This window comes from Mesorhizobium sp. NPDC059054 (assembly GCF_042739215.1).
GTDB lineage: Bacteria > Pseudomonadota > Alphaproteobacteria > Rhizobiales > Rhizobiaceae > Mesorhizobium.
Genome location: NZ_JBHYHV010000006.1, coordinates 113004 through 227303 on the forward strand (window position 1 = coordinate 113004; position 114300 = coordinate 227303).

Annotated in this window: 109 protein-coding genes and 1 pseudogene (2 of these 110 running past the window's edge); 61 read left to right on the forward strand and 49 right to left on the reverse strand. The window is 60.8% G+C overall.

Annotated elements, in window-relative coordinates; genetic code table 11:
• Positions 1-1664, reverse strand: the 5' portion of a protein-coding gene (locus ACFWXH_RS24420; RefSeq protein ID WP_379123920.1) for a hypothetical protein. 214 nt of this gene lie to the left of the window's left edge; only the first 1664 of its 1878 coding nucleotides appear in the window; its start codon is at positions 1662-1664; its stop codon lies beyond the left edge, outside the window.
• A 533-nt stretch (positions 1665-2197) separates the two neighbouring features.
• On the opposite strand from ACFWXH_RS24420, the gene ACFWXH_RS24425 reads away from it, so the two are divergent.
• Together ACFWXH_RS24425 and ACFWXH_RS24430 are read left to right on the forward strand one after the other, a co-directional pair.
• Positions 2198-2680 carry a hypothetical protein gene (locus ACFWXH_RS24425; RefSeq protein WP_379123921.1) on the forward strand — a complete coding sequence of 161 codons (483 nt, stop codon included), beginning with the start codon at positions 2198-2200 and terminating at the stop codon, positions 2678-2680.
• Positions 2681-3039: 359 nt separating this feature from the next.
• The gene (locus ACFWXH_RS24430) at positions 3040-4209 is read left to right on the forward strand and encodes a glycosyltransferase (RefSeq protein ID WP_379123922.1); all 1170 of its coding nucleotides are present in this window, start codon (positions 3040-3042) and stop codon (positions 4207-4209) included.
• A 278-nt stretch (positions 4210-4487) separates the two neighbouring features.
• Here ACFWXH_RS24430 and ACFWXH_RS24435 read toward each other — a convergent pair whose 3' ends face one another.
• Positions 4488-5945 (reverse strand): hypothetical protein, encoded by a 1458-nt coding sequence (locus tag ACFWXH_RS24435; protein ID WP_379123923.1) that lies wholly within the window; start codon positions 5943-5945, stop codon positions 4488-4490.
• A gap of 500 nt (positions 5946-6445) precedes the next feature.
• On the opposite strand from ACFWXH_RS24435, the gene ACFWXH_RS24440 reads away from it, so the two are divergent.
• A complete protein-coding gene (locus tag ACFWXH_RS24440) occupies positions 6446-6664 on the forward strand; it encodes a hypothetical protein (RefSeq protein ID WP_379123924.1) in 219 nt (72 codons plus the stop codon).
• A gap of 568 nt (positions 6665-7232) precedes the next feature.
• Positions 7233-7991 (forward strand): LuxR C-terminal-related transcriptional regulator, encoded by a 759-nt coding sequence (locus ACFWXH_RS24445; RefSeq protein ID WP_379123925.1) that lies wholly within the window; start codon positions 7233-7235, stop codon positions 7989-7991.
• Positions 7992-8165: 174 nt separating this feature from the next.
• Here ACFWXH_RS24445 and ACFWXH_RS24450 read toward each other — a convergent pair whose 3' ends face one another.
• The 3 genes from ACFWXH_RS24450 to ACFWXH_RS24460 all read right to left on the reverse strand — a co-directional run bounded on the left by ACFWXH_RS24450 (position 8166) and on the right by ACFWXH_RS24460 (position 12609).
• A complete protein-coding gene (locus tag ACFWXH_RS24450) occupies positions 8166-9461 on the reverse strand; it encodes a methyltransferase domain-containing protein (protein ID WP_379123926.1) in 1296 nt (431 codons plus the stop codon).
• A 120-nt stretch (positions 9462-9581) separates the two neighbouring features.
• The gene (locus tag ACFWXH_RS24455) at positions 9582-11012 is read right to left on the reverse strand and encodes a DUF4214 domain-containing protein (protein ID WP_379123927.1); all 1431 of its coding nucleotides are present in this window, start codon (positions 11010-11012) and stop codon (positions 9582-9584) included.
• Between the two features lie 241 nt (positions 11013-11253).
• On the reverse strand, positions 11254-12609 hold the full coding sequence (locus ACFWXH_RS24460; protein WP_379123928.1) for a glycosyltransferase family 4 protein: 1356 nt from the start codon (positions 12607-12609) through the stop codon (positions 11254-11256).
• A gap of 200 nt (positions 12610-12809) precedes the next feature.
• Here ACFWXH_RS24460 and ACFWXH_RS24465 point away from each other — a divergent pair, with 200 nt between their 5' ends.
• Positions 12810-13844 carry a glycosyltransferase family 4 protein gene (locus ACFWXH_RS24465; RefSeq protein WP_379123929.1) on the forward strand — a complete coding sequence of 345 codons (1035 nt, stop codon included), beginning with the start codon at positions 12810-12812 and terminating at the stop codon, positions 13842-13844.
• Here the strand turns inward: ACFWXH_RS24465 and ACFWXH_RS24470 are convergent.
• The gene (locus tag ACFWXH_RS24470) at positions 13837-15021 is read right to left on the reverse strand and encodes a glycosyltransferase (protein WP_379123930.1); all 1185 of its coding nucleotides are present in this window, start codon (positions 15019-15021) and stop codon (positions 13837-13839) included. The two genes, ACFWXH_RS24465 and ACFWXH_RS24470, sit on opposite strands and share 8 nt — an antisense overlap.
• A gap of 294 nt (positions 15022-15315) precedes the next feature.
• Here ACFWXH_RS24470 and ACFWXH_RS24475 point away from each other — a divergent pair, with 294 nt between their 5' ends.
• The 3 genes from ACFWXH_RS24475 to ACFWXH_RS24485 all read left to right on the forward strand — a co-directional run bounded on the left by ACFWXH_RS24475 (position 15316) and on the right by ACFWXH_RS24485 (position 18009).
• Positions 15316-16188 carry a glycosyltransferase family 2 protein gene (locus ACFWXH_RS24475; protein WP_379123931.1) on the forward strand — a complete coding sequence of 291 codons (873 nt, stop codon included), beginning with the start codon at positions 15316-15318 and terminating at the stop codon, positions 16186-16188.
• A gap of 13 nt (positions 16189-16201) precedes the next feature.
• A complete protein-coding gene (locus ACFWXH_RS24480) occupies positions 16202-17515 on the forward strand; it encodes a polysaccharide biosynthesis/export family protein (RefSeq protein ID WP_379123932.1) in 1314 nt (437 codons plus the stop codon).
• 206 nt (positions 17516-17721) lie between these two features.
• Complete coding sequence (locus ACFWXH_RS24485) at positions 17722-18009, forward strand: hypothetical protein (RefSeq protein ID WP_379123933.1); 288 nt, start codon at positions 17722-17724, stop codon at positions 18007-18009.
• 10 nt (positions 18010-18019) lie between these two features.
• Here the strand turns inward: ACFWXH_RS24485 and ACFWXH_RS24490 are convergent, their stop codons facing one another.
• Together ACFWXH_RS24490 and ACFWXH_RS24495 are read right to left on the reverse strand one after the other, a co-directional pair.
• Complete coding sequence (locus ACFWXH_RS24490; RefSeq protein WP_379123934.1) at positions 18020-18814, reverse strand: sugar transferase; 795 nt, start codon at positions 18812-18814, stop codon at positions 18020-18022.
• Positions 18815-18919: 105 nt separating this feature from the next.
• Positions 18920-20764, reverse strand: a complete 1845-nt coding sequence (locus tag ACFWXH_RS24495) for a GumC family protein (protein ID WP_379123935.1) — start codon at positions 20762-20764, stop codon at positions 18920-18922.
• A gap of 496 nt (positions 20765-21260) precedes the next feature.
• On the opposite strand from ACFWXH_RS24495, the gene ACFWXH_RS24500 reads away from it, so the two are divergent.
• The 3 genes from ACFWXH_RS24500 to ACFWXH_RS24510 all read left to right on the forward strand — a co-directional run bounded on the left by ACFWXH_RS24500 (position 21261) and on the right by ACFWXH_RS24510 (position 26209).
• On the forward strand, positions 21261-22781 hold the full coding sequence (locus ACFWXH_RS24500) for a phosphomannomutase/phosphoglucomutase (protein ID WP_379123936.1): 1521 nt from the start codon (positions 21261-21263) through the stop codon (positions 22779-22781).
• Positions 22782-22794: 13 nt separating this feature from the next.
• Complete coding sequence (locus ACFWXH_RS24505) at positions 22795-25095, forward strand: mannose-1-phosphate guanylyltransferase/mannose-6-phosphate isomerase (protein ID WP_379123937.1); 2301 nt, start codon at positions 22795-22797, stop codon at positions 25093-25095.
• 394 nt (positions 25096-25489) lie between these two features.
• Complete coding sequence (locus ACFWXH_RS24510) at positions 25490-26209, forward strand: Crp/Fnr family transcriptional regulator (protein WP_379123938.1); 720 nt, start codon at positions 25490-25492, stop codon at positions 26207-26209.
• Positions 26210-26268: 59 nt separating this feature from the next.
• Here the strand turns inward: ACFWXH_RS24510 and ACFWXH_RS24515 are convergent, their stop codons facing one another.
• The gene (locus ACFWXH_RS24515) at positions 26269-27606 is read right to left on the reverse strand and encodes an aromatic ring-hydroxylating dioxygenase subunit alpha (protein ID WP_379123939.1); all 1338 of its coding nucleotides are present in this window, start codon (positions 27604-27606) and stop codon (positions 26269-26271) included.
• A gap of 122 nt (positions 27607-27728) precedes the next feature.
• Between ACFWXH_RS24515 and ACFWXH_RS24520 the strand changes: the two genes are divergently transcribed.
• Positions 27729-28622 (forward strand): LysR family transcriptional regulator, encoded by an 894-nt coding sequence (locus ACFWXH_RS24520; RefSeq protein ID WP_379123940.1) that lies wholly within the window; start codon positions 27729-27731, stop codon positions 28620-28622.
• 10 nt (positions 28623-28632) lie between these two features.
• Here ACFWXH_RS24520 and ACFWXH_RS24525 read toward each other — a convergent pair whose 3' ends face one another.
• On the reverse strand, positions 28633-29892 hold the full coding sequence (locus ACFWXH_RS24525) for an NAD(P)/FAD-dependent oxidoreductase (RefSeq protein ID WP_379123941.1): 1260 nt from the start codon (positions 29890-29892) through the stop codon (positions 28633-28635).
• A 12-nt stretch (positions 29893-29904) separates the two neighbouring features.
• Positions 29905-31932, reverse strand: coding sequence for a prolyl oligopeptidase family serine peptidase (locus tag ACFWXH_RS24530; protein WP_379123942.1), 2028 nt, complete (start codon positions 31930-31932; stop codon positions 29905-29907).
• A gap of 202 nt (positions 31933-32134) precedes the next feature.
• Here ACFWXH_RS24530 and ACFWXH_RS24535 point away from each other — a divergent pair, with 202 nt between their 5' ends.
• The 7 genes from ACFWXH_RS24535 to ACFWXH_RS24565 all read left to right on the forward strand — a co-directional run bounded on the left by ACFWXH_RS24535 (position 32135) and on the right by ACFWXH_RS24565 (position 40756).
• Positions 32135-33127 (forward strand): dipeptidase, encoded by a 993-nt coding sequence (locus ACFWXH_RS24535; protein ID WP_379123943.1) that lies wholly within the window; start codon positions 32135-32137, stop codon positions 33125-33127.
• 178 nt (positions 33128-33305) lie between these two features.
• Positions 33306-34865: an ABC transporter substrate-binding protein gene (locus ACFWXH_RS24540; RefSeq protein WP_379123944.1), complete on the forward strand. Its 1560-nt coding sequence runs from the start codon at positions 33306-33308 to the stop codon at positions 34863-34865.
• Between the two features lie 51 nt (positions 34866-34916).
• Positions 34917-35864, forward strand: coding sequence for an ABC transporter permease (locus ACFWXH_RS24545; RefSeq protein ID WP_379123945.1), 948 nt, complete (start codon positions 34917-34919; stop codon positions 35862-35864).
• Positions 35842-36729 carry an ABC transporter permease gene (locus ACFWXH_RS24550; protein WP_379123946.1) on the forward strand — a complete coding sequence of 296 codons (888 nt, stop codon included), beginning with the start codon at positions 35842-35844 and terminating at the stop codon, positions 36727-36729. The genes ACFWXH_RS24545 and ACFWXH_RS24550 overlap by 23 nt, the downstream gene beginning before the upstream one ends.
• The gene (locus ACFWXH_RS24555) at positions 36726-37706 is read left to right on the forward strand and encodes an ABC transporter ATP-binding protein (protein ID WP_379123947.1); all 981 of its coding nucleotides are present in this window, start codon (positions 36726-36728) and stop codon (positions 37704-37706) included. Before ACFWXH_RS24550 ends, ACFWXH_RS24555 begins: the two co-directional genes overlap by 4 nt.
• A gap of 35 nt (positions 37707-37741) precedes the next feature.
• On the forward strand, positions 37742-38713 hold the full coding sequence (locus ACFWXH_RS24560; RefSeq protein ID WP_379123948.1) for an ABC transporter ATP-binding protein: 972 nt from the start codon (positions 37742-37744) through the stop codon (positions 38711-38713).
• A 15-nt stretch (positions 38714-38728) separates the two neighbouring features.
• Complete coding sequence (locus ACFWXH_RS24565; RefSeq protein WP_379123949.1) at positions 38729-40756, forward strand: CocE/NonD family hydrolase; 2028 nt, start codon at positions 38729-38731, stop codon at positions 40754-40756.
• A 24-nt stretch (positions 40757-40780) separates the two neighbouring features.
• Here the strand turns inward: ACFWXH_RS24565 and ACFWXH_RS24570 are convergent, their stop codons facing one another.
• The 7 genes from ACFWXH_RS24570 to ACFWXH_RS24600 form a co-directional block, all read right to left on the reverse strand.
• The gene (locus tag ACFWXH_RS24570) at positions 40781-41440 is read right to left on the reverse strand and encodes a TetR/AcrR family transcriptional regulator (protein WP_379123950.1); all 660 of its coding nucleotides are present in this window, start codon (positions 41438-41440) and stop codon (positions 40781-40783) included.
• Between the two features lie 294 nt (positions 41441-41734).
• Positions 41735-43276: an ABC transporter permease gene (locus tag ACFWXH_RS24575; protein WP_379123951.1), complete on the reverse strand. Its 1542-nt coding sequence runs from the start codon at positions 43274-43276 to the stop codon at positions 41735-41737.
• Between the two features lies 1 nt (position 43277).
• Complete coding sequence (locus tag ACFWXH_RS24580) at positions 43278-44363, reverse strand: glycine betaine/L-proline ABC transporter ATP-binding protein (protein ID WP_379123952.1); 1086 nt, start codon at positions 44361-44363, stop codon at positions 43278-43280.
• Positions 44364-44436: 73 nt separating this feature from the next.
• Positions 44437-45402: a glycine betaine ABC transporter substrate-binding protein gene (locus ACFWXH_RS24585; RefSeq protein ID WP_379123953.1), complete on the reverse strand. Its 966-nt coding sequence runs from the start codon at positions 45400-45402 to the stop codon at positions 44437-44439.
• A 143-nt stretch (positions 45403-45545) separates the two neighbouring features.
• Positions 45546-47105, reverse strand: coding sequence for a trimethylamine methyltransferase family protein (locus ACFWXH_RS24590; protein ID WP_379123954.1), 1560 nt, complete (start codon positions 47103-47105; stop codon positions 45546-45548).
• A gap of 17 nt (positions 47106-47122) precedes the next feature.
• Positions 47123-49582 (reverse strand): FAD-dependent oxidoreductase, encoded by a 2460-nt coding sequence (locus ACFWXH_RS24595; protein WP_379123955.1) that lies wholly within the window; start codon positions 49580-49582, stop codon positions 47123-47125.
• An 8-nt stretch (positions 49583-49590) separates the two neighbouring features.
• On the reverse strand, positions 49591-52032 hold the full coding sequence (locus ACFWXH_RS24600) for an FAD-dependent oxidoreductase (RefSeq protein WP_379123956.1): 2442 nt from the start codon (positions 52030-52032) through the stop codon (positions 49591-49593).
• A gap of 90 nt (positions 52033-52122) precedes the next feature.
• Between ACFWXH_RS24600 and ACFWXH_RS24605 the strand changes: the two genes are divergently transcribed.
• Both ACFWXH_RS24605 and ACFWXH_RS24610 read left to right on the forward strand, forming a co-directional pair.
• Positions 52123-53127, forward strand: a complete 1005-nt coding sequence (locus ACFWXH_RS24605; RefSeq protein WP_379123957.1) for a LysR family transcriptional regulator — start codon at positions 52123-52125, stop codon at positions 53125-53127.
• A 130-nt stretch (positions 53128-53257) separates the two neighbouring features.
• On the forward strand, positions 53258-54586 hold the full coding sequence (locus ACFWXH_RS24610; protein WP_379123958.1) for an aspartate aminotransferase family protein: 1329 nt from the start codon (positions 53258-53260) through the stop codon (positions 54584-54586).
• Between the two features lie 96 nt (positions 54587-54682).
• Here the strand turns inward: ACFWXH_RS24610 and ACFWXH_RS24615 are convergent.
• The 3 genes and pseudogenes from ACFWXH_RS24615 to ACFWXH_RS24625 all read right to left on the reverse strand — a co-directional run bounded on the left by ACFWXH_RS24615 (position 54683) and on the right by ACFWXH_RS24625 (position 56150).
• Positions 54683-55310, reverse strand: a pseudogene (locus ACFWXH_RS24615) (DUF6766 family protein).
• Between the two features lie 4 nt (positions 55311-55314).
• Positions 55315-55929, reverse strand: a complete 615-nt coding sequence (locus tag ACFWXH_RS24620; protein WP_379123959.1) for a cysteine hydrolase — start codon at positions 55927-55929, stop codon at positions 55315-55317.
• 11 nt (positions 55930-55940) lie between these two features.
• Positions 55941-56150 carry a hypothetical protein gene (locus ACFWXH_RS24625; RefSeq protein ID WP_379123960.1) on the reverse strand — a complete coding sequence of 70 codons (210 nt, stop codon included), beginning with the start codon at positions 56148-56150 and terminating at the stop codon, positions 55941-55943.
• Positions 56151-56401: 251 nt separating this feature from the next.
• Here ACFWXH_RS24625 and ACFWXH_RS24630 point away from each other — a divergent pair, with 251 nt between their 5' ends.
• Together ACFWXH_RS24630 and ACFWXH_RS24635 are read left to right on the forward strand one after the other, a co-directional pair.
• Positions 56402-56923, forward strand: a complete 522-nt coding sequence (locus ACFWXH_RS24630) for a DUF982 domain-containing protein (RefSeq protein WP_379123961.1) — start codon at positions 56402-56404, stop codon at positions 56921-56923.
• Positions 56871-57809 (forward strand): alpha/beta fold hydrolase, encoded by a 939-nt coding sequence (locus tag ACFWXH_RS24635; RefSeq protein ID WP_379123962.1) that lies wholly within the window; start codon positions 56871-56873, stop codon positions 57807-57809. The genes ACFWXH_RS24630 and ACFWXH_RS24635 overlap by 53 nt, the downstream gene beginning before the upstream one ends.
• A 65-nt stretch (positions 57810-57874) precedes the next feature.
• Here ACFWXH_RS24635 and ACFWXH_RS24640 read toward each other — a convergent pair whose 3' ends face one another.
• Positions 57875-58741 (reverse strand): alpha/beta fold hydrolase, encoded by an 867-nt coding sequence (locus tag ACFWXH_RS24640; RefSeq protein ID WP_379123963.1) that lies wholly within the window; start codon positions 58739-58741, stop codon positions 57875-57877.
• A gap of 247 nt (positions 58742-58988) precedes the next feature.
• On the opposite strand from ACFWXH_RS24640, the gene ACFWXH_RS24645 reads away from it, so the two are divergent.
• The 4 genes from ACFWXH_RS24645 (at position 58989) to ACFWXH_RS24660 (ending at position 63478) form a co-directional block, all read left to right on the forward strand.
• Positions 58989-60437 (forward strand): aromatic amino acid lyase, encoded by a 1449-nt coding sequence (locus tag ACFWXH_RS24645; RefSeq protein WP_379123964.1) that lies wholly within the window; start codon positions 58989-58991, stop codon positions 60435-60437.
• Positions 60438-60676: 239 nt separating this feature from the next.
• Positions 60677-62221, forward strand: coding sequence for an EAL domain-containing protein (locus ACFWXH_RS24650; RefSeq protein WP_379123965.1), 1545 nt, complete (start codon positions 60677-60679; stop codon positions 62219-62221).
• 127 nt (positions 62222-62348) lie between these two features.
• Positions 62349-62609, forward strand: coding sequence for a hypothetical protein (locus ACFWXH_RS24655; protein WP_379123966.1), 261 nt, complete (start codon positions 62349-62351; stop codon positions 62607-62609).
• A 533-nt stretch (positions 62610-63142) separates the two neighbouring features.
• Positions 63143-63478: a hypothetical protein gene (locus ACFWXH_RS24660; protein ID WP_379123967.1), complete on the forward strand. Its 336-nt coding sequence runs from the start codon at positions 63143-63145 to the stop codon at positions 63476-63478.
• Between the two features lie 49 nt (positions 63479-63527).
• Here ACFWXH_RS24660 and ACFWXH_RS24665 read toward each other — a convergent pair whose 3' ends face one another.
• The 7 genes from ACFWXH_RS24665 to ACFWXH_RS24695 all read right to left on the reverse strand — a co-directional run bounded on the left by ACFWXH_RS24665 (position 63528) and on the right by ACFWXH_RS24695 (position 71023).
• A complete protein-coding gene (locus ACFWXH_RS24665) occupies positions 63528-64040 on the reverse strand; it encodes a DUF995 domain-containing protein (RefSeq protein ID WP_379123968.1) in 513 nt (170 codons plus the stop codon).
• A 131-nt stretch (positions 64041-64171) separates the two neighbouring features.
• Positions 64172-65134 (reverse strand): glycoside hydrolase family 26 protein, encoded by a 963-nt coding sequence (locus ACFWXH_RS24670; protein WP_379123969.1) that lies wholly within the window; start codon positions 65132-65134, stop codon positions 64172-64174.
• Positions 65135-65149: 15 nt separating this feature from the next.
• Positions 65150-65737: a DUF995 domain-containing protein gene (locus ACFWXH_RS24675; protein WP_379123970.1), complete on the reverse strand. Its 588-nt coding sequence runs from the start codon at positions 65735-65737 to the stop codon at positions 65150-65152.
• A 7-nt stretch (positions 65738-65744) separates the two neighbouring features.
• Entirely contained in the window at positions 65745-67136 is a 1392-nt protein-coding gene (locus ACFWXH_RS24680) for a UDP-glucose dehydrogenase family protein (protein WP_379123971.1), read from the reverse strand.
• Between the two features lie 43 nt (positions 67137-67179).
• Entirely contained in the window at positions 67180-69027 is a 1848-nt protein-coding gene (locus tag ACFWXH_RS24685; protein ID WP_379123972.1) for a glycosyltransferase family 2 protein, read from the reverse strand.
• Positions 69024-70010 carry a UDP-glucose 4-epimerase GalE gene (gene galE / locus ACFWXH_RS24690; RefSeq protein WP_379123973.1) on the reverse strand — a complete coding sequence of 329 codons (987 nt, stop codon included), beginning with the start codon at positions 70008-70010 and terminating at the stop codon, positions 69024-69026. The genes ACFWXH_RS24685 and galE overlap by 4 nt, the downstream gene beginning before the upstream one ends.
• Positions 70010-71023: a UDP-glucuronic acid decarboxylase family protein gene (locus ACFWXH_RS24695; protein WP_379124404.1), complete on the reverse strand. Its 1014-nt coding sequence runs from the start codon at positions 71021-71023 to the stop codon at positions 70010-70012. Before ACFWXH_RS24695 ends, galE begins: the two co-directional genes overlap by 1 nt.
• A gap of 408 nt (positions 71024-71431) precedes the next feature.
• Between ACFWXH_RS24695 and ACFWXH_RS24700 the strand changes: the two genes are divergently transcribed.
• Positions 71432-72586, forward strand: coding sequence for a helix-turn-helix domain-containing protein (locus ACFWXH_RS24700; protein ID WP_379123974.1), 1155 nt, complete (start codon positions 71432-71434; stop codon positions 72584-72586).
• A 67-nt stretch (positions 72587-72653) separates the two neighbouring features.
• Here ACFWXH_RS24700 and ACFWXH_RS24705 read toward each other — a convergent pair whose 3' ends face one another.
• Positions 72654-73529, reverse strand: a complete 876-nt coding sequence (locus tag ACFWXH_RS24705) for a LysR substrate-binding domain-containing protein (protein WP_379123975.1) — start codon at positions 73527-73529, stop codon at positions 72654-72656.
• Positions 73530-73626: 97 nt separating this feature from the next.
• On the opposite strand from ACFWXH_RS24705, the gene ACFWXH_RS24710 reads away from it, so the two are divergent.
• The 4 genes from ACFWXH_RS24710 (at position 73627) to ACFWXH_RS24725 (ending at position 77861) form a co-directional block, all read left to right on the forward strand.
• Positions 73627-74649: an agmatine/peptidylarginine deiminase gene (locus ACFWXH_RS24710; protein WP_379123976.1), complete on the forward strand. Its 1023-nt coding sequence runs from the start codon at positions 73627-73629 to the stop codon at positions 74647-74649.
• Positions 74650-74717: 68 nt separating this feature from the next.
• Complete coding sequence (locus ACFWXH_RS24715; RefSeq protein WP_379123977.1) at positions 74718-75758, forward strand: agmatine/peptidylarginine deiminase; 1041 nt, start codon at positions 74718-74720, stop codon at positions 75756-75758.
• Positions 75759-75766: 8 nt separating this feature from the next.
• A complete protein-coding gene (gene aguB, locus ACFWXH_RS24720; RefSeq protein ID WP_379123978.1) occupies positions 75767-76657 on the forward strand; it encodes an N-carbamoylputrescine amidase in 891 nt (296 codons plus the stop codon).
• 118 nt (positions 76658-76775) lie between these two features.
• The gene (locus tag ACFWXH_RS24725) at positions 76776-77861 is read left to right on the forward strand and encodes an extracellular solute-binding protein (protein WP_379123979.1); all 1086 of its coding nucleotides are present in this window, start codon (positions 76776-76778) and stop codon (positions 77859-77861) included.
• 33 nt (positions 77862-77894) lie between these two features.
• Here the strand turns inward: ACFWXH_RS24725 and ACFWXH_RS24730 are convergent, their stop codons facing one another.
• The gene (locus ACFWXH_RS24730; protein WP_379123980.1) at positions 77895-78854 is read right to left on the reverse strand and encodes an FkbM family methyltransferase; all 960 of its coding nucleotides are present in this window, start codon (positions 78852-78854) and stop codon (positions 77895-77897) included.
• A gap of 276 nt (positions 78855-79130) precedes the next feature.
• Between ACFWXH_RS24730 and ACFWXH_RS24735 the strand changes: the two genes are divergently transcribed.
• The 3 genes from ACFWXH_RS24735 (at position 79131) to ACFWXH_RS24745 (ending at position 81074) form a co-directional block, all read left to right on the forward strand.
• Complete coding sequence (locus tag ACFWXH_RS24735) at positions 79131-79469, forward strand: ArsR/SmtB family transcription factor (protein ID WP_379123981.1); 339 nt, start codon at positions 79131-79133, stop codon at positions 79467-79469.
• A 51-nt stretch (positions 79470-79520) separates the two neighbouring features.
• The gene (locus ACFWXH_RS24740) at positions 79521-79988 is read left to right on the forward strand and encodes an SRPBCC family protein (RefSeq protein ID WP_379123982.1); all 468 of its coding nucleotides are present in this window, start codon (positions 79521-79523) and stop codon (positions 79986-79988) included.
• Positions 79989-80138: 150 nt separating this feature from the next.
• Positions 80139-81074 (forward strand): MerR family transcriptional regulator, encoded by a 936-nt coding sequence (locus ACFWXH_RS24745; RefSeq protein WP_379123983.1) that lies wholly within the window; start codon positions 80139-80141, stop codon positions 81072-81074.
• Positions 81075-81130: 56 nt separating this feature from the next.
• On the opposite strand, the gene ACFWXH_RS24750 is transcribed toward ACFWXH_RS24745, so the two are convergent.
• Positions 81131-81919: a 3-hydroxybutyrate dehydrogenase gene (locus ACFWXH_RS24750; RefSeq protein ID WP_379123984.1), complete on the reverse strand. Its 789-nt coding sequence runs from the start codon at positions 81917-81919 to the stop codon at positions 81131-81133.
• A gap of 202 nt (positions 81920-82121) precedes the next feature.
• Between ACFWXH_RS24750 and ACFWXH_RS24755 the strand changes: the two genes are divergently transcribed.
• Both ACFWXH_RS24755 and ACFWXH_RS24760 read left to right on the forward strand, forming a co-directional pair.
• Positions 82122-82871 carry an acetoacetate decarboxylase gene (locus ACFWXH_RS24755; RefSeq protein WP_379123985.1) on the forward strand — a complete coding sequence of 250 codons (750 nt, stop codon included), beginning with the start codon at positions 82122-82124 and terminating at the stop codon, positions 82869-82871.
• A gap of 29 nt (positions 82872-82900) precedes the next feature.
• Positions 82901-84061 carry a patatin-like phospholipase family protein gene (locus ACFWXH_RS24760; RefSeq protein ID WP_379123986.1) on the forward strand — a complete coding sequence of 387 codons (1161 nt, stop codon included), beginning with the start codon at positions 82901-82903 and terminating at the stop codon, positions 84059-84061.
• Positions 84062-84187: 126 nt separating this feature from the next.
• Here the strand turns inward: ACFWXH_RS24760 and ACFWXH_RS24765 are convergent, their stop codons facing one another.
• Both ACFWXH_RS24765 and ACFWXH_RS24770 read right to left on the reverse strand, forming a co-directional pair.
• Positions 84188-85210, reverse strand: coding sequence for a transporter (locus tag ACFWXH_RS24765; protein ID WP_379123987.1), 1023 nt, complete (start codon positions 85208-85210; stop codon positions 84188-84190).
• Between the two features lie 125 nt (positions 85211-85335).
• Entirely contained in the window at positions 85336-86940 is a 1605-nt protein-coding gene (locus tag ACFWXH_RS24770) for an inorganic phosphate transporter (protein WP_379123988.1), read from the reverse strand.
• A 372-nt stretch (positions 86941-87312) separates the two neighbouring features.
• Here ACFWXH_RS24770 and ACFWXH_RS24775 point away from each other — a divergent pair, with 372 nt between their 5' ends.
• Positions 87313-87492, forward strand: coding sequence for a Flp family type IVb pilin (locus ACFWXH_RS24775; RefSeq protein WP_379123989.1), 180 nt, complete (start codon positions 87313-87315; stop codon positions 87490-87492).
• A gap of 157 nt (positions 87493-87649) precedes the next feature.
• Here ACFWXH_RS24775 and ACFWXH_RS24780 read toward each other — a convergent pair whose 3' ends face one another.
• Entirely contained in the window at positions 87650-87934 is a 285-nt protein-coding gene (locus ACFWXH_RS24780; RefSeq protein ID WP_379123990.1) for a hypothetical protein, read from the reverse strand.
• A 187-nt stretch (positions 87935-88121) separates the two neighbouring features.
• Between ACFWXH_RS24780 and ACFWXH_RS24785 the strand changes: the two genes are divergently transcribed.
• Positions 88122-88670, forward strand: coding sequence for an NUDIX hydrolase (locus ACFWXH_RS24785; RefSeq protein WP_379123991.1), 549 nt, complete (start codon positions 88122-88124; stop codon positions 88668-88670).
• A gap of 35 nt (positions 88671-88705) precedes the next feature.
• On the opposite strand, the gene ACFWXH_RS24790 is transcribed toward ACFWXH_RS24785, so the two are convergent.
• Entirely contained in the window at positions 88706-89248 is a 543-nt protein-coding gene (locus ACFWXH_RS24790; RefSeq protein WP_379123992.1) for a GNAT family N-acetyltransferase, read from the reverse strand.
• A gap of 128 nt (positions 89249-89376) precedes the next feature.
• The gene (locus ACFWXH_RS24795; RefSeq protein ID WP_379123993.1) at positions 89377-89607 is read right to left on the reverse strand and encodes a YdeI/OmpD-associated family protein; all 231 of its coding nucleotides are present in this window, start codon (positions 89605-89607) and stop codon (positions 89377-89379) included.
• A 182-nt stretch (positions 89608-89789) separates the two neighbouring features.
• Between ACFWXH_RS24795 and ACFWXH_RS24800 the strand changes: the two genes are divergently transcribed.
• A complete protein-coding gene (locus ACFWXH_RS24800) occupies positions 89790-90245 on the forward strand; it encodes a DUF2214 family protein (protein WP_379123994.1) in 456 nt (151 codons plus the stop codon).
• A gap of 64 nt (positions 90246-90309) precedes the next feature.
• Here the strand turns inward: ACFWXH_RS24800 and nth are convergent, their stop codons facing one another.
• Positions 90310-91110: an endonuclease III gene (gene nth, locus ACFWXH_RS24805; protein ID WP_379123995.1), complete on the reverse strand. Its 801-nt coding sequence runs from the start codon at positions 91108-91110 to the stop codon at positions 90310-90312.
• 22 nt (positions 91111-91132) lie between these two features.
• On the opposite strand from nth, the gene ACFWXH_RS24810 reads away from it, so the two are divergent.
• Together ACFWXH_RS24810 and ACFWXH_RS24815 are read left to right on the forward strand one after the other, a co-directional pair.
• Positions 91133-91627: a DUF2244 domain-containing protein gene (locus ACFWXH_RS24810; RefSeq protein WP_379123996.1), complete on the forward strand. Its 495-nt coding sequence runs from the start codon at positions 91133-91135 to the stop codon at positions 91625-91627.
• Between the two features lie 174 nt (positions 91628-91801).
• Entirely contained in the window at positions 91802-92704 is a 903-nt protein-coding gene (locus tag ACFWXH_RS24815; protein ID WP_379124405.1) for a methylated-DNA--[protein]-cysteine S-methyltransferase, read from the forward strand.
• Between the two features lie 12 nt (positions 92705-92716).
• Here the strand turns inward: ACFWXH_RS24815 and ACFWXH_RS24820 are convergent, their stop codons facing one another.
• A complete protein-coding gene (locus tag ACFWXH_RS24820; RefSeq protein WP_379123997.1) occupies positions 92717-93631 on the reverse strand; it encodes an EamA family transporter in 915 nt (304 codons plus the stop codon).
• Between the two features lie 240 nt (positions 93632-93871).
• Between ACFWXH_RS24820 and ACFWXH_RS24825 the strand changes: the two genes are divergently transcribed.
• From ACFWXH_RS24825 to ACFWXH_RS24865, 9 genes are all read left to right on the forward strand, one after another.
• Positions 93872-94780 carry a ribokinase gene (locus ACFWXH_RS24825; protein WP_379123998.1) on the forward strand — a complete coding sequence of 303 codons (909 nt, stop codon included), beginning with the start codon at positions 93872-93874 and terminating at the stop codon, positions 94778-94780.
• 1 nt (position 94781) lies between these two features.
• On the forward strand, positions 94782-96254 hold the full coding sequence (locus ACFWXH_RS24830) for an amidase (protein WP_379123999.1): 1473 nt from the start codon (positions 94782-94784) through the stop codon (positions 96252-96254).
• A gap of 88 nt (positions 96255-96342) precedes the next feature.
• Positions 96343-96666, forward strand: a complete 324-nt coding sequence (locus ACFWXH_RS24835) for a helix-turn-helix transcriptional regulator (RefSeq protein ID WP_054309708.1) — start codon at positions 96343-96345, stop codon at positions 96664-96666.
• Positions 96663-97082: an SRPBCC domain-containing protein gene (locus ACFWXH_RS24840; protein WP_379124000.1), complete on the forward strand. Its 420-nt coding sequence runs from the start codon at positions 96663-96665 to the stop codon at positions 97080-97082. The genes ACFWXH_RS24835 and ACFWXH_RS24840 overlap by 4 nt, the downstream gene beginning before the upstream one ends.
• 47 nt (positions 97083-97129) lie before the next feature.
• Positions 97130-97351 carry a hypothetical protein gene (locus ACFWXH_RS24845; protein ID WP_054309706.1) on the forward strand — a complete coding sequence of 74 codons (222 nt, stop codon included), beginning with the start codon at positions 97130-97132 and terminating at the stop codon, positions 97349-97351.
• 12 nt (positions 97352-97363) lie between these two features.
• Positions 97364-97831 carry a DUF1801 domain-containing protein gene (locus ACFWXH_RS24850; RefSeq protein ID WP_379124001.1) on the forward strand — a complete coding sequence of 156 codons (468 nt, stop codon included), beginning with the start codon at positions 97364-97366 and terminating at the stop codon, positions 97829-97831.
• A 64-nt stretch (positions 97832-97895) separates the two neighbouring features.
• Positions 97896-98234 carry a YciI family protein gene (locus tag ACFWXH_RS24855; RefSeq protein WP_379124002.1) on the forward strand — a complete coding sequence of 113 codons (339 nt, stop codon included), beginning with the start codon at positions 97896-97898 and terminating at the stop codon, positions 98232-98234.
• Between the two features lie 5 nt (positions 98235-98239).
• Positions 98240-98677: a DUF1801 domain-containing protein gene (locus ACFWXH_RS24860; protein WP_379124003.1), complete on the forward strand. Its 438-nt coding sequence runs from the start codon at positions 98240-98242 to the stop codon at positions 98675-98677.
• Positions 98678-98814: 137 nt separating this feature from the next.
• Positions 98815-99429 carry a LysE family translocator gene (locus ACFWXH_RS24865; protein WP_054309702.1) on the forward strand — a complete coding sequence of 205 codons (615 nt, stop codon included), beginning with the start codon at positions 98815-98817 and terminating at the stop codon, positions 99427-99429.
• A 70-nt stretch (positions 99430-99499) separates the two neighbouring features.
• On the opposite strand, the gene ACFWXH_RS24870 is transcribed toward ACFWXH_RS24865, so the two are convergent.
• Entirely contained in the window at positions 99500-100441 is a 942-nt protein-coding gene (locus ACFWXH_RS24870) for a nucleoside hydrolase (RefSeq protein WP_379124004.1), read from the reverse strand.
• A 128-nt stretch (positions 100442-100569) separates the two neighbouring features.
• Here ACFWXH_RS24870 and ACFWXH_RS24875 point away from each other — a divergent pair, with 128 nt between their 5' ends.
• Both ACFWXH_RS24875 and ACFWXH_RS24880 read left to right on the forward strand, forming a co-directional pair.
• On the forward strand, positions 100570-100995 hold the full coding sequence (locus tag ACFWXH_RS24875; RefSeq protein WP_054309746.1) for an Hsp20 family protein: 426 nt from the start codon (positions 100570-100572) through the stop codon (positions 100993-100995).
• A gap of 63 nt (positions 100996-101058) precedes the next feature.
• Complete coding sequence (locus ACFWXH_RS24880) at positions 101059-101316, forward strand: DUF1150 family protein (RefSeq protein WP_054309700.1); 258 nt, start codon at positions 101059-101061, stop codon at positions 101314-101316.
• Positions 101317-101487: 171 nt separating this feature from the next.
• On the opposite strand, the gene ptsN is transcribed toward ACFWXH_RS24880, so the two are convergent.
• From ptsN to lptC, 6 genes are all read right to left on the reverse strand, one after another.
• A complete protein-coding gene (gene ptsN, locus ACFWXH_RS24885) occupies positions 101488-101952 on the reverse strand; it encodes a PTS IIA-like nitrogen regulatory protein PtsN (protein ID WP_054309699.1) in 465 nt (154 codons plus the stop codon).
• A 58-nt stretch (positions 101953-102010) separates the two neighbouring features.
• Positions 102011-102595, reverse strand: coding sequence for a ribosome hibernation-promoting factor, HPF/YfiA family (gene hpf / locus ACFWXH_RS24890; protein WP_054309698.1), 585 nt, complete (start codon positions 102593-102595; stop codon positions 102011-102013).
• Between the two features lie 265 nt (positions 102596-102860).
• Entirely contained in the window at positions 102861-104384 is a 1524-nt protein-coding gene (gene rpoN / locus ACFWXH_RS24895) for an RNA polymerase factor sigma-54 (protein WP_379124005.1), read from the reverse strand.
• Positions 104385-104529: 145 nt separating this feature from the next.
• A complete protein-coding gene (gene lptB / locus ACFWXH_RS24900; protein ID WP_054309696.1) occupies positions 104530-105324 on the reverse strand; it encodes an LPS export ABC transporter ATP-binding protein in 795 nt (264 codons plus the stop codon).
• Positions 105325-105335: 11 nt separating this feature from the next.
• Positions 105336-105926 (reverse strand): LptA/OstA family protein, encoded by a 591-nt coding sequence (locus ACFWXH_RS24905; protein ID WP_152979764.1) that lies wholly within the window; start codon positions 105924-105926, stop codon positions 105336-105338.
• A complete protein-coding gene (lptC, locus tag ACFWXH_RS24910; RefSeq protein ID WP_054309694.1) occupies positions 105913-106635 on the reverse strand; it encodes an LPS export ABC transporter periplasmic protein LptC in 723 nt (240 codons plus the stop codon). The genes ACFWXH_RS24905 and lptC overlap by 14 nt, the downstream gene beginning before the upstream one ends.
• Before the next feature lie 346 nt (positions 106636-106981).
• On the opposite strand from lptC, the gene sppA reads away from it, so the two are divergent.
• From sppA to ACFWXH_RS24935, 5 genes are all read left to right on the forward strand, one after another.
• Positions 106982-107932 (forward strand): signal peptide peptidase SppA, encoded by a 951-nt coding sequence (sppA, locus tag ACFWXH_RS24915; RefSeq protein ID WP_054309693.1) that lies wholly within the window; start codon positions 106982-106984, stop codon positions 107930-107932.
• An 81-nt stretch (positions 107933-108013) separates the two neighbouring features.
• Positions 108014-108298 carry an integration host factor subunit beta gene (locus ACFWXH_RS24920; RefSeq protein WP_054309692.1) on the forward strand — a complete coding sequence of 95 codons (285 nt, stop codon included), beginning with the start codon at positions 108014-108016 and terminating at the stop codon, positions 108296-108298.
• A 57-nt stretch (positions 108299-108355) separates the two neighbouring features.
• Complete coding sequence (locus ACFWXH_RS24925; protein WP_379124006.1) at positions 108356-108688, forward strand: DUF1049 domain-containing protein; 333 nt, start codon at positions 108356-108358, stop codon at positions 108686-108688.
• A gap of 126 nt (positions 108689-108814) precedes the next feature.
• Positions 108815-109780 (forward strand): ornithine cyclodeaminase family protein, encoded by a 966-nt coding sequence (locus tag ACFWXH_RS24930; RefSeq protein ID WP_379124007.1) that lies wholly within the window; start codon positions 108815-108817, stop codon positions 109778-109780.
• A 95-nt stretch (positions 109781-109875) separates the two neighbouring features.
• Complete coding sequence (locus ACFWXH_RS24935; protein ID WP_054309690.1) at positions 109876-110121, forward strand: DUF982 domain-containing protein; 246 nt, start codon at positions 109876-109878, stop codon at positions 110119-110121.
• Between the two features lie 20 nt (positions 110122-110141).
• Here the strand turns inward: ACFWXH_RS24935 and ACFWXH_RS24940 are convergent, their stop codons facing one another.
• The 3 genes from ACFWXH_RS24940 to ACFWXH_RS24950 all read right to left on the reverse strand — a co-directional run bounded on the left by ACFWXH_RS24940 (position 110142) and on the right by ACFWXH_RS24950 (position 111724).
• Entirely contained in the window at positions 110142-110585 is a 444-nt protein-coding gene (locus tag ACFWXH_RS24940) for an EVE domain-containing protein (protein WP_379124008.1), read from the reverse strand.
• Positions 110582-110968 carry a VOC family protein gene (locus tag ACFWXH_RS24945; protein ID WP_379124009.1) on the reverse strand — a complete coding sequence of 129 codons (387 nt, stop codon included), beginning with the start codon at positions 110966-110968 and terminating at the stop codon, positions 110582-110584. Before ACFWXH_RS24945 ends, ACFWXH_RS24940 begins: the two co-directional genes overlap by 4 nt.
• Before the next feature lie 66 nt (positions 110969-111034).
• Positions 111035-111724 (reverse strand): helix-turn-helix transcriptional regulator, encoded by a 690-nt coding sequence (locus ACFWXH_RS24950; RefSeq protein WP_379124010.1) that lies wholly within the window; start codon positions 111722-111724, stop codon positions 111035-111037.
• Between the two features lie 362 nt (positions 111725-112086).
• On the opposite strand from ACFWXH_RS24950, the gene ACFWXH_RS24955 reads away from it, so the two are divergent.
• The 3 genes in view from ACFWXH_RS24955 to lspA are tightly spaced (at most 58 nt apart) and all read left to right on the forward strand, a layout consistent with a single transcriptional unit that may run on beyond the window.
• Complete coding sequence (locus tag ACFWXH_RS24955) at positions 112087-113004, forward strand: RsmD family RNA methyltransferase (RefSeq protein WP_379124407.1); 918 nt, start codon at positions 112087-112089, stop codon at positions 113002-113004.
• A gap of 58 nt (positions 113005-113062) precedes the next feature.
• Positions 113063-113914, forward strand: coding sequence for a TrmH family RNA methyltransferase (locus ACFWXH_RS24960; protein WP_379124011.1), 852 nt, complete (start codon positions 113063-113065; stop codon positions 113912-113914).
• Positions 113911-114300, forward strand: the 5' portion of a protein-coding gene (gene lspA / locus ACFWXH_RS24965; protein WP_379124408.1) for a signal peptidase II. 84 nt of this gene lie beyond the right edge of the window; the window shows 390 of its 474 coding nt (coding positions 1-390); the start codon lies at positions 113911-113913; its stop codon lies beyond the right edge, outside the window. The genes ACFWXH_RS24960 and lspA overlap by 4 nt, the downstream gene beginning before the upstream one ends.

Genomic DNA, 114300 nt, shown 5'->3' on the forward strand with positions numbered 1-114300 from the left:
GCTCCGTTCGTCACGATGCCGCCGCCGCCGCCATTGCCGCCATTGCCGCCGGTCGCGGCGCCGCCCGTGCCGTCACCGCCGGTGGGCACCACGATCGAATCACCACCCCAGGCGAAGCCGCCGATCCCGCCGGCGCCGCCGATGCCCGCGCCGATGCCTGATCCAGCGCCCTGACCGGCGCCAAGGCCGAGGGCAAGCGCATCACCACCGTCACCAGCAGTGCCACCCATGCCGCCGTCGCCGCTGTCGCCGCCGATGCCGGTGCCCAGTCCAAGCGAGTAGGCGTCGCCGCCGTCGCCCGAATTCGCGTTGCCGCTATCGCCGCCGAGACCGGCGCCGAGGCCGAGACCAGCCGCATCGCCGCTGTCGCCGCCGGAAGCGTTGCCGCTGTCACCACCGGTGCCCGCACCAGAGCCGGCACCTGAACCAGCGCCGCTGCCGCCGGCACCTCCCGCCGCGTTCGCTGCGTCTCCAGCAATACCGACGCCTATCCCGAGCAGGCCCAGGCCGAGACCGCCGGCGTCGCCACCGGTGCTGGCGGCATCACCGCCGCTGCCGCCTGTGCCCGTGCCAGTGCCGCTGCCGGTGCCGGTGCCGTCACCGCCGTCGCCGCTGTTGCCGTTGCCAGCATCGCCGCTGCCGGCTGCGCCGAGGCCAAGACCAGCCGCATCGCCGCCGTCGCCCGAATCCGCATTGCCGCTGTCCCCGCCCGTGGCCGTGGAAGCGCCCGAACCGGAGCCCGAACCGCCATTGCCATTGGAATCGCCACCGTTGGCGTTTCCGCCTGCGGCACCGGCCGCACCGGCAAGACCCAACCCGACGCCGAGCCCAAGGCCGAGGCCGAGGCCAGTTCCGGTACCACCAGCTGCGCCGGCGCCACCGGTCGCGTCACCGCCGCGCGCCGCGCCGAGCGCATCGCCGCCGAAGCCGAAGCCACCGAGGTTGTGGCCGTTGCCGCCGTCGCCGCCGTTGGCGTGGCCGGAACCGCCGCCGCCGCCACCGCCGCCGCCTGCCGTGAGGCCGTCACCGGACCGGGCGTCGCCGCCATTGGCATCGCCGTTCTGCTCGAAGGTGCCAGTGTTGGAAACCGACGCGCTTGCGATCGTATCGTCGTCGCTCATGTTGTTGACTTGGGCGAGCGCAACGGCGGTATCGTTGCCTTCGCCATTGAGCGAGCCGTTCAGGAAATCGTTGAACGAGGCGCCATCGCCCGGATTGTAGAAGATCTGGCCATCATGATTGACCAATAGCTTGTCGATCTGGGCGCCGCCGTCGAGCTTGATGTCGGCGAAATCATCATCGCTCGGCCGGTAGCCGGAGAGATCGAGCCCCACATCGACATTCACATGCGTGGTGCTGGTGTTGGTGTTCGAATTCGTATTCGTGCTCGAATTCGTATTGGTATTCGTGCTTTCGTTGATGGCCTTGTTCAGATTGGCGTTGCCATTGCCATTCAGGTTGAGATTTCCGTTGCCATTGCCGTTGCCGTTTTCATTGCTGGAATGGCTGGATTGGTACTGGCCTTGGCCTTGACCCTGGCCTTGGCCCTGCCCCTGAGCTTCTGCCTGAAGCTGGGCTTGAGCTTCGCTCTGTTCCTGGTTCTGATCCTGACTGGGATCGAGCGGGAAAAACGTGGAGTGCTGGGAAGAGTTTCTGGGAGCCATTGTTCCATCTCGTGGTTAAGGCCGATCCAGCGTGACCCCATTCATCTTTCAAGAGGTCTTTGGCCGCATCGGCGGTTGCACATCAGGGCAATCGCGCCTCCAGTACTCGGAACAAGCAGTCGCCACGGATTGAAACGCTCTGGAAGCAGAAAGCCCACTCGGAAAACGGCCGTCATCCCTCATTCAGCGAAATTGGGATCCGGACCGAGCACCATTCGGACCCTTCGACACTGAAAGCAGGAATAGCCGTGCCTCTGACTTTTCGAGGCGGCGGACAGTCTGTGACCGTCGCGAGCCCACGCCTAGCTATGCGTTGGGGCTAGTTCAGGGCGCCAAATTGATGAAAAACCGACCATCTGGCCAGCGATGCTTCACCTGGCGCACGGCCTATTGGTCGATCCCGTACCACCAAAGGAGGACGTGGATCGCCCCGTTGACCCCACCGTCAGGCGGAGAATTCGGCGCAGTTGTACAGGACCGAAGCATGATGCACAGAATAGAGGCATCGAAAGGCGATGGCGCGGGGATCGAGGATGGACGACTTCCAGCGAATACTACTTCTGATCGGACGTCTGAACTACACATGGACGAATACAGAAAGTCTGCTCATCCACCTGATCGCCGGCCTGGCAAAGGTGGACAAGGAAACCGCGATCGTCATCTTCCTGACACTCAACACGACGCGGGCCCGGATCGATCTCGTCGAACGACTCGCGAAGATGGCGAAGACTCCAAGAAAGTACCGGGGGGAAATTCTTCCGCTTCTCCAGCGGCTCAATGAACAGTCCAAACTGCGGAACAAATACAACCACTGCATCTATTCATTCGACAGCAAGGGAGACATCTCCCACACGCATCTGATGCGCATCTTCGATGGCAAGGATTCGATAAAGTACGGAAAGGTAGAAGCGATGGACGATGCGGAAATCGCCAGGATTTCCGATTGCATCGGCGACATCACCGAGGTGAACAAGGGAATCTGGAACGTCGTGCGCACCAACGGATTCCCGCAATAAAGGGCTATCGAGGCATCGGCAGCGCCCCTGACGCTCGGCAGCCAAGCCATCAGCCGTACACAGCAAGACGTTCGCTCTTTCTGGACGAACAATCGAAGCCGGTAGAAGACTTCGATGCCAAAGTTACGCGCATTCGGGAGGGCCGTCTGTTCCCCCCGCAGTCGGCGAACGCACTGAACTATCCAATAAGCTTAGTGCCAATCTATTCTTTTTGGCGACCCTCCTGCCCCACGGTTCTGTTGACAAAAAAAGCAGCCGATCGATAGGCTTTTGGCAATTAAACTGAAACTTACGACGATTTTCCCAATACAGCCTGTGTATTGGATGAAAGCCGCCGACAGTCCGAGGACTGCAATCGGGTGAACGGTTTGCTGGATATCGAGAAGCGGCAAGGTCCACAAGGCGGACCGGCAGGAGCGCGACCGGGTCGTTCGGAGCCGCTCGCGGCTCCAGTCGTTGAACGCCCGCTGTTTGAAAATTCCCTATCGATATTGAACAGAACCGGGGCCTGGCACATTGCCAGGGACCTTTGTCAGGAATTCGTACCGGAACACGCACAGGTTCGGTACTGGCGACTTGGTGCCAAGGCTCCCGAAGGCTTGGCCCGCAAGATCGCCGCCAGGTTGATGATGATGGAAATCAGCTGGCTTAGAGACAGTCGACGATGCTTGATTGGCTCCAAGGCTATCAAGGACAGCACTCGGATCTTTCTCGACCCACTCTTTGTCCTGAGATCGGAGCTGACCGAAAAGGACATCGTTCTTTGCCACGACGTCGGCCCTTTGAGTCACAGCGACCTTTATGATGCCGTCACCGTCGAGAATTATCGCGTTGCGTATGAGAAAATCCGCAGGCACGGGCCGGCCGTTGTTTTCGTGAGCGATTGGTCAAAGAACAGTTTCATTTCCATCCATGGTTCGAACTTCCGGTTCTTGACCACGATTCCACTGTACGTGCGCGGTGGCCTGTTTGAAGGCCCCCTCGAGGCGCTTCCTGGACTCGACGGTGCCTTCTTCTTGACGGTCGGCGCCTTCGAAACCCGCAAGAATCAGATCGCCGCGCTTGAAGCATATCGGGACGGCGGGTTCTATCAGCAGGGCATCAGATACGTGCTCTGCGGTTCGCGCGGTGAAGGCCGTGACAGGATTATCGAGCTCGCGAAATCGGTGCCCGGCGTTGTGCTGCCGGGATATGTGCCCGATAGCCAGTTGCGCTGGTTGTATGCGCACGCCGAAGCGTTCGTCCTGCCAAGCCTGCTTGAGGGGTTCGGCATGCCTGCGTTGGAGGCTGCTTATATGGGCCTCTTGCCCATTGTCTCCGAACAAAGTGCGCTGGTGGAGGCCGTCGAAGGTGTCTGCCTGGAGGTGCCGCCCAAGGACACGGCAGCAATCGGAAGGGCCATGCGGCAGGCCCTTTCACGGACTTCAGCCGAAAAGGCGGAGACCAGCCATAGGCTGCGGGAGGTTGCAGCACGCGCGTCGAAAGAACGCTTCCTGCAGAGGTGGAGAGAGCTTCTGATAGGACGGTGATCGGTTGGGCTATCGAAGCGATCCTTTCGCCTCGAATTGTGTCTGCTTCATCCAATTGTTCCGAATTTGCATTCACGTCCCACGTTCACAGCATGGTTGCGCGGATTGTGTGCAAACCTGCCCGAAAGGCTGTGGTTGCTAGCGAAAGCAGTCGTTCAGTTTTCAGGATCGTTGACGCAAACGACCGGCACGAGATAACCGTCTGAGCAGCGTCTAGAGCGTTTCCGTTTTTCACGGAAACGCCCGCAAAACCGCTGCGCACTTTTGCTGGAATTGCCCTAACGCGCCGATAGCCCGGGGATATCGAACGCAGGCGCGGATTGTATCGCCCGATACCGACCGTGTCGCTCGAAGACAGCCGCCGTGCGCAGGGCATTGACCCTTGTGGCGGAGACAACGGCGATCGCAATGAAGAAGAGGACGCCGGGGTCGGCGCTGCCGCCCGACACCGAGTTGGCAATTATGCCGGCGAATGAAGCATTCCTGATGCTCATCACGACAGCAGCCGTCTCGGGCGCCACCCACTCCTCCACTCCCCTCAATCCGCGGACCAGGACGCCGAGCAGCATCGCCATCATCAGCGACCCAAAGAAGCCAAGCTGGGACAGCACTGCGATAGGCCAGCTTGAAGCTCTCGAACTGCCGAAACCGACCCCAAGGCCACCTGTATCGACAAAGGACTGCAGACTTTTGACGTTCCAGTAGGTGCGCTCATGTCCAGAAGCGGAATCGGCTTTGTTGATGATGGTGCTGTCGATGAGCCGGATGAAGGGATCTAGCGCGTCGGCGCGGTAAAGACTGATGCCCATGATGCCGACTACACCCATCACCATGAACACGGCGATCAATATCTCCTCGCGCTCGATCCTACCTCGCAGGACTGATGCCGACATTGAGAGCACGACCGGAATGCATAGCAGAGCGAGGCCGACATAGGCCGTCGAAGACGTCGACAGAATGGTCAAAAAAAGCAGGATGACCGACAGCCACTGGGAAAAACGCGACTTGGTCCGTCTCCAGTAGGTATACGAGAATGCCAGGCAGGCCAGGGAGGCGCCGGCGAACGAAGAGGCCTCGGAAAAAGGCCCTGTGATGCGCGCGAAACCGGCCTCATAGGCGTTGCTGATTATCGCATAGTTGGCGGTTCTGATCGGGGCGAGGATATCTCCTATCCCTGCATTCTTGCCGATAAAATCGACTACCCCCATGCCGGCGTGCAGACCGCACCACAAGAAGAATCCACGGCGTAGCTGGTCGATCCTTTCGGCATGCAGCAGCAGGGTGCAAAGCACGATGGTGGTAAGCCCGCCGAGGATGAAATACCCCGTCTGGGAGATATTGCCCGAGACAGGGGTCAGCGATGCTTCCACGACGGTACCGCGGATTTTCGACTGGACAAAGACCGCCGTCTGCCCCGCAAAGAACCGCGGAAACAGCCAGGCCCCGATTATGGCGTAAACCATGAGGCTCGTTAGAATCCAGATCGGGCGGATGCTTCCGAAAACGCTTCCGAGGTCGAGCCAGATGCGACGTCTCGCGGCAACGACAGCGATAAGCAGCGCCTCGAACAGGGTATAGATCAGCGGAGACGACCCTCCCAGGAAAGTGAGGGTCACGACAGCTGTCGCTCCAAATGCCTGGGATGCGATCAGTGCGATCATCGACATGCCCCGGGCATAGTAAGCGATGGCCAGAATAGCCACGCACACCAGCAGACCCGGCAAAGACACCTGCATTGCTGATTGAGCCTCTTGCTCGGCTGGCCCGATGTTGACGTAAGGCGCTTCTCGATGACGCATCTTTCGGCACGCCTACCCGCTCGGCAAGTGAGTCAAACGGCGTAGTCTTGCGTTTCGCAGAAAGCCGTAGGTCTCTCCAATCGGTGCGACGCAACATCACGCATAACGTTGGGACTGTGGGGCGTAGGTCACTCGGGTGGCCGAGCGTAACAGAACCCCGCGTTGGACGAAGAGCGCGCAGTCGTCTGTCCGACACGTTTACAATGCTTCGAAATGGCGGCTTTTCGGACTCCGGCCGGCCCCATCCTGCAAACGGCTGACCCCGAGTTCGCGAGCGCAGACTAAAGAACGCCTCGACGGCGGGAAATGCCGCGCTTATACAGCGGTTGCAGGCATGTTTCTGCATACAATCGTTGGATGTCGTGTAAATTGGAGACTGATCGAGTTCTGGGTATGGGCTGGGTTCTCCAGGCTCCGGCATGAGGAGTTTAAACGGTATGGCCACCCAAGTTGCGCATCGCGCATTTGGCCCTAGGCAGGTAGAGCAACTCAGGGAAATTTACGAACGGGCGCGGGCCGTGAGGGCTCAGTATCCCGAGTCCCACGTTGCCAACAAGGCCGCCAGGAAGTTGATCGATGCCTTCGAAGCCGCAGCTCGCAATGAAGAAACAAGCGAGCACTGGCTGAGCGAGGTCGATCCACAGGGAAACGCCTGACGTCCAGGCAAATTCTGCCGATGTCTAACCACCCGACGACCCTGCCGGCAGGCGGATCCCATCCAATCAGGCACATCGAGGCGATAGGGGAGCCACGTGGGGGCGGATGGCCCCCCTATCCTGTCTCGAATTATCCGTAGACAGACCCCGTCACCCGGGCAGACGCAGGCACGCTGATGTTCGTCTCGGGCGACATATGCCGTCAACGAAGCCTTTGGACTGAGATGCCACCGAGGACGCTCGGCCCATCATCCGCCCTTCGGATGAACACGATGGCTCTCTTTGCATGCCGGTTTACGAACTGAGCCTATCGGCCCACCACCCGCGGTTCCTCACCGTTACGGTGGCCTGAAAGAAAATTTTTTCAGAAAATTAACTTAGGTTAGCGACCGTTTGTTAAGCATAAACTATTCAATTCTAGGTGGCGTAGGGAGAAATGGGCGGGCGCTCTAAGTTGCAGAAGTCCGGCTGTGTTTTCACGAGCCGCTAGAAAAATATCCAGGAATTTTAGGAGGTTAACGGGGCCGCCACGATGGCGTCTCGTATGGGCTAATGTGGGGTAACTAGTATGAGTTCTGCAATCGGACTGCATAGTTTCGCTTCGACAAATCAATCAGAAATCTCGCCGAGCAGTACTGGGGGAGGCAATGTACAAGCAGATAGGGAATGCCTCCTTATTTTGGACGGAAGGGCCTTGGACCGGGAGTGCCTGGCCGGAGCCCTTGAGGACCATGACCTCGGCATGACGGTTGCCGCCATGGGCACAATCGAAGAGTGGCGCAGCAAGAAGGGGGCATACCCTCCGTTGACTGCCATTCTATTCAACCTTGGCGGACGCAAAATCACAGAACAAAGCATTGCCAATGAGATCAAGTTGATCTCGTCGGAATTCAGCTCGGTTCCGGTAATATTATTGGCCGATACAGAAGACTTGGCACAAATATTAACGGCACTCGAGTGCGGCGCACGCGGCTACATCCCGACGTCCGTTGGCATCGACGTCTGTGTCGAAGCCGTCAACCTTGCCGCAGCCGGCGGCATATTCGTGCCAGCCAGCAGTGTGCTGCCGATGCGGCATCTGATCTCTTCAGGCAGCCGCGACACGCGTTCGCTGACGACGATGTTCACGCACCGGCAAGCGGAAGTGGCTCAGGCGCTTCGTCGTGGCAAGGCGAACAAGATCATCGCTCACGAATTGAACCTGCGCGAAAGCACTGTGAAGGTTCACATTCGGAACATCATGAGGAAGCTGAAGGCGACCAACAGGACGGAGGTCGCTTATAAGGTCAACGACCTTTTCGGTGAAGGCGCGCCTGCGCAAGATTGACAGTGTTTCAGTTGGTCCGCCGAGGCCCTGCCTCGACGGGCCAATTTTTTTTGGCTTTTCTTCGACATCTGGCTATTCCGCGACCGACTGATCCCGGTTGGCAGTCACCTGCGCGAAAGGCGATGACCAGTTCTCGCGCCGGGATGCCGCGATCACCGCAGAAAAATACAAATTTCATCTCGGTAGCTCCGATGGATCGATCACCGTCAGGAAAGGAGTCGCCACGACGAATTTCGCGCCCCAGCCGGCGACGTGGTGCATCTGCTTGATGATCTCGTCCTTCAAGTTCCACGGAAGGATCAAGATATAATCCGGTTTCGCATGATCGATCGCATCGACCGGTTTGATCGGAATGTGCATACCCGGCGTAAAACGCCCATGCTTGTAGGGATTTCGGTCGACCGTGAAGTCAAGGAAGTCGGGGCCGACCCCGCAGTAGTTGAGCATCGTGTTGCCCTTGCCGGGCGCGCCATAGCCGCAAACCTTCTTGCCCTCGTTCTTGACCGAAACCAGGAACGCAAGGAGATCTCGCTTCGCGCGCCGCGCTTTTTCACCGAAGGAGGCGTAGGTCGCCATTTCAGTCATTCCACGCCGCTTTTCGCGATCAAGGAGCTGGCCAACGCTGTTGCTTACGGTCCAGTTGCTTTCCTTGCTGGCGAGATAGACCCGGAGCGAGCCGCCATGCGTGGACAGCTCTTCGACGTCGATCAGGCGCATTCCGTGGCGCTTCGCCAGCAGGTCGATGGTCAGCAACGAGAAGTATGAAAAATGCTCGTGGTAAATGGTGTCAAACTGGTTTTCGGCCATCAATCGCTCGATGTGCGGGAACTCGAGGGTGACCACACCTTGCGGCTTTAGAAGAACCCTCATTCCAGCGACAAAATCGTTGAGATCCGGCACCTGAGCCAGAACGTTGTTGCCGATGACGAGGTCAGCGCGAAGGCCTTCGGCCACCATCTGGCGGGCCAGGCGAACCCCGAAGAAATCCACTCTGGTCGGCACACCTTTTTCGAGCGCAGCGCGCGCAACATTGGCGGCTGGCTCAACACCAAGAACCGAAATGCCGAGTGGCAGGAAGTGCTGGAGCAGGTAGCCGTCGTTGCTGGCGAGCTCCACCGCCAGGCTGTCGGGGCCGAGGCCAAGACGTTTCGTGATCGCCTCGCAGTAGACCTTCGCATGGGCTACCCAGCTGGCCGAGAATGAAGAAAAATATGCATATTCGCTGAAGATGGTTTCAGGACTTATGTATTCCTTGAGTTGCACCAGATAGCAGGTGTCGCAAACCAGGACGTTCAGAGGATAGTAGAGTTCCATCTGGTCGAGTTGATCGGCCCGCAGGAAGCTCTCGCAAGGCGGTGACATGCCGAGATCGACCAGCGTGTGCCGCAGGCGCGATCCGCAAAGCCTGCAGCCAATCTTCTGGCTTGTCGCGGTATGATCGCGAGCAACATCAATCGCCTGGATGTTCATTACCTGCTCCTTGTCCATCAGCTTGGAAAAGAGGCCGCGGTGCCTGACGATGAACGTGACGCCCCCGCGCCTTCGTGCCCGGATTAATTCTTTCGGATGCGACCCACCGGCGACACCGGTTCAACCAGGCGCCGGCATGTCCGAGACTTCCCGCATGGCAGCATGCCGGGACTTGAACTCGCTCGAATTGATGATGCCCAAAGCCACCGCATCGCGCGTCATGGAGCCTTTCCGCAGCTGGCGGGCATATGTTTCCAGCCCGTAATTGTCCGCCGGGCGATCCAGCAACAGCCGGTATAGAAAACTTATATAGGCGCGGTCCGTGAGGCCGATCGCGGCGTATTTGGCCTCGAATTCCTGAGAGCGGATCACGTCCATGACCACGTCGACCACCCCGGCACCTCCACTCTCGAGCGCTTCAGACCAACGATTCAGGCTGGCGGCATCGCCGTCTTGGCCAAGGACGAGGCAATAAGCAAAACGCACCTGCCGGACATGGTTGGATCCATCGGCAGACTTGGCATCGGCATCGCAGTGCCGCTCCGGCTTGGGCAGCGCTCGCGGACCCCGGGTGATGTCGCGAACGGCCATGTAGGCAGGTTTCGGTTCGCCCGTTATCCATTTGCCCTGGTTGTTGGCGGCAAGCCTGACCAGCCCCATATTGGCTTCGAAGCTCGGAGCCCAATAGGTCTCATCCAACAGTTCATAGATATGCGCTGCTTCGACCTTGTACTTGTCCTGGAGTTCAGCAAGCCGCGTCATTGCTTGCTTGACACCATCAGCCTGCTGCCGTTCGCTGCGCTGACTTCCATTGGGGTTGTTGAATTCGGTGACCCAGATCGGCTTGCCGTAAGAGGAAATCTCGCGGAAAGCCCATTCCGGATCCTCCCCGTACATATGCCAGACCGAGATGTCCCAGGCGATTCCGTCCTGCTTCATTCGTGCAAAGGCGCCAGTATGGCCCCATCCAGCCGTACCCATTGCCTTTCTTATGGTCGGGTCAACCGCCGTCATTCCGTCGGACAGGCCTTTGAGGACGGCGCTTACCTTCGCCCAGCGCGGACCGTAGTAGTCGAGCACTCCAGTGCCGGCCGCAATGCCCCACGCACAGGGATATTGCGATCCGTCATCGCGTTTTTCGCAGGGCTTTATGAGGGCGTAGATCTCCATCTCGTTGCCGAGTTCCCAAACGCGGATATCGCTCTTGAATCGGGAACCAAGGGTGACCGCCAATTTCCGCGCTTCGCTATAGAGTTGGTCCGCATTGTCCTTGTCCAGATCCAGGCCGGGTGTGATCACGGGCAGGATCTCGATCCCTCTTTCCTTCCCAGCCTTCACGACCCGAGCAAGCGTATCCGCTTCACCTGCGGCGGTGACGTTGACCCGATATGATTTGAGCCCGAGGTCTTTGACGAAATCGAGTTGTTTTTCGATTGGGACGTCCGGGTAGGAAATCACCGGATGGCCGTTCACTCCCCAGAGCAAATCGGCGGATGCGGGCGCCGCTGTTATCAGCAACACAGCAGCGGTGACTGCGAAACGAAACGACATTGCCATCATGCCTCCCTGCACGACATTCGATGCTGGATAGTCGGAACTGCAGGGGGCGGAAGCAATTTGCCTATATGGGCATGGCAAGCTTCGCCTTACCTCTTTTGGAGGCGGGGACCTGGCCATCAGGCGGCATGACCTTTTGACTGCAACGGCCCCGATTCGGCACCCGGACGAGTGGGGACTGCCGAAGATGAGGCTGGTGCGGTAGCCAAGGGTGGGTAGCTGAAACTTCGGGCAATTACCCGTGGAATTCCCCGAAATCCGCGTCGACCTGGATCATGAGCTCGAGATAGGTCCACGCGATCCAGCGCCAGGAATAACTGCTCGCCCTGGCATGCCCCTTGCCAACCATGCGCCTGCGCAGGTCGGGATCGGCTGCCAACCGTCGAACGTTTTCGGCCCATGAAAAGACGTCGTCAGGATCAGCATAGAGCGCCGAGTCTCCGCAGATTTCGGGCAGACAAGGCGAAGTGGAAGCTACGACCGGGCAACCCGAAGCCATCGCCTCGACAGCAGGCAGCCCAAAACCTTCGATCCGCGATGGAAACAGGAAGCAAAGCGCGCCTTCGAGCGACTTTTTGAAGTCGTCATCGCTTATGCGCCCAAGAAGGATGATGTTCGCCGGCATTTCCCGGACATGCCGCAGGATCGTGGTCTCGTCGACATCGCCTGGCATCCAGAGATCGAGACCCATCTCATCCAGAAACGGGGCAAGTTCAGCAAGAAGCCCCATGTTCTTGTATTCCTGATCTCCTCGGCCGAGGCAAAGGACATAGGGTCTGCCGCTGTTTACGGCCAAGGACGACTTTGCTGCGTCCCATTTCTTCGCATGATCGCTGCCGTTGTAGGTAACGACGATGTTTTCCTCCCGTGCGATCCCGAACTCGACCAGATGATTGCGTGAGAGCTGCGAAACCGTGGTGATCCGTGCAGCCCGCTTGCCAAGCAGCGGAAGGACGACGCGGTGCGCCCAACGGAAACCTCGCGCATAGCTCAAGGGCATCAGCCTTGTGTGCATGTCATGGATACACGCAATCTGACGTCTCAATACGACCGGTGCGAGGTTGCAAAAGCTCAGCAGGCCCCCGGGCACATGCCAGGGCAACTGTGCTTGAACCCAGAACTGAGGTAGTCGAGGCCTGTTGAATTCGGGAACGACCCGCACCGGTATAGCCTTCAGTGGAAGAGGCTCGGCCAGCGGACGTGGCACCACGAGATCGATTTCCAGGTCATGGCTGAGAGGATGTCCCTCTGAAACGAGGGCATCGAGTGCCATCGTCACCTCACGAGCGTAGCGCGCTACCCCATTGCCTCGAAGTAGGGTGAAGTCTCCGTTTATCGTCCAGCGTCGTCTGGGCGGCTCGAAGTCCATCAACGTCCGGCCGGGACGACCAACCAGATATTGGGAGGCCCCGGGGAGCGACCGTGCCGTTGCTGCGGCAACGCTGTTTCCGTTCAAATGCCCGCCTCGCCCCGCCGGCGCCGCATTGAACTCAGATTTGCCCATCACCTTTCTCCGCCTTGCCGGATCGGCAGCGAGACTAGCACTCTCGGAAACACAGCGGCCCTCAAACGTTTGAGGTAGTTCCGCCATCTGTCCTCGCCTGGCTGGATGATCCTCAGCGCCTCCAGATGACCCAATGGCCGTAGTGACCGCACGCGATCGCGGTTTCAAACTAAGGACATCGCGAGGGTGATATGGCACGGCACTGGACGATCAACGGACGCTTCCTTTCCCAGCCGACAACGGGCGTTCAGCGATATGCAAGAGAGATCGTCCGCTCGCTGGACGCTTTGATCGCCGAGCGTGGTCCCCTCACCCGCGAACTTGAGCTCAGGCTTCACTGCCCGCCGGGCAGTTCGGACATCTCGCTCAATTCTATCGAACATTGCGAGATCGGCAGTACGGGTGGACATCTGTGGGAGCAGACCATGCTGGCCGCCTCGTTGCACGGCGGCGGCTTGCTCAGCCTGTGCAACACAGGACCGCTCCTGTCCCGCAAGCATATTGTCTGCATCCATGATGCAAACGTCTGGAATGCCCCCCAAAGCTATTCACTTGGCTTCAGGGCCTCGTACAAGGCGATGCTCCCATGCCTCGGCAAGACGGCATACAAAATTTCGACGGTTTCCAATTTTTCGCTGGGCGAACTGGTTCGGCGCGACATCGTCCCCGCGCGAAGGGCCTTCGTTGCACCGAACGGCCATGAACACGTCTTGCTGTGGAAACCTGAACACTCGGCGGCGACAAGGTTGGCCGCCTCACGGAATACCATCGTTCTGATCGGCAACGCCGCCCCCCACAAGAACGTGGACCTCATTCTCGGCTTGGCCGACCGCCTTGGCAAAGCGGGACTTGAGATCGCGGTCGTCGGAATGTCGGATTCGCGTATTTTCAAGACAGGATCAGCCAGGGCGGAAGCCCGAAACATTCATTGGCTGGGACGCATTTCCGACAGCGAGTTGGCCGCGCTTCTGATGGATTCGCTTTGCCTTGCTTTTCCTTCGCTGACGGAAGGCTTTGGCCTGCCGGTTGTCGAGGCAATGGCTCTCGGCTGCCCGGTTGTGGTGTCCGATCGCGCCAGCCTGCCGGAGGTCTGCGGGAATGCGGCCCTTTATGCCCCGGCCGACAACCCGCATGCATGGCTCGACCGTTTCATGGGGCTCCGCAATTCCAAGGCCCTGCGCCTGCAACTGGCGGCGAAAGGAAAAGCCAGAGCCTTGGCATATAGCTGGCGAGCAAGCGCCCTGCGCTACCTGCAGGCGATGGCTGTTGTCGACGGCATCGATACAGAGACCAACGTCGTCAGATTGCGCGAACTCACGTGATCCCGTGAAGTGCCTGGACGGCTCTAATCGACTCCAGCACAGCCCGGTCGAAATTCTCTTCCGAGAAGCGCTGTGCGTTCCTGGCGCAGGATTGCGGCGTGATGAGGTGGCTGTTTTCCTCGAATTGATTGACCGCTTTCTTGAGGTCCTCGATGGTTTGAGCCTTGAACAATACGCCCGTTGGCTCGGGATCTGTCCCCAGGCGCCGCACGATATCGACCGCGCCGCCTCGACCGAACGCGATCAGCGGGGTTCCGCAGGCCTGCGCCTCGGCGAGCGCTATGCCGAAGTCCTCACACCCCGCAAAGACCATCGCCTTCGCCCGGGCAAGCGTGTCCACGTATTCTTTGCGAGGCAGGAACCCCGAAAAAGTGACATTCGGACCTGCCAGCGAACGTAGACTGGCTGATTGCTGCCCTTCGCCGACAACGACCAGCCGTCGCGACGGCATCTCATTGAATGCCCTGATCACCAGGTCGGTGCGCTTGTAAGGGGCGAGGAAGGACGCCGAGACATAGTAGTCGTCCTTGTCCTCGACACAGGGTAGTTCCTTCAGGCAGACCGGTGGGAAAACCACCCGCGCGTCACGTCCATAGATGTGCTGGATTCGCGAACGGACGTAGTTTGAATTCGCCAGCATCAAGTCTGGGCCGTGAGCGGTTCGCGTATCCCACGTTCTCAGACGATGCAGCATATAGCGGTAGAGCATCCCCTTCGGACCGAAGCCGAGCCTGCCCTGCTGGAGATAAGAGAACTGCTCGTCCCAGGCATAGCGCACGGGGCTGTGCACATAGCACAGATGCGGCTGATCAGGCCTTGTAATCACCCCCCGGGAAAATGCGGCCGAAGACGAGATCACCGCATCATAGCCGGTTACGTCGAACTGCTCGATGAGGAAGGGGCAAAGGAAAAAGAGGGACCGGTAGAATTTCTCGATCATCGGAAGCCGGTTGGCGGCAGAGGTGTGGAATTCCACGTCGCGAAAGTATTGCTCCTTCACCTCCGCCGGGAGGAAATCGAAAAGCGTGAACACCTCCGCATTGGGAAACTGCTTGCAGATTTGCGCCAGAACGCGCTCGCCGCCCCGGAAATTTGGGCACCAGTCGTGAACAACCGCTATCCTGCCATATCTGTCGACACCGCTTGCCGAACTAGCCGGAAACTCCTCGATGGGCATTTCGACCTTGGCGGCGATCGCCAGGTCGGAAGAGCGTTCATGGAGCATGGTTCTCCCCTTCCTCCGTGAGGTTCTCAGTCTCCGTTTCGTCCCACGACCCTCGCAAGTTGTCCGATCGGTCACGGATTGCTCCCGTCGAATGTCTGCCTACTGCTTATGGTTGTGAGCCGCGCGCAGGAGATACGTCGACAGAATGTGCCCGGAGGTAGGTAGAGCCCGTCGAACCCACTTTTATGCAGGCTGTCTGGACCCGCGCGTCATCATAGGCTGCAAGCAGTGACGCCTGGACGAGCGATGAAACTTGCAGTGATTATCCCAACCCTCGGCCGCAGCGGGCAGGTTGCTCGCCTGCTGGAATATTTGGGCGGCCAGACCAGGCTTCCCGACGAGGTCATACTGTCGGCACCCGACGCCACGCACGTCGAACTCCCGGATGGCTGCCCGTTTCCGCTGTCGAGTGTTTTCGGTCCGATAGGATCGGCCGCCCAGCGCAATACGGCTCTCGCGTCGTCATTGGATCGCTTCGACATCATCACATTCTTCGATGACGATTTCGTTCCGTCCGCACGATACCTGGAGCAGATCGAGCAGGCCTTCGCCGGAAACGACGGATGGGCGGTTGTGATGGGCAGGGTCGTCAGGGATGGCGCCAACAATGCCGGCCTCACCTGGGACGATGCGGAAGCTGCGTTAAGAGATGCAGAAGGGCGAAAACCGAGTGGGCCGCCGGTGGTCGACCATGTCGGTGCCTACGGATGCAACATGTCGGTGCGCGCTTCGCTGGTTGGCGATTTGCGCTTCGACGAGCGCCTCGTCCTCTATGGCTGGCAGGAAGACATCGACTTCACCAGTCAACTGAGATCCAGAGGTCGCGTCGTGTGCGTGACGTCGATCACAGGCGTTCATCTTGGAATCAAGGCAGGACGCGTCAGCGGGAAGCGGTTCGGCTACTCACAGGTCGTCAATGCGATCTACCTGATAAGGAAGGGGACGGTTCCTGCCTCTTTCGCGCTTCCCCTGATGTTCCGGAATGTTGCAGCCAACCTCGCAAAGAGCCTTTGGCCTGAGCCATATGTCGACCGCAGAGGTCGCCTCAGCGGCAACGCGCTCGCGATCGTGCATATCGCCATGGGCCGGGTCGATCCCGAATACATCCTGAAGATCTGACGACGGTGCGACAATGCGAAAATGGCTTTCAACAGTGGCAGGCATTTCATTGGCAGCGGCAACCGCCTGCCCCTTGTCGGCATCAGCCGCAGAATATCTGCTTGGACCGCAGGACAAGGTCAGGCTCAAAGTCTACGAGTGGCGCGCATCACGCGACGTGATCTTCGAGTGGACTGCTCTCAACGACAGTTTCGATATCGGCGCCGACGGTACGATCTTCCTGCCTTTTGTTGGGCAGATACATGCTCAGGGCACCGCGCCCAGGGATCTCGCCAGAGCCATCGGGGACCGGCTGATGCAGCGCATGGGTCTCGGCCGCCAGCCAGACGTGGCCGTGGAGATTGCCCAGTACAGGCCGTTCTACATGGTCGGAAACGTAAAGCAGCCCGGCGAATTCCCTTACAGACCCGGCCTCACAGTCCTGCAGGCGCTGGGAATCGCCGGCGGATTGCCGATACGCGAGGATGATGTGTCTCGGCTTGAACGAGAAGTCATCTCAGGCCAAGGCGATGTCGGGCTATTGGCCCTGAGCAATGTCAGCCTGATCGCACGCAAGGCGCGGTTGCAGTCAGAGTTGACCGGCAGTGACAACATCACGTTCCCCCCCGAACTGATGGACAGAGCTTCGAACGAGACTGTCGCGGTGGCAATGGATCAGGAGCGCAAGATATTCGCTATCCGCAAGGATGCATTGGCCACTCAACTCCGTTCGCTGCGGGAGCTCAAGGACTTCCTGCAACAGGAGCTGGCTTCGCTTGAGCAACAGCTGACTTTCCATAACAAACAGATCGAGCTCATCCAAAAGGAACTCGCGGGCGTTTCGACTCTCGTGCAGAAGGGCTTTGCAGTTGCGCCGCGGGAACTTGCATTGGAGGGCGCTGTCGCCCGGATGCAGAGCGACAGGTTGGCTGCCGAGACGTCGATGCTGCGGGTCAGGCAGGAGATGAGCAAGACCGACATCGAAATCCTCAACCTCAACAACCAGCGTTCCAACGAGATAGCCGAGAGCCTGCGTGAGACGCAGCAGCAGCTTAACGAAGTCATCAGCAAATCCGACACCGCGGTGCAGCTGCTGCATGAAACACAAGTTGCTGCCCCAGCTCTGCTGGCGCTCAGGCAGAACGCCGCGAGGGCCAAGCCGATTTTCAAGATTGTGAGAGCGAATGACAGCGGCACGCAGGAGCTTGCCGCCGAGGAGACAACCCTTGTCGAGCCGGGCGATACCGTGAAGGTCGAAATCCCACTGCCGCAATCGGGTTTGGATAGCTTGCCTGCAGCGAACGCAAGTGTTCGGGCGGAAACGACCACTGTTCGCAACACGAACTGATCTGATCCCGGTCGGGCCCATCAAGTTCAGCATCGTGGCTCGGTCGCTGCCGGTTTGCTGGCGGTCACGCGTGCGGCCGTTGGCGATGAGAACACCGGCCTGGCATGAGCCGGTTTCAATATTTCGAACGGTACCTCGAGCACTGTCTCAAGCACTTGCCTCGCACTTCGAGGCCGCATATCAGTTGGCGCACGCTGGATTTAGCCTTGACGGAACTCTGCCGCAGCAAGCCGACTGGTTTTGCCCTGGAGATATCGGTGTTCACGAGCATAATCGCCGTATCGGTGGCAGGCATACTCCTGGGCTTACGATTCAAGGCTGCAGCGCTGCTGGCGGCGACTGCTCTGCTTCTGGTCGGAATCGTAATCTGGAACAGCCTGGGATTGCCTGGCCCCGTGACCGTAGGCAAATCTCTGATCCTGATGTTTTTCTCGGCTTGCGGCTATCTCGTGGGCTTATCTCTGTCGCTGTGGCGAAATCGGAACGAAGAGTGATCCCGTTGATTCAGGAGGCTCTGTCGACCCGCATGACCGCAACGATGGTCCTCAGCAAGATGACGAGATCGAGCCAGATCGACCAGTTCCGCACATACTGGCTGTCCAGCGCGACGCGGTTTTCATAGTCCATACTGCTTCTTCCGCTCACCTGCCAAAGACCGGTGAGGCCCGGCCTCGTTGCGAGGTACTCTGCCTGGTGCTCGCCATAACGCCTGAGTTCATCCTCCACGATTGGCCTTGGGCCTACGCAGCTCATGTCACCGCGCAGTATGTTGATGAGTTGGGGAAGCTCATCCAAGCTGGACTTGCGCAGCATTCGTCCGAAGAACGTAACGCGGGGGTCGTTCCTGATTTTTTGGGTCTCTTCCCACTCCTTGCGTGCATCAGGGTTGGCGTCGAGATAACTCTTCAGAACTCCGTCCGAATTGGCGACCATCGAGCGAAATTTATAGCAATCGAATGGCTTTCCACCGAAGCCGACGCGGCTATGCGAGAAAATAGCCGGACCTCCGGCCGTAATCTTGATCAGCAAGCCAACGAGGATCATGACAGGGGCGGCCACAAGGAGAACGGAGCCGGCAATGACCAGATCCATGATTCGTTTGAGGAGGCCGCCAGTGGGAGGTTTGGTCGTTCTCGTACCGATGATACCCGACAGGTCACCCAGCATCGTTCCGGCATTGGTGTAGTCGCGCGCGGCAACAATATGCAGGACCGCCCTGCTATCGACAGCCACCGGAACACCTGGCTGGCTCCAGATCGCTTCCCCCTGCCTTAGCTGCTTTTCAAAGGCGTTTGTCATGTGACGGTCGCCGTTTCTGGATGTTTGACTTCGATAGTCTTCCAAGGTCGGAACGCGCAGGCAAGAAATGCAAAGGAGGTAGCGCGATACTCCCGAGGTTGCCCCCTAATCCCGACGTATGATTGCCCTATACGCATTGCCGATTATCGAAAGCGCCTTACCTAGCCGAACCCGCCGGTGCTGGGACGTCATTGCACGCGCTTTTGCGAGAAGCACGCCAAGTATCGGCGTCCTGGAGGCCTGCAGTGTCCTGACGAGTTCCTGCAGCGTGTCGACGTGCGTCTTTCCCCACTCAGCAACGATCACGACACCGTCAAGCACGGAGCCAACGATCAGGTCGTCGGCCCCGGTTTCAAGTGTCGGCAGGTCAACGATGATTTTGTCGTAAGCAGCCGCTTCGTCGGCATTCAGTTCGAGGAGGAGTGCTTGCATGTTCTTTGGCACGAGCAGATTTCTGGCATCCACCACAGAACTTGAAAGCAGGTCGAACCGCCCCGGAGTGCGAATGATATTCAGCTGAACAAGATCTTTGCACTCCTTGCCCAGCATGCCCGAATGGTTAGGCAGCCGCGTGGTGATCGTCGGCCTGCGAAGATCGACATCTATGACCAGCGTCTTGAGGCCCGACATTGAGTAGAGCGTGGCGAGATTGGTCGCGACGATACTCTTCTGGCTGTTGTTCGAAACAGCGGTCAGTCCAAGGAACCTCACCGGGTGGCTCGTTTCAGCAAGGCTGATTTCGGTTCGCGCTTTCCTCAGGCTCTGGCTGTATCGCGACCAAGGACGTCTGGCCACCTCATCGACGTTTCCGAATTCCTTGCGGTTGCTCACGGGCGGCAAGTCACCGACGCACTCAATTCCCAAATTATCGCGGATATGACGTGGCGACCGTACAGTCCAGTCGAGCGAATGCCGCGCGAAAGAAAGGCCAATGCCGAGAATCAGGCCTGCTACAACCGCGAAAGCCAATACCAGCTTCGGCCTTGGCGCGCTTGGGGACAGTGGCGCTGTCGCGGCCGTGATCACTCTTGCATCGGCAACCGGATAGGATTGCTGGCTGACCGAATTCGTGAACGCCTGCAAAAAGCTCTCATACATTTTCCGATAGGTGTCTGCCGTCACCTCGAGCTCTTCGAGGGTCGGCTCCGGATTAGCGCCGACATCGGTATCTCGGCCCACGCTGTAGTCGTGCCGGGAACGGAATTCCTGCGCCTTCGCCATCGCCTCGTTCATCTGGGTGCGCAGTTGTTGCAGGCGTTCTTCCAGCCAGGCTCCGCCTTCTCTTGCAGCCTCGGCCTTGGTTTCGATTTGTTCGTGCACAAAAGCGTCGGCAGTGGCATTCGCAATCTTTGCGGCACCGTCGGGATCGGCCGAAGTAAAGGATATTTCGATTGCGTAGGAGACACCGACCCTTCTCACATCGAGGCTGTTGCGAAAAATCAGCATGGTGAGGCGGGCCTTCTGGTAGTCAGTCAGCTTCGCGACCGATTCCGAGGCCGAAGTGCTTTTCTGGAATCCCAGAACCTCAGCTATGTTGTCCCTTATCTTCCCGAACCTCTCGACCAACATCGGTGCCCGTGGACGATTGAAATTCGTGTTTTCAATCAGTTTCAGCCGATCGATGACCATCGATGCAATCTTTTCGGACTGCATGACTGCGATCTGACTTTCCACCTGCGCGGTATCCAACGATAGATTTACTTCGGCACCTTCCTGCAGATGTTGCGGTAATCTCGGCTCGATCAGGATCTGCGCACTGGCTGTAAAAACCGGGTCTGTGGTTGAATTGTAGAACCACGCTACCAAGAGTGCGGCGGCAACACAGGCCGCGATTGTTCCGACGTAATGTCTCAGAAATCCGGTTATGTCGGATAGGCCAATGAAATCCTGCCCGGCATTGGCCTGTTGATTGGTTGCCAAGGGCCACTGGCTGGCGAACAAGCGGTTCATCTAACATCTCCAGCGGACACGAAAGAGTATCCTTCGTGTACTCAGGCCTGGCACAGGCGTGCACGCAGGTCTGACACAGGAGCTTCATGGCGTCCGGCCAATGTTCTCATATGCGCCGAGGGCCCCCGCGATCCCAAGCTTTGCGAGAAAGACTATCCCGGCGCAGAGGAAGGTAAACGCCTCCAATTGGCGTAGGCCTACCCCCTATGGGAGTGAAGAATGCGCAGCAGGCTGCCGCTTGATCTGGCTGGAAATGACTTCTGCTGTTCGAGCGGCGCCTGCCGTACCCGGTTGGCCGCAAGTGCAGGGAAATCGCCACGCAGTCCTTCCGCGATACCCAATTGCCATGCCTTGGCGAGACATCCTTTCGACCATCGATCAGCATGACCTATTGGATAAGGAGGCACGAACAACGGAGTAGGGCTACCCGAATTCATGAAGGGGTCGCAGGGCACCGGCATGATAGAAATATTGCCGCAATATCGGAGCGGTAGCCGTGACCTTGAAGATAGTCGACCACGCCAAACCGAATACTTTCGCGTTCGAGAACAATGCTCTCATCAAAGCCACCGGCTTCCGTGAATACGATGCGCGTTGGTGGTTCGGCCATCCAGGCTCGGAGAAAGAGCCCGAGCTCAATTTGATGGGAGCCCAGGCGTTGGGCATGGGTCTTGGCACCCTGATCCGCCGAATGGGCGTGGGACCGGAGATCATCACCGGCCATGACTTTCGCAGCTACTCCATGTCCATAAAGATGGCTCTGGTCTCAGGACTGATGGCCGCTGGCGCGCGGGTCAAGGACATCGGCCTGGCGCTTTCCCCGACCGCCTATTTCGCCCAATTCGCACTCAACGCTCCGTCTGTTGCCATGGTCACGGCGTCTCATAATGAGAACGGCTGGACCGGAGTGAAGATGGGCGCGCAGAGACCCCTCACGTTCGGGCCTGACCAGATGACGGCCCTGAAGGCGCTCGTGCTGGACGGCGACTTCGACCTAGTCGGTGGTGGAAACTATCAATTCGTATCCGAACTTCGCGAGAGATACATCGCGGATTTGGTTACCGGAAAGAGCATTCGCCGAAAGCTGCAGGTGGTCGTTGCCTGCGGCAACGGTACAGCGGGCGCTTTTGCGCCGCAGATGCTGGAGAGCATCGGCTGTGATGTGATCCCCCTCGACGTCGAACTCGACCATACGTTTCCGCACTACAACCCTAATCCCGAAGACATGCAGATGCTGCACGCAATCCGGGACAAGGTCCTGGAGACCGGAGCTGATCTGGGGCTGGGCTTCGACGGCGACGGCGACCGCTGCGGCGTGGTTGACAATGAAGGTAACGAGATCTTCGCGGACAAGGTTGGTGTCATGCTGGCGCGAGACATCTCCAGCCTGCACTCACAATGCACTTTCGTCGTGGACGTGAAATCAACCGGGCTTTTCATGACGGATCCCGTTCTCGCGCAAAACGGTGCGAGCACCGATTACTGGAAAACGGGGCATTCCTACATCAAGCGACGGGTTGCTGAGCTTGATGCAATCGCCGGCTTCGAGAAGTCGGGGCATTTCTTCTTCAATCCACCGATCGGGCGTGGTTATGACGACGGCCTCGTCACGGCGATAGCCGTCTGCGAGATGCTCGACCGGAATCCGGGAAAGACGCTGGCCGAACTCTACCGCACCCTGCCCATGACCTTCGGCACCCCGACGATGTCGCCCCACTGTCCCGACGAAGTCAAATACGGCGTGGTCGACAAGGTTGTCGGTGATTTCATGAAAATGAAGGGGGACGGGACCGAGTTTGCGGGTCAGCCGCTGGCTGATCTGGTTACCGTCAACGGGGTGCGTGTCGTGGCTCAGGACGGCACCTGGGGTTTGGTCAGAGCATCATCGAACAAGCCCGAAATTGTCGTCGTCGTCGAAAGCCCCGTCTCGTCGGAACGACGTCGACAGATGTTCGAGGCGCTCGACGCCGTCCTGCGCCGCAATCCTGAGGTCGGAGCCTACAACCAGACATTCTGAGAGGGACTGACGCATGGCACACCGGATCATCAGCTTTGTCATGAGCGGAGGCGTCGGCTCACGGTTGTGGCCGCTCTCACGTGAAGACAACCCCAAACAATTCCACGATCTTTCGGGGGATGGCTCGATGCTTGCAAAGACGGTCCGGCGCCTCAAGGCGTGGCCGAACGGCGAGACGCCGATCTACCTCATCGCGTCTGAAAGACACGCCGAACGCGTCATCTCCGACATCAGTCCGCTCGGCCTGAACGGAGGAAAGGCGATCTTCGAACCCTTGGGTCGCAATACGGCCGCAGCCGTTGCCGTCGCCACACTGCAGACCATCGCTGAACACGGTAGCGATGCGCTTATGCTCGTGGTTCCGTCCGACCATGAGATTTCGAGCGAAACACAGTTCTGGCAGACCATCGAGGCAGGCATACCAGCCGCCCACTCGGGAAGCATTGTCGTGTTTGGCATCAAGCCCACTCATGCGGAAACCGGATATGGGTACATTGAGGTTGCTGCCAATGGCGACGGTGCAACCGCAGTTTCGCGCTTTGTCGAAAAGCCAGACATCGAGACGGCTCAAACGTATCTGTCGTCGGGACGTTTCTACTGGAATGCAGGCATTTTCCTATTTCGCGCTGAAACGATGCGCGGGGCCTTGCTTGAGCTCCAGCCGCAGATCTGGGACACTGCGGAACGAGCTTTCAGTGCCGCCAGGGGCGACGTTTCGGGTCTTTACCTGCCCCAAGGCTTCTATTCCGAGGTCCCCTCCACCTCGATCGACTATGCCGTCATGGAGCATGCGCAAAGCATCGCGATGGTGACGGCTTCCTTCCGTTGGAATGACCTTGGATCGTGGCAATCGCTACTCGAAGCCAGCCCGACGGACAGCAACGGCAATGTGGTAATGGGTGATGTCGTTGCCATGAATTGTGACGGTTCCTACCTGAGAAGCCAGGGCAGGCTGCTGACCGTAATCGGGATGAAGGATGTCGCGGTGGTGGCGACACCGGACGCGGTGTTCGTCGCTCCTGTCAGCCACAGTCAGAACGTGAAGAAAGTCGTCGAACAGCTGGAGAAGAGCGGACGCCTCGAGACGAAATTCACGGCGTCGGAAGATCGGATTGTCCTCAGCGGATCATGGCGCAAGCGCGTCGAGCACTGGCTTTTCGAGGAAACTCTGCCGCTGTGGTCTACGGCGGGTGTCGACCATGTGCATGGCGGCTTCCACGAGGCTCTCGGTTTCGATGCCAGGCCATTGGGTAAGCCCAAGCGCATACGGACGATGGCTCGTCAGATCTATGCTTTCGCAGTGGCCAAGGAACGCGGCTGGACCGGACCGGCCGACATGCTCATCGACCATGGCATCAACTTCATCGCACAACACGGCCGGACCAACCGTGGCAGCTGGGTTCGCACGCTGAATGCAAATGGCAGTGTGGCTGACCCGACGGAGGACGCGTACGACCATTCCTGCGTGCTCCTGGCGCTTGCCCATGCCTATCGATGCGGTCACCAAGGAGCACTGCAGCTCGCGCAGGAGACATTCAACTTCATCGACTCACACCTTGAGGACGGCAGTCTGAACGGTTTTCTCGAGACCCCCGGCTGGAACGGAGTGCGCTCCTCGAACCCACATATGCACATGCTCGAATCCTTTCTTGCCTGGTATGGCGTGACCGGTGATCGAACATATCTTCGTCGGGCGGCGCGCATCATCGATCTCTTCCGATGCCATTTCTTCGACCAGGACAGTTGGACGCTTGGGGAATATTTCGACGCCGACTGGCTTCCGATCCCCGGAGAGAAGGGCCAATGGACCGAACCCGGGCATCATTTCGAATGGGCCTCGCTCCTTGTCGATTTTGCCCGGGCCAGTGGGCAGAAAGATCTGGCCGCGTATGCGAGGAAACTCTATTCGTCGGCGGTCGCCAGCGGATTGAACCGAGCCACAGGTCTCGCCTACGCAGCCGTGTCGCGACAGGGGATGCCCCTTGACCGGCTTTCTCGCAGCTGGCCGCAATGCGAGGCCATCAAAGCGGCAATCGCCTTGGACGGCGCCGGTGGGCCCGATCTGAAACCCGAGATCGAGGCACGGGTCGCTCGCCTCTTCAGATGGCATATCGATCCCGCCCCGCTTGGGCTGTGGGTGGACAGGATCGACGAGCGCGGACGGTCACTGGCTACGGAGGTTCCCGCCAGCATCTTCTACCATCTGGTGACGGCGTTGATGCAATATCTCGACAAGACCGCAGGACAGATCGAACCGTTCCCGCTTCCAGTTCAGGAAGAGGGTAAATCTGCTCCTAGGCAGAGTTACGGCTAAAGAAAATCGCATCTCCTGGCCGAGTATTCGCACCGCGATGTCGGCAGGCGCTTTCTCCAGAAGGGTCTATCTTTCGACGACAACACTCGGAACGAGCCCATCACCTGCAGGTATTTTTCTCCTACCACTAAATTGGTAGTCCTTTTGCGCCTTTGTCACTCGAAGAAAACTGAGATATATTATGAGTTAAACTCAAAGAGGAAAGTCTACTGACCCGACGTGAGCTAAGCTGCATGGCTCTCCCGAAACCTGGGTATCAGAGCCTGTATTGCCCCTGGAGATCAGGGAAGCGCTCAAGAACAAGTCATTTGACTTGGCACAATGCCGTCGGCCATTTTTATGTCCATGAGCTATCCGAAGAAGGTGTATTTTTAACCCCGCGCAGGCGGTACGGATGACGTATGCTTCACGTTCTCTTTTGAGATGGGATGAGTCCCGCTCGTCATATGTTGGGCTTAAAGGTGACGACGCGGCGCTTATCAAGACCCTGGGGTTCACGTCAAAGCGATGTCCAGCCAACACGGTCATCTTCAGTCAAGGCGACAACAACGATCGCATATACATCGTCGAGTCGGGCTGGGGCTGCATTTCGCATGAGCTTCCAAGCGGACAGCGCCAGATCCTGGATTTTGCCCTGACAGGCGATGTCATTCTGCCTCAGTCACATGGGGGCGGCGCTCTTGAAACATTCTTTGCTCAGACCGAACTTTCGTTGTCGGTGGCACCCATCAAGACGTTCACGGTGGCTGCCATGAAATCACCCCATCTCTTCTCCTTCATTGTTGAGGCCCTGGCACACAACGGTGCGGTGATCGCACAACATCTCGCCAATATCGGACGACGCAACGCCCTGGAGCGAACGGCGTATCTGCTGCTCGAACTGACAGCGCGCTTGCAAAGAGTTGGCTCGGTTACTCACAACAGCTTTGAATGCCCGCTGACCCAGTACGACCTCGCGGACGCCCTCGGCCTTACTCCAATTCATGTAAATCGAATGCTGCGGGAGCTGCGCGAGCGCAAGTTCCTTGAGTTCCGGCAAGGCCATGTTCGCCTGCTCGATCATGCCAGCCTGATGAAGTTCGCGGGTTTCGACGGCGAATACATCGAGAGTTGAGCGTCGGCCTTCCTGGCGAAACGAAGTCGTCATTCGGATAGTGGCTGCGGCAGGTGTGCCTACGGCCGTCGGGTGCCGCAGGCCACTTTCGCGGACGCAAAGAGCTGCGCGGGCGGCGCCCATCCCTGCTGCCGGTCGTCTGGCTGGCCGGTGATCAATGCACGCAGTTGCGACAGATAAGTCTCGACAAAGAAGGCTGCCTGAGACTCCAGCGGCGTGTAGGGTCCGGGACGATAGGCCCGCGAGGCGATGCCCTCGGCATTGTCTTCGGTAATCTTCTTGTCCTGGACGGTGGTTACGTCCCACATCCAGGAAATCCTGTCGGCGTCGACGGCCATGTCGGCGTCCTTGTCGACCAGCCATGTCAGGATCACGTCGGTCTCATTGGCATTGCGCGGGACCATCTGGAACATTGTCAGATAATCATTGGGTGCGCTCAGGAATGAGAGCCTGCCGATCCGGAAGCCGTTCTCGCCACCGTCATACTTGCTGCGCCCGCCCATCAGGCACGAGACCGGCTGACCGTCGTCGGACAAGGTGAGACGTCCCGAACCGATCGGCTTGCGATGCATGGCGAAGGGCATCGTATCCAGGTCCCCCGGCTCCCAGACGCCTTTGTGGAACTCGGCGTCGCCGATGACGCTGTGCCAGGCATCGATCTCCTGCTTCCATTCGGCGGCGTTATATTCATCGCGCATCGCGGTCACTTTCACATGACCGTTGACGCGGAAGTACTCGGGGTGCGCCGGTCGGCAGTGGTAGCACTCCAGGAAATTCTCCAGGACCAGCTTCCAATTCGCCTTGGTGAGATAGCTCTTGCGCGCCACGATGCGGGCGTCCGCCACTCCGTTTTCGCGCAGTAGGTCGGTCAATCCGGCCGCTGCCGGCTCGATATCCGGCAGGCTCCCGGCTTCGAGGCCGCACATCACGAGGCCGCCGATCATCTTGGTCGGGACCTTGTGCAGCGCGAGGTCGTCGCCGTTGACGCCTTCGGGCAGGTCGCGCCTCGTCTGTAGTTCCCCAGTCAGCCGGAAGCCCCAGGCATGATAGGGGCATACCAGCAGCCTGCTGCGACCATCCTTAAGGCAGAGGCGCGAGCCGCGATGCGTGCAGACATTGTGGTAGGCTGCAATGTCGTTTTCACCGTCGCCGTGGCGGGCGACGATGATTTCCTCGTCAAACAGCTGACGGATGATGTGGCTGCCTTTCTCCGGCACCTCGCTGGCATGGGCAACGATGGCCCATTGGCGGGGAAACCACAGCTCGCGCTCAAGCGCAAAGATATCCGGATCGAGGTAAAAAGCCTGCTGCAGCGACCAGTCCTTGCGATGTTCGTCGATCAGTTTGACGACGCGGGCGCGATCGATTTCGGACAGGGTCTTGTCGTTTGCATGCATGGACGGCCTCCGCTGCTGGCTAATGCCTTTTGATTAGAGTTGCAGCGAAGCCTTCCAGTCATCAACCATGAATTTGATACACTTCCATCTCAAAAAGTCATAGAATGCCTGCCAACTGAATCATGAAGACGCTTAAATCCTCCCTCCCCTTGCTCAACGCGATGGTCGCGTTCGAGGCAACCGCACGGCGCGGCAACCTGACCGCCGCGGCGGAGGAGCTCGCTATCGCGCAGTCGGCCGTGTCGCGTCACATCGCCAATCTGGAAGAACGCCTGTCGCTGGACCTGCTGACGCGCAAGGGCAACCGCGTCTCATTGACCGAAAACGGCGCCACGCTTGCCGAGGCGATCCGCGACGGATTGGGCACGATCCGGGATACCATCAGTCGCCTGCAGGGGGCCGGTCACGACTCCTTCGTCATCGCAAGCGGCTACGATCTCGTCCAGTCCTGGCTGATGCCGCGGTTCGATCTGGTGACCTCCCATGTCACCCATGGCCGCGTCACGCTGCTCACGTCGAGCAATGCCGATGATTACAGCCGACCGGAAGTGGCCATTTCGATACGTTTCGGACGCCCCGAGCTTTGGCCGGGCCTCGTCGCCCGCAAACTCTTCGACGGGGAGTGGTTCCCCGTCTGCTCTCCGATCTTCCTCGAACGCTATCCGGCACTGGCTTCGGAAGATCCTGCAGCCTTCCTCGACGTGCCACTGCTGCATCTGGCGGCCCCGCAGGATGCGATCGACAACTGGCGATCCTGGATCGGCACGACGCAGAGCCTACCTGGGCCGACGTTTTCAAGCTACCTGCCGATGATGCACGAGGCGATAGCCGGCCGCGGCGCGGCGCTCGCCTGGGCGGGCTTCGTCGAGGATCAGCTGAGGCTCGGGCAGCTGGTCCGACTGACCAGGACGTCACGCCGCCATGCCGACGCCTTCTACCTCGTCACCCGCAAAAAGACGACATCAACGGAGCAGAAGGTGGCGCTGGCGCTGCTCGAGAGCGTTACGCCACACTGAACTCCGCTGTTTATTCGGCCGCGGCCGAGAAGCGCACACTGCCTTCGCGAGTGCTCCACGCAGGCATTGCCGCTTCGACATCCTGTTCGGTTGGAAAGACCTCCCTCGCATAGCGTTCGATCCTGAACCGTCTGGGGTCGACGAAGCGCGGGGCGTCCAGCAGGATTTCCGTGGCGAGCCTGCCGAGGCCCGGCCCATGGCTAACTCCGGTTTCATTGTCGCCGCCGACAACGACGACATTCGCATGGCCCGGCACATGCCCCACCATCAATCCCAGGTCCGGCGTGTAACAAGGGACGCCCTGCGCCCAACTGGCGATCTTCGAACCGCGCAAAGGCGGAAAGACCTCCTGCAGCCTTGCCATCTGATGATCGACCATGGACTGCATCAGCTCGCCATTGTGCGGCTGGCCGGGCTCGAGTTCAGTCTCCTCCAAGCGGTGCAGCGGGGTGTAGTGGCTGCCAGTGCCCCACATGATCGCGCCGAAGGTCTCGCGCAGCCAAAGGCGCAGCTCGCGGCATTGCACGGTCGGCAGTGTCGAAGGCAGGCCGCGGTTGTCGGTGACCACGCGCGTGGCCAGCACCCGCAACAGGGGGAGGTGCCAGTCCAGGCCGGCGAGGATCTCGTTGTTCCAGGCGCCCGCCGCCACGACCACGCCATCGGCCTCGATCGTCTCGCCGCCGGTTTCCAGCGTAATCTTGCCGCCGGCGTCATGGATCTTGCGAACCCTCGTCCTGTTCCGCACGATACCGCCGAGCCGCTCGATTTCCTTCACCAGCGCGCCGAGTGCGAGCTTGGTGTCGAGCTGGATGCCATGCGGATTGTAGGCGCCGGAATGAACTTTGGCGGGATCGATCAACCCGCCCATCTTCTCGCCGATCTGGCCAGCGTTCAGGTCCTGCATCTCCTTCGGCGCATAAGGCGAATTGAGGACCGGGTTGACGAAATCCTCGCGCCCCTGCGGCGTGAGCGCCATGATCAATGTGCCGTTCGGTCGATAGCCGATCTCGGTGCCCAGTTCATGCAGCATGCGGTAGAAGTCGAGACCGTATTGCTGGAGTCTGAGCCCTTCCTCGCCGACCGGAAACATGCCGGCAGACCAATGCGAGACGAAGCCGGCACCGGCACTGGTGGTGGCCGAACCGGTCTCGTTCGCTTCCAGAAGCGTTACTTTCTTCATGCCGGATTGAAGCAGGTGATAAGCGGTGGAGCATCCGATGATGCCACCGCCTACGACCACGATATGCTTGTTGTCAGCTGCTGCCGGCATTTCTTTTCCTCCTTAAATCTTTGCGGTCGAAGAACCGCTGACATAGGTATCGAGCCACCGGACGATGCGGGCAGCCGTGTCGATATATTCGGGGTAGCTGCGCAGGCTGTGTCCGGCGTTCGGATAGATCGCGAGCACACTGGGGGAGCCAGAGCGCAGGGCCGCGAAATGGCACTCCTGCGCCTGGCCGGGTGGCGTGCTCTTGTCGATGCCGCCAGCCATGACCAGCGTCGGCACCTTGTTGAGCTGCCGATAGAAGGCGGGGCTGCGCTTGAAATAGGCCCCGCCCTCTTCCCAAGGCGAGGCTTCGAGCATGAGCGCGTCAAATTCCGGGATTTGTGTCGTGCGATGCTGACTGTACCAATCGCCCACCGGAGAGATCGGGATGGCTGCAGCGAAACGATCGCTGCGCGTCGGAAGCCAGGCGGACATGAAACCGCCATAGCTGGTGCCGGTTAAGGCAACGCGGCCGGGATCGACCAGGCCCTTTTCCACCAGGGCGTCGATTCCGCTCAGTATGTCGTCGGCATCTGCGCCGCCCATGTCACCCTGCACGGCACGGGAAAAGGCATCGCCATGTCCGGTGCTGCCCCTCGGATTGGGGAAGAAGATCGTCCAGCCGCGAGAGACCAGCAGCGGTGCGGCGCGCGTGCGGGCCATCCAGCGGTTGCGATGGGACGAGATCGGCCCGCCATGGATATCGACCAGGAGTGGCGTCGTCCCGTCCGCCTCCGGTGGGCGTACGATCCATCCCTGAATTTCGAGTTCGTCCGGCGCGCTCCAGGAAAACGGCTCGGCCTTCCCGCACCCGGACATCCTGGATTGCGCGTCGGACGCGGAGAATGAGCTGATCTCCTGCAACTGCCCCTCAACGATCTCGGCCAGAAACGGAGCGCGATCATAGGCCTCGGCGATCAAGATCGCGCCGGAGGCTCCGACCGGCATGCTAGACGGTGCCCACTCGCCGCAGCTCAGTTCGGTGGACGACCAATGCTCTGTCAGCGACAAGGCGGACGTGTCGTAATCCGCGATGACGGTTTCGTGGCCGCGTATCCCCGCTAGATGCAAGTTGACGCCGTCGCGCCATTCGATCGACGTGACATCGATCACATTGGTGGGAACGGTCGTGAGTTCGCGGCTGCCGAGCTCGAACATCGACAGCTTTCCAGCAACGAGGCCCCGGTCACTGCAGAACGCCTGGATGAAGGCGACGCGGGAACCATCGGGAGAACCGCGCGGAACGCCGATCTGGTCGGCAGGGGTGAAAAGCGGCGTCGCCGATCCCGACTTCGCGTCGATCAGCGAAAGCCGTGCTGCATACCAGCTGCCTTCGCCGTGGTCGTCGCTGGTCACAGCAACGATCCTATCCGCGCCGCACCAACTCGCCTCCCAAACATTGACCGGCGCCGATGTCAGCGCCACCGGTGCGATTTTCAGGTCCCACAGCCAGATCCGGCGCCAAAGATCCTCGCCTGCCCCGCAGGTGACCTCGGGCAGCCAGGTGGGCGCTTCCATCTTCTGCTTCTGCGCGTAGCCGCCGTGGATCCCGGCAAGATCCGCGCCCGTGCCGGCAACAACAAGCAACAGTCTTCGGCCGTCGGGCGACCAGTCGATCTGTTCGATGCGGCCGGGGACATCCGACATGGCGACGATCTGCCTACCCGACCAGAGCTCGATCCGGTCGAAGCCCGCTTCGTCGCCGACGCGGGCCAGCGCCAGAACCCGACCATCCGGCGCAAGCCGGATCTGCCTGGTTTCGGCGTCGTTCAGCCGCTCGGGCGCTCCGCTGCGTGCAAGCTGGTAGAGGCGACTGACCGGCGCGACCTTGAGGTCTTCCTCGAAGCTCTGCCCGATGAAAAACAGCGTGTCCGCCGAGACGTGACGGCATGCGGAGCGACCTGAAAACACGTGGCCATGCAGGCCGAAAAGGGCAGAATAGAAGCTCTCCGACTCCACGAATTCCGCGGCAGATCGAAAATCGCCCGACATCGGGCCAGTGCCTTGCGCGTTCATCGATCCCGAATTCCGTACCCTGTCCATAGCAACTTCCCAGCAGCACGCCCGGCCGATGTTGCCGTCCGGGCAAGCATCACGGACGCACCATACCGACAGCTTACGTTTTGTCTAGACACCAGTGTACATTAGGTTGGGCCACGGGCTTCCACGGCGTGATCGACGGTTGACCCGCCATGCCTGGAGTGCGCAGATCACGAAGGGAACGCAACAAATCCGGGCATAACAGATGAAGCTTGACGACAAAATCCGATCGATCCTGGACAGCGAAGTCATCTGGGACGCCCACTCCGGTTTCATGCCGGACCCCGCTGCCGATCTGAACAATCTGCGGATATGGCGCGAGGCAGGCGTGGATTACCTTTCCATCGATGTCGGGTTCGATCTGCTTGCCTGGGAACAGACGGTGGCCACGCTCGCCTGTTTCCGGCATTGGATAATGGCGCGTCCCGACGACTACGCGCTCGTCGGGTCAGCCGATGACATCCTCGCCGCGAAGGCACAGCGCAAGCTGGCGGTCACCTTCGACATCGAAGGCATGAACGCCCTGAACGGCCGGATTGAAATGGTCGAATTCTACCACCGCCTCGGCGTGCGTCAGATACTCTTCGCCTATAACCGCAACAATCTCGCCGGTGGCGGATGCCATGACACCGATGCGGGATTGACGGCATTTGGCCGGCAGGTGATCGACGAGATGAACCGCCTCGGCATGTTTGTCGACGTCACCCATACGGGCTATCGAACGACCATGGAGGTGATGGAATATAGCCGCCGGCCGGTCATCTTCTCGCACTCCAATCCGAAAGCGCTGTGCTCTCACGGGCGCAACATCACGGACGATCAGATCAGGGCCTGCGCCGGCACCGGCGGCATCATCGGCGTCGTTGGCCTCAATCGCTTCCTCGGCGAGGGGCGCACCGATTCCGAACGCCTGGCCGACCACATCGAATATCTGATCGATCTCGCCGGGCCGCCGCATGTCGGCATCGGTCTCGATTATGCATTTCCGGTCGAGGTCGAGGGCATCGAGGACATCATCGCCAGCAATCCGCATTTCTGGCCAAAGAGCGAATACCCCGAAGGCGAGACGACCTATTCCTCGCCTGGCCAAATGGCGGAGCTGGTCGAAGTCCTGCTGCGCCGCGGCCAGCCGGAACAAACGGTCCGCGGCGTCATGGGTGGCAACTTCATGCGCCTTGCGCGAGAAGTCTGGAAATAATCCCTGGCAACAGGCGCTCGCGCTCGGGCGGCGCTTAGGCGGAACAGGCTTCCTGTTTCGCGACGCATGACGCATTTTCCCACTGGACATAAGTGTACAGTCAGGGCAGGCTACCGGATGGAGACCTCGATGTTTCCACAAGCGACGCAGAGCGCTCAATAAAACGAAGGGGAAGAACATGACCAAAGTCGCGAATATCGAGATAACACGCCGCGGCCTACTGGCAGGCGCCGGGGCGCTCGGCCTTGCGTCGCTGATCTATTCCGGCAAGCGCGCGCAAGCGGCCGGCTCTATCCTCAAGGTGCGGTCCTACGGCGACATCCAGACACTCGATCCGGCCTTCCGCCTCGCGGCGCCCGAAGGCGACATCACCAATGTCATCTTCGCCAGCCTTGTCGTCGCCACGCCAGGCGACAACTGGGGCTGGAAGCCGATGGCGGTGGAGAAGATCGAGCAGCTCGATCCGCTCACCGTTGCCTTCAAGCTCCGCGACAATATCGGCTTCACCGACGGATTTGGTCAGCTGACCGCGGAGGACGTGAAATTCTCGATCGAACGCATCGCGGATCCCAGCAACAAGTCGCCCTATGCCGGCGACTGGGCGACACTCAAGGAGGTCGAGGTCAAGGACAAGCTTTCGGGCATCATCCACCTGAAGGAAGGCTTCGCGCCGCTATGGACGTCGACATTGCCGACGCCATCAAGCACCATCCTGTCCAAGCGTGCAGTGACGGAGGCAGGCGGCAAGCTGGGCGTAAAGCCCGTCGCGCAGTCCGGGCCTTACCTGTTGAAGGAATGGTCACCCAAGCAGCGCACCGTGCTCGTGCGCAACCCGGACTGGAAATACGAGCAAGGCAGCTACGACGAAATCCATATCCTTCCAATCGAGGATGAGAAGACCGCCGAGCTCGGCTACGAGGCAGGCGATCTCGACTATACGTGGACTTCGGTGTCGTCGATCAAGCGGCTGAAGGAAACGCCGCCGGCAAACACCGCTGTGGTCCAAAAACCTTCGCTCGCCTTTGTCTGGCTCGGCATGAACCAGACCGCGGCGCCCTTCGACAATCCCGACCTGCGCCGCGCCATTCAATACGGCGTCGACCGCAAGGCCGTGGTGGATGCGGCCTATTTCGGCGCTGCCGACACCTCCACCGGCATCATCGCGCCGGGCCTGATCGGCCATCGGGAGAAGAACCTCTTCGACTATGATCCCGACAAGGCACGCGAACTGGTCGACAAGGCCGGCGCCAGCGGCGTCACCGTCACGCTCGATATCCTCAACAAGGCAGAACGGCTGTCGGCCGCGCAGGTCGTACAGGCCAACCTGCAGGACATCGGCATCAATGTCGAAATCAAGCAGAACGACAGCGGCACGTTCTGGACACTCGGCTCCAAGGAAAATCCCTATTCCAAGAAGCTCCAGATGGTGCTGTCACGCTTCTCGATGCAACCCGACCCGAGCTGGGCCACCGAGTGGTACACGCGTAGCCAGATCGGCGTATGGAATTGGGAGCAGTTCAGCAGCGAGGAGTTCGACAAACTGGTCGTCGCAGGCAAGGTGGAACTCGATCCGGCCAAGCGCGACGTCATGTACAAGAAAATGCAGGACCTGATGGAAGAGAGCGGCTGCTATGTCTTCCTCACCCACGAGGTCACCGGGGTGATGCATCGCAAGAGCGTGGCGGCGGCACTCAAACCCAATGGCGAGCCCTGCTTCGAGGACTTCAAACTCGCTTGAACGTGACGGGGAGCCACGGCATGAGGCCGAGCGGATCGACCGGGTCCTGAGATGCTTCAGTATGCGCTGAAACGGCTGGGACTAAGCGTGGTCATCGTGAGTGTCGCGATGGCGATGCTGTTCGCCATGATTTACGTGATCCCAGGCGATCCGGCCTCCGTGGCGCTCGGTCCGCGCGCTACGCCCGAGATGGTAGAGGCACTGCGCAGTCGCATGGGGCTGGATCAGCCGATCTGGGTTCAGTTCGCCAGATTCTATTTCTCCGCGCTTCGCGGCGATCTGGGCATCGAGATCCTTTCGGGGCGACCCGTGCTCGGCGTGGTGTTCGAACAATTGCCGTTCACGCTGGCCCTGATTGCCGGGGCGATCTCTTGGTCCGTTCTGCTCGGCATTCCGCTAGGCTGCGTCGCCGCGATCCGGCGCGGCGGCTTCGTCGACCGCGTCATCGGTGTTCTGTCCGTCGCGGTGATCGCCGTGCCGTCCTTCGTCATCGCGATCTATTCGCTGCTGATCTTCGCCGTCGCCCTGCAGTGGTTGCCAGCCATCGGCGCCGGGGAGCCTGGCAATCCGGGCAGCCAGTTGAAGCATCTCATCTTACCCTCGCTCGCAATCGGCGTCGGCTGGGTGGGATACATCGCGCGCATGGTGCGGGCCTCGATGCTGGAGACGCTCGAAGCCTCTCATATCCGCACCGCGCGGGCGTTCGGCCTGCCCGAGTCACGCATCACCTATTCCTACGCGCTGCGCATCGCCATCCTGCCAACCATCACGCTGCTCGGCGTCGGCGTTGGCACCATGGTGTCCTCGGCGGTCTTCGCCGAGATCGTCTTTGCCCGGCCGGGCATAGGCAAATTGGTCTACGAGGCGATTTCCGTACGCAATTATCCAGTCGTCACCGGCGCGGTGCTGGTCACAACCGTTTTCTTCGTCGTGGTGAACGCTCTCGCCGACATCATCATTGCTGCGTTGGATCCTCGTGTCAGATCAAGCTTTAGTTGACCAGCCGCCGCGGCGGCGCTTCGCCGCCATCGGCCCCATTTTCAGGCGCATTGTTCGCGAGCCGCTGGGCGCGTTCGGCCTCATCCTGGTTGTGATCGTCGTGTTCTCCGCGCTTTTCGCCGACGTGATCGCCAGCTACCCGCCGACAAAGCTCTCGCCCGCCGAGCGCTTCGCACCGGCGAGCTTCCAACATCTGTTGGGCACCGATCATCTCGGCCGCGATCTGTTCTCGCGCGTACTCCACGGCGGCCGCATCGCACTGGCCATTGCGCTTGGCGCGACCGGATTATCCCTGGCCGGCGGCATCCTGCTCGGCCTCATCGCCGGCTATGGACCGCGCTGGCTCGACAATCTGCTTCTGCTGCTTTTCGATGCCATCAAGAGCTTCCCCACGGTGATGTTGGCGCTCGCGCTCGTCACGCTGACGGGGCCTTCGCTGCTTGCGGTGCTGGCCGTGGTGGTCCTGGTCAATGTGCCAGGATATGCCCGCATCATCCGCACCCAGACGCTTGTCCTGAAGTCGGCGGAGCATGTGATGGCGGCGCGCTCGATGGGAGCCGGCACGGCGCGCATCCTCGCCGTCCACATATTGCCCAACGTCATCGGCCCCATTCTCATCCTGGCGTCGATGGATATTCCGGTCGTCGTGGCGATCGAAGCCGGATTGAGCTTCCTCGGCCTCGGCGTCAGGCCCCCTCTGCCGAGCTGGGGCGCGATCCTGAATGACGGCTTCGTCAACATCCGCGATTCATATTGGATCGTGGTTGCCGGAGGCGTGCCGATTATCCTCACCACGCTCGGCTTCACCTTCCTCGGCGAAACGCTGCGTGACGTGTTCGATCCCAGGCTGAAGAGGCGCCAATGACGATCCTTGACGTCAAGGACCTGAGCGTCGACTTCGTCACCGAGACCGGGACACTGCAAGCGCTGCGCAAGGTGAACCTCGCGGTGCCGGCCAACCGTATCGTAGGCGTCGTCGGTGAGTCCGGCTGCGGAAAGTCGACCTTGATCAACACCGTTCTCGGCCTGCTCGCCGAGAATGGTGCGGTGACGTCGGGCGAGATCCTGTTCGAGGGCCAGAGTGACCTCGTCCACCTCGACGCAAACGGCATGCGGGCACTGCGCGGACAAAAAATCGCGACGGTCTTCCAGGATCCGATGGGCGCGCTCAACCCTGTGCTGTCGGTCGGTCGGCAGATGCGCGACATCCAATATCGGTCGGCCCTGTCTCGCAAAGAAAAGGATGCGCGTTCGATCGAGATGTTGCGCAAGGTCCGCATCCCCGACCCCGAGCGTCGGCTGGCACAGTTTCCACACGAATTCTCCGGCGGCATGAAGCAGCGTATCGCAATCGCGATGGCGCTTCTGATGCAGCCGTCCCTGCTGATCGCCGACGAGCCCACGACAGCGCTGGACGCGACACTGGAAGTCGCCATCATTGAACTGTTGAAGGATCTACAGCAGCAGATCGGCTGCTCGGTGCTGTTCATCTCGCACCACCTCGGCGTCATCGCCGAATTGTGCGATGACATGATCGTCATGTACGCCGGCGAGGTCGTCGAGCACGGCTCGACACGCGATATCTTCCACAATGCGCGACACCCCTACACCAAAAAGCTGCTCGCTTGCGATCCGGCGAGGCTCTCGCGCCGCGAACCGCAGCTGCCCACCATTCCCGGCACGCTACCCGACCTTCGCGACCGACCGAAGGGCTGCATTTTCCAAGCGCGCTGCGAATTCACCGACGAGGCCTGCGCAGAGATGCCCCCGGACATCCCGATCGGTGGCGCCCATGTCACGCGATGCTGGCACGCCGAAAAAACGGCCGGGGCGCGTGCATGACAACGGAACCCCTGCTCGCAGTCTCCGACCTTCGGGTGCGTTTCCGCATCGGCGGCGTGATCAGCGCGCTCGCCGGTCGGCTGACTGAAATCGAGGCCGTCGCCGGGGTCGGTTTCACCCTGGAGCGCGGCCAGACGCTCGCGCTCGTGGGCGAATCCGGTTCGGGCAAAACGACGCTCGCGCGCGCCGTCAACGGCCTCCAGCCGGCGGCGAGCGGCTCGATCCGCTTCGACGGCCGGGAACTGGGCAGTCTTTCGAACGCGGGCTGGAAGCCGTTGCGGCGCAAGATATCGATGATGTTCCAGGATCCGGTCGGCTCGCTGTCACCACGGCTCAGCGTTCGGTCGCTGCTCGCGGAGCCATTCGCCATCCATGGCCTGTCCGGGCGCAGCCTCAACGCCGAAGTGGAGCGCCTGCTTGCCTTGGTCGGTCTTCCACGCGATTTCGCCGACCGTTATCCGCACCAGCTCTCCGGCGGGCAGGCTCGCCGGGTCGGGGTTGCAAGGGCCGTTGCGCTCGACCCCGTGCTGATCATTGCCGACGAGCCGACGGCCGGTCTCGACGTGTCGATCCAGGGCGAGGTGCTCAATCTGCTCAACAGCTTGCGCGACCGCATGGGCTTGTCGATGCTCATCATCACCCACAATCTGCACGTTGTGCGGCAGATCGCCGATCGGATGGCGGTGATGTATCTCGGGCGCTTTGTTGAGGAAGGCGAGACGGAAGCGATCTTTCAGGCGCCGCGGCACCCATACACGGCCGCACTGCTTTCCGCGAATCCCGAACCTGATCCGGACAAGGTGCACAACCGCATCGCACTGCCCGCAGACGTGCCGTCGCTGCTCGACCGGCCTTCTGGGTGTGAGTTCCACACCCGTTGCCCGTTCGCTCAAGACATCTGTGCAGGTCAGGTGCCTGCCTCGTCCGCGCTCGGGACTAGCCGGCTCACATGCCATTTCCCGCTCGATGCGGGCCCGCGCGCCGTCAAGACAATTGCCACAACCTAAGAGAAGGTTCGCCCGATGAAAGACATCCGCGTGGTCACCGATTTTCCGCGCAAGGTGCATGAGATCGAGAACCTGTGGATCCCGATGCCCGACGGCGTGAAACTTGCTGCCCGCATCTGGCTCCCGGTGGACGCCGAGGCAGATCCCGTGCCTGCTATTCTCGAATACCTGCCCTACCGCAAGCGTGACGGAACGGTGGAGCGCGACGCGCTCACGCATCCCTACTTCGCCGGTCACGGCTATGCTGGCGTGAGGGTCGACATGCGCGGCAGCGGTGACAGCGAAGGCATCTGCAAGGGTGAATATCTCAAGCAGGAGCAGGATGACTGCCTCGCGGTGATCGAATGGCTGGCGAAGCAGCCCTGGTGTTCCGGCGCGGTCGGCATGATCGGCATCAGCTGGGGCGGCTTCAACGGGCTCCAGGTCGCCGCCCGCCGGCCGCCGGCACTGAAGGCCGTCATCACGTTGTGCTCTACCGACGACCGCTACAATGACGACGTCCACTATCTCGGCGGCGCGCAGATGTGCGACAATCTGAACTGGGGTACCACCGCCTGGGCAATCGCCATGACGCCGCCCGATCCGCTGATTGCAGGGGATCGCTGGCGCGAGCTTTGGGACGACCGCTTAAACGGCAACGGCATCTGGATGCAGGACTGGTTCGAGCATCAGCGCCGAGACGAATTCTATAAGCACGGCTCGATCTGCGAGAACTACTCCGATATCGAGATCCCCGTTTACGCAGTCGGTGGCTGGGTCGACGGCTATCCAAACCCGATCTTCCGAATGATGGAAAACCTCCCGGGCGTTCGCAAGGGGCTGATCGGTCCCTGGGGACACAAATATCCTCATTTCGCCATGCCCGGCCCGCGCATCGGGTTCCTCAAGGAATGCCTGCGCTGGTGGGATCAATATCTCAAGGGTATCAACACCGGCATTGCCGACGAGCCCATGCTGCGTGCCTGGATCCAGGATCCCGCGCCGCCAGCTGCCATTTATGACGAGCGCCCCGGCCACTGGGCCGCCGAGCCTTCCTGGCCAGGGCCCGGAGCCGGCGAGCGCTCTCTCGCTTTGTCGCCAGGGCGCCTTGGCGAAAGCGCCGGCAGCGACGACGTGCTGACAATCTGCTCGCCGTCAACGGCGGGCCTCTCCTCCGGAACGTGGTGCGGCTATGGGGCCGTGCCGACATTGCCGGTCGATCAGCGCATGGAAGCCGGCAACGCACTCATCTTTGAAACGGAGCCTCTGCAGGAAGCCGTGGAGATTCTCGGCTTCCCGGAATTTGAGGTCAAACTCTCCTCGGACAAGCCGGTCGCGCTGGTCTCGGCAACCTTGTCACTCGTGCTTGAAGACGGTGCGGCTGCACGCATCAGCTATGGGATCCTGAACCTCACGCATCGGGATGACGACCTCGAACCCCAACCCATGAAGCCAGGCAAGGTCGAGACGGTGCGCATGAAATTGCGTTGCTGCGGCCAGCGCTTCGAGAAAGGTCAGCGCATCCGGCTCGCCGTCGCGACGGGACATTGGCCGATTGTCTTTCCGGCACCAGAGAAGGCGACACTGTCGATCCATTGCGCTGGCAGCAGGCTGATCCTGCCGGTGCGCGAACCACAGGCCCTCGACGCGACGCTTGCGGACTTCGAAGCGCCGGAGAGCGCGACGCCCATGGCACAGGAAGTAGTCAAATCCGGCGAGCCTTTCCGGCGCGAGGTGACGACGAATCAGGTGACTGGCGAGACTATCTACACCGTCGTCAGCGACACCGGGACTGTGCGCCACCCGCACACCGGCATGATTGTGTCGGCCAGGCAGACAGAGGTCTACGCCATTCATCCCGACCATCCAAACTCGGCGCGGGGAACCGTGACCTGGGACAAGTCCTACGCGCGAGGCGACTGGAACGCCAGCGTTTCGGTTTCCGCAACGGTTCGTGGGCTGCGTGATGTCTGGCGCATGGAGACGCACCTCGTTGCGCGTACCGGTGACGAGATCGTCGTTGATCGTGAAGAGGTCAGGGAATTTCCTCGCGATCTGAATTGATCCGAGGGGCACCGGAGGCCGGCGCTATCGAACTGCCGAGGCAGCGAGCTCATCGTCAGCGGCACGGGAACTGCGGGGTCGCCTCCGTATCTTTTCGGCAAAGGCCTCCACCTCCCCTTCGCGAGGTTCTTCGCCCGTGTGTGTGAGCAGATAGGCAGGCGTCAGGGACAGGCGGTTGCTCACCGGCTCTACGATTTCAAGCGAATAATAACCGATCTGGGTGAAGTACAGCACGCGCGCCCGCACGAATGCCTCCACATGTTCGTAGCCATGTCGCGAGAACATCGCCCGGATGGCGTCGACCCGTGTGTCGTCCTCCTCGTTCACGATCCGATGCACTTCGGCTGACTGGCGCGACCAGGCGCGCACGGCGAAATCCAGCCGCGGATCGAAAAGCGATTCATCCAGCCAGCACTCGAAGACGTTGAGCACTGCCTGCGTTATCGACGCGGCGGGCCTGTCAGCCTGCTTGACGATGAAGCGGGTGTTGTTGTCACGCCAATGATCGAGAAGCTGGTGCAGCAAGTCCTGACGGCTTTTAAAATACCAGTAGAAGCTGGAGCGGGACACATCCAGCTTCTGCCCGAGCGCAAGGATCCGCACAGCCTCCACGCCCTCGGAGATCAGCGTCTCCAGCGCGAGTTTCATCCAGTCCTCGCGCGTTACCTTGGTGTTGCCACTCAAGCCGGGCCGCCGTGCAACTTCTGGTACGCTGGAATCGGAAAGCATCGCGAGTCCGATAAGATTTAACCGTCGGCTAGTTAGACCGGAAACCGAACAGCCACAAGACCAGAGCAATTCCCGGGGCGTCCTAGAAGATCGATATGCTGCCGCGATCGATCTTTTGCAAAGAAATGACTATCGCTGAAGCGCTCGACGCCTCCGCTGCCCTGCTCCGACTGCTTTCCATAAAACAGATGTCACTCCGGAAGCTTCGCGTCATCGCCATCTGTTCGGGATTATCGAGCGTATTCGGAGCTATTTGCCCGATTGCGAAATGTTGCCCTGGACAATGCGATCGATCACCATGGCGCAGAGCAGGATTGCGAAACCAGCCAGAAGCCCCTGCCCCACGGCGGCATACTGCAATGCATTGAGTACATCCTCGCCAAGCCCCTTCGCTCCAATCAGCGAGGCAATGACAACCATGGAAAGACACATCAGGATCGTCTGGTTGATGCCGGCCATGATCGACGGTTTGGCCAACGGCAAGTCCACACGCGTGAGGAGAAACCATCGCGTCGCGCCATATGCCTGCGCGGCCTCGCGGATGCTGACCGGAACGCCCTGCAGGCCCAGCGCCGTCAGGCGCACGACGGGCGGTGTGCCGAAGATCAGCGTGGCGATGATGCCAGGTGGCTTGCCGATGCCGAAGAGCGCGATGACGGGGATGAGGTAAACAAAGGCCGGCATGGTTTGCATGAAATCCAGCACCGGGCGTATGGCCGCATAGACGCGCGGCCGGCGTCCGCACCAGATACCCAGCGGAATCCCGATGGCCAGACACAGGATCGCCGCCGTGCCGAGCAGGGCGATCGTGTCGAGGCTCTTTTCCCAGAAGCCGAGCAATGAAAGATAGGCGAGCGCCGCGCCGGTGAAGATGGCGACGCGCGGGCCGGCAACCTGCCAGGCAAGCAGCAGGATCAGCGCCATCGTAACGGGCCATGGCATGGAGGCCAGGACATAGGCCAGAGCATCGAGAAAGCCGGACAGACCCCGGGTGATGAGGCTGAAGAAGCCGTCTCCCGACTGTGCCACTTGCCGCATCACGCCATCGAGCCCGGATGACAACGCGGCCTGCCAATCCCTGTTCGACGGCGCAGCCGCCAGCCACGACGGCGGAGCAGCCGTGGCAAAACGATACGCCGTGAGTGTAAAGACCGCGACGCAGAAGAGCGTGGCGCATGATGCAAGCAGGTGGTTCCGGCCGTTGTGAAGGGTTCGATCCGAACGCCACCGAGTGAAGCGGCGTTCAAGCATGCCGTTGGCAAGCAGCCCGCCGAGAGCGGCGCTGAATGCCAGCGTGGCAAGGCCGCTTGCCAGAACGCGCGGACCTCCAGCGCGCGCCGCGGTTGCGGTCGCCACCGCCTTGGCCGCCGCACGCTCGAGAGCCTTCGCCGATTTTTCCAGGCCATCGGCATTGGCGGCGCCCGCATCTCTGGCAGCCTGCGCCTGTTTGGCTCGTTCGCCCGCCTGTTGCGTCAGGCGGTCGGCACGGCTCTGCTCCGCGGCACCAAGGTTGCCGGAAGCGCCGATGCTGATCTGGGCGACGGCCGCCATGTGGAGCAGCAGCGTTATCCAGAACAACACCAGCAGATTTCGCGAGGCCGCCCACGCAGGCCCAAGAAGTGCCGCGGTAGGGTTGAATGACCAGGCTCTTCCGGTCGCGTTCCTGATCCTTGCGAAGGCGCGGACATAGTAGTCAGAACTCTGGACCGCGAATTCGCGGATAAGCGCGTCCTCGGATCCGGCCTCTTGCGGGACCGCGAGGGCGGGACGCGAGGGCGTATGCGAATTCACCTCATATCCCCTTTCTCAAACCGTCGAGGATCGACTGGCGATCGACGATACCGACGATAACACCCCTCGCGTCCTCGACCGCCAGCGGATCGGGCGAGACCGCCGCAATCTCCACGAGAGTGGACAGAAGATCATGTTCGGCAACCCTGCGCAGTCCTTGCTGCTCCGGCCCGGCCTTGGCAACAGGCTGCATGACGCGGCGCGCGGTGATGACGTTGAGGCGCGAGATATCGGCGATGAAGCGAGCCACGTAATCGTGCTTCGGTGCCGTGACCATCTCTTCCGGCGTGTCGGTCTGGATGATCGCGCCGTCTTTCATGATGGCGATCCGGTCGCCGATGCGGATCGCTTCGTCGAGATCGTGGGTGATGAAGATCACCGTCTTGCCCATCGACTTGGAAAGGGCCACGAACTCGTCCTGAAGCTGTCGCCTTATCAACGGATCGAGCGCGCTGAAAGGCTCGTCCATCAAAAGGATTGCCGGATCTGCCGCGAGAGCGCGCGCCAGTCCGACGCGCTGCTGCATGCCTCCCGATAGTTCCTGGCAATAGCGGTCCCCCCAACCCGACAGATTGACCTTCGCCAGCGCGGCCTCGGCGACGTCGAAGCGGCGTTGCTTGCCCGCGCCCTGGATCTCCAGCGGCAGCGCGACGTTGTCGCGCACCGTGCGGTGAGGCAGCAGCCCGAAGCTCTGGAACACCATGCCGATCTTGCGCGACCGCAACGCGCGAAGCTCCGTCGGGCTCTTCGCCATGATGTTCTCGCCATCGATGAAGATTTCTCCGGCGGACGGTTCGAGCAGGCGATTGATGTGGCGGATCAGCGTCGATTTCCCACTGCCCGAAAGACCCATCACGCAGAAGATCTCGCCGCGGGCAACCGAGATGTCGATACCCGCGACCCCGACCACGCAGCCGAAGCGCTCCGAGACTTGCTGCTTGTCGAGCCCCTGGCTCCGGATCGCCTCGATCGCTTCGCGCTCGCGGCCACCGAAGACCTTCCACACCGACTTCATGACGATGGCGGGATCGGGATCCGGCACCGTGGCGTCATACGCGACGGAGGTTGTGCGATGCGCCTGCGTCATCGCGGCATGCCCTTGCGGGAAACGAACCCGTCCGTCTTTGCAACCAGCCTGTCGCGATGCGGAGCCCTGCCGTTCAGTGGCCAAACCACTTGGAAACCGTTTCGGGATTTGCCTTGATCCAATCCTTCGCAACCTCGTCCGCAGGCTTCTTGTCCACGATGATGGAATAGGCCCATTTGCTCACATCATCAGGATTGAATTGCATGCGTTCCAGCGCGGCGACAAGATCGGGCTGCCTGTCCGTCAGCGATGAAGCATAGGCGACATGGACCGTTGTCTTGGCATATGCCGACGCGATCTTGGATTTCTCGAACCATTGCGGGTCTTCGTTGGCCTGGACAACGACAAACTTGGCCGGATCATTTTGCGGCTCTTCGAGGAACTGCAGCTTGTAGCGCGCGAAATTCTGGTGAGGCCCGTAGCAATATCCAATCCAGGGCTTGTCCTGATTTGCCGCGCTGTCGAGCGTGGCGTTCGAGATCGCCTCGTCCGTCGCTTCGAGATTGAAGAAATCGGCGAAGCCGTAATCCCGGGCGCGGACCTTCTCGATATTGGTCGACTGCCAACCCGGCGCCCCGATCCATATGTTGCCCTTCCCGTCGCCGTCACGGTCGAAGATCTTGGCATTGTCGGGATTGGCCAGATCCGAGACGTTCTTGATGCCGTGTTTGTCGTAGGTGACCTGCGTGACACAATAGCCCTGCCTAGCTTCGTATCCGTTCTCGGCCAGCTTAACCGACTTCTTGTCCTTGACGTATTTGTCGACGAGCCCCTGCTGATTGGGAAGCCAGGTGTCCGGCCAGATGTCGACCTCTCCCTTGTTGCGGTCCATCGCCTCCCAGATCACCGGCACCGCAGTGGTCGTGACCGTCGATATCGACAGGCCGAGTTCCTGCTCCGCCGCCGCCTTGATCACATTCATCACCGCCGTGGCGGTCGCGTAGTTCGGGTCCGGCATGGTGACGTCGGCGGATAACGCCGATGCCGTCGTGGCGAACAGCGTAACGCCGAGCGATAAACCGAGAAGACAATGTTTCATGAGGTTCCCCAATCCTGATGCCGGATTTTCTCTGATCTTGCCGTCAGGTTAGCGGAAGGAACAGGCAATCCATCCCATATTCTTTTGCATTAGCAAAAACGATGACTCGCATAAGGCCTTGACCAGCAAAGCGCTTTTACCGCTCAGAAATAGTCCTGGTCCGGCATGCTCTCCTTGCGCCTGGCGATGAAGGCCTGCAGTTCTTCGTCGACCGCGGGGTCGAGGCCCGGGTCCGTATAGTCGGCCAGAAGCTTCTTCCACCGGAGGTTGGCACGCTGGGCAGCATCCAGGCCACCCTCGGAATTCCACTGCTCGAATGAATTGTTGTCGCTGATCGTCGAGCGATAGAACGCAGACAGGAAGTTCGACTGTGTATGGGCGCTGCCGAGGAAATGCGACCCCGGCCCGACTTCCTCGATGGCTTCCATAGCCTGAGCGTTCGGCGAGAGGTCGATGCCCTCGAACAGGCTCATCACCTTGCCGCAGAGGTCGGCATCTATGATGGTCTTCTCGAAGCCTGTGACGAGTCCTCCCTCCAGCCATCCCGTGGCGTGATTGACGACATTGGCGCCGGCGAGAAGCGACATCAGCAAGCCCCATGTCCCCTCCTGCTCCGCCTGCGCATCGGGCAGCTTGGATGCCGAAAGCGTGCCCACCGTATGAAACGGGACCCCGAGCCTTCTCGCCAGCTGACCGGCTGCCAGGACCATCTTTGCCGCTTCCGGCGTGCCGAAAGTCGGCGCGCCGCTCTGCATGGAGATGGTGCTGGCAAAGCTTCCCATCAGGCAGGGAGCACCCGGGTTGATGAGCTGCACGAGAGAGAGGCAGGCAAGCGCCTCGGCCAGCACCTGCGCCAGCGTGCCGGCAACCGTGCAGGGGCTCATCGCACCGGCAAGCGTCCAGGGCGTGCAGGCGACCGGCTGGTTGTTGCGTGCATAGACCTTGAGCGAACCGGACATGTTGGCATCGAGCACAAGCGGCGCGTTGGTGTTGCTGACGTTGTAGAGCACGGCGTTGTTTGCGACGAATTCCTCGCCGAAGACGATCTTGGCTATGTCGACCGCATCCTGTGCCCGCATCGAGCCGATGAACGCGCCCATGAAAGGGCGGTCCGAATAGCGCACATGCGTGTAGAGCATGTCGAGATGACGCTTGTTCGCTGGAAGATCGACAGGTTCGCAAACCACACCGCCAGAATGATGCAGGTATGGGATCATCTGATGAATCCGCACCAGATCGCGAAAGTCGTTCAGCGTCGCATAGCGACGGCCCCGGTCGAGATCGTGCACGAAAGGCGGGCCCCAGGATGGACAAAGCACAGTGTTGTCGCCGCCGATCACAACGGTGTTGGCGGGATTGCGGGCATGTTGCTTGAATTGCTGCGGAGCGGTCGCGCGAACGATCTTGCGGCACATGTCGGGCTCGAAGCGGACGCGCGTTCCCTTCACGTCGGCTCCGGCATCGCGGAAGAGATCGAGGATCTCGGGATCGTCATGGAATTCCATTCCGATCTCCTTGAGCAGACGGTCGGCATTGGCCTCGATCAGGCTCAGGCCCTCCTCATCGAGGATGTTGAACGTTCCGATCCTGCGACTGATGTAAGGGCGGCGCGGCTCCTGGGAGCCTCGTTGCACGAGACGCGCGGCGCGTCCGCGCGAGCGCGCCGGGGACGCTGCCTCGCCAGGTGTGACGACATCTTCCATCGTGTCTCTCCAGACGTTCAAAACGACGCCGCGGGCTGCAAATGATCCAGCCCACGCAAACGCAGATTTCGCGGATCGTAAGGGGCTTCCTCCAGCTCTAGCGCCGCGAGTTCCTTGCCGAGGATCGATATGTCGAACTCACGTCCGGCTATCCCTGGCTTGAGATAGGCGAGCGCCAGCACCTTGTTCGTGCGAAAGCCATACCCCCCGCTGGTGATGACGCCGACCGGCCGGCCTTCGCGCAGAACAGCGTGGCTGTAGAACGGAAGCCGTTCGCCATCGTCCTCGATCTCCAGCAGCGCCATCCGCCAGGGACGCGCCTTCTGGCGTTCGAGCATGGCCTCGCGGCCGATGAAGGAGCGTCCGTCCGTCTTGACCAGGGCGCTAAGCCCGGCCTCAAGTGGCGTGCGCTCGGTCGTCAGGTCGGCGCCCCAGCCGCGATAGCCTTTCTCCAACCGCATGAAGTTTAATGCATAGACGCCGAAGGGACGCAGGCCATATTTCGCACCTGCCTTGACGATCGTGTCGTAGAGGCGCCGGAACTGCGCGAGCTGGACATGCAGCTCCCATCCCGGTTCACCGGCGTAAGATACCCGAAGCGCCGTCACCTTGATGCCGGCGATCCTGATCGTCTGCGCCGACAGCCACGGGAAGGCTGCATTCGAGAAATCGACCTCGCTGACCGCTTGCAGGACGGCGGCAGCGTTCGGCCCCATGACGCCCAGGACACCTCGCCTTTCGGTGATGTTTTCGATGACGACACCGGGAAACGAAGCAGAGCGGGCACGAAGCAGGTCTTCGTCGTGTCGTTCTGCCAGTGCTGCGCTGGTCAGGTAGAAACGGTGTTGTTCGAGCCGCGTGACGGTAAACTCGGACGCGACACCGCCCTTCTCGGTCAGAACATGGATGAGGCCGATGCGGCCAAGGCGCGATGGCGGCGTGTTGGCGCCCAGCGAGGCCATGAACGCTTCGGCATCCGGTCCGCTCACATCGAATTTCGAGAAGGCCGAGAGGTCGATGACCCCGACGCCGTCCCGCACGGCAAGACATTCCCCTCTTACGGCATCCAGCCAGCCCGGCCGTCTGAACGTGAGCGGCGGATTGCATCCGCTATCTGCTTTCGCGAACCAGTTGGGTCGTTCCCACCCGTAGGCGGCGCCCAATACCGCCCCCTGCGAAAGCTGCACGTCGAGCGCCGGCGTGGTGCGACGCGGTCGCCCCGCCTCGCGTTCCTCGTAAGGATAGTGAACGCCGAATTGCAGGCCGAAGCACTCCACAGCCCTGTCGACGCGGTAGTCGCGGTCGGCATAGTTGCCGAACCGCCGGGGATCGATGGCCAGTGCATCCCTCGGCGGCTCGCCGTCGACGATCCAGTCGGCAAGGAAGGCCCCGGCTCCGCCGCCTTCCATCACACCCATGCTGGAGCCCGTCAGAAGCCAGCCGTTCCTCACTCCGAAAGCAGGCCCCACCAGCGGATTGGCGTCGGGCGTGAAAGTGATCGGGCCATTGACGACGGTCTTGATGCCTGCGTTGGCAAGTGCAGGCACCCGTTCCATGGCCAGTGCGATGATATGTTCGACGCGATCGAGATCCGGCGGCAGCAGTTCCATGCCGAACTCCGGAGGAACGCCGTCGATCGCCCAGGGATGAGCCGCCTTCTCGTAGGGTCCGACGATGTAGCCGTCCCTCTCCTGGCGCAGATACCAGCTTTCCTCCGGGTCGCGGATGATCGGCAGTTCCCTTTCGCCGCCGGCGATCCGCTCGGCGATTTCAGGCACCGTATCGGTGACGACATATTGATGGAGCATCGGCACGACGGGCAGGTCGATGCCCATCATCGTACCCACTTCCCGGCACCAGGTGCCGGCGGCGTTCACGACATGCTGTGCCCTGATGTCCCCTTGCGCAGTGCGCACCAGCCACTCACCCGAAGCCATGCGCTGGATCGAGAGGACAGGATTGTGGCGCATGATCTCAGCACCGCGCGAACGCGCTCCCGCGGCCATCGCGTTGGTGGCAAGCGTCGGGTCGACATGCCCGTCATTCGGCTCATAGAAGGCGCCGAGGATGCCGTCGGTTTCGCAGAGCGGGTATATTTTCTTCAGCTCGGCAGGTGTCAGAATCTCGAAGTCGTAGCCGACGAAGCGGCCAAGGCCCTGCACGTGACGGAACTCGTCCATCCGCTCCTGCGAGCGCGTTACGCGCAGCGCGCCGCTCGGATGGAAGCCGGTAGGCAGGCCGGTTTCAGCCGCCAGCACCTCCCGGTAGAGCCGCACGGAGTGGGCCCGCATCTCCATGATCGTGGCATTGTGGGCGAAATGCGTGCAGAGCCCTGCGGCGTGCCAGGTCGAGCCCGCCGTCAGTTCCTGCCGCTCGACAAGCACCACGTCGCTCCAGCCGCGCTTGGCCAGATGGTAGAGAAGGGAAACCCCCATGGCGCCGCCGCCGATCACGACGACGCGGGCATGCTGTCTCATAGTGTCTCCTATTGGCTGCGCATCCTGCTGCCCGATGGATCGTAAGGCGGCCTGTCGAGGAGCCTGAGGCCGAAGCGCTGTCCCGCGACCGCAATCTCATAGTTCGAAGCGGCAAATTGCTGTCTTGTTTCGCCCGGCTCGAAGGCGACATAACCGAGGCAGAGGCTCAGCCCCGTGCGGAAGCCGAAGCCGCCGGAGGTGGTCAGCCCTGCAAACTTGCCGTCCCGATAGATGGGCTCGTCATGCAGCAGAAGCGGATTGGCGCCGTCGACCGCGAAATGCAGGAGGCGGCGGCTGAAACCCTCTGCTCTCCGCGCTTCGAGCGCGTCGCGACCGATGAAATCGCCCTTTGTCCAGGAGACTGCAAAGCCCAGCCCCGCTTCGATCGGTGTCTCCTTCGGCCCGATATCGTGCCCCCAGTGCCGATAGCCCTTTTCCAGCCGGCAGCCGTCCAGCGCATAGTGACCGCAAAGGACCGCATCATGCGCCTTGCCGGCTTGCCTGATGGGCGACAGCAGGCTTTCGGCACATTCGACGGGAACATAGAGTTCGAAGCCAAGCTCGCCGACGAAGCTGACGCGCGTTGCCCGCACATTGACCATGCCGACATCGATCCGCCGTGAGGTGGAGAACGGAAAGGCCACGTCGGACAGATCCGCATCGGTCAATTCCTGCAGCAGATCGCGGGCGCGCGGTCCCATGACACCGAGAACCGCCTCGGCGGAAGTGGCGTCGAACACCGAGGCATCGAGCCCGAGATCGTCGGCGTGCCTGGCGATCCAGGCGAAATCCTTTTGCCGCGTCGCCGCACCCGAAACGATCCGAAAGGCGGTCTCTCCGCAGCGCGTGACCGTGACGTCGGCCTCGATCCCGCCGTGCCGGTTGAGCATCTGCGTGTAGACCGACCTGCCTTCCGCAACATCGACGTCGTTGGCCGAAAGCTGTTGCAGCAATCTTGCCGCATCGCGCCCGGAGACATCGAGCTTCGTAAAGGGAGAAAGCTCGAACAGGCCAACGCCGCTCGCCATCGCCACCGCCTCGCGCTCCGCCGCCGGCCACCAATACTGCCTGCCGAAGGTGTAGCGCGGCTCGCGTTCCGCCTCTTTGCGGGCGTACCAGAGCGGCCGCTCCCAGCCGGTCGGGGCTCCGAATACCGCCCCGGCTTCGCCCAGCATGCCGTGCCACGCCGAACGGCGCAGGCCACGGCCGGCCTTGGGCTGTTTGTGAGGCCAGTGCATCCGGAACAGGTCGGCGACTGATTCCTCCATCCGCGCGCTCACGAAAGCTCGCGACGCCGAGCCGCGATCGAAACGCGCGATGTCGAGCGGCCACAGATCGAGGCCCGGCTCGCCATCAACGATCCATTCGGCCATCGCCTTGCCGGCGCCGGCAGACGACATCATGCCCGTCGAATTGAAGCCGGCCGCCACGAAGAAGCCGCGCAGATATGGCGACTCGCCCATCAGCGGCTGGGTGTCCGGCGTGAAGCTTTCCGGCCCGTTCATGAAGTGGCGAATACCGGTCTCGGCAAGTGCCGGAAAAAGCCGCAGGCCGGCCGACATGAAAGGTTCGAACTGGTCCCAATCCTCGGGGAGTTCGAGAAAGGGCCTGTCGCCAGCCGGGCCAGCGACGTCGAGGATCTTGGCGTTCGGCTCGAAGCCGCCGAGCACGAGCTTGCCGGAATCACCCTTGACGTAGATGCCCTCGTCCAGGTCGCGCACGATGGGAAACGGATTGGGCAGACCGGCAACCGGTTCGGTCACCACATACATGTGTTCGACCGCCTGCAGCGGAACCGGGATACCGGCCATGGCGCCGATATGCTTTGCCCAGGCGCCGGCGCAATTCACCGCCACGTCACAGCGGATCGTCACACCCGACGCGAGCCTGACGCCGGTTACCCGGCCTTTTTCGATCACGAAGCCGCTGCAGGCGGTTCCTTCAAGTATCCGGATTCCGGCGGCGCGCGCCCGCTTGGCATAGGCAGCGCAGATGTCGACGGGATTGGCCTGTCCGTCTTCTTCCACCCAGAGCGCGCCCACCAGCCCATCCGGCGCGATTCCGGGAACCCGATCGCCAACGACGGCGGCATCCACCATCTCCACCCGAAGGCCGCAGACGTCGCCCAAATGCGCGATGCGTTCGAGTTCCCTTATTCGCTCTTCCTGACGTGCCAGCCAGACCCCACCCGTTCGCCGATAACCGGCGGACTGGCCGGTCAGATCCTCGAGCCTCGGGAACAATTCCGCCGCGTACTGCGCCAGGCGCGTCAGATTGAGCGTGGCCCTGAGCGGGCCGACGATGCCGGCGGCATGCCAGGAGGTGCCACTTGTCAACTGGTGCCGTTCGATGAGCACGACATCGGAAACGCCGAGCTCAGCAAGATGATAGGCGACGCTCAAGCCGATCACGCCGCCACCTATGATCACGATCCGGGCGTCTTCCTTCACCAGTGGGATACCTTCGCTGTCAAAACGGCGCGATCATTCCCGCCAAGCAGGCTTGCGCTCAATGGGATTTCTGCAACATTAGGAAAACTTATGTACGGCGGGTGCGAAGGAACCCTGGTGAAGAGTGGCAGCTTCGACTTCAACCTGTTTCGATCGATTGAGGTCTTCGCAGCCGTCGTCGAAACACGGCATGTGACACAGGCCGCGCAGATGCTCGGCATGACGCAGTCCGCCGCGTCGCAACATTTGAAGAATCTGGAAACGGCGCTCGGCGTCAGCCTGATCGACCGCAATTTGCGGCCCATCGAGCTGACCAAGGCAGGGATTGCGCTGCATCGCCGGGCTGCTGCGATCCTCGCGGAAGTGGAGGGACTGCGCACCGACGCGCGCCGCATCAACGCAGCGCCGCTGCCCTTGCTCAGGGTGGCACTGCTGGCTTCCATCGCCACCACTCTGGCGCCCGCGCTTTCGGTTCTAGCCCGCAAGAATTTCGGAATTCCCGAGCTTAGCCTTTTCGCCGGGCTCGCCACCGACCATGTCGCGCTGCTCAGGGCACGCCGCGCCGATCTTGCGGTGACGTCCGGCGAACTGTTCGAGATCGAAGGGCTGACACGCTACCCGGTCATGACGGAGAAATTCCTGCTTGTGACCCCGAAGGGCTTTTCAGGCGATGTCGGCGACATCACGAAGCTTGCCAGAAAACTCGCTTTCGTCCGCTTCTCCAGGGAGACGCCGGTCGGCTTGCGCGTCGATCAGCATCTCAGCCGTATGCGCATAGAGCTGCCACGGGCTATGGAAGGCGACCGCTCCAGCGTCGTGATGGCGCCCGTCGCGGCGGGCATGGGTTTCGCCATACTGACACCGACCCTGCTGATCGACGGCCTTGCCGAGGGCATGGAAATCGACGTCCATCCCCTGCCGTTCACCAGCCTGTCCCGCAATATCCTTTTGGTTGCGCGCGAACGCGAGCTGGGGGATCTGCCCGAAGCCTTTGCCGCGCGCACCGCCGAGGTGCTGAAACAGGCGATAAACGAGCGGTTGCCCGATTTGCCTCCCGACCACTACACCCTGGAATCGTCGGTTGTTCCAGCATGACGCCGGCACGGCTGCGTCCGGCAGATCGCAAAGCTGCTAATCGGCTGCATCAGTTATCCTGATGGACGATTTTGGCGGGTGCCTTCGGCGCGCGTCCATGGTCTGCTCTGCTCCAATCGGAGGCCAAGACATGAACGCTCCCCATACCCATCCCTCGCTTGCAGTCGACTGGTCGACGCAAGGTATCGTCGACCGCAGGAATCGGTTCTACTCTGCCTCCCAGCGCAAATTCGTTCCTTACAAGGATCCGCTGATCATCAAGCGTGGCCGTGGGCAATATGTCTGGGATGAGCAGGACAGCAAATACATCGACCTGCTTGGGATGAATCTTTGCATTTCGGTCGGGCACGCCCACCCGCAGGTCGTCAAGGCGGCGAGCGAACAGGTCGCCGAGCTGACCCACTGCACCACGATGTTCTACCACCCGGTCCCCGCACAATATGCCGAAGAACTGGCAGCCACCATGCCGGCCGGTCATGAGTGGGTGGTCCACTTCACCAATTCCGGTGCGGAAGCTATCGACCTCGCCCTTCTCATGGCGCGTTCCCACACCGGCAATATCGACATGCTGGCGCTTGCTTCCAGCTATCATGGCGCCACGTTCGGAGCGCAATCGGTGACCGGAATAGCCGGCTTCCGTCACGCCGTCCCACAGCTTGGCGGCGTGACCTTCGTGCCCGAGCCGAACCAGTATCGCGGCGTTCACGGCGAAGGCGTGGAGCCCTATTTGAAGGAGATCGACCGGGCGATCGCGACGTCGACGAGCGGCAGGCTGGCGGGCATGATCATCGAACCTGTGCAGGGTTATGGTGGCATCGTTCCCATTCCCGAAGGCTACATTGCCGGTGCGTTCGAACGGGTGCGAGCCGCGGGTGGTCTGTGCATCATAGACGAGGTGCAGGCCGGCGTCGGCCGTACGGGCGACGCCTTCTGGTCTTTTGAATCCCATGGCGTGGTGCCCGACATCGTGGTTGTTGCGAAGGGCGTCGGCAACGGAATCCCCCTCGGCGCGGTCATCGCCAGACGCGATGTTGCCGAGTCGATGGCCGACAAGTTCCTGTTCCACACCTATGGGGCGAATCCGGTTGCCTGCGCAGCCGGCCGCGCCGTCCTCAAGGTGATGCAGGAGGAGCGGCTGCAGGAAAACGCCAAGGCCGTCGGCGGCGCGCTCAAAGCCAGGCTCGATGAGCTGAAGGAGCGCTATCCCATCATCGGCGATGTCAGAGGCCGCGGCCTGATGCTGGCGATCGAGCTCGTCAGGGATCGAGCAACGAAGGATCCGGCGCCGGAGGAGACGCTCGCGGTCTTCGAGGAGACACGCCGCAACGGGCTCGTCGCCAGTCGGTCGGGCCCCTACCGCAATGTCATTCGTATGTGCCCGCCGCTCTGCCTGGCGATGTCCGATGTCGATGATGTCGTCGATCGTTTCGAGAAGAGTTTCGCCGCAATCGGCCGTTGACGACTCCTGATCGCGCAGAGCGCAGGCCTGTATCCCGGATCGTCCGGCCAAGCGGCGTTCGTGGGTGAGGTGCTCGGGGCACGCCGCCACGCTTTGTCAGGCGCCCGTTTCGCTGTCGGGAGCAGAGACCGGTTTGGATTCGGGCGAGTGGCGATGACGCAGCCATATGGAAAGCACGACCAGAACCGCCGTCGACAGGAACTCCGATTGCCAGTTCTGGAAGGATTCGAACCAGAACTCGGCATCGCCTAAATAAGTCCAGGCCGAATGCAGCGGAGTGCCGTGAAGTCGAGCATCCTCGTTGGCGGCAACAAGGCTCGATCGCCAATGTGCGAAAAAACGACAATGCGAACAGGCCTGCCAAGGTCAACCCCAGCGAGTGGTCATAGAGCCATCTCCCGGTGCGGCTTGGCCATGGCCGCATGTCGCCTGGCCGCTCCGGATCATCGGGATCGCGCGACTCCGCAGAACCGCGTTGGAACAGGATGGCGGTAAAAACCACATAAGCGGCCATCTGCAGGAATTCGCTCTCCCAGTTTTCGAAGAGCGCCGAAAGGAATTGCCCGCTTTGCAGATATGCCGACAGACCGACGCCGCTCACGGAATGTTCGGCCAGTTCAGCATTGTGGCTTCCCAATCCAGCGATGACCATGCCGAGCAGGCTGACCAGGAAACAGATCATCAGAGCGATGGTAAGCCCGTTGTCACGCAGGGACTTTTTCATGGCGTCACTCCCGACCAGTCCAATTGGCAAGGATGTCGGCGCTCGTCGCCAACTCGATCTGTTCGCTGAATCGGGTCGAATAGAGTTTCAGCAGTGCATCATGCGTTTCATCCGCCGAACTGCATATCGCATCGGAAGCGATGATCGTGCGAAAGCCACGATCGACCGCGCCGAGCACGGTGGCCAGCACACAGACGTCCGTTTCCGCACCGGTTATGATCAGCGTCGTGGCGGGCCGTCGCGATAGAAGTGCGTCGAGGCGTCCTTCCGTCCAGGGTGAGTATACGGTTTTGTCGATAGTCTCGGCGGGCGGTGAATAGCCGGCGAGTTCAGGTGCGATTTCGATCATCCCGGGATCGATCCGTTCCAACGTCACGCAGCGCCAGCGCTCGTAATAGCGGCGCCACATCGCCACGGCATCGGCCGGGCGATTGGGCGGCAGGAAGCGCGTGAAGATCGTCGTTGCCGTGTGTGCGCCAACGATCATTTCTATTCTCGGAAGGGTCTTCTCGAACCACGGCACTTGCCACGGGGAGCCATTTGCGAACAGGACCTGCATGTCGACGCAAACATGCAGCGAACTGGCTTCAATGGGCCCGTGCCTAAGCGCGGTCGCCATGGCCGTTCGCGTCAGCCGGGATGCCCGCGAAGGCGCGGGTGGCTATGGCTGCGACCGTCGGAGTGCCGCGTCTTTTCGTTGACGTCATCGCGATCTTCAACGAGGCCGTAGGGTTTCTTGGGCTCGTCACTGCGGTCGCCGGTATGGACAGGGTCCGGGCGCAGGGATTTGCCAGGCTTCGGTACGCGCGCGCCGGTTTCAAAATCGTTTTGACGGGACATCGGGTCGCTCCACTGCGTTTCGTGTGGCGGCGTCATTCACGATGGAATGACTTCCTTGTCGGACCCAACCTGCGACGAGCGAAGTCGTTCCGATAATTCGAAATCTGCTCTCGTGTGCGGCCAGCCGGCTCAATCAACGCCGGACCTTGACCCTATTGACGGGTTGGACCTGTCAACGCTCCTGGATAATCATGCAACTTCCCCCCGCCCGCCGCGTTGAGCCACATTGGCAATGCGTTGGGAGGAGTTCCATGCAGAAAGGATGGTTCGACAGACCGATCCCTGTTTTCATTGGCACAGTGAGGACGGTGCATAAAGTATCCAATGCCCGCGAAGCCGCCTATTTGCTGATCAACCGCTGGCCTCGGCAGGGCACCGCCATACATGTCAGGGCACGAACGCTGTGTCTGGCCGTCCTGCACGGGCAGCAGAAACCGAACGCCGCCCGGGAGGCTTTTGCGGAAGCGGCTAAGGAGGCGGATGTCTTTGCCAAAGTCACCGTCGACATCAGCGATGCGATGGACGGCAGTCTGAAGTTCGACGTCCCGGTGCGGATACGAACCGGTGCAACCGGAGCATCGTCGCGAATGGTGACATCCGTACAGGGTGCAGCCGACGTGCTCATCGATTGGCCGCAGTCGCGGCGCGGAGCTGCCTATCACGCAACCAGGGACATCGTCGAAGGCGCGATCGATGGCCAGACGACACCGGCGGAGGCCCGTGAAGCCTTCGCCGCGCTTTCTGCCGACGAGAGAATATTGCTGGAAGACTGACGGTGCGATTGCCCCGCGTTGCTTTGATTTACTGGTTGCGGAGGGAAGCCTGATGCCGAGCCATCCATGGGATTTGCCGGAACGCTTCCGTTTTAGAGGCCATTCGATTGCCTGGGGCGCAAGTGGAGAAGGACGGCCTGCCGTCCTTCTCCACGGCACGCCTTTTTCGTCGGTAGAATGGCGGCGCATAGCGCCGTTGCTTGCACGCGAACGCAGGATCTTCTGCTTCGACATGCTCGGATATGGACAGTCGGACAAACCGGAGGCCGACGTGTCCCGTGGCGTTCAGAACGAAGTATTCGCAGCGCTATACCGACATTGGCAATTGGAACTCCCCGACATCGTCGCGCACGATTTCGGCGGTTCAAATGCCTTGCGGGCCCACCTGCTGAACGACCTGGAGTACCGATCGCTCGTCCTGATCGATCCCGTGGCGATCAGCCCGCAGGGCTCCCCGCTGGTTCAGGCGGCCCGAAAAAACGAACAGGTCTTCGCGAACCTTCCCGCCTACATCCACGAAGCGATGCTACGCGCCTATATCGGCAACGCGGTGGCCAATACGCTGCGCGAGGACGAGATGCGGCTCTATCTTGAACCGTGGCTCGGCGAGATCGGCCAGAAGGCCTTCTGGCGTCAGATCGCGCAGATGGACGATAAATACAGCCAGGAGGTGGAGGAACGATTTGGCGAGATGCGCTGTCCCGTCACGATTCTGTGGGGCGAGGATGACGACTGGATTCCGATAGAGGATGGTTATGAATTGGCGCGACGCATGTTGAATGCGCCCTTCACTTCGGTTCCTGGTTCGAAGCATCTGATGCAGGAAGACGCGCCTGAAGCGATCGTCGCGACCACACTGCGCTTCTGGCAAGCGCTGGATGGCTGAGCGCATCAGCAGGGTTCAGCAAGCCGAAACCTCTTCAAAGCTCTGCCTCCTCAACCGGCCGGAGGTTATTGCTGCGTTTGCTGTTTCTCGATGAAGTCCAGCATCAGGCGAAGCGCCGGCTCGGCATGCGTTTCAAGCAGGAAATGGCTACCGTCGAAGATATGGGCTTCCATGCGCGGCAGGTCCTGCATCCACGACAGCGTCTCGGCAATATCGAAATATGGGTCGTGGCGGCCCCAGAGCATCAGCGCCGGCGGCTGCCTCTGCTTGAGATAGTCGGCAACGGCATCGAAATTGGCGACATGGTTTCCGTAGTCGGCAATCAGCGCATGCTGCGTTTTCATACGGCCGGGCAGGTTCATCACGCGCCAGTCCTCGACCCAAGGTTCTCCTTTGATTCTGGCGGCGATCTCCTGCGGCAATCCACCCGTGTATTGCTCGCGCGTGAACTCGAAGGTCAGGTGCGACGTCGCCTTCTTCTCGTTCTCTTCGGTCGGATTTTCCCAGAATTCGAATGTGTCTTGCCAGAGCGGCCCGAAGCCGGTGCGGTGCTCGTTGGCGTTCTGGATGATGAGGCCTGCCACGTGTTCGGGCGCCCGCATGGCGACATGCACCCCGACCGGTGCGCCCCAATCGTGCAGGTAGATGAAGCGCGGCCCGACCTTGAGATGATCCAGCAACTCCTCGATCGCGCCACCGAGCGCTTCGAACGAGGGCGCGGCCAAAGGAGTCGATTGGCCGTAGCCGGGCAAGTCGGGCGCGATCACATAGGCGATGCGTGCCAGCCCGGGAATGACGCTGCCGAACGTGCGCCATGAACTTGGAAAGCCATGCAGGAGCAGCAGCGCGGGGTTGGATGCATCACCTGCGGTGACGAAGGAAAGATCGGTTCCGCCTGAGAGTTGCAGCCGCTGTTGCTTCGGTGAAGTCATGCCGGCACTCCTTCGCTTGGACGCTGCTTCGGCAACGCGCGCGCTTCGGTTCGGTTGCGAGCAATGTGAGGAGCGGCTCCCGCGTGCAAACGGGCGCGTTTCCTGGGCACCGGAAAGCTCCGCCTCTCACGAAACTGGCTTTCGGGCGTGGCTGCAAGGCGCGCGCCGTGGGCCGGGAGGCTTGACGTTTCGGGAGCGGGAGCAGCACTTCCGTATATCATTATCTTGAAGATATCGGGGGAGCACGATGACGGTCAGTATCACCACCAGAAGCGATATCAATCTCGAGACCGTGTTGCGCGTTGCCTGGCAGAACGAGGGTGTGACGCTCAGCGAAACCGCCCTTTCGGAGATTGCCCGCTGCCGGGCCGCCTTTCTCAAGCTTATCGACAAAGACCCGTCGCTCGTCATCTATGGCGTGACGACGGCAATGGGCGAGCTTGCCCACACGCGTCTTTCGATCGAGGAACGCGAGCGCCATGCCCGGATAAAGGCCTTCGCCGCCGCGACATCGTTTGGTGATCCTTTCCCTGAGCGCGTCGTGCGCGCGATGGTCTTTGCGCGGCTGGCAAATTTCGTGGAGGGGCATGCAGCAACCACCCCACGGATTGCACTTGCTGTCGCCGAAATGCTCGACGGCCGACCGATGCCCACCGTCGCCTCGTCCGGCCAAGGTGGGGCCGGAGAAATCCTCGCGCTCTACCCCTTGTTCGCGGAACTGACGTCGCGCGTCGATCTCGAAGTCAAGGAACGAGGCTCGCTGATCAACGGCTCACCGTGCGCGGCTGCTCTCGTCGCCGACAGCGCGCTTTCCGCGAAACGACGCTTGCAACGTGCCGAGCAGGTCTTTGCCCTTTCGATCGAGGCGTTCCGGGCGCCACTCGAGCATTATGACGAAGCGCTTGAAACCCTCTGGGGCGACGAGCATGAGGCGGCCGCCTTGACTGGCCTGCGCAGTCATCTGGAAGGTGGGACGAACGAACGGCGCAACTACCAGGCGCCTGTCAGCTTCCGTATCGTACCCCGGGTACTTGGACAGGCATACCGCGCCGTTGCGGCTGCCGAGCGCGCCGCGACCATCTCGCTGCGTTCGGCCTCCGACAATCCCATTTTCATTCCGCCGGACGACAAACATGCCTATGGCCGTTGCATCAGCACCGGCGGATATCACAACGCCATGGCCGCGCCCGCGATGGACGAGCTGGCGGCGATCTGGGCGGATCTTTGCCTGCTATGCGACCGCCACGGATCCAAACTTCTAAACGGCGCGGTATCACATTTGCCCAATTTGCTGATGGTCGATCGGAATCCAAGCGACAGTGATGGGCACGGAGCGCTTGGCTACGTGCCAATGGCTTCCACGGGATATCTCGAACAGGCGAAGCTGGCAGCGCAGACCACTTTCATCCCTGGCACCGAGTCGGCTGGCTCAGGTCAGGATGATGTTGCAACGACAGCCTTCATCGCCTGGACGAAGGAAGAAAAAGCCGGCCGATATCTCGATGCCTGCATGGCAGCTCTTTCAACCATTGCCTCGCAGGCCCTTTACGCCACAAGACGCAACGCGCCGCCTCGCCTTGCCCGCTTCACCGATGAAGTGCGCTCTATCGTACCACCGGTGAAGCAAGACAGGGTCCTCGGTCCGGAACTGGAGCGGCTCTCGCGGCACTTCACTTCGGAAACCTTCAAACCGTAGACCCGCCTTTTGAGTTTCGTGGGAGAGCAGCGCCTTCCAACGAGAGCGTTCGCGGAGACCGACGCACATCTTTCGTTCAAGAATCCTGTTGTACAAAGGCAGATGGGCGATCTCCAGCCGAACATCCGGCGGCCGGGACAGTCACCGGCGCCTTTGAACAGACGGGAGCCGCTTTGGGTCGATCCGGCATCATCACCTTAGCCAGCTGTCTCGCTGTCCTGGCGGGAGTTCTCCCGATCGTGGCGGCTTTCTATATGTCGTGGACGATCGTGGAGACCCGTAAACAGACGCAACTCTTGGATATCGCCAACTATGCGCTTGCGCGCACTCAGGCGACATTCAGCGAGGCTGCCAATGCGCTTGAGATGGCGGAGCGGCTGACGGAACCATCCTGTTCGGCTGCGCATGTCGCCGCGCTGCGAGCGATTGTCGTCAACACACGGTCGGTCGAGGATATCGGCTTTTTCGACAACGGCACGCTTCAGTGCAACTCGTGGGGAAAGCCGACAGCCCCGGTTCTGCGGTCTCCCATCGACGTCACAACGAGCAACGGCATGGGCGTAACGGCCAGCCTGCGCCCGCTCATCAGCGGCGGCACCCCTTTGACGGGCTTTCATTTCGGAGCCTATGTGGCGCTGACCAATCCCGGACGCTTCACTGATGTTCCGATGGACAAGGAGGTGAAACTGGCCGTTCTGGCCGGAGGCAGCCAAGCGGTCGTCGGCACGCGCCATGATCCGGACCTGCAATTGCTGCAAAAGCTGGCAGATGGTGCAAAACCCGAGTCCAACGAGCGCACGCTTTACGGCATCGCACGCGATCGGGATTGGACGGTGGTTGCCGTCTCGCCAACGGCGGATGTCTTCCAGGACCTGGGCGACGATCTGCCCATGCCCCTGGCGGTGGGTGCCGCCACATCTCTGTTGATGGTTGGCCTCGTGGTGTGGCTGTCGCGCCGCCGGTTGTCGCTGCTCGGCGAATTGGCGACGGCCATTCGCCGCCGCGAATTCATCGTCCACTATCAACCGATCATCGACATGAAGACCGGGGCATGCGTCGGCGCCGAAACGCTGGTCCGCTGGCAGCGGCCCAATGGCGAAACCGTCCGGCCGGATATTTTCATCCCATTGGCCGAGGAAAATGGATTGATCGAAGCGATCACCCACCAGGTCATCGAGATTGCGATCGCAGAGTTGAAAGACCTCCTCGTTGCCGACCGTTCGCTGCACATCGCCATCAATCTTTCAGCGGAGGACATAAAATCCGGCAGCTTCCTGCCATACATGGCCGCGCTCCTGGAGGCCACCGACATTCGTGCACAGCAGCTTTGGCTGGAAGCGACGGAACGTGGCTTCATGGATTCGAAACTGGCTCGCGTCACTCTCGAAAAGGCAAGACGGGAAGGTCACTCCGTCGCCATCGACGATTTCGGCACCGGCTATTCAAGCTTGCAATATCTGCAGGATCTGCCGCTCGACGCATTGAAAATAGACAAATCCTTCATCGACATGATCGGCATGGATGCTGCCGCCAGCGCCATCACGCCCCACATCATCGACATCGCGAAATCGCTTGGCTTGTTCATCGTTGCGGAGGGAGTCGAGCGACAGGAGCAGGCCGACTACCTGTCGCAGCGCGGCGTGCATTACGCGCAAGGATGGTTGTTTTCCAAAGCGCTTCCCAAATCCGAATTTATTGAATTCTATCAGCGATGCCGGCAGTCCAAAGGGCCAGGCCCGGAGGTCATTCGGTTTGGCGACGGCAACACGTCACCCGATCCGTGATCCTGATTAGGCATTCCGCTGAATACGTCGAAGATAGACACGCAATTGTCACAGCCGCTGCCCCAAATGGGGTACGCGTCTTCACCTTCACAAGTTTACATGTAGACTGTCTTGGAGATGCGCGGGGGTGCTGGGCACTGCAGGGCATGCCCGGTCGATAGCCTATCGACCGGGCGGCTTTTCTGGTGAGAGTAATGCAGAGGGAACCTGCGCCATGTTCAGTATGAAAGAAAACCATCTTGCCCATGACGGCAAAACGGAGCGGTCGATCGTCAAGTTTTTCGATCCCTGGGAGCGCAAATTGGCCTTCGATCACAACCACGACGATCGAATGGGCCCAATCGTCTCGGGTGAAGATCAGGAACGTGCCGATATCGATGATCGCTGACTCTGAAGGGTACGAAGGCTTCCAGTCCGACAGCGTGCTATCGAGCCAGAGAGCGCGCCGAATTTAGGGGCGGCACCGTTTTCAATCCATCCGAAAATCGGTGCGATGCGTTCGACCACATCGGACAGTATCTGCTCATAGTCCTCGTGGTGGAAGCTATAGGGCAGTTCGAGGCGCAACTCATCCACCTCCGCGAAGACGCGGATCGCTGAGCGCTAGCGGCGATGGCCATAACTGCGGCAATCAAGTGGCTCCTACTCCCCCAACTTCGGATATTTTGATTGTTTCCACCTGCGACTATTTTCCCCTGTCGCATGGGCGCAAGCACCGCTAAAAGGGCCGGGCAATCGAGATGGCGCCAGCGTAGCAGCTACAACCGCCGGCGCTGTTCAACCGGAAATTCCACGCAAGCCGTTAAGAATACGCTCCGCGAAAGCTGTGCATTTTCAGAGTTGCCTCCACGGCGTCTTAAGCGACTCGGTGTATCTCTTGGTTGCATACGTGCATGCCCCCAACCAATGAGGAATGACAGGATGGCTTCGATTTCGAAGGCTGCCCCCTCCCGGGCCGGCAGTAAGCTTCACACGGTTTCGCTGTTTTGCGCTGCAATCGTGACAGTGGCCCTATCGGGCTGCAACTCCGTAACCGACAGCAATTTAAAATCCGCCTCCATCACCACACAGGCGAGCCATGCCTTCACGGCCGAAGTGATCAAACCCAAAGGCAAGATCGCTGCCGCCAGCCGTCATGCCGTGGTCGCCAAGAAGACGCAGAAAATTTCCGATAGCGTGCGCTTTTATGGCCGTGCGCCGCATATCTGCTCGCCAAGCGGCTTCGGACAAACCTCGCACTGCTTCCTGCGGACCTGACACCAGACTTCCTCGAGACGGCAGCTGCTCGAGCAGCTGCCGCATCTTGTCAGCGCCTGGCTGCCAACTTGTCCTCAACCTTGCTCAATCTCGCCATGACATAGTCACCGCGACGCAGTTTGGTGATCTCGTCACCCTTTCTGACAGGCGCGTTTGCGAAGACGTACCAATCGCCCTTCGGCTCGCGCTTCTGGAATATGACGTTGCCTTTCCTGCGATGGCTGAAACAAGTGAGGGCTGGTGCCGAGCCGCTCTTGGCGTACCAATCGGCTCTGAAACAAAGTCGCCCGACATCGGCAATAAACCAGCTCCCGACCCCGTAGGAGGCGCTCCTGCCCTTCCCTGTCCAGGCTGAAAAACGGCGCTGCGGCACGGCGAAGTAACCGGCGCCATCTTTCCATATCCACGACCGCTGGCTGTACAGTCGATAAAGGTCGTCGTTGCTGAGCGGCTCGGCCTGTTTGATCGTGGCAGCGCTCGGCGCGGCTGAAGCGGCAACCGTTCCAACGCCTGCCATGCCGACCAGCACTGCCCCCATGATCAGTCTGTTTACAATGGACATCTGCTTCACTCCCACCCTAGAGCGTTTCCGTTCTTCACGGAAACACAGAGACACTCTAACTCTTTGTTTTTACGCAATTCTGGACGGAAAACCGTCACACACTTTTCCTGGAAATGCTCCGGCCTCTTCTTTCAGTTGGATGCCTCGCGCGTTTGCACGACGCGCCAATTGGGCAAGCCGTAACCCTTCGGCCACGGATAGACTTCGCGGTCGTCGAAATAGACAACGGCCTTCAATTCGGGAAATTCGGGATAGGATTTGGCAACGCCCTGCGCCCAGTCGCGAACGTAGCCGGCATCGCCTTCATATCCCAACTCCGCGACCATGATCGGCTTGCCGAAGCCTTCGACACGGGGATATTTCTGTCGCATCTGCTCGACGAAACTTGTCTCGTGGCCGATGACACCCTGGTCATAGGGCTGGTAACCAAACACCGAGAGGCCGACGATATCGACAAAGTCGGTGCCAGGATAGAACGCCTCCAGCCCTTCATTGCCTTTCGGAGACCACATGTATTTGGCCGTCTTGTTGTGCTCGCGGCACACGGTGACCATGCGCTGATAGGCTTTGGCATAGTCCGGCGGATTCCAATGCGCCCAGGTGAACTGATTGTCGGTCTCGTCCATCTCCTGCGCCCAGCGGATGGTGACGTCGCTTTTCAGCTTGGCGGCTTCGGTGCAGACAGCAGCCATGTACCCATCGCGTTCGCCGCTCAGAATGCTGCTCAACAGTTGAGAGGAGGATAGGCGCCAGTTGGGCGACCATGACCAGGGCTCGACCGTGATGAGCAGCGAGCGGCCGCGTTTCTGGGCATAGTCGTCAGCAAGTGCCAAAGTGCGTAGATCGACGTCCTCCCAGGGCAGGAAGAGATGTTCGATCTTCGAGTTGGAATCGTTGCCGAAGTCCCCATAGGGATCATAGGCGCCGAAGCCGATCGATGTGGGCGTAATCACCGGACGCTTGTCGGAAGGCATCGTTGCCGTTGCCGAATTCTCGTTCGGAACACCGAGAGGAAGTTTGTTGGCTGCCAGGACCACTCCCGTCAGCAGCAAACCCGCGCCTGAAAGCGCGATCGTCATGAGTCTCCTGTTCATCTTCGTTCTCCACTATCAAAACGCACCGATCGGCGCTGGCGTCGGAAGCGGTACGGTTTTTGGGGTTGTCGTCGCCTGCGCCACCGGCCGATAGGCCATCACTTTGGCGCTCACCGTGTCTTGCATGACGAGCTTGCCATACTCATCGTCCTTGTCAGGCGCCGCGTGCTTGAACACGTACCAGGCGCCGGACGGCTCCTTCTTTTGATAGACCGTGCCCTCGTGAAGCATGTGGCGGAAGCAGGTCTTGTTGGGGAAGCTGCCGCCGGGACCATGCCATATGGCCCGCAGGCATAACCGTCCGTCATCGGTCAGGGTCCAGCGTCCTTCTGCCCAACTGGCGTTGGTCGCGTTGCCAGACCAGGCCCGGAAGATGCGACCCTTTTCCTGGAAGCGTCCCGCGCCATCGCTCCACTGCCAGGTCTTGTCCCGATAAAGGTCATAGAGTTCGGGGGCGGTCATGGCTCGTGCTTGCGCAGGCACAGCAATTGTCTCCGTGGCAAAGGCCCAGCCACAACCCAGCGAGAGACCGAAGGCAGCGGCCGTGAACGGCCGGATTCCGTCGGAAAGCCTGTGGCGCCAATCGATGAAATGATTGTTCATCTGCGCCTCACTTTCCACGCGCCATGCGAGGCAAAACGGAACTTGTCTTTTCGAAGTCCGATTCCTCGGTTGTGAGGTTTGCCCGTTCCGGCTGCTCGGATCGCTGTCCAATTGCCGAAACACGGAACCCTGCGGCGGACGCCGCGCCCGGCTCGAACGCATTACGCAGATCGACGAGCACCGGCGTCCGCACCAGCCGCCTGAGACGGCCTAGGTCGATGCGGCGGATACTGCCCCATTCAGTCACCACCACCACCGCATCCGCATCGCGTGCGCATTCGTAAGGATCGCTGAGCAAGGTGACGTCTTCGAAGAGACGCGCAGCGTTCTGCAACCCGACCGGATCGTAGGCGCGAACAACGGCACCGTAGCGCTGCAGTGTCTCGATCAATGGCACCGAAGGCGCTTCGCGCATATCGTCGGTATCGGGCTTGAAGGTGAGCCCAAGCACTGCAATCGTCAGCCCCTCGACATCACCTCCGACAGCCTCGATGACCTTGAGTGCCATCTTGCGCTTGCGCGCTTCATTGGCGATGATCGTCTCCTCGACAATCCTCAGCACCACTCCGTAGTCTTGTGCGGTCCTGAGCAGTGCCAGCGTGTCCTTCGGGAAGCAGGACCCGCCATAGCCCGGCCCCGCATTGAGGAAGCTGGTGCCGATGCGCCGGTCAAGCCCGATGCCGAGAGCCATTTCGCCGACATTGCAGCCCACCTTCTCACACAGATCCGCCAGTTCGTTGATGAAGGTGATCTTGGTGGCAAGGAAGGCGTTGGCCGCATATTTGATAAGTTCCGACGTGCACCTGTCGGTGAAAACCAGCGGCGTTTCGCCAAGCGAGCCCTTGTAGAGCGCGGCCATCACTGCGCGTGCGCGACCGTCCTCGACACCGACGACCACGCGGTCTGGCCTCAGAAAATCGCCGATCGCCACGCCTTCACGCAGAAATTCCGGATTGGAAACAACCGAGAACGATCCGTACGGGCGCATATGAGCGATGATTTTCTCCACCGCATCGCTCGTGCCAACGGGGACCGTGGATTTGACCGCCACCACTGCCCCCTCGGCCAGGAGCGGTGCCATCTCGCGCGCCGCCATGTAGACGAATGAAAGGTCGGCGTCGCCCTGCCCCGCCCGCGATGGCGTGCCGACAGCGATGAACACCACCTGCGCGCTCGTGACCGCCGCGGCGAGATCGCAGGTAAAGGAAAGTCTCCCTGCCGCCTGGTTGCGCGCCACCATCTCATCGAGATCCGGCTCGTAGATTGGCAACCGCCCCTTGACGAGACCAAAGATCTTGTCGGCGTTCTTGTCGACACAGACCACTTCATGGCCCCATTCAGCAAAACACGTCCCGCTGACGAGGCCGACATAACCCGTTCCAATGACTGCGATCTTCATAGCACCAACGCCTTGCGGCGCCCCCTGTTACGCGGTTCAACACTCAGTACGTCTTATTCTCGATGGCCCAGCGCCAATGCGGCCTGAATGCCGTCTTGCGCAGCTCGCTATGACCAACGCCTGCCCCGGCGGCCGAATAACGCTCCTCGAACAGCCGCACATGCTGCGCACCCCAGGCCAGAGCCTCGACGCCCTCGCGGCCGTGCTCGACTGTGGCAAAGGCCGGTAGAACGACCATCGACAGCACACCGGCCGCAGCTACAGGACGATAGAAACGGCCGACCGCCCTCATGCGGTTTTCGCGACCGTGCCTGATCAGAATGACGACGATCAGCACGGCGTAAGAAAGACTGTTGATGATGGCGAACAGATAGAAGCCGCGGCTGGCTCCGGCGTCCTGAATCAACAGAGCAGGCAAAGCGGAGCTCACAACGATCAGGACGTAGGGCGCATAAACCCTGAACGGCAATGGATCGACTTCCGAAGTACCCTTCGGGGTGACGCGGAAATCAACGAAAGTCCCCGTCAGCCAATCTCGTATGGCAGCAATGCTTCCTGCCAGCGCCCACGGCCAGCGTGCAAGCAGGAAAAGCGCACTTTCCCAGCTTATGATCTTGCCATCGACGGGTCTGAAAATACCGCTCGCGCGCAGGCGATAGCACAGAACGACGAGGACCAGGGATTGCGGCAGAAAATGCGCCAGGAAATCCGGATAAGTCACCGCCACGAAGTTCTCGCCCCGCACCAGCGCGACGATTGGCGTTGCGATCATCACCGCCATCAACGATGAGAACAGCGGATACCAGAACTGCGAGAACAGGAATTGGAAGCGCAACCGCGGTGGCAGCCGTGGCACGTAGACGGGTGAATATTGCAGCAACAGCGTGACCAGACTGCGCGACCACTGAAATTCCTGCGTGATGAGGTCGGCGAACGTGTGCGGACCATCGCCATGCGCAATCGCATCCACCGCATGCACGCCGCGCCAGCCACAAGCATTCATCATCAATGTGGTGGAGTGATCCTCGGCCAGTTCCGGTCCAAGACCACCGATCTGCTTCAGCGCCACAGTGCGCACCGCATAGTGCGACCCGATACAAAGCGGCGCGAGGCCGCCATTGTGACCGACCTGAAGCGCACCGTGCATGCTGGCCTCGGCGTAGAGGCGGCCGCGTGCCGACCAGCTCTGGTCTGCATTGCTGTCGCAGATGCTCGGCGCCGATACGTAGCCCACAGACGGATCGGCGAAGGGATGCAACATGTGCCATAGATAGTCAGGCTCCGGCACATGATCGGCGTCCAGCTGCGCGACGAAGTCGTAGCGGTCATAGCCGTAGTTATCGTAGAAGAAAGCGAGATTGCCTTCCTTGCAACGGGTGCGACGCGGCCATGTCGTACGATGATAGTCGGATCGCCCGCGGCGTGTTGAAATGAAGACGCCATGCCACCGGCACCAATCGATAGTCTCTGGCGACGGATCTTCGTCGGCGAGCCACGTGTCATGCGATACGGTTTGCGCAAGCATCGCGCGCAGCGTTTCGGCCACCACCGTGAAGGGTTCTGAAGGCGCCTTGGTCACCACCATTGCGACCCGGCTTTCCGGCGGCAGCTTCAATTGCCCCGCCGGCTTCACAGCCCTGGCGAACATCACCAGGAAGTAAGCCGGGATAAGCGTCAGCCAAGCCAGGGTCCACGTTGAAACAACGCTGCCGAGCCACGAAAAATGATGGGACGGCTCGAACCACCAGACCCAGAAATAGATCAGGGCGGCGAACCACGAGGCAACGCCGACGAAATATTCCGCACGGCGGTACCCTGTCAGAACAGGAGCCAGCAGCGGCTCTCGAACAAGCCCAGCATGCCGTGTTTCGTCGATGGGGCGCCTTGTCATGACCGCGCCCCCAATCCGAAGAAAGGCGCCGCCGTCCGCACAATGGTATCGAGATCCGAATATTGCGGCGAGAAGCCAAGCGCGGAGCGAGCGAGGCTGGGATCGGCGTAGAGTGCCGGAGGGTCGCCGGCACGGCGCGGCTGGATAGCGATTGGAACGCTGTGCCCGGTGACGCGATCGATCGTTTCGAGGATTTCGAGGATCGAGGCGCCGCGCCCGGTACCGAGATTGACGGCAAGGTTTCTGCCACCGCGAGCCAGATGTTCATAGGCGAGCACATGGGCCCAGGCGAGATCGCTGACGTGGATGTAGTCGCGCACACAGGTGCCGTCGGCGGTGTCATAGTCGTCGCCGAACACTTCGAGCCGCTCAATGCGCCCGGCCGCGGCCAACAACGCCCTCGGAATAAGATGCGTTTCGGGATCATGCCACTCGCCAAGCTCGCCTTCGGGGTCGGCTCCGCAGGCATTGAAATAGCGCAGCGCCACATAGTGCAGACCAAAGGCGGCAGCGTAGTCGGCCAGCATCTGTTCCGCGATCAGCTTCGTCTTGCCGTAGGGATTGATGGGGACCTGCGGCATGGTCTCGGCGATCGGCAGGCTGGCGGGCACGCCATAGGTGGCGCAGCTGGAGGAGAAGATCATCTTTTCCAACCCCGCCTGCCGGGCAGCGTCGAGCAGCGACAGCATTCCCGCAACATTGTTGCGATAATATTTGGACGGGTCCGCGACGGATTCGCCGACATAGGCGGAGGCCGCGAAATGAATGGCGGCTGCGGGCTGGAAGCGCTCCATCGTGCGCGTCAGATGCACGGTATCCAGCACATCGCCGTGCACGAATGGCCCCCAGCGCACCGACGAACGGTTTCCCGTCGCCAAATTGTCATAGACGACGGGCTCCAGGCCCCTTGACCGCAACAGCTTGGCTGTGTGGCTTCCGATATAGCCGGCACCGCCGGTGACGAGGATGCGCCGGCTGCCCATCACGCCACCTCGATAAGCATGCGGCCCTTGGCTGCAAGAATGGCATCAAAATAGGCGATGGTTTTTTTCAATCCCTCGGCCAGCACCACCTTGGGCTGCCAGCCGAGTTCGCGCATCGCTCGCGAGATATCCGGGCGCCTCTGGCGGGGATCGTCTGTCGGCAGCGGCCGGCGAACGATGCGTGATCGCGATCCGGTCAGGGCAAGCACCTGATCGGCAAGTTCAGCGACCGTGAACTCGACCGGATTGCCCAGATTGACCGGTCCCGTCAGCGAAGGTGGCGAGGCCATCATGCGCAGGAAACCGTCGATCAGGTCATCGACAAAACAGAAGGAGCGCGTCTGCGACCCATCCCCATAGATGGTGATATTCTCACCCTTGAGGGCCTGGACGATGAAATTGGAAATGACGCGGCCGTCGTCGGGGCGCATACGTGGCCCATAGGTGTTGAAGATGCGGACGATTTTGATTTCAACGCCGCGGATTCTGTTGAAGTCGTGAAACAACGTCTCGGCACAGCGCTTGCCTTCGTCGTAGCAGGAGCGCGGACCGAAGGGATTGACGTTCCCCCAATAGGTCTCGACTTGCGGGTGAACGTTTGGATCGCCGTAGACTTCCGAAGTCGAAGCCTGGAAGATGCGGGCACCATGGCGGGAAGCGAGTTCCAGCAGGTTCAGAGCGCCCAGCACGCTGGTCTTGGTGGTGTGGACCGGATCCGCCTGATAGTGCGGCGGCGAGGCCGGGCAAGCAAGATTGTAGATCTCATCGACTCTCAGATCGATTGGATCAACGACATCATGGCGAAGCAGGGTAAAGGCGCCGGACGATCTCAGATGCCGGACGTTTTCCGGCACGCCCGTAGAGAAATTGTCGGCGCAGACGACCCGATGCCCTTTCCGGATCAGAAGTTCGCACAGATGCGAGCCCAAAAATCCAGCCCCACCGGTAACGAGGATTGTCTTTGAAAAATCGGGAGACCCTGTCCTTGCAATGCCATCCCAAGCCGGCTTAATATTTACCGGCTTGGGATGAAACAAACTATCGTCTACTCGACTCACTGAAGCCCCCAACACTTTACGCACACATCAGATTTTCATCTGCTTTACACACTTACACAAAATTTCCAGTCAAATACTATTGTATATTCTTCAAGTATATTATGCCCAAAGGCATCGTTAATTAGTAACTCCTCATTGAATATTTAAAGCATATGTTAAGGATGGTGTCGTTATCTTTGAATCCTGGAAATTATCCCGGCGTACATTTCTCTTGGCAGGAACAGGACGCAGCACACGAATGAATGGAACTCGGCTCAGGTGATCGCGCTGGCACGAACCGGCGTAGAAATAAGCTTTTGCTCTGCAACTTTTTGAATGGTTGCAACGTTCATTTGCCAAGGTGATCTGGGTTGGAGGATCTGAATGAGAGATCGTTCGGACCAGCCTGATAAGTTGAACGTGTCGCCCACGCCTGCGCGGGAGCCTAGTGTGGAACGACGGCGCTGGCCTCGTGAACCTGATCAGACGGACAATGCGGCCTCTTCCACGCCACCGGCCCTGATGCCGCTGCGTTTTTCAACAGCACCGTTTGAACCTGCAGAGCAGTTCGCAATCTGGCGCTCGCATCTGGAGCCGATAGTCGAGGTCAGTCTGCCCGACGGCGTGGCGCCGCAAGAAGGTTTTACGGCCGAACATACGGCCTGGAACCTCGGCAAGATGTTGCTCGTGCAGCAGCGCACTGCCGCATATCGTTATGCGCGATCGGCGGAAAAGCTGCGCTCCAGCTCAATCGACCATTGGTACATTGGCATCCCGCACAAGGGAAATGCCTGGACCGAGGTCGATGGTCATGTCGTGGAAAGCCGTTCCGATACAGTCACCTTCCGCTCTCTCGGCCACCCCTACCGCGGGCGGGCCACGGAAAGCGAGGTGACCCTGCTCTACATGCCATACGATCTCTTCGGCGATCAGGCAGGCATGCTGGTTGCGGCCAACAATTCAGTGCTCTCGGGCAACTACGCAACGCTTTTGATCGATTATATCAGCAGCGTCGAAACAAGACTGCCAGCGCTGGTAGCCAACGATCTGCCAAAGATCGTGCACACGATAAGAGACATGCTCGTCACCTGCGTGACGGATGCAGCGGCCAATGCCCGAAACGGGGTCAATCCACTGACATTGAGCGCAATGGAACGGGTACACCGCTACATCCACAGCAACCTTGGTGCACCAAATCTCAATCCCGACAGCATCTCGCGCGCCATGGGTATTTCCCGCACTCGCCTCTATCAACTGTTCGAGGCGAGCGGCGGCGTTCTCAACTACATTCGCAGGAAGCGCCTGCAGGATGCCTATGCAGCGCTCAGCGATACGACCAACAACCAGCGCATATTGGACATTGCCGAGGGGGCTGGTTTTGACGTCGCGGCGAATTTCACGCGTGCGTTCATACACGAATTCGGGCTGAGCCCTAGCGAAGTCCGGAAAGCGGCCAGCAGCGCCCAGCCCCCCACCATCCAAACCGATCCGTCGCCGACGCCAACTTTCGAGAAGTGGCTGCGAGAATTAGGGCGCTGACGTTCGGCCTGGGCAATATGCGGCCGTATGATTGCCTTTCGACGATGGGACGTCGGTCTGTTCCAAACTAGCTCTGCTCACCCAACCAATCCCACGCCCCCTGAACATCGGCATCCCTGAGCCGGTCCTGCGTGGATATGGCATACCACGCGCGGCCAGTTTCAAGGGTGTGGTCATAGGGGAGCACGAGAGACCGGGCCGCTATGGCCGCCTGGACCAGCGGCAGGCTACCCAGCGCCACGCCCTGACCGAGCTCAGCCGCGGCAAGCGCGAGATCGCTGTCGCTGAAATTGCTTCCGTGCCAGCTGCCATTCGCCTCGATGCCGGCACTCCGCAGCCAATCGGCCCAACCGACGGGACGCTCGTCATGAATGAGAGGAACACCGAGCAGGTCGGCGGGATTGTCCAGAGCCCTCGCCAACGTCGCAGTTGCGACCGGCGACAGGATATCTTTCGCGATCAGCAGGCTCTCGCATCCCTCGGGCGGCGCTTCGGCATGGATGATTGCCAGGTCGATCTCCATCGTCTGGAAATCGATCGCCGCCCCGCTGGTGTCGAGCCAGGGTTCGCAGGCCGGCACGGCGGCTTGCAGCGAAGGAAGGCGATGCAGCAACCAGCGTCGGCTGAAATCACGTGGCGCATAGATCACGACGCTGCCGGGCTTACGATAGGGTTCCAGACGCCGATAGCCTTCCTCCATGAGTTCCAGGCACTGGCGTACGGTGCGCTGATAGTCGCGCCCCGCATCCGTCAACCGCACCTCGCGGCCGATACGCAGGAACAACGGTTGACCGATATGGCCTTCGAGCAGCCGCATCTGGTGGCTGATGGCCGATTGGGTGAGACCCAGATCCTCGGCTGCACGGCTGAAGCTTTCGAACCGCGCGGCCGCCTCGAACCCCTTCAGGAATTGCGTCGGAGGAATATGCCGGAACCTTGCCATTCATGAATTCCATTCAATGACAACAGGAATCCTTCTCAGTTGTATGGGCTGTTCTTCGGCTTAACAATGAGCACTGTACATGAATGGAGAGTTTTCGATGAATGCCATCGAGTGGCCGGCGCAGCAGTTGAAATTTCGTCGACCTGCCGAATTCGAGCCTCATGCGAAGACATGGATGGCATGGCCTCACCGCCAGGACATGTATGGCGCCGCTCTGCCTGCCATGCAGAAGGCCTATGCCGCCGTCGCCCACGCCATCGCACAGTTCGAGCCGGTCAGCATGGTGGCTCATCCTGATCACGCCGGGGACGCCCGGGCCATGCTTGGAAGCGGCATCGATGTCGTCGCGATCCCGATCGACGATTGCTGGATTCGCGATTCCGGTCCGACCTTCCTCAAACTCGCCGATGGCGGCCTCGCCGGGGTGTCGTGGCGTTTCAACGCCTGGGGCCGCAAGCACGAGCCCTATGACCAGGACAACGCGCTTGCCGAGAGGTTGCTCAACAGGGAGAACGCGCTCGCCCTGCGCTCCTTCCTCCATTGCGAAGGCGGTTCGCTGACGACTGACGGCGAAGGAACGCTGATCGCGACCGAAACCAGCCTGCTCCATTCCAACCGCAATCCCGGCTTGTCGAAGGCATGGGTGGAAAAAGAACTCCTGCGCATGCTTGGCCTCGAAAAGGTCGTATGGCTGCCTGGCGACCCGCTGGATCTCGAAACGGACGGCCATGTCGACGGTATGTGCTGCTTCGTGCGCCCCGGCACAGTGATGTTCGAATACAATCCCGATCCATCGGACCTGCACGGACGCGTCCTTGCCGACAACCTTGCGGCCTTGCGCAGCCAGACCGACGCTCGGGGACGCAGCTTCGAAGTGATCCCCATCCCCGAAGCCTACGATGTCGAAGCGACCAGCGAAGTGTTTGCACGCTCCTACATCAATTTCGCGCTCGCCAATGGTGGCGTGGTCATGCCGACCTTCGGTCAGCCCTCGGGCGAGGAAGCCAAGGCGGCCGTCGCGCGCGCCTTCCCGGATCGGCGCATCGTCACGGTCGATGTCGGAGCCGTGGTGCCGGCGGGCGGCGCCATCCATTGCATCACGCAAGAACAGCCGCGGTAGCGGGCTGCCGAATGAGGACATCATGGACACGTCGTCACGTTATCATGGCAGCGGCAGGATGGACGCTCATGTCTGAGATCTCGATCAAGTCGGCACAGGCGAATGACTGGAAGGCGGCCGTTCCTTCCGAGACCGCACCGCATGCCAGGACCTGGATGGCCTGGCCGAGCACGCCGGCCGTTTATGGCGGGCCGGGTGCATATTACGAAAGCGTCCAGGAGACACTGGGCCGGCTGGCGGCGGCGATCGCCGAGAACGAGCCGGTGGCCATGGCGGCGGCCGCAGAACATCACGCCATTGCGGCGGAGCTCTGTGGTCCAGATGTCGAACTCGTCGACATCGCAACCGACGACATGTGGATGCGCGATTCTGGGCCGGTATTCGTGCGCACCGCAGACGGTGCGATGGCTGCGGTCGACTTCCGCTTCAACGGCTGGGGCAACAAGCAGGCGCATCCGCGCGATGCAGACATCGCTTCCAATGTCGCCAGACATGTCGGAGCCATTCGCCATGTCTCTCCACTTCGGGGCGAAGGCGGCGGCATCGAATATGACGGCGACGGCACCTTGCTGCTCGCCGAGAGCTGCTGGGTCAACGACAACCGCAATCCCGGACTGAGCCGCGCCGAGATCGAGCAACACCTCAGGGCCGCGCTCGGCGTCGAGGCTGTGATCTGGATTCCAGGCGTCCGCGGCAGAGACATCACCGACGGTCATGTCGACGGCTCCATCCGCTTCGTGAAACCAGGCCTGCTTATCGCCAGCAGTTGGCCGGGCGATACGTCCGAATGGGGCCGGGCACACGAAGAAGCGCTTGCCATCCTGGCCAAAGCCAAGGACGCACGCGGACGCAAATTCGAGGTGGTCTCCGTTCCTTCCGCCACGAACGCGCGTTCCAAAAGCGACGATTTCCTGACCAGCTATGCGAATTATTATGTCGGCAACGGCGCGCTCTATACGCCGCAGTTCGGTGACAAGAAAGCCGATGCTCTGGCCAGGGAAACGCTTGGGCGGCTGCACCCGGACCGTCGCATCGTCCAGCTCGATATGGACCGCATCTACGAGAATGGTGGCGGCATCCACTGCGTCACCCAACAACAACCTTTGTGAGGTGAACCATGCGCCAGTTGATTGCCGCTGCTGTCCAGATTTCCTGCACCGACGAGGTCGAAGCCAATCTCGACAAGCTCGAATATCAGGTCCGCGAAGCCTCCCGACGCGGCGCCCAGCTCGTCGTGCTGCAGGAACTGTTCGAAGGCGTCTATTTCTGCATGGATGAGGACAGACGCCACAATGTCCGCGCCCGCCCGCTTGAAGGTCATCCGACTGTTGCCCGCATGGCGGCGCTGGCACGCGAGACAGGTACCGTCCTGCCGGTATCCCTGTTCGAGCGCGACGGTTCAGGATTGTTCAACACGCTGGTGATGATCGACGCCGACGGCAAGGTGCTCGGCCACTACCGAAAGAGCCACATTCCAAACAGCCCCGGCTATTCGGAAAAGCTCTACTTCACCGATGGCGATACCGGCTTCAGGGTCTTCGAAACCGCTGCCGGTAAGATCGGCGCAGGCGTGTGCTGGGACCAGTGGTTCCCCGAAGCAGCCCGCGCCATGGTGTTGATGGGCGCCGAGGTGCTGATCTACCCGACCGCCATCGGCTCGGAGCCTTCCTATCCCGGCTGGGATTCGAGGGACCATTGGCAGCGCGTCATGCAGGGCCATGCCGGTGCCAACCTCACTCCGGTCATTGCCGCCAATCGGATCGGCGTGGAAAGGAGTGAAACAAGCGAAGTGGTGTTCTACGGCTCGTCCTTCATCACGGACCATACCGGCGCCAAGCTCGCCGAAGCCGACCGTGTCTCCGACAGCGTGATCACGGCTGCTCTCGACCTTGACGAGATCGCCGCGGCCCGGCGCAGCTGGGGCGTGTTCCGCGACCGACGTCCCGATCTCTACGGCGCGCTTCTGGAACCGACACCGGAGCGCCTGCTCGCCAAGGAGGCGGCCTAGCGCATGCCCTGAAGGCGGCAGCTGAAAACGCGGAAACGCTCTAACTCTTTGTTTTCACGCAATTCCGGACGGAAAACCGCTACGCAATTTTCCTGGAATTGCTCCAAGGGAGGAAATGATGAAACATTGGCTCGCGCTTGCCGCGGCATGCCTTTTTGCGACCTCGGCTCTCGCCGAGGAAAAGGTGCTGCACCTCTATTCCTGGGAATCCTATTTCGGACCGGACACCATCGCCAAATTCGAGAAGGAGACCGGCATCAAAGTCACTTACGACCTGTTCGATTCCAACGACATGGTCGAGACCAAGATCCTCACCGGTGGTTCCGGTTACGACGCCATCACCATCAACCTGTCACCGCACCTGCAACGCGAACTGCCCGTGGGCGTCTGGGCAACGCTCGACAAGAGCAAGCTTTCCAATCTGGGCAACCTCGATCCGGCTGTGGTCGCGCGTGTCGACGAGATCGACAAGGGCGGCGCGCACGGCGTGCCCTGGATGTGGGGAACGACCGGCGTCGGCTACAACGTCGACAAGATCAAAGCCATCATGCCCGACGCGCCGGTCGACTCGCTGCGCATGCTTTTCGACCCGGAAATCGTCGGCAAGTTCGCCCCTTGCGGCGTCACCATGCTCGACGATGCCGAACAGGTTTTGGGTCTTGCGCTGATCTATCTCGGCCTCGATCCGGATACCACCGATCCGGACGAATTGCAGAAGGCGGTGGACGTCGTTGCCAAGATCCGTCCCTATGTGCGCAAATTCCACAGCTCCAGCTACATCAACGATCTCGCCGAGGGCGATGCCTGCGTGGCGCTTGGCTTCTCCGGCGATATGCACATCGCCGACATTCGGGCCAAAGAAGCGAAACGGCCTTTCTCGATCACCTATCGGCTGTCCAAGGAAGGCAATTTGATGTGGGCCGACGTGTTGGCGGTGCCGAGTGACGCGCCGCACCCGGAAGCCGCGCATGCCTTCATCGATTTCGTGATGCGGCCGGACATTGCCGCGTCGGCTGCCAGGGACACCGGCTTTTCGACGGCGAACAAGGCGGCACTCGCGATGCTCGACGAAAAGCTGCGCGCTGATCCAGACCTCTATCCGTCGGACGAAGCGCAGAAACGCTTTCATCTGCCGAAGGCGCTCGATCAGAAGGCTTTGAAAATGTGGTCGAAAGCGTGGAATCGAGCCAAAGGTCTGGAATGAACCGTTGCCGGGCCAGGCAGCGTCTGCCCGCCCCTATTCAGCGATCAGCCTTTCCAGCCGTTCGATCCAGAATGGGCTGCGCGTAGCAATGAAATCGTAGCCGAAACGCCGTGATTTCTTGATATCCGCCAGTTGCTCCGGCGCCGTGATTTCGCGGTGCCGGCCATGCCCCAGCCAGAAAACGCGCAGCTTCAGCATATCCAGCGCATGACGCGTGGTGGCATGATCGAGATCTGAACCATGATCCTCGTAGACAAACACGGTATCGCCGCCGAGCAATCTCGTTGCGCCGGAAAACGCGGCTATCTCCACACCCTCGACATCAAGTTTGACGATGAATTTGTCGAGCCCGGCAAACAGCGGCAATGCAGCGAGATCGTCGACGCTGATCGTGTCGCATTCGAGAATGGGGGGCGAACCGTCGGCGGGATCGACGATGGTGCGCGCTTCATGCTTTGCGCCGAAAATGCGCACATGTTCGCCACTCATCGCACCAATTGCCCGGTTCAATGCCGTATAGCGGCCACCATTGAGCAAGCGATTGTCTTCCAGCACACGGAAAGTATCGGCGGCGGCCTCGATCGCCACCGTGGGCTTGCTGCCGGCCTGCGGGCCACTCGCCAGAATTGACCAGTAACCGTAGTTCGCCCCGCCGTCGATGAAGCCGTAGCCGACATCGCGTACCGCATCGAGCAGGGTCAGCATCGAGCGCTCATACGAATAACCGGGCAACAGCAAGATCGACCAATAAGGGTCGCAATAAGGAACACGCATCGATGCGCCGGACGTCAACGTAAAGACCATCGGCCGCTTGCTTGGCAGCAAGGCACGAACGGCGCGCGCCACATACGAAAAGCCGAACTGGCGCAGCGGCAGCAGTACCCGCATGGCCAGCCGCAATGCCCGCAAGGCCACGGCCTCATGCAGGCTTGCGCCTTCTATGCGGCCGCTATGCGCGTCGACGACAATGTCTTTTGCCAGAGGCTTCAACATACGCGGTTCAATATCCGAGATTGCCTCCAAATACGATGCCACCTGCACCCCCAAGGTCATTTCCCGAATGCGGCTCCTGTCACCCGCCACCCCATACATCACGTTTGCGGCGTTTCTGCTTGGAAACCAATTGTTAACCTTACCGGCGCGCGACGAGGCCGAAGCCCATCGGGTTGCCGTCGACGACACGGCGGTTTGCTGGCCTCAGCCATTGGCTTGACAAGCGCGGCCCCTTTATTATTTTACCGATCATCTAATTAGCCAATCGGAAAAATAATGGACCAGCTCAGCCTCACCTTTCATGCGCTTGCCGACCCGACCCGGCGCGCCATCCTGATGCGACTGGTTAAAGGCGATGCCACCGTCAATGAGTTGGCGGAGCCATTCGACCTGCGCCTTCCAACCATATCGAAGCACCTCAAGGTGCTGCAGGAGGCGTCGCTGGTTTCCCAGACCCGCGAAGCACAACGACGGCACTGCCATCTCGAAGCCAAGGCGCTGAAGGAGGTTGCCGAATGGGTTTGGAATTACCGAACCCATTGGGAGGAGAGCTTCGACCGGCTCGACGCCTTTCTGAGCGATATCGAAGCAGCGAGTAAAGCCAGCAAGAATTAGCCGCACCGCTCAACGCAACTCGTCGTTTTGTTACGAAATGGAGCAGTCATCATGTCCAAGACCACTTTTACGGCCGAAACCGGCAAATACGAGATCGTCATGACGCGAACGTTCGATACGCCACGCGAACAGGTCTTCGCCGTCTACACCGATCCCAAGGAGATCCCGAACTGGTGGGGCCCGAGTTGGCTGACGACGACGGTTGATAAATTTGAAGCAAGGCAAGGCGGCGTCTGGCGTTTCGTGCAGCGCGACAAGGCCGGCAACGAATACGGCTTCCATGGTGTCCACCATGAAATCACAGTCCCTTCCCGCATGGTGCGCACCTTCGAATTCGAAGGCATGCCGGGCCATGTTCTGCTCGAGACCGTCACCTTCGAGGACGTCGGCGGCAGGACCAGGATCGTCGCGCAATCCGTGTTCCAGTCCATCGAAGCGCGTGACGGCATGGTGCAGTCGGGCGCCGAGTCTGGAGCCACCGAGAGTTGGGATCGCCTGAACGCTCTGCTTTCCGCCTGACAACTCGGAAATCGACGAAACAGGCCGCCGGCCATGCCGGCGGTTTTTCTTTCAGGCGCGAGAGACGCTATCAGGACGGTCGAAGATTCCGCCCATAAGCCGCGCAAGCGCGCTTGACCCTCCACTTGGTGGAGACGGTAGGACGGTTCCATGAGCGAGAAAATGCACACGATCGGCGACCTTTCGCGGCTAAGTGGTATCTCGGTGCGGCGGATCCGTTTCTATTCGGATAAAGGTTTACTGCCGCCGACAACCCGGACCTTCAGCAATTACCGGGTCTACTCCGATGCTGACGTCGCCCGTCTCGACTTGATCCGGGCTTTGCGCGAGGCAGGCATAAGCCTCGCCGCCATCCGCAAGATCCTGTCCCGACGTCTTTCGCTGAAAGAGGTCCTGGCAATGCGGCTAGAAACATTGGAGGCCGAAATCACCTCTCGCCGCCGGATCGCCACCGTGTTGCGCACCACGCTCAAGATCGACCAGCCGACCGAAACCGACTTGAGGAGACTTTGGACAATGACAATTCTGTCCCAGACGCAAATGCGAACCGAGATGGAGCGCTTCTACGACAAAGTAGCCGTGCACGCCGACATGAGCGAAGACTGGAAACGCCAGATGATCGACGCCTCCATGCCGGAATTGCCGGACCACCCGACAGCGCTCCAGATCGACGCCTGGAACGAGATCACCGCCATGATCACCGACGGGAGCTTCCTCGCGGAAATGCAAGCCGACACAACCACGATGTGGAACGGTGAATTCGACCCGGAAGCCTACGCGGATGCAGCGCATTCGATCCTGGCCAAGGTCAGGGCCGCGATCGATGAAGGCCAGGATCCGGTCTCTCCTACCGGTGCGGCCATCGCCCGTGAATGGCTGGAAAAATCAGCGAAGGCGATGCGCCGAAAGCCTGATCGCGCATTCCTTGACTGGCATCTGGGCCAATACCGCAAGCACCATGCTCGTTCAGCACGCTACCAGGAACTGCTTGCCGTTCTACGCGGCGAGGAGCCGAACCAGAAACCCGGTAACGAGTGGCAATGGATCAATGAGGCCATAATGCCGTTGCTCACGGACCGGGGTTGATCGGAATCCGCCGGCACAAGCGCACAGCCTGTGCCGGCGGATGGTTCAAGTTACGGCTATTGCGCCGTCCAGCCGCCGTCGACCGGCAGCGTCGTGCCAGTGATCTGCCTGGCGGCGTCCGAGCAGAGGAACACCGAAAGCGCCGCGATCTCTTCCACCGTCACGAATTCCTTGGTCGGCTGCGCTGCCAGCAGAACGTCATGCTTGACCTGCTCTTCGGTCATGTTGCGCGCCTTCATCGTGTCGGGGATCTGCTTCTCGACCAGCGGCGTCCACACATAGCCCGGCGCGATCGCGTTGACGGTCACGCCGTCCTGCGCGGCTTCGAGCGCCACCGTCTTGGTAAGGCCAGCTATGCCATGCTTGGCCGAGACATAGGCCGATTTGAAGGGCGACGCGACCAGCGCGTGCGCGGAAGCGGTGTTGATGATCCGACCCCACTTGCGCGCCTTCATACCCGGCAGTGCTGCCTTGATCGCGTAGAACGCTGCCAGCAGGTTGATGCGGATGATCGCCTCCCACTTGTCGTCGGGGAATTCCTCGATCGGCGCGACATACTGGATACCGGCATTGTTGACCAAAATATCGAGGCTTCCAAAGGCTTTCTCGGCCTCCTGCACCATGGCGGTGACTTCTTCACCCTTCAGCATATTGGCGCCGGAATAGCGGCACTGGACGCCGAAATCCGCTTCGATCGCCACACGCTCCTTCTCGATTTCAGCAGGGTCTCCAAGTCCGTTGATGGTGACATTGGCGCCTTCGGCAGCAAAGGCTCGGGCAATGGCAAGGCCAATGCCGCTGGTAGAGCCGGTGACGAGCGCATTCTTTGAAGTCAGGGAACCCATGGTGATCTCTCGGCTGGCAGTTGGAGTGACATTCTAACTAGGTGCATTGCAGCAAGTTTCCATCACAAACATGTGTCGATTTCATTCTGGAACCGACAAACGACTGGAATCGTTCATCGACCCGACACAAACCCGTCATGCTGCCATGCAACATGACATGCGTTGTTTCTGATGTGACATCCGTCAATCCCGAGGTGACAACTTGGAAATCGCCGACGTCGTGAAGCGCGCCTACGCCATGCCGCTGACCAACCCCTCCTTCCCGCCCGGGCCTTATCGTTTCTTCGACCGCGAATATGTCATCATCACCTACCGCACCACGCGCGAGGCGCTGGAAGCGGTGGTGCCGGCGCCGCTGGAAATCGATGGCGAGCCGCTGGTGAAATACGAATTCATCCGCATGCCGGACTCGACCGGCTTCGGCGACTACACCGAAAGCGGCCAGGTCATCCCCGTGCGCTTCAACGGCGAACGTGGCGTCTATGTCCATTCCATGTATCTGGATGACGACGCTCCAATCGCCGGAGGGCGCGAATTATGGGGCTTTCCCAAGAAGCTGGCCAATCCCAAAATCGTCAACGAAGGCGAAGTTGTCGTCGGCACGTTGCACTATGGTTCGGTGCTCTGCGCCACTGGCACGATGGGCTACAAGCACCGCGAAGCCGACCGCGAACAGGTGATGGCCGCGCTGACCGCACCCAACTTCCTCATCAAGATCATTCCGCATGTCGACGGCACGCCGCGCATCTGCGAGCTCGTGCGTTATCACCTCACCGACATCACACTTAAGGAAGCCTGGACCGCTCCCGCCGCGCTTGACCTGCGCCCGCATGTCATGGCCGACGTGGCTCGCCTTCCGGTGCTCGAAGTCGTTTCGGCTTTGCATTTCACCGCCGACCTCACCCTCGGCCTCGGCGAAGTCGTCCACGACTATCTCGCCGGCGCACGCTGACCTTTCTTAATCATGTGCCGGAGTTGACCGTGCTGGACCGCAACAGAACGAAGGCGAACATCGCCACCATCCAGGAGATCGCATCGCAATACGACCGCGTCGCGCTCGTACTTCAGGGCGGCGGTGCGCTCGGCGCCTACCAGGCCGGCGTCTATCAGGCCCTGTCCGATGCCGGTTGTGAACCCACCTGGCTTTCCGGGGTTTCGATTGGCGCCATCAACGCTTCGATCATCGCCGGCAATGAACCGAGCCGCCGCCTGCAAAGGCTGGAACAGTTCTGGCAGACGATTTCCGGTCGCAAGATCTGGGCCTATACGCCGGAAGGCGACATCTATCGCGACATCCGCAACCGCACCAGTTCGTGGATGACGATGACGATGGGACAGCCTGGCTTCTTCAAGCCGCGCTTCCCCAACCCATGGTTGGAGCAGGTGGGTGCGGAAGGCGCGACCAGCTTCTACGACACGGCGGAATTGAAAGACACGCTCGAGCAGGTGATCGATTTCGACGTGCTCAACGATGGCCGCAAACGCCTCAGTGTCGGCGCCGTCAACGTGCGCACCGGCAATTTCGTCTATTTCGACACCGACAAGGTCCGTATCGGACCGGAACACATCATGGCTTCCGGCGCCCTGCCCCCGGCTTTTCCGGCCATCCGCATCGAAGGCGAGTATTATTGGGACGGCGGCATCGTCTCCAACACGCCGCTGCAATATCTGCTCGACCAGGAAGAGGACCGCAGCTCGCTGGTTTTCCAGGTCGACCTGTTCAGCGCCCGGGGTGTGCTGCCTCGCGGCATGGCCGACGTGCTGTCGCGCCACAAGGACATCATGTATTCGAGCCGTACGCGCCAGAACACGGACAACTTCAAACGCATCCATGATCTGAAGATGCAGCTCCTGGATGCCCTCAAACGCGTGCCTTCAGAGATGCGCTCGCCCGAGGAAGAGCGGCTGATTGCCGACTATTCCGATGCCGGCGTGGTCAACATCATCCACCTCATCTACCAGCACAAGGGCTATGAGGGGCACGCCAAGGATTATGAATTCTCCGGCACCTCGATGCGCGAACATTGGGACACAGGGCTCGAAGATACACAGCGCACGCTGCGGCACCATCAGTGGTTGACCCCGCCGACGAATACGGAGGGCGTGGCCATCCACGACCTGCATCGCGAAGACCCGACCTGACCCAAAGCAATCCTGAGACCAGAGCAATTCCAGGAAAAGTGTGTAACGGTTTTCCGTCCGGAATTGCGTAAGAACAAAGAGTTACAGCGTTTCCGCGTTTTCGTGAAAAACGGAAACGCTCCAGGTTCAGAAACGCACACTGATGCCGGCGCGGCGCAGCAGCCAATAAAACAGCGCTGTCGCGCCAACACCCAGCGCGACCGCCCACCAGAAACCGCCATCGCCGTGTGTGAACGGCAAGCCGCCGGTATTCATGCCGAAGACACCCACCACGAGCGTACCGGGCAGGAGCAGCGCGCTCATCACAGCCATGGCTTTCAGGCTGCGGTTGGATTCGTCGGCGAGTTCAGCTGCCATTTCCTCCTGCAGCAGCCTGGCGCGATCGTTGATCATAACGATCTCGCGGTCGAGCCGCTCGAGCCGTGTCGACAGGCGCTGCAACACCGTATGAGCGACCGTGGAAAGCTGCCATTCTTCGCGGTCCTCGTCTTCGAACAGTGCGACCATGCCGGAAACCGGCCTGTGCAACGAAACCGCCAACCGGCGCACTTCCTTGAGCCGCCGCCGCTCGTCGCTCAACCTCTCCGTGACCAGATTGTCTTCCACTTCATCGAGCTGTCGCGCTGCTTCCGCGAGCCTGAGGCCGGTATTCTTGCAGAAGGCGCCGACGATTGCCTCGAACAGATCAAAGGCCGTGGGCAACCTCAACCCATCGCCTAGCGCTCGGCGCAGTTGGTCGACCCCCTCCAGCGAATGCCGACGCCCGGTCACCAGCAGGCGTTCGGTAACCGCGAAATGCAACCGTCCGATCGTGCTCGAACGCCGCTCGATATCCTTGTGCATGTCGGCCGACACGCCATGCACCACTCCATCTTCATGGCCAAGCACCAGACTGTCATGCCCTTCCAGGATGGCACGCGATGCGTGAGGCAGCCGACAGGCATGCCCCACCCAACCATGCGCACGCTGATCGACCAGATCGACGTGCAGCCAGACCCATCCTTCGTCGGCGGCAAGGGCGGTTTCGATGTCCTTCTGCGCCAGGACGGTCGCTGGCTGACCGGGCAGTGCGCGATAGGCAAAGATCAGGCCTGGCGTCTGATCGGTGCTTTCACTGCCCGGAAGGCTGAAACGCGGCGCTTCATTCATCGACGGCACGGAGCCTTGATTGGACGGAGCACGATCCCGGAAAACCTTTCCGGACAAGGATCATGCGACAAAACCACGAAAGAGGCTGGCACGGCTTCGCCGCGCCAGCCTCGCTTGACGAGACGCTAGAACACCGCGCGCATCAACACGAACAGGCCGAAGGCCAGCGCGATGGAAGCTGGCAGGGTCAATACCCAGGCGAGCAGCATGTTGCGCACCGTCGACCATTGCAGGCCTGAGCCGTTCGCAGCCATCGTACCGGCAACGCCCGACGACAGAACATGGGTGGTCGAGACGGGCAGCCCCAGCATGTCGGCGGCACCGATCGTGCCCATGGCAACGAGTTCGGCGGAAGCACCCTGGCCATAGGTCAGGTGCGTCTTGCCGATCTTTTCACCCACGGTGACGACGATACGTTTCCAACCGACCATCGTGCCGAGCCCGAGCGCCAGCGCAATCGCGATCTTGACCCAGAGCGGGATGAACTTGGTCGCGTTGTCGACGGCCTTGTGATAGCCGGTGACCACCTTGAGGTCGTCGGCCTCCATCGGCAGCAGCTTCTTCTTGTCGATCAGCTTCAACGCCTCGCCAATGAGATAGATATCATTGCGGGCGTTGCTGACCAGTTCGATCGGCAGTTTCTCGACCGATGGATAGGGCGACACCAGCGCGTTGGTCTGATGGATAAAGGTCTGCAGCGCCGGTGTGGTCTGATCGGTCCAAGTCTTGGTGCGCACCGCCTCGCTCACGACGGCCTTGGCGTCGGTGACGGTTACATCCGGCTTCACATATTTTCCGAGCACGGTGTCAACCTGCGCGGCGGCGGTCTTGTAAGCTTCCAGATAGTTGACGTCCGGCGTGCGGTTCAGGGCAAACGCGGTCGGGACAACGCCGATCAGGATCAGCATGATCAGACCCATGCCCTTTTGACCGTCATTGGAACCGTGCGCGAAAGACACGCCCGTGCAGGTGAAGATCAGCAGTGCGCGGATCCACAGGGGCGGCGGCGTATTGCCTTTCGGGGCCTCGTAAAGCGCCTCGTTGCGGACGAGCAGCTTCATCGCCAGAAGCAGCAATGCCGCCATGCCGAAGCCGAACAGCGGCGAGATCAGCAGCGACATGCCGACCTCCGTCGCTTTCGACCAGTCGACACCGCTCGTGGCGCTGCCGGCCGGCGCCAGGAACTGGTTGGCGAGACCGACGCCGACGATCGAGCCGATCAGCGTGTGCGAGGAAGAAGACGGCAGGCCGAGATACCAGGTTCCGAGGTTCCAGATGATCGCGGCCGTCAGCAGCGAGAACACCATGGCGAGACCCGCACTGGAACCGACTTGCAGGATGAGTTCCACCGGCAGCAGCGAAATGATGCCGAAGGCCACCGCGCCGCTAGCCGTGAGCACACCGAGAAAGTTGAAGAAACCCGACCACATGACGGCGAGTTCGGCAGGCATGGAGTGCGTGTAGATCACGGTCGCCACCGCATTGGCGGTATCGTGAAAGCCGTTGACGAATTCGAAGCCGAGCGCGATCAACAGCGCAAGACCAAGCAGGATCCAGGGAACGGCCACAGCGCTGGTCAGATCCTGGCTCAGCGCGTAACCGACATAGATCAGCCCGCCAATCACGATCGCCAGGAAGACCGGCATGAACCATCGGCCGGCCATGCTTGGCCCTTCGAGCGGATGCTCGGGCCGCGGAATGCCTATTTCACTCGAGGTTAAATCCACCATCGTCCCGCTCCTTTTGCAGTGCAGCAAAATTCAACGAGACCCTATTTCGGCTAAATGAACCTGTTGTGACGCCAATCTCCGCCGGGCAGCAGGTGCTGGCGGCAACCCTCGTTCCATGGGATTGCACAGGCAAAAACCGGCCTCCGTGTTCCTGTTTTTTCAAAGCTCCGGCGTCGGTTCGATTTCGATATCAAATAATTCGCAATATTTATCTAAAGTTCTTCTGGCTTGAGTTGTGTCTTTGTTAAGCAAACGCCTGATCTACACTTTGTTTACCATTTGGCTTAACCGGTCCGCAATCGAAGCCGCACAGAATGGGCCACGGTTCGCAAAGAGACCGTCAAACGTCACAACCGGGCAAAGGGTACCACCATGACCAATCTTCTTTCGCGCTTCTTCAAGGATGAATCGGGCGCGACCGCCATCGAATACGGCCTGATCGCTGCTCTGATCGCGCTGGCGATCGTTACCGGCGCCGGCTTCCTCGGCAACACGATCAACGCCAAGTTCAACACAATTGCCAACAAGCTGGCCGGCGCCACCGCCCCATAAGTTGGGCTGCTAAGTACCCGAAATCGGGTTCAAACTTTCCAAAGCGAATGATTGGGGCGCCTTGGCGCCCCAATCATTTTTCATAATTGCCGGTCGAGCCGTAGATCACTTCTGAGCGTCTCCCTGGACCCATCTACCGCGTGCACTATATATGCGATTATAGCCCTCGCATAAATCGGAGCGACGAATGATGGCGCGCCACCTCATCATTGCGGTTTTTCTCGGCACGGTTTTCACCGTGCCTGGCACCACGGCTTTTGCCGTAGGTGAAATGCAGTTGGCTCAGGTGCAGCCGCGCGCCAATTCCATCGGCCAAGCCGACCTTCAGGCGCTGCGCAATCAGCTTCAGCGCCAGCAGTTCCAGCAGCAGCAGCAGATCTACCGCGAGATAGACCGACAGGTCGTTACGCCACCGCAACCGGCAGCGCCAGCGGTCAGGCAACCTTGCCAATCTTCAGCCCGTGGCGGTAGTGCAGTGGGTGGCTGTCGCTGACAGAACAACATTTTATTTGCTTAGCCGTCTATAAAAAATCCATACTGTGATTTGAGCAGCCGAGCACCCGCTCGCGAGTGATATTTATGCTAGTTTGAAAGCGCGCCTGAACCGCCAGGCGGGTGAGATGGGAATCATGGCGGCAACCAAGAAAAAGAACGGGCGCGAAATCGCTCCCAAGAAAAACAACTCTGCCGCCCCGACCGTCGTCAAGCCGTCGGTTGCTAAGCCATTGCCGAAAAAGCAGGCGGTCGAGCAAGCGAAAAAGGGCAAGACCATCCGGCAAGTCGCCGCTATCCCTTTTCGCAAGGGAGCGGATGGCGGAATCGAAGTCATGCTGGTGACATCGCGTCAGACGCAACGCTTCATCGTCCCCAAGGGCTGGCCGATGTCCGGCAAGAGTGGCCGCAAGGCCGCTACCATCGAAGCCAGGGAAGAAGCAGGCGTGGTCGGCAAGACGTTGAAGCAGCCGGCCGGCAGCTATTCCTATTGGAAACGACTGGAAACCAATTTCGCGCGTGTCAACGTCACCGTCTATCTGCTTACCGTCAGTGAAGAACTCGTGAACTGGCCGGAGGCACGCACGCGCCAGCGGGCATGGCTCAAGGCGGAGGATGCTGCCACATTGATCGACGAGCCGGAATTGGCGACGCTTTTGAAGACGCTTCGCGTTCCCGCCGAGTAGAGCATCTCCGCGTTTCCGTGAAAAACGGAAACGCTCTAGCTTAACGGGCGCCGCTCGAAAAGGATCGTCGGCTCTCCATGATAGGTCGTGCGGAGCACTTCGACGTAGCCGGCCCTTCCCGCCACTTGCAGCGAGGGCCTGTTTTCAGGATCGATTATGCAGACGGTTCGGGCCGCACCGATGGTCTCGTCGGCCCAGGCAACCATGCGCGCAACCACTTCGCCGGCGATGCCCTTGCCATGGGCTTCCGGGGCCAGCACCCAGCCGGCTTCGGGAATACCTTCCAATGAGGGCTTGATGTCGCGCTTCATGTCGTGGAAACCGGCCTCGCCGATGAAACGTCCGGTCCCCCTGTCTTCGATCGTCCAATACCCATAGCCAATCAGTGACCATAATCCTGCATGGCGCAGGAAGCGCATCCAGCTTTCCTCGCGCGTGCGCGCCTTGCCGCCGATGAAACGGCATACGACGGGATCGGCCCACATCTGCGCATAAGCGTCAAAATCACCCAAAGCGTGGGCGCGAAGGACGGTTCTGTCGGTTTCCAGGGTCGGTGCGGTCCGGATTGCTGTCGTCATGGTTGCCTCTTCATTTCAGCCGCACCTAGCAGGCGGTGCGGTGATGACAAGGGCCAGCGCATACGGCATTCCCGGCCAGAAACCGGCGACGCGACGCGTCAGCCATCGAGGCCGAGCACATTGGCAGCTTAGCCGCGCCAAGCCATGTTCATGTAGACGCCGCCACGCTTCAATTCGTCCAGCATCTGGTTGAGCCGCTTGATCCGCGTCTCCTCGCGCCTGGCCCGCGCAATCCAGCCCAGATAGTCGTTCTTCTGGTAGTCGGGCCTTGCCGCGTATGCAGGACCCAGCCCATTCCGGTCGAGAGCCGCCCGAATATCGTCGGGCATGGGATTGATGGCACGCTTCAACTTCGTCATCCGGTGACGTTAGAGCGCCACGTCCGGAAGTGCAAAGGACGTTCCAACACTTTAAATCTGCGCATCGTGCTTCCGAAATCGGTTCCGATTCCGGGCCGATACTCTAGCTAGCACCTGACGACCCGCTGGGCATTTCCCCGCCGAGGTCGTATGAAACACACCATCGCGAGGAGGGAATGCAGATGGAAACCACCGATCTCGTACTGACCATTCTACACCATCTGCTTGCTTTCTCACTGGCCGGCATAATCGCGGCCGAGTTCGTGCTGATACGCAACGAGTTGACGCCCGGCACATTGCGACGCCTCGCGCGCGTCGACCGCCATTACGGCCTGCTTGCGGTGCTGATCATCCTTGTCGGCATCGGCCGCGTGTTCCACGGCCTGAAGGGCTGGGAATTCTATGTCTACAATTGGGTGTTCTGGGCGAAGATGGTGACTTTCGCCGCGGTCGGCCTGCTCTCCATCGTTCCAACCATCCGCTTCATTGCCTGGAACCGGCAGGCGGTCTCGAACAGTGCATTCCAGGTGCCAGGTCACGAACTCGCTTCGGTGCGCCGTTATGTCTGGCTGGAAGCATTGCTTTTCCTGGCTATCCCGGCTTTCGCCGCCGCCATGGCCCGTGGCTACGGCCTCTGAGGCTGGCCGGCCTGGAGCGTTTCCGTTTCGCGGAAACGCCCTAACTCTTTGTTTTTGCGTAATTCTAAAGCACTTCACCGGCCGGTTCGAGCGGCGCCAGTTCGACCAGCGGTGCCGGAATGGCATTTGTCTTTTCGGCAGCCTTGCAGATGTCGGCGATGATACAGGCCTGGCAGTCGGGTTTGCGCGCCTTGCAGACATAGCGGCCGTGCAGGATCAGCCAGTGGTGCGCATGCCGCATGTATTCATCTGGAATGATGCGGATGAGCCCTTCCTCGACCTGCTCCGGCGTTTTGCCGGGCGCAAGGCCGAGGCGATTGCCGATCCGCAGAATATGCGTGTCCACGGCCATCGTATGCTGGCCGAAAGCCATGTTGAGCACGACATTCGCAGTCTTGCGGCCGACGCCGGGAAGCTTGACAAGTTCGTCGCGGCTTTCGGGTACTTCGCCACCATAGTGCGCAATCAGGGCTTTTGAGAGCAAAATGACGTTCTTGGCCTTGTTGCGCCACAAGCCGATGGTGCGGATGTATTCGCCTACCTTCGCCTCGCCCAGCGCCAGCATCTTCTCCGGTGTGTCGGCTATCTTGAACAACGCGCGGGTCGCCTTGTTCACACCCGCATCGGTCGCCTGCGCCGACAGCACCACCGCCACCAGAAGCGTGAAGGCGTTCACATGTTCGAGCTCGCCCTTTGGCTCGGGCCGCTGTATGGCAAAACGGCGGAAGATCTCATGCACTTCAGCCGGCGTATAAGCCGATTTCCCGCGTGAAGATTTCTTCGCAGGCGCTCGCGCCGTTCCGTTGCGCTTGGGCGCAGGACGATTTTCCGAACTGCGACGATCTTTGAGCTTGGGGACTGCCATGTGCTTCCTATAATATCAGGTCATGAGCGATACAAATGCCCCTTTCGCTGCTGACGAGCCGATCTTTCAGGCTTTGCTCATGCCGCATCGCTCGCTTGGCCGCTTGGGCTTCATGATCCTGATCGGTGCGCTTCTGTTTTGCTGGGCTGTGACGGGCGTGGTTTTCCTGGCCAACGGTGCCTGGCCGATCTTCGGCTTCTTTGGCCTCGACGTGCTGGCAATCTATGTCGCCTTCCGCCTCAACTACCGTGCTGCGCGCGCCCGCGAAGAGGTTTCCGTATCGCGCACGGCGCTCGATATCCGCAAAACCGCTCCGTCAGGCAAGACGGAGGAACACCGCTTCAACCCATTCTGGTCGCGCTTCTCGGTGGCACGCCACACCGAGATCGGCATCACCGCCATGGCGGTCGAGTCGCGGGGTCAGAGCGTGCCGATCGGCGGCTTCCTGAACCCCGATGACCGCGAGAGTTTCGCCACGGCCTTCACCCGCGCGCTCGCCACCGTCAAGGCGCGCTGACCTTCGCAGGAAACGGGTGGAGACTGGCTCCGGAAGCCCCGATATTCGCGTTCAAGAGCACGATCCCGGAAAATTGCAGACTCTCCGGACAGGATCATGCGACGAAACAACAAGAAGGAGCAGCATGCAATGCATTCTGCTCCGGGAGAAATTGCCATGAACGCTCATCTCGCTATGAATACCAGGATGCCGATGAAGATCGCCCCGACACTCGAGAAGGACATCACGCCGGACGGCAGCGACTATGAGGTCGTGCGCCGCGCCATCGAGAAGATCAGCCTGGACTATCGCGATCAGCCCTCGCTGGAGGCGCTGGCTGAGGAGGTCGGCGAAACGCCCACCGGCTTGCAGAAACTGTTTACCCGCTGGGCCGGACTGTCGCCGAAAGCCTTCCTGCAAGCCGTGACGCTCGACCATGCGCGCAGGCTGCTCGATTCCGGCATGCCGCTGCTGGAAGCCTCCCTCGAAGTCGGCATGTCCGGCCCCGGCCGCCTGCACGACCTGTTCGTGACACACGAAGCGATGTCGCCGGGCGATTACAAGACCCGCGGCGAGGGATTGATCATCCGCTACGGCTACCACATTTCGCCTTTCGGCGTCGCGCTGATCATGGTTACCGATCGTGGCCTGGCCGGCCTCGCCTTCAATGATGCCGGCAGTGAGCAGGCTGCCTTCAGGGACATGTCGAGCCGTTGGCCGAATGCCACCTATGTCGAAGACATCAGCGCCACGGCTCCCTATGCCGCGCGTATCTTCGACCCCGCCCACTGGCGTTCCGACCAGCCGCTGCGCGTGGTGATGATCGGCTCGGATTTCCAGATCCGCGTCTGGGAAGCATTGCTGCGTATCCCGATGGGCAAGGCCTGCACCTATTCGGCGATCGCCGCGGAGATCGGCCAGCCGACGGCGAGCCGCGCGGTCGGTGCCGCGGTCGGCGCCAACCCGCTGTCCTTCGTGGTGCCTTGCCACCGCGCGCTCGGCAAGTCCGGTGCACTCACCGGCTACCACTGGGGCCTGACCCGCAAGCGCGCTATTCTGGGTTGGGAAGCGGGCCAGCTCTCGGTCGGCGCGGCGTGACGCTGCGCAGCTTCAAGGTGTTGGAGTATCCTTTGCGCGTCCGAATGGACGCGCAGCGCTCTTAAGTCTCGCCCCGAACAGGTTGATGCACAGGCCCGCGATGACAAGGGCGGAGGCGGCAAGCTTCCAGCCCTGCAGCGGTTCGCCGAGCAGCACGGCGGAGCCGAGGAAGCCGAACACCGGCACCAGCAGCGTGAACGGTGCAACGGTCGACACCGGGTAGTGTGCAAACAGGCTCGCCCAGACAGCGAAGCCGAGCAGCGTCGACAGGTAGACGATATAGGCGATCGAGCCGACCGACACCCAGTCGAGATTGGTAAAGCTGGATATCAGGTGATCCGGGTCGAGCAACAGCGCCACCACCAGTAGGATCGGCAACGCAAAGAGGCTACCCCAGACCACCAGCCCCAGAACGTTGGGAGTGGCGGCAAGCTGAGAAATCCGTTTCGAAACGATATTGCCGGCGCCCCAGGAGGCGGCTGCCGCGACAAGCAGAACGAGGCCGACAATCGTCACGTCGCCGCCGACATTCAACGCAACCACACCGACACCGCCGAAGGCAAGCAGAGCGCCGGCCAGTTGCCATACCGTCGGCCGTTCGCCGAGCATGATCACGGAGAGGCCAATGGTGAAGAACACCTGCAATTGCAGGATGAGCGAAGACAGGCCTGCGCTCATGCCGAGCTTCATGCCCGTAAACAGGAAGCCGAACTGCATGGCGAAGATCAAAAGACCGTAAAGCGCGATCAGCCGCAACGGCACCCTGGGGCGCGGAATGAAGAACACCCACGGGAAGGCCGCGAGAGCGAAACGTGCCACGCCCAGCGCCAATGGCGAGACCTGTCTCAGGCCCAGCTTGATGATGGCGAAATTGACACCCCAGATGAAAACGATGCCGAGGGCCAGCAGGAGATGACGCAGCCGCATGGTTCAGTTTTCCTGATGAATTCATTTAAATAATTGAATTTATTATTTTATTTTACCCACACGAAAACAGTTTCGCAAGCTGGCGCACCTGTCGGCCGGATCACAATTCATCTGTCGGGAATTACGCAGGGGAAGGACGCCCGGCCTACCGGCAAAGCAGTTTCCTTCGAGGCAGAGAACCGCTAGGGTCCGCGCCGAAATAAGCCCAGAACAATCCAGAACAATCTCGAGGGGCCTGCCTTGATCGTCACCATTGGTTCCATCAATCTCGATCTGATCGCCACGGTCGAGCGTCTCCCGGGTCCCGGCGAGACGGTCCCAGGAACCTCCTTCACCACGGCCCCCGGCGGCAAGGGCGCCAACCAGGCGCTGGCAGCCGCGCGCGCCGGTGCCAAGGTGCGCATGGTGGGTGCAGTCGGCAAGGATGGCTTCGCCGGTGAAGCGCTGGCACTGCTCGATCAGGGCAAGGTCGATCTTTCGGCGGTCGCCAAAACGCACAGCTCCACCGGCACCGCCCATATTCTGGTTGGCGGTGACGGCGAGAACATGATCGCGGTCGTGGCCGGTGCCAATGACGCCGTGCTGGCCGGCGACGTCGCGAAGGCTGCACTCAAGAAAGGCGATGTCGTATTGCTGCAGCACGAAATCCCGTTGAAGACAGTGGAGGCCGCCCTCGATGCAGCGCGCAAGGCTGGCGCAATCACTGTACTCAACACCGCACCGGCCCGCATCGAGGCCGCCAAGCTGCTCGACAAGGCCGACTACGTCGTGGCCAACGAGACCGAGTTCGACCTTTATTGCGAACCGCTGGCATTGACCGGAACGGATCGTACCGAGCGCATGCGTGCCTTTGCGAAAAAGAGCGGACGAACCATCGTCGTCACCCTCGGCGGGGAAGGTGTTCTGGCCGCGACCGGCGACGAATTCCTGAAAGTGCCGGCCCTCAAGATCGTTCCGGTGGATACGGTGGGCGCCGGCGATACATTCTGCGGCTACCTGGCAGCCGGACTGGAATCCGGCCTCCCGCTGAAGGCAGCGCTCGCGCGCGCTGCCGCAGCCGGCTCGCTCGCTTGCCTGAAGCCCGGCGCCCAGCCGGCGATCCCGCTAGCCGCCGAAGTCGAGGCCGCTCTCAGCTCGGACAGCCACTGACATGACCGACACGCGCCCCGCAAGCCGGCACGCCATTCCACCGGCCGGCGACGTCTGTGGCCTCAATGCAGTCGATCTCGCCACGGCGATCCGCGAGCGCCGGCTTTCCGTACGCCAAGTCATGATCGCCTTCCTGGATCGCATCGAAGCGCTCAACCCAAAGGTCAATGCCATCGTCTCACTGCGCGATCGCGCCGATCTCCTGGTCGAGGCGGATGTTGCGGATGCCCATCTCGCCAGTGGAGGCACAACGGGCAGCCTGTTCGGTCTGCCGATCGCAATCAAGGATCTCGCCCAGACCAGAGGCCTCAAGACCACGTTCGGCTCGCCGATCTTTGCCGATCTCGTGCCAGAGGCAGATGAGTATTTCGTCGAGCGTATGCGCAAGGCGGGCGCCATCGTCATCGGCAAGACCAACGTGCCGGAGTTCGGTCTCGGTTCCAACACCTACAACCCTGTCTTCGGACCGACGCTCAACGCCTTCGACCCTGCCTGGACGGCTGGCGGGTCCAGCGGCGGCGCGGCCGTCGCCCTGGCGCTGGACCTCGTGCCCTTGGCCGACGGCAGCGATTTCGGCGGTTCGCTGCGCAACCCCGGCGCCTACAACAACGTCTTTGGCTTCCGCCCGTCCCAGGGACTGGTGCCGGGCGGTCCCGGTTTCGAGGTCTTCCACGCGCAGATGGGTGTGGAAGGGCCGATGGGCCGCAGCGTGCGCGATATGGCACTCCTGCTCGACGTGCAGGCTGGCTACCATCCGCATGCACCGCTGTCGCACGATCCGCATGGGTCGTTCCTGAAAGGGATCGATGAAGGGCCAGCGACCGGCGGCAGAATCGGCTGGCTGGCCGATCTCGGCGGCCATCTGCCCATGGAGGATGGCATCCTCGATCTTTGCGAGACAGCACTCCAGCGGCTCGCCGTCATCGGCTTCGAGGTCGAGCCCCTGCTGCCGAGCGTCGATTTCGAAGCCCTATGGCAGGCTTTCGTGACGTTGCGGCAATCTTCCAGCGGTTGCGGGTTGAAGCTGCTCTACGACGATCCGTCAAAGCGAGCGCTTTTGAAGCCGGAGGCGATTTGGGAAGTGGAAGGAGCTGCCCGGCTCACCGCGCCACAGATCCACGCCGCCGCGATGCAGCGCACCGCCTGGCACCGTACGCTGCTGACGCTGTTCGAGCGCTACGACCTATTGGCACTGCCAACGGCGCAGGTGTTTCCTTTCAATGTCTCGACGCATTGGCCACACCAGGTCGCAGGCCGTGCCATGGACAGCTATCATCACTGGATGCAGGTCACAGCCTTCGCGACCCTCGGCGGTTGCCCGGCCGTGAATGTGCCGGCAGGATTCGACGCCAAAGGCAGACCGATGGGCATGCAATTGATTGGTAGACCGCGCGGTGACCTTGCCGTGCTGCGCGCCGCCGCTGCCTATGAAGCCGTCCTGCCCTGGAAGGTCGGGGCCTCGCCCCAGAACTAGTCGTTTCGCTATCCTCTCAATTCACGCTTGACTAATCCATAGCCGGTCAGTTATACGTCAATTCATAGCCAACGGGTTATCGATTTCGATGACGGACGCGCACGACCAGCTGTTCAAAACGCTTGCCGACCCGACCCGTCGGGCGATTTTCGAACGGCTCTGCCGCGGTGGGGAACAGACGGTCGGCACGCTGACAACGCATGCCGGCGTCTCGCAGCCGGCTGTGTCGAAACATCTGGGCGTCCTGAAACAGGCTGGCCTGGTACGCGATCGTCACGAGGGCCGCCAGACGCATTACAGCGCGCAACTTGGTGCGCTGGCCCCACTGGTAGACTGGACAAAGGAGATGGCAGGCTTCTGGGAAAGTCGTTTCGACGATCTCGAAGACCTGCTGAAAAGGATGGATCAATGAGCGAAACACGCACCGTCATTGTTGAACGGGAAATCCCGTTTCCTCCTGAAAAGCTGTGGCGCGCGCTGACCCAACCGCACCTGATCGAGGAGTGGCTGATGAAGAACGACTTCAAACCCGCCGTCGGCCACCGCTTCAATCTGCGCGGCGAATGGGGCGGCGTTCTGGACTGCGAAGTGCTCGCCTTGGAGCCGAACAAGACACTCTCCTACCGCTGGGACTTCGCCCATGACGACCCGGCCTACGGGTTGAAAAGCGTGGTCACATTCACGCTGACGGCCACGCCTGCGGGAACGCATCTGCGCATGGAACAATCCGGTTTCCGGCCGGATCAGAAGCAGGCCTTTGGCGGCGCCAAGGCAGGCTGGCAACAGTTCTTCACAAATCTCGAGCAGCTCCTGGCGAAGGACGATTAGGTCCATAGCCGGGCAAGCCGCTTTGCTTCACTTGGAATGAGAGAACCATGACCTGGAACAAATGGATACGGCAGTTCCATCGTTGGCTGTCGATCATCTTCACCGCCACCGTCGCAGCCAATTTCATCGCCATGGCAATGGGGCAGCCACCGGCCTGGATCGTCTACTCGCCATTGCTCCCGCTCTTTCTGCTACTGTTCAGCGGGCTTTACATGTTCGTTCTGCCCTACGCCACGAAGGGACGCGATAGCCAGCCAACCAGCGGATAGGATCGACAAGCGATGCCGCAAGGGAAAACTAAAGCGACCAAGACCGCCAAGCAAACGGCCAGGACCAAGCCGGAGCAGCTCGTTTTGCTCTCCGGCGGCAACCCCCAGATTCCGAAGGGTTATGGCGACGCCCCGGTGCAGGCCTATATCGCGGCGATGCCGGGCTGGAAGAGCGACGTCGGCCGCCGCCTCGACGCCATCATCGAAAACGCCGTGCCCGGTGTACGCAAGGCCGTGAAATGGAATTCGCCGTTCTACGGCGTTGCCGACGAAGGCATGGGCTGGTTCCTCGGCATCCATGTCTTCACCAGATATGTGAAGGTGTCGTTCTTCCGCGGCGCGGCGCTGAACCCGGCCCCGCCGGGCACCTCCAAGCACAAAGACGTGCGCTACTACGATATCCACGAAGACAAGCTCGACGAAAAGCAATTCGCCGATTGGGTAAGGCAGGCCAGCCAGTTGCCGGGCGAAAAGATGTGACGCGCCGAAGTTCCGTGCGCGCTTGGCTCCCACTGCAGAAGAACGATGCGATCAAGGAGAAACAATGCTCTTTCTGGTGCTGATCTATCACCACGACGCGAAAATGGCGGCGGCAACAGCCGCCGAGCACGAGGCCCTGGGCCGAGACTATGGCGCGTTCAACAAATTCCTTGCCGAAAGCGGCGCCTTGCGTGGAACCGCCACATGGCCTGCCGGCGTCGCGACGATCCGCTCGCCGGGCGGCGAAGCGCTTGTCACGGAAGGCCCCTACAGTGAGGCCAAGGACAAGGTGGCGGGTTTCTTTCTCATCGAAGTCGAGAATATGGACGCCGCGATCGGATTCGCCAAACGTGTGCCCGGCGCGCAATATGGCGGCGTCGAAATCCGGCCTGTGCAGGTGTAACAATCATGACGAAGAACACGATCGACACTGAAAGTGTCCCTGCCTCCGAGCTCATCGACCAGACCATCAAGGCCCTGGGCGATTGGCGTGGCGAAACGCTCGCCCGGCTCCGCGCCCTCATCAAGCAGGCAGATCCCGATGTTGTCGAAGAGGTGAAGTGGCGAAAGCCCTCCAATGCGATGCTGGGGGTTCCGGTGTGGGAGCATGACGGCATGATCTGCACCGGTGAGACCTATAAAGCCGCCGTGAAGCTGACCTTTGCCAAGGGTGCTTCGGTGGAGGATCCTTCCGGCCTTTTCAATTCGAGCCTCGACGGCAACACAAGGCGCGCCATCGACTTTCAGAAGGACGACGCGATCAACGAGGAAGCATTCAAGGCGCTTGTCCGTACTGCGGTGGCTTTGAACACCTCACAGGTCGGAAAGAAGCCAAAGAAGGCCTGAGGCCGCGAGGCTTCCTGAAAGACGGCTGAGGCCCTCATCCGGGATCTCTGACAACACACCCTCCCTTGCGCGCCCCGGGGCGGCGTGCATTGATCCCGATGCCGGCTGATGCCGGCATTCGAATTGGGAGATCATCCATGTCGCCGTCGCTTTACGCCGCCTATGTCGTGGCCTGCATCGTCATCGTCCTTGTGCCGGGACCGACAGTGACATTGATCATCGCCAATTCGATCCGCCATGGCACGCGCGCCGGGCTGGCCAACGTGGTGGGCACGCAGATCGGTCTCGCGGTTACCATCGGCGTCGTCGCCATCGGCCTGACCTCGCTGATTGCCGGCATGGGTCACTGGTTCGAATGGGTACGCCTCCTCGGCGCCGCCTATCTCATCTGGATGGGCATCCAGATGTTCCGCAACAAGGGCAGCCTGAATCCGGATGGTTCGGTCAGGAAGCCGCGCGGCGGCTTCGTACTGCAGGGCGTTCTGGTCGCCATCAGCAATCCCAAGACGCTGGTGTTCTTCGGCGCCTTCTTCCCGCAATTCATCGACCCGAGCGGCAATTTTTCATTGCAGATGACGGTGATGGGCCTCACAGCCCTCGCCTTCGCCGCCGTCTCCGACAGCTGCTACGCGCTTGCCGCCGGCCGCGCTGGGCGCCTGCTCTCGGCGCATCGCATTCGGCTCCTGTCGAAGATCAGTGGCGGCTTTCTCGTCGGTGGCGGCCTTTGGCTGGCTTTCTCGCGGGCGAAATAAACAACGCTTCCCCGTCTTCGCAGAGAGAGGGGGGATCTGGCCCCCTCTCCCGTAAACGAGGAGGGAACTCTCAGAGCCGCCCCAGCCTTTCCGTCAGCAGCGCAAAGAAACCGTCTGAATCGATGTCGCGCATGACGGTGGCGTTCTTCGGCCGGTCGGTCACCCCCCACCAGTCGATCACGGTCATGCCCATGGTGAGATCCGACGCGGTTTCGACGCTGACGTTGCAGTGACGGCCCTTGAACAGGTCCGGCTTCAGCAGATAGGCAATGACACAAGGATCGTGCAGCGGCCCGCCGTCGGTGCCGTACTTTTCCTCGTCGAAACGCTCGAAGAAATCGAGCAGCGCGGCGGTTGCGTCGCCCACCTTCGAACCCATCGCGCGGAACGCCTCGACCCGCTTGGCCGTCGTCAGCGCCTTGTGCGTCACGTCGAGCGGCATGACCACGATCGGCACCCCGGAGTGGAAGACCACGTCGGCCGCGTGCGGATCGACATAGATGTTGAACTCGGCCGCGGGCGTGACGTTGCCACCCTCGAAGAAACCACCGCCCATCAATACGATTTCCTTGATGCGCGTGGCGATCCTGGGCTCGCGAACCAGGGCCAGCGCGATATTGGTGAGCGGCCCGAGCGGGCACAGGGTCACCGAACCCGGCTCCTCGCGCATCAGTGTCTCGACGATGAAATCGACGGCATGCTGCTCTTGCAGCTTCATCGTCGGCTCCGGCAAATCAGGACCGTCGAGGCCGGTCTTGCCGTGCACATGCTCGGCGGTGACCAATTGCCGTACCAATGGCCGGATGGCGCCCGAATACACCTTGATATCGCGGCGGCCAGCCAGTTCGCAGATCTTGAGGGCATTCTTTTCAGTAAGCCTCAGCGGCACGTTGCCGGCGACTGCGGTGATGCCGATCACATCCAGCTCGGGACTCGCCAGCGCCAGCAATATGGCTACGGCATCGTCCTGGCCGGGATCGGTGTCGATGATGATCTTGCGTTTATCCGGCATTTTGTGTCCTTGGTTGGCGGGCCTTTGATGGCTTGAACTCGCCCGCGCGGCGGACCATATCAATGAAGACCGGGAAAATGCCAGTCGGGTTTTTCCGGTTCATGTCGCTCTTGGAGGACAACGGTACGATGAGTCGAATGACGCCCTTTTCCAGCCCGCTTCTTCTGGGCTTCGATGCAATGGAAAAGACGCTGGAGCGCCTGGCGAAATCCGGTGACAGCTATCCGCCCTACAACATCGAACGGCTGCGCGGCAGCGAAGGCGACGCCGAGAGGCTGCGTATCACGCTGGCGGTCGCCGGCTTCGCGGAAGACGATCTGGACGTAACCACGGAAGAGAATCAGCTGGTGGTGCGTGGACGCCAGAACGACGACACGGAACGCGAATATCTTCACCGCGGCATCGCGGCCCGCCAATTCCAGCGCTGCTTCGTACTGGCCGACGGGATGCGGGTGCTGGCGGCGGAGTTGAAGAACGGTCTTCTGTCGATCGACCTCGACCGGCCGGAAGCCGAAAGGCTGGTACGAAAAATAAACATATCGGTGAAAGACTAACTTTGCCGATGGCTCTTACGCGCGGCGGCCCTGGACAGGCGCCTCGCCGAAAGGAGGCTTAAAATGCCCAGAACTATCGAAAGACTGACCATGACCAACAGCGAACTCGCCCATCTCGGCGAAGGCTCGGTCGCCTATCTCAGAAAAGTGTCGAGCGATGATCTGCGCGGCCGCTTCCCCGGCCTCGAGGAAATCCAGCCCGGCATGGAACTGTGGGCGCTGTTTGCCGCAAATGGTCAACCGATCCTGCTGTCGGATGCCCGCGACCGTGCCCTTGCCGGCGCGATGGAGAACGACCTGACCACCGTCGCTATCCACTGACGGCGGCCATCTGACTGGAATGAGAAAGGGCGGCATCCGCCGCCTTTAGAGCGTTCCGTCTTTCACGGAAACGCGGCAACGCTCTAACTTTTTGTTTTACGCAATTCCGGACGTAAAACCGTTACACGCTTTTCCTGGAATTGCTCGTGTAGATCTCAATTTTCCGAGACCTTAGGCCGCGTGCGAAGCCGGTGCCTGCGAAAGCAGCGCCAGGATGGCATTGGCATCGCGCGTGCCACGGATCTTTGCGACCGTGTCGCTGTCGCGCAGCAGGCGCGCTATGCGCGACAGCGCCTTGAGGTGGTCTGCGCCCGCGCCTTCAGGCGCCAGCAGCAGGAACACCAGGTCGACGGGTTGATCGTCGAGCGATTCGAAATCAACGGGCGTCTCCAGGCGCGCAAACACGCCGGCGATACGCTTAACCCCTGGCAGCTTGCCGTGCGGAATGGCGATGCCGTTGCCGACGCCGGTGGAGCCCAGCCGCTCGCGCTGCAGGATGATGTCGAAAACCTCGCGCTCCGGAATGCCGGAGATCGTGGCGGCACGCTCGGCAAGCAGCTGCAAAAGCTGCTTCTTTGAGTTCGCCTTCAACGCCGGCATGATCGCCGAGACGTCGATCAGATCACTCAGATCCATGCTGAAAATCCTTTTTCGCCCACCACCCCTGACCGCGTCGAAACGCAGCCGGAGGTCGTTATCCCTGTGCGACCTTTGTGGTCGAAGGGTCAATCCAGCCAATGTTTCCGTCCGGCCGGCGGTAGACGATGTTGAGATGATCGTTTCCGGCATTGCGGAAAACGAAGACAGGACTGTCCTTGGTGTCCAGTTCGATCACAGCTGAGGCGACCGACATGGTCTTCAGCACCATGGTCGATTCCGCGACGATGGCGGGGGCATAATTATCCGGGATTTCCTCGTCGTCATCGGCGAGCGGCGCCATCACCGTGTAGGCGATGTCGGTGGCCGCACCGTTGCCGGCGCCCGAGGCATGCGATTTCAGGCGGCGCTTGTAGCGGCGCAGGCGGGTCTCCAGCCGGTCCGCCGCCGCCTCGAAGGCTGCCGTCGGCTCCTGGGCATCGCCGGTCGCTTGCAGCGCGATACCGGAATCGAGACGGATCATGCAATCAGCGGTGTAACGCGAACCAGCTTTCACAACCGTCACATGTCCAGCAAAGCCGCGGTCGAAATATTTCCCGATGGCTTCCCCGATCCGATCGGTGATGCGCGTACGAAACGCATCGCCGATGTCCATGTGTTTTCCCGAAATGCGCAGCGTCATTTGAAAACTGACCTTTCCTGCTCAGGCTTCACACTGTCTGGAGTTTATACCTGTGGTCCGCGCAGACAAGCTTCGCGGTACCTTCCACGCCCGATTTTGTAACCGAACCTTGTCGCTGGCCTTCGACCGTTCCTTGACCGCCCCCAGGTCAACTTCACGACGGACCGACCACTTTCGGGCCGCAGCCCGTCTCATGCGGGCGGGCTTCTAGCCAACTCCCCGGCGCTTGTCAACGAAACGAAAAACTGTGGAAATCCGCGGCTTCTCAACGCCCGGCGCCAGCCAGCGCACGCTTTTCGCGCCGTCGCTGCACCGAGGACGGAATGTTCATTGCTTCCCGATACTTGGCGACTGTCCGTCGCGCGACGTCAACACCGTCCGCCTTGAGCAGGTCGACGATCGTATCATCGGAGAGCACGTCTTCCGCCTTCTCTTCCTCGATCAGTTGCCGGATGCGGTCCCGCACGGATTCCGAGGAATGTGCGGCCCCGCCATCGGCTGCGGCGATCGATGCGGTGAAGAAATAACGCAGCTCGAACACGCCTCGCGGGGTCAGCATATATTTGTTGGCCGTCACCCGGCTGACGGTGGATTCATGCATGCCGATGGCATCGGCCACCATCTTCAGGTTGAGCGGTCGCAGATGCCGCACGCCATGGACGAGAAAGGCATCCTGCTGACGTACGATCTCGGAAGCCACCTTGAGGATTGTCTTGGCGCGCTGATCCAGACTGCGGGTGAGCCAGTTGGCATTCTGAAGGCACTCGGAGAGGAAATCCTTCTCCGTCTGGTTCCTGGCTTGGCCGAACACCCGGGTGAAATAGACCTGGTCGACCAGGACGCGCGGAAGCGCGTCCGCATTGAGTTCAACCGCCCAGCTGCCGTCGGCGGCCGGCCGCACCTCGACATCAGCCACGATGGCATCGCTGGCACCGCCCGAAAAAGCGAGACCTGGCCGCGGATCCAGTGCCCGGATCTCAGCCAGCATGTCGAGGAGATCTTCTTCGTCAACGCCGCATAGGCGCTTCAGCGTCTGGAAGTCACGCCTGGCCAGAAGCTCCAGATTGGCGACCAACGCCTTCATCGCCGGATCGAAACGGTCACGCGCCACAAGCTGCAACGCAAGGCATTCAGCCAGATCGCGCGCGAACAGGCCTGCTGGCTCGAAGCCACGGCAGGCGTCAAGAACACGTTCGACCGAAAGCGCGTCTGTCCCAAGACGTTCGGCGACCTCGCCCAGCTCGGCATGCAGATAGCCGGCATCGTCCAACCCGTCCGCCAGTTCAGCCGCGATCAGCCGGTCGCCGGCATCAAGGAAGGCAAAGGCGATTTGCTCGCCGACATGGTCGCGCAGCGTGACGGCGGCTGCCGCCATGTCCTCCATGTCGAAACCTTCGGAAGCGCCGGAACCGCTACCCGGCGCCGACTTCCATTGCTGCGAGAGGTCGGGGCCGACACGTTCGCTGACGCCCGGATCATCCGGAAAGAGGTTTTCGAGCGATGAATCGAGCTTTTCCGAGATGGCCTCGGAGCTCCAGGCTGTTTCCGCCTCGAACCATTCGTCGGCGTCCGCTGGCTTCCGCTCGTTTTCTTTCTGCTGTGCCGGCTCTGTCGCCGCATCCGGCTGCGGGTCGGCCCGCTCCAACAAGGGGTTGCGCTCGATCTCTTCATCGATGAAGCGCTCGAGTTCGATATGGGTGAGCTGCAACAGTCGGATCGACTGCATCAGCTGCGGCGTCATCACCAGCGACTGCGATTGTCTCAGCTGTAATTTGGCCGCAAGCGCCATGTTCCGGGTGCGAAATCCTTATTCGGCGAAGCCGTTGACTGCCATCCTATCAAATGGCCCGGCTTTTGCTTGTCAAGGGAACCAGGCACGGCGCGCGTCCACTCGAGCGCACAAAAGGACGCGGACACATGCGGCAACGCCGAAATCAAAGCGTGAAGGCTTCCCCGAGATAGAGCCGCCGCACGTCCGGATTGGCAACGATCTCTTCCGCGCGGCCGTGGGTCAGAACTTCGCCAGCGTGGATGATATAGGCACGGTCGATCAGACCCAGCGTCTCGCGCACATTGTGGTCGGTGATCAAGACGCCAATGCCGCGGGCCGTCAAATGGCGGACAAGCTGCTGGATATCGGCCACCGCGATCGGGTCGATGCCTGCGAAGGGTTCGTCGAGCAGCATGTAAGCCGGACGGGTGGCCAGGGCGCGCGCGATTTCGAGACGCCGCCGCTCACCACCCGACAAGGCCATGGAAGGCGCCTTGCGCAGATGGGTGATGTGGAACTCCTCCAGCAACGCGTCGAGCTCACGCTCGCGCGTCTTGCGGCTCTTTTCCACCACTTCCAGAACGGCGCGGATATTCTGTTCGACGTTGAGGCCACGGAAGATCGAGGCTTCCTGCGGCAGATAGCCGATGCCGAGCCGCGCGCGGCGGTACATCGGCATCGAGGTCACATCGAAACCGTCGATCTCGATCGTGCCCTCGTCGACCGGAACCAGCCCCGTCACCATATAGAAGCAGGTGGTCTTGCCGGCGCCATTGGGGCCAAGCAGGCCTACGGCCTCGCCGGCGCGCACGCCGAGTGAAACACCGTTGACCACCCGCCGGCCTTTGTAGCTCTTGGACAGGCCGCGGGCCATCAGCGTGCCTTTGAGCTTGACCTTCTCGCCACCGACAATGGCAGGCGCGGCCGGCTTGGCGTCGGTTTGTTTCAGCAACTGCATCGCGCTTCCGGTCAGGGTTTCTTGGTCGAATCCGGATTGATCTGCATCATGACGCGGCCGGAGCCGCCTTTGCTGCAGCCGTCGACATTGGCGAGGCCGGATTTCATCTGCACGGTCAGCTTGCAGCCGGTGAGCACATTGTCGCCTTGGCTCAACACCACCTTGGAGCCGGTCAGGACCAGAACCTGGCTCTTCATGTCGAAGGTGCCGCGCTCGCCGGTGGCAATCTGGTCGTCGGACTTGAGATAGACGGTACCGTCTACCTCCAGATGATCGATGTTTGTGGATCCGCCGAGCGCAGGACCGGCCATGGCCGCACTCTTGGAGCCATCCTTGCCGGCAGCCTTGTCCTTCAGATAGTACACCTTGAGGATGCCGGCCTTCAGCAGGGTCGGGCCTTGCACCACACTGACATTGCCCGTGAAGATGGCAAGGTTCTCTTCCTGCCTGACTTCCAGCTTGTCGCTCTCGATCTGGATCGGCTTGTCGCCGGAGAGCTTCAGGCCGGACATGTTGGTTTGAGTCGACTGGGCGAAAGCCGGCACGGCCGCAGCTGCCAGAAATGCCGCAGCAGCAAGCCACTTCATGTTATTCGGCCGCATTCGGCTCTCCGCTCTTGTCGCTGGCCGTCTTCAGCACGCCAGGCTCCAGGTTGACTCGCACCCGCTTTTCGAAAACCAGCACCTTGCCGCTGTCTTCCACCGACATGGAGTCGGACTGGATATGCGAGCCGCGCGTGACGATGTCGACCGGGTCGTTCGTCTTCATATTGCCTTTCGCCATATCAAGGAAGGCCGATTTCATCTTCACCACCATTCCACTCGTGGTGGTCATGGTGATGTCCTTGGCCAACTCCAGCGTGTTGGCATCGCGGTTGTAGACACCCTTGGCGGCTCCGACCACCGCCGACGTATCCTTGTCGAGCGGCAGCTTGGCGTCGATGCCTTCCAATCCGATGATGCTTTCCTTGGCGACGTCCTGGATCGCCCTCAGCGCCTTCATCGAATAGGGCAGGTTTTGCTTGGTGAAACCCTCGAGCTTGGGATTGGCCATGACCAGCTTGCCGTTGGAGAAGGCGCTGCCGTCGGCCTGCACCGGAGCCACCGGAGGGGTTTTCAGATAGGAATAGACAGGGAAGGCGATCGCGATGATGCCCGCCACGATCGGCAAGGCCAGTTTGAGGACACGGACACGGCGCGAATGCCGCTGGGCGCTGTCGAAGGCGACCGCGCGTTCGGACGGGATCTCGCCGCGTTTCGGCGCGACAACAATATCGTCCTTACCCTCCGGGTCGGTCGTTCGTGCCAACATGTAAACCTTCTGGTCCTTTTGCCTGCCGAACCCGCGCTTTATTTGGTGCGGGTTCGCGCCCAAGCAAGCGCATGCGAAGAAAAAACGCAAAAATATGACATATCCCTGAAGCGCCGAAAAATCGCCAGGGCTCTATCAAGATTAGCATGACGCCTTTTTCGCCGCCATGCCTGCATTTCGACTATCAGTCGGCCTTTTATTGCCGGATCGCTCATAATGAGTTGCCCCGGGCTACCGGGATGCTTGCGGCGACGATGCCGCACGGCGCGCAGGCCCGAAAGCGGTAGCCCTGAATTGGCGGTTGCATTAAAAGCATCTGCTTGCGTGCCCCGAAATTGAGGCTGACATGACCCTGAGAGCCGACGACCTGATCGACCGCCGCCGCCTGCGGCGCAAGCTGACCTTCTGGCGCATCGCCGCCATCGCCGTGCTGCTGATCGGACTGGCCGCGCTGTCTGCCTGGTATTATCGCGGCGGCGAAGGCACCGGCATCGATCATATCGCCAAGATCAAGATCGAAGGCACCATCACCCAGGACGACGAATTGATCCGCCGTATCGAGGCGGTGCGCAAGGCGCCACACGTCAAGGGCGTGATTCTGCTCGTCAACTCACCGGGTGGCACCACCGTCGGCGGCGAAACCATCTACGACGCCGTACGCAAGCTTGCCGCCGAGAAGCCGGTCGTGACCGAGGTCGGCACGCTGGCCGCCTCCGCCGGTTACATGATCGCCAGCGCTTCGGACTATATCGTCGCGCACCAGACCTCGATCGTCGGCTCGATCGGCGTGCTGATCCAGTATCCCGATGTGACCGGTTTGATGGACAAGATCGGTGTCAAGCTCGAGGAAGTGAAATCCTCGCCGCTCAAGGCATCGCCCTCGCCGTTCGCACCGACCACCGAGGAAGCACGCGCCATGGTGCGCAAGCTGATCATGGATAGCTACGACTGGTTCGTCGACATCGTCGCCGAGCGGCGCAAGCTGCCGCGACCGCAGGCGCTGGCGCTCGCCGACGGCTCGATCTTCACCGGCCGCCAGGCCGTCACCAACAAGCTGATCGACGCATTGGGCGGCGAACAGGAGGCCGTGAAATGGCTCGGCACCAAGGGCGTCGACGAAAAACTCAAGGTCGTGGAGTGGAAGAGTACCGAACGCAGCAGCTTCTTCCTTCCCAATGCGATGGTGCGCCAGCTCGGCCGCGCGCTTGGCCTGCCGGTGGAGAGCGAGCAGGTGCTGCGCGAGATCGGTGCCGACCGCTTGTTCCTTGACGGTCTCGTTTCGGTCTGGCACCCTTGATCTGGCGTGGGGCATAAGTCAAAAAGCGAATAAAATCATCCGCATAAAATTGGCCGCCGCGCCTTTACGGGGACCGTCCGCATGATCAAGTCCGAACTCGTCCAAATCATCGCCACCCGCAACCCGCATCTGTTCCTGCGCGATGTCGAAAACATCGTCGGCGCGGTCTTCGACGAAATCACCGACGCGCTCGCCGACGGCAACCGCGTCGAGCTTCGCGGCTTCGGGGCTTTCTCGGTCAAGAACCGGCCCGCCCGCACCGGCCGCAACCCGCGCACCGGCGAGTCGGTCGAGGTCGAAGAAAAATGGGTGCCGTTCTTCAAGACCGGCAAGGAATTGCGCGAAAGGCTGAACGGCGAGAAATAAGCCGCCATGCCGGCCTCCAGTCGGATGGCCGCAACCAGCCTTCCGACCGGAGACGCCATGTTCAACCGCTTCGCCGTCATCGTCATCTTCGTTCCGCTGGCCATCGTGCTGATTGCGCTGGCGGTAGCGAACCGCGAACTGGTCGCCTTCACGCTTGACCCGTTCAATCCCGGCAATCCGGCCTTGACGCTCACTTTGCCCCTGTTCGTCATGCTGTTTCTGGCGTTGGCCGTAGGCATCCTCGTTGGTTCTTTCGCTACATGGATGCGGCAGGGCCGCTACCGCAAGCTCGCGCGCCAGCGCGGCGTCGAGGCTGAGAACCTGCGCCAGGCGATCGCGCGCACGCCGTCCGGCGGCCAGGGACCGACCCTGCCCAAGCCGACCACCTGACCGGCGCTTCATTGGAGCGCCGCGCGTCCATTTGGACAGACGCCTTAACGCTTTGAACCTACGCATCGTGCTTTCCGAAAATCGGTTCCGATTTTCGGGGCTCTGCATTGAACGGGAGACCAATCCATGCTGACCATTTCGGCCGCCGAGGTCGATCGTGCGCTGACCTTTTCCGGCCTGGTCGAGACGCTGCGCATCGCTTTCCACGACGGTGCCGTACAGCCGGTACGCCACCACCATACGGTGGAACGGCCCGATGGCGCCGCATCCACGCTGCTTTTGATGCCGGCCTGGACCGATCTCAATGCTGCCGGCACGTCCAAAGATGGGCACATCGGCGTCAAGATCGTTACCGTCTCACCCGACAACAATGCCATCGCCAAACCTGCCGTGATGGGACTCTACTTGCTTCTCGACGGCAAGACCGGCGAACCGGAGGCGTTGATCGACGGCCAGCGCTTGACGCAATGGCGCACCGCCTGCGCTTCGGCGCTCGCCGCCACTTATCTCGCGCGTGAGGACGCCTCGCGGTTGCTGGTGATCGGTGCCGGCGCGCTTTCGCCATTCCTGGTCAAGGCGCATTCCGCGGTACGGCCGATCACGTCGATCCGCATCTGGAACCGCACGCTGGCCAACGCCGAAAAAGTCGCTGCGGCTCTCCGTGCGGAAGGTTTCCCGGCAGAAGCGACTGCGGATCTCGATGCCGAACTGGCCGAAGCCGACATCGTTTCCTCCGCCACCATTTCCAACGAACCTCTGGTCAAGGGCGCACGCGTCAAGCCAGGTGCCCATATCGACCTGGTCGGCGGTTTCACACCGACCATGCGCGAGGCCGACGATGCGGCCATTACCCGCGCGCGCGTCTACGTCGACACCCGTGCCGGCGCCACCAAGGAAGCCGGCGACATCGTCCAGCCGCTTGCCTCCGGCGTGCTCAGGCCCGATGCCATCGTCGCGGATCTGCACGAGCTGGCACGAGGCCAGAAGAAGGGGCGCGAAGGGGCGCAGGACATCACGCTGTTCAAGTCGGTCGGCGCAGCACTCGAGGATCTGGCCGCCGGCATCGCCGTCTACAAAGCCTTGAAATCCTGACCCGCGATCACGCTTCGGTTATCGCTTCCGTTTTCGGGAAACCGGACGTTGAGCTGCGCGTTTGTTGCCCGCAGCAACAGCCAAGGACCGAAGCCATGAACGAAGGCTGGTTTTCGAAAGTCGTGCCGGTAGCCACCGGCATTCTGGGCGACATTCGTCATATTTCCAACGCAAGACAAGCGATCGACCTGCTCACCAACCACTGGCCGGATGCCGGCACGCGCAAACATCTCGATGCCAAGCGTGCCTCCCAGGCCGTCATCAACGGCAGCGCTTCGGGTGACAGCGCAAGGGAGGCGTTCATCGAGGCCGCCCGCGAGGCGCGTATCCTGGTCGAGTGACCCGCTCGGTTGGCGTCCGCTCATTCGATACTCCGATCGTTGGTCGCCGAAACTCCCATCGTCCCGGCGATCAGCTGAAAATCATGTTCGCTGAGCTCGACCAACCCGAACCGCAGCTGATAGCCCCAATTGGACTTTCCAGCAGTCAGTTCCAGCCTGTCGAGCAGCGGCATGATCGGCGTCTCGTGAGACCATTCCCAGGCCACATCGCGCCGGAACGGCTGGAAGCCGTCAGCCATGACGCCTTGGTAGGGTTCACCGTCACGCAACCGGCCGATGGCGGTGAAAGAGCGCAGGCCGTCCTTTTCACCGAGTACCGTGCTCGGGGAATAATAAACGACCCCGTCCCCCGGCTTGATGCGACGCAGGGGGGCGGCCTTGCCATGGTTCACCTGCATGAAACCCTCGGCTCGGCCACGCCTGACATGCGCGGCTGAGGCCACGGCAAGCCAGTATCGCGTCATGATTGGGTGCCTTCCACATCATTCGCGCAGTAGACGCGGAGCCTATGCTTGTCGGGATCAAGCGCGACGAAGGTTCGACCGAAATCCAGATCGGTCGGCGTCTGCAGGATGGAGAGGCCACGGTCCGCCCAATCGGCATGCGTTGCATCGACGGCATCGGGCTTTTCGAGCTGGAAGACGATCTCGAATCCTCCGCCCGTGGCAGCGACGGCGGGCTTGGCCGTATGTCGCGACCAGAGGCCGAACTTGAAGCCATTGTCCAGCACGAACAGCACGAAGGTCGGCGAGGATTCGACCGGCTCGCGGTCGAAAAGCGCCTGATAGAAAGCGCCGCTCACCTGCGGCTGGTCGACATAGAGGATAACGAAGTTCGGACTTTGCATGGTTGCTCTCCGTGTTGCGATGGAGAGACCGTAGCTGAAGCCACTGTCAGATTCTGGCAGCAGCGATCACCGCTGCGCTACGTCTTCCAGCGTGGCACGCCACTGTTTGAGCAAAGCCTGCCGTCGCCGCGGATAGCGCAGTCCGGTGGCATCCAGCGTTGCGATGCGATCGGTGCGGAAATGCCGAAAATCCTGCCGCATCTCGCACCAGGCCACCATCACCCGCACCTTGTCGAAAAAGCTGAGCGCAAAGGGCCACACGATCCGCTTGCTGCCGGCACCGCCGGCATCGCTGTAGGTGATGGCAAGTTTCTGTTCGTCGCGGATTGCCTGGCGCACGGCGGCCAGGTCGATACCTTCGCTGGCTCCCATACGCGGACCGACAAGCAGTGTTGATGCATCGAGATCGTTGCGCAGGTCGTCCGGCAGCACGGCAGCGATCTTGGCAAGCGCATCGGCAGCCGCTTTGGACAGCCGGCTGTCGGGCTGCTTGACCACCCAGCGCGAACCGAGCACGATCGCCTCGATCTCCTCATCGGTAAACATCAGCGGCGGCAGCATGAAGCCGGGCTTCAGCACGTAACCCAGCCCTGCCTCGCCCTCGATTGGCGCGCCTTGCCCCTGCAGCGTGGCGATGTCCCGGTAGAGCGTGCGGATCGAAACGCCGAGTTCGCCCGCCAAGGTGCGGCCGCTGACCGGCAGGCGATGGCGACGCAAGGTCTGGACGAGATCGAGCAGGCGTTCGGAGCGCGACATGGGATGCTTATACCGCTTGCGCTGCTCCGGTACCCTTGAATTTGTCGGCGCCGCCGTTTCACTCGCGCTGAAAGTTGCGCGGTTGCAGCCCCTATGCCAAAAGCAGCGCGAAACGCGGAGCGTCCTTCTTGAAATTCACGCGCGACAAACGCCGGGACAAATCGAGCCGCCGAGACGGCAGCGCGCAGTCGCCGCGCGCGCAGGATGGACGCCGCGACAAGCGTCCCGAGCGCAAGGCCGAGCATCGCCAGGAGAACAAGCAGGCGTCCCGGCCGGAGCCAAGAGCCGAGCGCCAGGAGAACCGGGCTTCGCGGCCGGTCGAAGCCAGCCCCGAAGCCAAAAGCGAAACCGCGCAGCGCGTACTGACGCGCCGCGAAGGCGCCTTGCCGGCTGAAAAGCTGCCGTTGATCCTCGAAGTCGCGCCCAATGCCGACTATGCGCTGCTCGACAGCGGCAACGGTCAGAAGTTGGAACAGTACGGCCCGTACCGCATCGTGCGTCCGGAAGGCCAGGCGATCTGGCAGCCGGCACTGCCTGCCAAGGATTGGGACCGCGTTGACGCCGTCTTCACCGGCGACACCGACGAGGAAGGCATGGGCCGCTGGCGTTTCCCACGCCAGCCGCTTGGCGAAACCTGGCCGATGAAACATGACGGCATCGACTATCTTGGCCGCTTCACGTCTTTCCGCCATGTCGGCGTCTTTCCCGAGCAGGCCTCTCACTGGGACCATATGGCTGGCCTGATCGAGAGAACCAGACGCCCGGTCAAGGTTCTGAACCTGTTCGGCTACACCGGCCTCGCCTCACTGGTGGCGGCGCGCGCCGGCGCCGAGGTCACCCATGTCGATGCCTCGAAGAAAGCCATCGGCTGGGCGCGCGAGAACCAGGAGATGGCCGGCCTCGGCAACAAGCCGATCCGCTGGATCGTCGAGGATGCAATGAAGTTCGCCGAGCGCGAGGAGCGCCGTGGCAGCCGCTACGACATCATCCTGTTCGACCCACCGGCCTACGGTCGCGGACCGAAGGGGGAAGTCTGGCAGCTGTTCGAAAACCTGCCGGCGCTCACCGACATCTGCCGCGCTATCCTCACACCGAAGCCGTTGGCTGTGGTCTTGACCGCCTACTCGATCCGCTCCTCCTTCTTCGCCACCCATGCCCTGATGCGCGATACCTTTGCCGGCATGGGCGGACGCGTGGAATCGGGCGAACTGATCATCCGCGAACAGTCGGCTGGACGGGCGCTGTCCACCTCCCTCTTCTCGCGTTGGGTCTCGGCATGATCCCGAAAAATGGAAGCCGGTTTTCGGGCAAGATCATGCGGAAACAAAAGAGTCCGAAATGACGGAATATGAGAACCGCCGCGCGGTGGGACAGGTCAAGGAAGTCACCAGCCTGGCCAACCCCCTGGTGAAAGACATCAAGGCGCTGGCGCTGAAGAAATTCCGCGACAGCCAGAATGCCTTCATGGCCGAAGGCCTGAAGCTGATCATCGACGCGCTCGACCTCGGCTGGCAGATCAGGACCTTGGTTTTCGCCAAGGCCGGGCGCGGCAACCCGGTCGTCGAAAAGGTCGCGGCCCGCACTGTGGCCGCTGGCGGCACGGTGCTCGAAGTCTCCGAAAAAGTGCTGTCCGCCATCACCCGCCGCGACAATCCCCAGATGGTGGTCGGCGTTTTTTCGCAGAAATACATGGCGCTGAAAGACGTCCGTCCGAAGAATGGCGACGTCTGGGTGGCGCTCGACCGCGTGCGCGATCCCGGCAACCTTGGCACCGTGCTGCGCACCGTCGACGCCGTCGGCGCCAAGGGTGTCATCCTGATCGGAGACACCACCGATCCGTTCTCGCTGGAAACCGTGCGGGCCACCATGGGTTCGGTCTTTGCCGTACCTGTCGCCAGGGCAACGCCGGATACTTTCCTGTCCTGGCGCAAGAACTTTCCGGGCCTCGTGGTTGGGACGCATCTCAAAGGCGCAGTCGACTATCGCTCGGTCGATTTTTCGAACCGTCCGGTGCTGCTCCTGATGGGCAACGAGCAGCAGGGCCTGCCGGACGATCTCGCGAACAGTTGCGATAGACTGCTGCGCATCCCGCAAGCCGGGCGCGCGGACTCGCTGAACCTTGCGGTCGCCACCGGCGTTATGCTGTTTGAAATCCGTCGCGGCGCGCTCACGCTGGAGGACCGACCCTGAAATCGCTGACGCCTTATGCCCTGTTGACCATCGTCGCCATCGCACTCGACCAATGGATCAAGCAGTGGGTCGAAACCGGCCTGCCCTTTCAGGAGAAGATCGATCTCCTGCCCTTTCTGGCGCTCTTCCGCACCTACAACACCGGCATCGCCTTCTCGATGTTCTCGTCGTTGAGCGACACCGGTCTGATCGCCGTGGCCGCTGTGGTGGTTGTCTTCGTGCTCTATCTGGCGCTGAAAACCCCGCCCAACCAGGTGCTCGCCCGCATCGGCTTCGCGCTCATCGTCGGCGGCGCGCTCGGCAATGTCATCGACCGTACCGTCTACGGACATGTCATCGACTATATCCTGTTCCACACGCCGGTCTGGTCCTTCGCCATATTCAAC

Coding starts and splice junctions, on each gene's coding strand:
- ACFWXH_RS24425 (WP_379123921.1), top strand. CDS start 2,198: ATGGACGACTTCCAGCGAATACTACTTCTGATCGGACGTCTGAACTAC.
- ACFWXH_RS24855 (WP_379124002.1), top strand. CDS start 97,896: ATGCTCTTTCTGGTGCTGATCTATCACCACGACGCGAAAATGGCGGCG.
- ACFWXH_RS24770 (WP_379123988.1), bottom strand. CDS start 86,940: ATGGTGGATTTAACCTCGAGTGAAATAGGCATTCCGCGGCCCGAGCAT.
- ACFWXH_RS24750 (WP_379123984.1), bottom strand. CDS start 81,919: ATGGGTTCCCTGACTTCAAAGAATGCGCTCGTCACCGGCTCTACCAGC.
- ACFWXH_RS24835 (WP_054309708.1), top strand. CDS start 96,343: ATGACGGACGCGCACGACCAGCTGTTCAAAACGCTTGCCGACCCGACC.
- ACFWXH_RS24555 (WP_379123947.1), top strand. CDS start 36,726: ATGACGATCCTTGACGTCAAGGACCTGAGCGTCGACTTCGTCACCGAG.
- ACFWXH_RS24845 (WP_054309706.1), top strand. CDS start 97,130: ATGACCTGGAACAAATGGATACGGCAGTTCCATCGTTGGCTGTCGATC.
- ACFWXH_RS24490 (WP_379123934.1), bottom strand. CDS start 18,814: ATGACAAACGCCTTTGAAAAGCAGCTAAGGCAGGGGGAAGCGATCTGG.
- ACFWXH_RS24810 (WP_379123996.1), top strand. CDS start 91,133: ATGAGCGATACAAATGCCCCTTTCGCTGCTGACGAGCCGATCTTTCAG.
- ACFWXH_RS24680 (WP_379123971.1), bottom strand. CDS start 67,136: ATGAAGATCGCAGTCATTGGAACGGGTTATGTCGGCCTCGTCAGCGGG.
- ACFWXH_RS24860 (WP_379124003.1), top strand. CDS start 98,240: ATGACGAAGAACACGATCGACACTGAAAGTGTCCCTGCCTCCGAGCTC.
- ACFWXH_RS24725 (WP_379123979.1), top strand. CDS start 76,776: ATGAAACATTGGCTCGCGCTTGCCGCGGCATGCCTTTTTGCGACCTCG.
- ACFWXH_RS24445 (WP_379123925.1), top strand. CDS start 7,233: ATGAGTTCTGCAATCGGACTGCATAGTTTCGCTTCGACAAATCAATCA.
- ACFWXH_RS24480 (WP_379123932.1), top strand. CDS start 16,202: ATGCGAAAATGGCTTTCAACAGTGGCAGGCATTTCATTGGCAGCGGCA.
- ACFWXH_RS24630 (WP_379123961.1), top strand. CDS start 56,402: ATGCAGAAAGGATGGTTCGACAGACCGATCCCTGTTTTCATTGGCACA.
- ACFWXH_RS24515 (WP_379123939.1), bottom strand. CDS start 27,606: ATGCATGCAAACGACAAGACCCTGTCCGAAATCGATCGCGCCCGCGTC.
- ACFWXH_RS24870 (WP_379124004.1), bottom strand. CDS start 100,441: ATGCCGGATAAACGCAAGATCATCATCGACACCGATCCCGGCCAGGAC.
- lptB (WP_054309696.1), bottom strand. CDS start 105,324: ATGCAGTTGCTGAAACAAACCGACGCCAAGCCGGCCGCGCCTGCCATT.
- ACFWXH_RS24815 (WP_379124405.1), top strand. CDS start 91,802: ATGAATACCAGGATGCCGATGAAGATCGCCCCGACACTCGAGAAGGAC.
- ptsN (WP_054309699.1), bottom strand. CDS start 101,952: ATGGATCTGAGTGATCTGATCGACGTCTCGGCGATCATGCCGGCGTTG.
- ACFWXH_RS24525 (WP_379123941.1), bottom strand. CDS start 29,892: ATGCCGGCAGCAGCTGACAACAAGCATATCGTGGTCGTAGGCGGTGGC.
- ACFWXH_RS24565 (WP_379123949.1), top strand. CDS start 38,729: ATGAAAGACATCCGCGTGGTCACCGATTTTCCGCGCAAGGTGCATGAG.
- sppA (WP_054309693.1), top strand. CDS start 106,982: ATGACCCTGAGAGCCGACGACCTGATCGACCGCCGCCGCCTGCGGCGC.
- ACFWXH_RS24585 (WP_379123953.1), bottom strand. CDS start 45,402: ATGAAACATTGTCTTCTCGGTTTATCGCTCGGCGTTACGCTGTTCGCC.
- ACFWXH_RS24880 (WP_054309700.1), top strand. CDS start 101,059: ATGCCCAGAACTATCGAAAGACTGACCATGACCAACAGCGAACTCGCC.
- lptC (WP_054309694.1), bottom strand. CDS start 106,635: ATGTTGGCACGAACGACCGACCCGGAGGGTAAGGACGATATTGTTGTC.
- ACFWXH_RS24920 (WP_054309692.1), top strand. CDS start 108,014: ATGATCAAGTCCGAACTCGTCCAAATCATCGCCACCCGCAACCCGCAT.
- ACFWXH_RS24645 (WP_379123964.1), top strand. CDS start 58,989: ATGACGGTCAGTATCACCACCAGAAGCGATATCAATCTCGAGACCGTG.
- ACFWXH_RS24715 (WP_379123977.1), top strand. CDS start 74,718: ATGTCTGAGATCTCGATCAAGTCGGCACAGGCGAATGACTGGAAGGCG.
- ACFWXH_RS24785 (WP_379123991.1), top strand. CDS start 88,122: ATGGCGGCAACCAAGAAAAAGAACGGGCGCGAAATCGCTCCCAAGAAA.
- ACFWXH_RS24665 (WP_379123968.1), bottom strand. CDS start 64,040: ATGTCCATTGTAAACAGACTGATCATGGGGGCAGTGCTGGTCGGCATG.
- ACFWXH_RS24925 (WP_379124006.1), top strand. CDS start 108,356: ATGTTCAACCGCTTCGCCGTCATCGTCATCTTCGTTCCGCTGGCCATC.
- ACFWXH_RS24660 (WP_379123967.1), top strand. CDS start 63,143: ATGGCTTCGATTTCGAAGGCTGCCCCCTCCCGGGCCGGCAGTAAGCTT.
- ACFWXH_RS24730 (WP_379123980.1), bottom strand. CDS start 78,854: ATGTTGAAGCCTCTGGCAAAAGACATTGTCGTCGACGCGCATAGCGGC.
- ACFWXH_RS24450 (WP_379123926.1), bottom strand. CDS start 9,461: ATGAACATCCAGGCGATTGATGTTGCTCGCGATCATACCGCGACAAGC.
- ACFWXH_RS24820 (WP_379123997.1), bottom strand. CDS start 93,631: ATGCGGCTGCGTCATCTCCTGCTGGCCCTCGGCATCGTTTTCATCTGG.
- ACFWXH_RS24940 (WP_379124008.1), bottom strand. CDS start 110,585: ATGACGCGATACTGGCTTGCCGTGGCCTCAGCCGCGCATGTCAGGCGT.
- ACFWXH_RS24685 (WP_379123972.1), bottom strand. CDS start 69,027: ATGACAAGGCGCCCCATCGACGAAACACGGCATGCTGGGCTTGTTCGA.
- ACFWXH_RS24625 (WP_379123960.1), bottom strand. CDS start 56,150: ATGTCCCGTCAAAACGATTTTGAAACCGGCGCGCGCGTACCGAAGCCT.
- ACFWXH_RS24475 (WP_379123931.1), top strand. CDS start 15,316: ATGAAACTTGCAGTGATTATCCCAACCCTCGGCCGCAGCGGGCAGGTT.
- ACFWXH_RS24705 (WP_379123975.1), bottom strand. CDS start 73,529: ATGGCAAGGTTCCGGCATATTCCTCCGACGCAATTCCTGAAGGGGTTC.
- ACFWXH_RS24745 (WP_379123983.1), top strand. CDS start 80,139: ATGAGCGAGAAAATGCACACGATCGGCGACCTTTCGCGGCTAAGTGGT.
- ACFWXH_RS24610 (WP_379123958.1), top strand. CDS start 53,258: ATGAACGCTCCCCATACCCATCCCTCGCTTGCAGTCGACTGGTCGACG.
- ACFWXH_RS24700 (WP_379123974.1), top strand. CDS start 71,432: ATGAGAGATCGTTCGGACCAGCCTGATAAGTTGAACGTGTCGCCCACG.
- rpoN (WP_379124005.1), bottom strand. CDS start 104,384: ATGGCGCTTGCGGCCAAATTACAGCTGAGACAATCGCAGTCGCTGGTG.
- ACFWXH_RS24865 (WP_054309702.1), top strand. CDS start 98,815: ATGTCGCCGTCGCTTTACGCCGCCTATGTCGTGGCCTGCATCGTCATC.
- ACFWXH_RS24795 (WP_379123993.1), bottom strand. CDS start 89,607: ATGACGAAGTTGAAGCGTGCCATCAATCCCATGCCCGACGATATTCGG.
- ACFWXH_RS24830 (WP_379123999.1), top strand. CDS start 94,782: ATGACCGACACGCGCCCCGCAAGCCGGCACGCCATTCCACCGGCCGGC.
- ACFWXH_RS24800 (WP_379123994.1), top strand. CDS start 89,790: ATGGAAACCACCGATCTCGTACTGACCATTCTACACCATCTGCTTGCT.
- ACFWXH_RS24960 (WP_379124011.1), top strand. CDS start 113,063: ATGACGGAATATGAGAACCGCCGCGCGGTGGGACAGGTCAAGGAAGTC.
- ACFWXH_RS24675 (WP_379123970.1), bottom strand. CDS start 65,737: ATGAACAATCATTTCATCGATTGGCGCCACAGGCTTTCCGACGGAATC.
- ACFWXH_RS24540 (WP_379123944.1), top strand. CDS start 33,306: ATGACCAAAGTCGCGAATATCGAGATAACACGCCGCGGCCTACTGGCA.
- ACFWXH_RS24520 (WP_379123940.1), top strand. CDS start 27,729: ATGAAGACGCTTAAATCCTCCCTCCCCTTGCTCAACGCGATGGTCGCG.
- nth (WP_379123995.1), bottom strand. CDS start 91,110: ATGGCAGTCCCCAAGCTCAAAGATCGTCGCAGTTCGGAAAATCGTCCT.
- ACFWXH_RS24740 (WP_379123982.1), top strand. CDS start 79,521: ATGTCCAAGACCACTTTTACGGCCGAAACCGGCAAATACGAGATCGTC.
- ACFWXH_RS24595 (WP_379123955.1), bottom strand. CDS start 49,582: ATGAGACAGCATGCCCGCGTCGTCGTGATCGGCGGCGGCGCCATGGGG.
- ACFWXH_RS24710 (WP_379123976.1), top strand. CDS start 73,627: ATGAATGCCATCGAGTGGCCGGCGCAGCAGTTGAAATTTCGTCGACCT.
- ACFWXH_RS24905 (WP_152979764.1), bottom strand. CDS start 105,926: ATGCGGCCGAATAACATGAAGTGGCTTGCTGCTGCGGCATTTCTGGCA.
- ACFWXH_RS24670 (WP_379123969.1), bottom strand. CDS start 65,134: ATGAACAGGAGACTCATGACGATCGCGCTTTCAGGCGCGGGTTTGCTG.
- ACFWXH_RS24765 (WP_379123987.1), bottom strand. CDS start 85,210: ATGAATGAAGCGCCGCGTTTCAGCCTTCCGGGCAGTGAAAGCACCGAT.
- ACFWXH_RS24875 (WP_054309746.1), top strand. CDS start 100,570: ATGAGTCGAATGACGCCCTTTTCCAGCCCGCTTCTTCTGGGCTTCGAT.
- ACFWXH_RS24790 (WP_379123992.1), bottom strand. CDS start 89,248: ATGACGACAGCAATCCGGACCGCACCGACCCTGGAAACCGACAGAACC.
- ACFWXH_RS24935 (WP_054309690.1), top strand. CDS start 109,876: ATGAACGAAGGCTGGTTTTCGAAAGTCGTGCCGGTAGCCACCGGCATT.
- ACFWXH_RS24840 (WP_379124000.1), top strand. CDS start 96,663: ATGAGCGAAACACGCACCGTCATTGTTGAACGGGAAATCCCGTTTCCT.
- ACFWXH_RS24495 (WP_379123935.1), bottom strand. CDS start 20,764: ATGAACCGCTTGTTCGCCAGCCAGTGGCCCTTGGCAACCAATCAACAG.
- ACFWXH_RS24460 (WP_379123928.1), bottom strand. CDS start 12,609: ATGGCGGAACTACCTCAAACGTTTGAGGGCCGCTGTGTTTCCGAGAGT.
- ACFWXH_RS24945 (WP_379124009.1), bottom strand. CDS start 110,968: ATGCAAAGTCCGAACTTCGTTATCCTCTATGTCGACCAGCCGCAGGTG.
- ACFWXH_RS24605 (WP_379123957.1), top strand. CDS start 52,123: ATGTACGGCGGGTGCGAAGGAACCCTGGTGAAGAGTGGCAGCTTCGAC.
- ACFWXH_RS24470 (WP_379123930.1), bottom strand. CDS start 15,021: ATGCCCATCGAGGAGTTTCCGGCTAGTTCGGCAAGCGGTGTCGACAGA.
- ACFWXH_RS24545 (WP_379123945.1), top strand. CDS start 34,917: ATGCTTCAGTATGCGCTGAAACGGCTGGGACTAAGCGTGGTCATCGTG.
- ACFWXH_RS24850 (WP_379124001.1), top strand. CDS start 97,364: ATGCCGCAAGGGAAAACTAAAGCGACCAAGACCGCCAAGCAAACGGCC.
- ACFWXH_RS24775 (WP_379123989.1), top strand. CDS start 87,313: ATGACCAATCTTCTTTCGCGCTTCTTCAAGGATGAATCGGGCGCGACC.
- ACFWXH_RS24735 (WP_379123981.1), top strand. CDS start 79,131: ATGGACCAGCTCAGCCTCACCTTTCATGCGCTTGCCGACCCGACCCGG.
- ACFWXH_RS24640 (WP_379123963.1), bottom strand. CDS start 58,741: ATGACTTCACCGAAGCAACAGCGGCTGCAACTCTCAGGCGGAACCGAT.
- ACFWXH_RS24535 (WP_379123943.1), top strand. CDS start 32,135: ATGAAGCTTGACGACAAAATCCGATCGATCCTGGACAGCGAAGTCATC.
- ACFWXH_RS24590 (WP_379123954.1), bottom strand. CDS start 47,105: ATGGAAGATGTCGTCACACCTGGCGAGGCAGCGTCCCCGGCGCGCTCG.
- ACFWXH_RS24620 (WP_379123959.1), bottom strand. CDS start 55,929: ATGGCGACCGCGCTTAGGCACGGGCCCATTGAAGCCAGTTCGCTGCAT.
- ACFWXH_RS24580 (WP_379123952.1), bottom strand. CDS start 44,363: ATGACGCAGGCGCATCGCACAACCTCCGTCGCGTATGACGCCACGGTG.
- aguB (WP_379123978.1), top strand. CDS start 75,767: ATGCGCCAGTTGATTGCCGCTGCTGTCCAGATTTCCTGCACCGACGAG.
- hpf (WP_054309698.1), bottom strand. CDS start 102,595: ATGACGCTGCGCATTTCGGGAAAACACATGGACATCGGCGATGCGTTT.
- ACFWXH_RS24505 (WP_379123937.1), top strand. CDS start 22,795: ATGGCACACCGGATCATCAGCTTTGTCATGAGCGGAGGCGTCGGCTCA.
- ACFWXH_RS24930 (WP_379124007.1), top strand. CDS start 108,815: ATGCTGACCATTTCGGCCGCCGAGGTCGATCGTGCGCTGACCTTTTCC.
- ACFWXH_RS24950 (WP_379124010.1), bottom strand. CDS start 111,724: ATGTCGCGCTCCGAACGCCTGCTCGATCTCGTCCAGACCTTGCGTCGC.
- ACFWXH_RS24510 (WP_379123938.1), top strand. CDS start 25,490: ATGACGTATGCTTCACGTTCTCTTTTGAGATGGGATGAGTCCCGCTCG.
- ACFWXH_RS24530 (WP_379123942.1), bottom strand. CDS start 31,932: ATGGACAGGGTACGGAATTCGGGATCGATGAACGCGCAAGGCACTGGC.
- galE (WP_379123973.1), bottom strand. CDS start 70,010: ATGGGCAGCCGGCGCATCCTCGTCACCGGCGGTGCCGGCTATATCGGA.
- ACFWXH_RS24435 (WP_379123923.1), bottom strand. CDS start 5,945: ATGCAGGTGTCTTTGCCGGGTCTGCTGGTGTGCGTGGCTATTCTGGCC.
- ACFWXH_RS24455 (WP_379123927.1), bottom strand. CDS start 11,012: ATGTCGTTTCGTTTCGCAGTCACCGCTGCTGTGTTGCTGATAACAGCG.
- ACFWXH_RS24440 (WP_379123924.1), top strand. CDS start 6,446: ATGGCCACCCAAGTTGCGCATCGCGCATTTGGCCCTAGGCAGGTAGAG.